The sequence below is a fragment of the Robertmurraya sp. DFI.2.37 genome (assembly GCF_029211245.1).
GTDB classification, from domain to species: domain Bacteria; phylum Bacillota; class Bacilli; order Bacillales; family Cytobacillaceae; genus Robertmurraya; species Robertmurraya methanolica_A.
In genome coordinates this window covers 1-106,715 of the sequence record NZ_JARGEJ010000012.1, presented here as the reverse complement: position 1 = coordinate 106,715, position 106,715 = coordinate 1, and the positions used below count along the sequence as shown (strand labels likewise).

105 protein-coding genes, 3 pseudogenes and 1 other annotated feature are annotated in these 106,715 nt (G+C 38.4%); of the genes and pseudogenes, 15 read left to right on the top strand and 93 right to left on the bottom strand.

The genetic code is table 11. The features are described from left to right. A pseudogene (locus tag PZE06_RS09190) lies at positions 1 to 165 on the top strand (IS256-like element ISBsu2 family transposase); the annotation flags it as partial. Positions 166 to 933: 768 nt separating this feature from the next. Here PZE06_RS09190 and PZE06_RS09185 read toward each other — a convergent pair. The 9 genes and pseudogenes from PZE06_RS09185 to sodA all read right to left on the bottom strand — a co-directional run. Continuing rightward, positions 934 to 1,095, bottom strand: a pseudogene (locus PZE06_RS09185) (IS5/IS1182 family transposase); the annotation flags it as partial. Between the two features lie 160 nt (positions 1,096 to 1,255). After that, complete coding sequence (gene phoU, locus PZE06_RS09180) at positions 1,256 to 1,915, bottom strand: phosphate signaling complex protein PhoU (protein WP_150915388.1); 660 nt, start codon at positions 1,913 to 1,915, stop codon at positions 1,256 to 1,258. Positions 1,916 to 1,942: 27 nt separating this feature from the next. Continuing rightward, complete coding sequence (pstB, locus tag PZE06_RS09175) at positions 1,943 to 2,767, bottom strand: phosphate ABC transporter ATP-binding protein PstB (protein WP_483314058.1); 825 nt, start codon at positions 2,765 to 2,767, stop codon at positions 1,943 to 1,945. A gap of 26 nt (positions 2,768 to 2,793) precedes the next feature. After that, positions 2,794 to 3,678 carry a phosphate ABC transporter permease PstA gene (gene pstA, locus PZE06_RS09170; protein WP_150915387.1) on the bottom strand — a complete coding sequence of 295 codons (885 nt, stop codon included), beginning with the start codon at positions 3,676 to 3,678 and terminating at the stop codon, positions 2,794 to 2,796. A 2-nt stretch (positions 3,679 to 3,680) separates the two neighbouring features. Next, the gene (gene pstC / locus PZE06_RS09165; protein ID WP_150915396.1) at positions 3,681 to 4,586 is read right to left on the bottom strand and encodes a phosphate ABC transporter permease subunit PstC; all 906 of its coding nucleotides are present in this window, start codon (positions 4,584 to 4,586) and stop codon (positions 3,681 to 3,683) included. A 136-nt stretch (positions 4,587 to 4,722) separates the two neighbouring features. After that, on the bottom strand, positions 4,723 to 5,739 hold the full coding sequence (locus PZE06_RS09160) for a PstS family phosphate ABC transporter substrate-binding protein (RefSeq protein WP_150915386.1): 1,017 nt from the start codon (positions 5,737 to 5,739) through the stop codon (positions 4,723 to 4,725). 341 nt (positions 5,740 to 6,080) lie between these two features. Continuing rightward, positions 6,081 to 8,243: a peptidoglycan D,D-transpeptidase FtsI family protein gene (locus tag PZE06_RS09155; RefSeq protein WP_150915385.1), complete on the bottom strand. Its 2,163-nt coding sequence runs from the start codon at positions 8,241 to 8,243 to the stop codon at positions 6,081 to 6,083. Positions 8,244 to 8,516: 273 nt separating this feature from the next. Next, positions 8,517 to 9,728, bottom strand: a complete 1,212-nt coding sequence (locus tag PZE06_RS09150) for an MFS transporter (RefSeq protein WP_150915384.1) — start codon at positions 9,726 to 9,728, stop codon at positions 8,517 to 8,519. Positions 9,729 to 9,845: 117 nt separating this feature from the next. Further along, on the bottom strand, positions 9,846 to 10,454 hold the full coding sequence (sodA, locus tag PZE06_RS09145; RefSeq protein ID WP_095306830.1) for a superoxide dismutase SodA: 609 nt from the start codon (positions 10,452 to 10,454) through the stop codon (positions 9,846 to 9,848). A gap of 518 nt (positions 10,455 to 10,972) precedes the next feature. Between sodA and PZE06_RS09140 the strand changes: the two genes are divergently transcribed. Next, on the top strand, positions 10,973 to 11,668 hold the full coding sequence (locus PZE06_RS09140; protein ID WP_150915383.1) for a Crp/Fnr family transcriptional regulator: 696 nt from the start codon (positions 10,973 to 10,975) through the stop codon (positions 11,666 to 11,668). Positions 11,669 to 11,793: 125 nt separating this feature from the next. Here PZE06_RS09140 and PZE06_RS09135 read toward each other — a convergent pair whose 3' ends face one another. Both PZE06_RS09135 and PZE06_RS09130 read right to left on the bottom strand, forming a co-directional pair. Then, positions 11,794 to 12,273 (bottom strand): DUF456 domain-containing protein, encoded by a 480-nt coding sequence (locus PZE06_RS09135; protein ID WP_150915382.1) that lies wholly within the window; start codon positions 12,271 to 12,273, stop codon positions 11,794 to 11,796. Between the two features lie 80 nt (positions 12,274 to 12,353). Then, positions 12,354 to 13,985 carry a Na/Pi cotransporter family protein gene (locus PZE06_RS09130; RefSeq protein ID WP_191963192.1) on the bottom strand — a complete coding sequence of 544 codons (1,632 nt, stop codon included), beginning with the start codon at positions 13,983 to 13,985 and terminating at the stop codon, positions 12,354 to 12,356. A 554-nt stretch (positions 13,986 to 14,539) separates the two neighbouring features. Between PZE06_RS09130 and PZE06_RS09125 the strand changes: the two genes are divergently transcribed. After that, positions 14,540 to 15,313 (top strand): DUF1189 domain-containing protein, encoded by a 774-nt coding sequence (locus PZE06_RS09125; protein WP_150915381.1) that lies wholly within the window; start codon positions 14,540 to 14,542, stop codon positions 15,311 to 15,313. Between the two features lie 24 nt (positions 15,314 to 15,337). Here PZE06_RS09125 and PZE06_RS09120 read toward each other — a convergent pair whose 3' ends face one another. After that, positions 15,338 to 15,613 carry a hypothetical protein gene (locus PZE06_RS09120; protein ID WP_150915380.1) on the bottom strand — a complete coding sequence of 92 codons (276 nt, stop codon included), beginning with the start codon at positions 15,611 to 15,613 and terminating at the stop codon, positions 15,338 to 15,340. Positions 15,614 to 15,712: 99 nt separating this feature from the next. Here PZE06_RS09120 and PZE06_RS09115 point away from each other — a divergent pair, with 99 nt between their 5' ends. Together PZE06_RS09115 and ispG are read left to right on the top strand one after the other, a co-directional pair. Further along, entirely contained in the window at positions 15,713 to 16,039 is a 327-nt protein-coding gene (locus tag PZE06_RS09115) for a hypothetical protein (protein ID WP_150915379.1), read from the top strand. A 167-nt stretch (positions 16,040 to 16,206) separates the two neighbouring features. After that, positions 16,207 to 17,313 (top strand): flavodoxin-dependent (E)-4-hydroxy-3-methylbut-2-enyl-diphosphate synthase, encoded by a 1,107-nt coding sequence (ispG, locus tag PZE06_RS09110; RefSeq protein ID WP_275791669.1) that lies wholly within the window; start codon positions 16,207 to 16,209, stop codon positions 17,311 to 17,313. Positions 17,314 to 17,385: 72 nt separating this feature from the next. On the opposite strand, the gene PZE06_RS09105 is transcribed toward ispG, so the two are convergent. Beyond that, positions 17,386 to 17,760: a DUF4190 domain-containing protein gene (locus PZE06_RS09105; RefSeq protein WP_150915377.1), complete on the bottom strand. Its 375-nt coding sequence runs from the start codon at positions 17,758 to 17,760 to the stop codon at positions 17,386 to 17,388. A 164-nt stretch (positions 17,761 to 17,924) separates the two neighbouring features. Between PZE06_RS09105 and PZE06_RS09100 the strand changes: the two genes are divergently transcribed. Beyond that, the gene (locus PZE06_RS09100; protein ID WP_150915376.1) at positions 17,925 to 18,506 is read left to right on the top strand and encodes a hypothetical protein; all 582 of its coding nucleotides are present in this window, start codon (positions 17,925 to 17,927) and stop codon (positions 18,504 to 18,506) included. A gap of 4 nt (positions 18,507 to 18,510) precedes the next feature. On the opposite strand, the gene zur is transcribed toward PZE06_RS09100, so the two are convergent. Genes zur through PZE06_RS09085 form a run of 3 tightly spaced genes read right to left on the bottom strand, consistent with a single transcriptional unit; the run spans position 18,511 to position 20,560 of the window. Then, a complete protein-coding gene (gene zur / locus PZE06_RS09095) occupies positions 18,511 to 18,924 on the bottom strand; it encodes a zinc uptake transcriptional repressor Zur (protein ID WP_095306838.1) in 414 nt (137 codons plus the stop codon). After that, positions 18,921 to 19,781 carry a metal ABC transporter permease gene (locus PZE06_RS09090; protein ID WP_150915375.1) on the bottom strand — a complete coding sequence of 287 codons (861 nt, stop codon included), beginning with the start codon at positions 19,779 to 19,781 and terminating at the stop codon, positions 18,921 to 18,923. The genes zur and PZE06_RS09090 overlap by 4 nt, the downstream gene beginning before the upstream one ends. A gap of 2 nt (positions 19,782 to 19,783) precedes the next feature. Beyond that, on the bottom strand, positions 19,784 to 20,560 hold the full coding sequence (locus PZE06_RS09085) for a metal ABC transporter ATP-binding protein (RefSeq protein ID WP_150915374.1): 777 nt from the start codon (positions 20,558 to 20,560) through the stop codon (positions 19,784 to 19,786). Positions 20,561 to 20,781: 221 nt separating this feature from the next. Between PZE06_RS09085 and PZE06_RS09080 the strand changes: the two genes are divergently transcribed. Next, positions 20,782 to 21,045, top strand: coding sequence for a DUF2624 domain-containing protein (locus PZE06_RS09080; RefSeq protein ID WP_309145447.1), 264 nt, complete (start codon positions 20,782 to 20,784; stop codon positions 21,043 to 21,045). 47 nt (positions 21,046 to 21,092) lie between these two features. Here PZE06_RS09080 and PZE06_RS09075 read toward each other — a convergent pair whose 3' ends face one another. Together PZE06_RS09075 and PZE06_RS09070 are read right to left on the bottom strand one after the other, a co-directional pair. Continuing rightward, a complete protein-coding gene (locus PZE06_RS09075) occupies positions 21,093 to 21,986 on the bottom strand; it encodes a deoxyribonuclease IV (RefSeq protein WP_150915372.1) in 894 nt (297 codons plus the stop codon). Between the two features lie 33 nt (positions 21,987 to 22,019). After that, positions 22,020 to 23,324, bottom strand: a complete 1,305-nt coding sequence (locus tag PZE06_RS09070) for a DEAD/DEAH box helicase (RefSeq protein ID WP_150915371.1) — start codon at positions 23,322 to 23,324, stop codon at positions 22,020 to 22,022. Between the two features lie 221 nt (positions 23,325 to 23,545). Here PZE06_RS09070 and vrrA point away from each other — a divergent pair, with 221 nt between their 5' ends. Both vrrA and PZE06_RS09060 read left to right on the top strand, forming a co-directional pair. Further along, a complete protein-coding gene (gene vrrA / locus PZE06_RS09065; protein WP_191963193.1) occupies positions 23,546 to 24,139 on the top strand; it encodes a VrrA/YqfQ family protein in 594 nt (197 codons plus the stop codon). Between the two features lie 478 nt (positions 24,140 to 24,617). Then, positions 24,618 to 25,559: a 4-hydroxy-3-methylbut-2-enyl diphosphate reductase gene (locus tag PZE06_RS09060; protein WP_150915369.1), complete on the top strand. Its 942-nt coding sequence runs from the start codon at positions 24,618 to 24,620 to the stop codon at positions 25,557 to 25,559. 171 nt (positions 25,560 to 25,730) lie between these two features. Here the strand turns inward: PZE06_RS09060 and PZE06_RS09055 are convergent, their stop codons facing one another. The 28 genes from PZE06_RS09055 to rpsU all read right to left on the bottom strand — a co-directional run bounded on the left by PZE06_RS09055 (position 25,731) and on the right by rpsU (position 52,673). Next, the gene (locus PZE06_RS09055) at positions 25,731 to 26,846 is read right to left on the bottom strand and encodes a Nif3-like dinuclear metal center hexameric protein (protein WP_150915368.1); all 1,116 of its coding nucleotides are present in this window, start codon (positions 26,844 to 26,846) and stop codon (positions 25,731 to 25,733) included. Beyond that, entirely contained in the window at positions 26,846 to 27,556 is a 711-nt protein-coding gene (locus tag PZE06_RS09050) for a tRNA (adenine(22)-N(1))-methyltransferase (RefSeq protein WP_150915367.1), read from the bottom strand. The genes PZE06_RS09055 and PZE06_RS09050 overlap by 1 nt, the downstream gene beginning before the upstream one ends. Before the next feature lie 96 nt (positions 27,557 to 27,652). Beyond that, on the bottom strand, positions 27,653 to 28,021 hold the full coding sequence (cccA, locus tag PZE06_RS09045) for a cytochrome c550 (RefSeq protein WP_150915366.1): 369 nt from the start codon (positions 28,019 to 28,021) through the stop codon (positions 27,653 to 27,655). 329 nt (positions 28,022 to 28,350) lie between these two features. Continuing rightward, complete coding sequence (locus PZE06_RS09040; RefSeq protein ID WP_150915365.1) at positions 28,351 to 29,490, bottom strand: acyl-CoA dehydrogenase family protein; 1,140 nt, start codon at positions 29,488 to 29,490, stop codon at positions 28,351 to 28,353. Positions 29,491 to 29,590: 100 nt separating this feature from the next. After that, on the bottom strand, positions 29,591 to 30,127 hold the full coding sequence (locus PZE06_RS09035) for a hypothetical protein (RefSeq protein WP_150915364.1): 537 nt from the start codon (positions 30,125 to 30,127) through the stop codon (positions 29,591 to 29,593). Between the two features lie 114 nt (positions 30,128 to 30,241). Then, positions 30,242 to 31,366 (bottom strand): RNA polymerase sigma factor RpoD, encoded by a 1,125-nt coding sequence (rpoD, locus tag PZE06_RS09030; protein ID WP_095306850.1) that lies wholly within the window; start codon positions 31,364 to 31,366, stop codon positions 30,242 to 30,244. Between the two features lie 108 nt (positions 31,367 to 31,474). Next, positions 31,475 to 33,292 (bottom strand): DNA primase, encoded by a 1,818-nt coding sequence (gene dnaG / locus PZE06_RS09025; RefSeq protein WP_150915363.1) that lies wholly within the window; start codon positions 33,290 to 33,292, stop codon positions 31,475 to 31,477. Between the two features lie 93 nt (positions 33,293 to 33,385). Beyond that, a complete protein-coding gene (locus PZE06_RS09020; protein WP_150915362.1) occupies positions 33,386 to 33,823 on the bottom strand; it encodes a YaiI/YqxD family protein in 438 nt (145 codons plus the stop codon). Between the two features lie 419 nt (positions 33,824 to 34,242). Continuing rightward, positions 34,243 to 35,061 (bottom strand): pyruvate, water dikinase regulatory protein, encoded by an 819-nt coding sequence (locus PZE06_RS09015; RefSeq protein ID WP_150915361.1) that lies wholly within the window; start codon positions 35,059 to 35,061, stop codon positions 34,243 to 34,245. A 135-nt stretch (positions 35,062 to 35,196) separates the two neighbouring features. Beyond that, positions 35,197 to 35,832, bottom strand: coding sequence for a transcriptional regulator CcpN (ccpN, locus tag PZE06_RS09010; protein WP_150915360.1), 636 nt, complete (start codon positions 35,830 to 35,832; stop codon positions 35,197 to 35,199). A 186-nt stretch (positions 35,833 to 36,018) separates the two neighbouring features. Beyond that, complete coding sequence (gene glyS, locus PZE06_RS09005) at positions 36,019 to 38,088, bottom strand: glycine--tRNA ligase subunit beta (protein WP_150915359.1); 2,070 nt, start codon at positions 38,086 to 38,088, stop codon at positions 36,019 to 36,021. After that, positions 38,081 to 38,971: a glycine--tRNA ligase subunit alpha gene (glyQ, locus tag PZE06_RS09000; RefSeq protein WP_095306856.1), complete on the bottom strand. Its 891-nt coding sequence runs from the start codon at positions 38,969 to 38,971 to the stop codon at positions 38,081 to 38,083. The genes glyS and glyQ overlap by 8 nt, the downstream gene beginning before the upstream one ends. Before the next feature lie 71 nt (positions 38,972 to 39,042). Beyond that, positions 39,043 to 39,228 (bottom strand) — a binding site (T-box leader). 273 nt (positions 39,229 to 39,501) lie between these two features. Next, complete coding sequence (gene recO / locus PZE06_RS08995; RefSeq protein ID WP_150915358.1) at positions 39,502 to 40,263, bottom strand: DNA repair protein RecO; 762 nt, start codon at positions 40,261 to 40,263, stop codon at positions 39,502 to 39,504. A gap of 34 nt (positions 40,264 to 40,297) precedes the next feature. Continuing rightward, positions 40,298 to 40,438: a YqzL family protein gene (locus PZE06_RS08990; RefSeq protein ID WP_019154550.1), complete on the bottom strand. Its 141-nt coding sequence runs from the start codon at positions 40,436 to 40,438 to the stop codon at positions 40,298 to 40,300. A gap of 219 nt (positions 40,439 to 40,657) precedes the next feature. Further along, positions 40,658 to 41,578 (bottom strand): GTPase Era, encoded by a 921-nt coding sequence (gene era, locus PZE06_RS08985; RefSeq protein WP_150915357.1) that lies wholly within the window; start codon positions 41,576 to 41,578, stop codon positions 40,658 to 40,660. Further along, positions 41,571 to 41,969: a cytidine deaminase gene (locus tag PZE06_RS08980; protein ID WP_150915394.1), complete on the bottom strand. Its 399-nt coding sequence runs from the start codon at positions 41,967 to 41,969 to the stop codon at positions 41,571 to 41,573. Before PZE06_RS08980 ends, era begins: the two co-directional genes overlap by 8 nt. Positions 41,970 to 42,282: 313 nt before the next feature. Beyond that, positions 42,283 to 42,597: a sodium/proton-translocating pyrophosphatase gene (locus PZE06_RS08975; protein ID WP_150915356.1), complete on the bottom strand. Its 315-nt coding sequence runs from the start codon at positions 42,595 to 42,597 to the stop codon at positions 42,283 to 42,285. Between the two features lie 339 nt (positions 42,598 to 42,936). Further along, the gene (locus PZE06_RS08970; RefSeq protein WP_150915355.1) at positions 42,937 to 43,323 is read right to left on the bottom strand and encodes a diacylglycerol kinase family protein; all 387 of its coding nucleotides are present in this window, start codon (positions 43,321 to 43,323) and stop codon (positions 42,937 to 42,939) included. Next, entirely contained in the window at positions 43,301 to 43,771 is a 471-nt protein-coding gene (gene ybeY, locus PZE06_RS08965; RefSeq protein ID WP_150915354.1) for an rRNA maturation RNase YbeY, read from the bottom strand. The genes PZE06_RS08970 and ybeY overlap by 23 nt, the downstream gene beginning before the upstream one ends. Further along, a complete protein-coding gene (locus PZE06_RS08960; RefSeq protein ID WP_150915353.1) occupies positions 43,768 to 45,954 on the bottom strand; it encodes an HD family phosphohydrolase in 2,187 nt (728 codons plus the stop codon). The genes ybeY and PZE06_RS08960 overlap by 4 nt, the downstream gene beginning before the upstream one ends. A gap of 269 nt (positions 45,955 to 46,223) precedes the next feature. Continuing rightward, positions 46,224 to 47,177 carry a PhoH family protein gene (locus tag PZE06_RS08955; protein WP_150948273.1) on the bottom strand — a complete coding sequence of 318 codons (954 nt, stop codon included), beginning with the start codon at positions 47,175 to 47,177 and terminating at the stop codon, positions 46,224 to 46,226. Beyond that, positions 47,174 to 48,367, bottom strand: coding sequence for a sporulation protein YqfD (gene yqfD, locus PZE06_RS08950; RefSeq protein WP_150915352.1), 1,194 nt, complete (start codon positions 48,365 to 48,367; stop codon positions 47,174 to 47,176). Before yqfD ends, PZE06_RS08955 begins: the two co-directional genes overlap by 4 nt. A gap of 65 nt (positions 48,368 to 48,432) precedes the next feature. Continuing rightward, on the bottom strand, positions 48,433 to 48,717 hold the full coding sequence (yqfC, locus tag PZE06_RS08945) for a sporulation protein YqfC (RefSeq protein ID WP_150915351.1): 285 nt from the start codon (positions 48,715 to 48,717) through the stop codon (positions 48,433 to 48,435). 61 nt (positions 48,718 to 48,778) lie between these two features. Continuing rightward, positions 48,779 to 49,255 carry a hypothetical protein gene (locus PZE06_RS08940; RefSeq protein ID WP_150915350.1) on the bottom strand — a complete coding sequence of 159 codons (477 nt, stop codon included), beginning with the start codon at positions 49,253 to 49,255 and terminating at the stop codon, positions 48,779 to 48,781. 54 nt (positions 49,256 to 49,309) lie between these two features. Continuing rightward, entirely contained in the window at positions 49,310 to 50,308 is a 999-nt protein-coding gene (gene floA / locus PZE06_RS08935) for a flotillin-like protein FloA (protein WP_191963195.1), read from the bottom strand. A gap of 18 nt (positions 50,309 to 50,326) precedes the next feature. Beyond that, positions 50,327 to 51,685 (bottom strand): NfeD family protein, encoded by a 1,359-nt coding sequence (locus PZE06_RS08930; RefSeq protein ID WP_191963196.1) that lies wholly within the window; start codon positions 51,683 to 51,685, stop codon positions 50,327 to 50,329. Positions 51,686 to 52,040: 355 nt separating this feature from the next. Continuing rightward, complete coding sequence (locus tag PZE06_RS08925) at positions 52,041 to 52,484, bottom strand: GatB/YqeY domain-containing protein (protein ID WP_150915348.1); 444 nt, start codon at positions 52,482 to 52,484, stop codon at positions 52,041 to 52,043. Positions 52,485 to 52,499: 15 nt separating this feature from the next. Further along, on the bottom strand, positions 52,500 to 52,673 hold the full coding sequence (gene rpsU / locus PZE06_RS08920; protein ID WP_019154564.1) for a 30S ribosomal protein S21: 174 nt from the start codon (positions 52,671 to 52,673) through the stop codon (positions 52,500 to 52,502). Positions 52,674 to 52,927: 254 nt separating this feature from the next. Here rpsU and PZE06_RS08915 point away from each other — a divergent pair, with 254 nt between their 5' ends. After that, complete coding sequence (locus tag PZE06_RS08915; protein ID WP_150915347.1) at positions 52,928 to 53,860, top strand: Na/Pi symporter; 933 nt, start codon at positions 52,928 to 52,930, stop codon at positions 53,858 to 53,860. A gap of 162 nt (positions 53,861 to 54,022) precedes the next feature. Here PZE06_RS08915 and deoC read toward each other — a convergent pair whose 3' ends face one another. The 13 genes from deoC to gpr form a co-directional block, all read right to left on the bottom strand. Continuing rightward, complete coding sequence (gene deoC / locus PZE06_RS08910) at positions 54,023 to 54,694, bottom strand: deoxyribose-phosphate aldolase (RefSeq protein WP_150915346.1); 672 nt, start codon at positions 54,692 to 54,694, stop codon at positions 54,023 to 54,025. Positions 54,695 to 55,048: 354 nt separating this feature from the next. After that, on the bottom strand, positions 55,049 to 56,398 hold the full coding sequence (mtaB, locus tag PZE06_RS08905) for a tRNA (N(6)-L-threonylcarbamoyladenosine(37)-C(2))-methylthiotransferase MtaB (RefSeq protein ID WP_150915345.1): 1,350 nt from the start codon (positions 56,396 to 56,398) through the stop codon (positions 55,049 to 55,051). A 6-nt stretch (positions 56,399 to 56,404) separates the two neighbouring features. Then, positions 56,405 to 57,148, bottom strand: coding sequence for a 16S rRNA (uracil(1498)-N(3))-methyltransferase (locus tag PZE06_RS08900; RefSeq protein WP_150915344.1), 744 nt, complete (start codon positions 57,146 to 57,148; stop codon positions 56,405 to 56,407). Positions 57,149 to 57,165: 17 nt separating this feature from the next. Further along, positions 57,166 to 58,104 (bottom strand): 50S ribosomal protein L11 methyltransferase, encoded by a 939-nt coding sequence (gene prmA, locus PZE06_RS08895; RefSeq protein ID WP_150915343.1) that lies wholly within the window; start codon positions 58,102 to 58,104, stop codon positions 57,166 to 57,168. 52 nt (positions 58,105 to 58,156) lie between these two features. Further along, positions 58,157 to 59,284 carry a molecular chaperone DnaJ gene (dnaJ, locus tag PZE06_RS08890; RefSeq protein WP_150915342.1) on the bottom strand — a complete coding sequence of 376 codons (1,128 nt, stop codon included), beginning with the start codon at positions 59,282 to 59,284 and terminating at the stop codon, positions 58,157 to 58,159. Positions 59,285 to 59,684: 400 nt separating this feature from the next. Beyond that, positions 59,685 to 61,520 (bottom strand): molecular chaperone DnaK, encoded by a 1,836-nt coding sequence (dnaK, locus tag PZE06_RS08885; RefSeq protein ID WP_150915340.1) that lies wholly within the window; start codon positions 61,518 to 61,520, stop codon positions 59,685 to 59,687. 47 nt (positions 61,521 to 61,567) lie between these two features. Continuing rightward, entirely contained in the window at positions 61,568 to 62,170 is a 603-nt protein-coding gene (gene grpE, locus PZE06_RS08880; RefSeq protein ID WP_150915339.1) for a nucleotide exchange factor GrpE, read from the bottom strand. A gap of 132 nt (positions 62,171 to 62,302) precedes the next feature. Next, positions 62,303 to 63,334 carry a heat-inducible transcriptional repressor HrcA gene (gene hrcA / locus PZE06_RS08875; protein ID WP_150915338.1) on the bottom strand — a complete coding sequence of 344 codons (1,032 nt, stop codon included), beginning with the start codon at positions 63,332 to 63,334 and terminating at the stop codon, positions 62,303 to 62,305. 149 nt (positions 63,335 to 63,483) lie between these two features. Next, on the bottom strand, positions 63,484 to 64,626 hold the full coding sequence (gene hemW, locus PZE06_RS08870) for a radical SAM family heme chaperone HemW (RefSeq protein ID WP_150915337.1): 1,143 nt from the start codon (positions 64,624 to 64,626) through the stop codon (positions 63,484 to 63,486). A 102-nt stretch (positions 64,627 to 64,728) separates the two neighbouring features. Further along, the gene (lepA, locus tag PZE06_RS08865) at positions 64,729 to 66,561 is read right to left on the bottom strand and encodes a translation elongation factor 4 (protein WP_150915336.1); all 1,833 of its coding nucleotides are present in this window, start codon (positions 66,559 to 66,561) and stop codon (positions 64,729 to 64,731) included. Positions 66,562 to 66,700: 139 nt separating this feature from the next. Further along, positions 66,701 to 67,033 (bottom strand): YqxA family protein, encoded by a 333-nt coding sequence (locus tag PZE06_RS08860; RefSeq protein ID WP_306421153.1) that lies wholly within the window; start codon positions 67,031 to 67,033, stop codon positions 66,701 to 66,703. Between the two features lie 364 nt (positions 67,034 to 67,397). Beyond that, positions 67,398 to 68,603, bottom strand: coding sequence for a stage II sporulation protein P (gene spoIIP, locus PZE06_RS08855; protein ID WP_150915335.1), 1,206 nt, complete (start codon positions 68,601 to 68,603; stop codon positions 67,398 to 67,400). A 95-nt stretch (positions 68,604 to 68,698) separates the two neighbouring features. Next, positions 68,699 to 69,814 (bottom strand): GPR endopeptidase, encoded by a 1,116-nt coding sequence (gene gpr / locus PZE06_RS08850; RefSeq protein ID WP_150915334.1) that lies wholly within the window; start codon positions 69,812 to 69,814, stop codon positions 68,699 to 68,701. Positions 69,815 to 70,063: 249 nt separating this feature from the next. Between gpr and rpsT the strand changes: the two genes are divergently transcribed. Continuing rightward, a complete protein-coding gene (gene rpsT, locus PZE06_RS08845) occupies positions 70,064 to 70,330 on the top strand; it encodes a 30S ribosomal protein S20 (RefSeq protein WP_150915333.1) in 267 nt (88 codons plus the stop codon). A 71-nt stretch (positions 70,331 to 70,401) separates the two neighbouring features. Here the strand turns inward: rpsT and holA are convergent, their stop codons facing one another. After that, positions 70,402 to 71,424, bottom strand: coding sequence for a DNA polymerase III subunit delta (gene holA / locus PZE06_RS08840; RefSeq protein ID WP_150915332.1), 1,023 nt, complete (start codon positions 71,422 to 71,424; stop codon positions 70,402 to 70,404). 391 nt (positions 71,425 to 71,815) lie between these two features. Here holA and PZE06_RS08835 point away from each other — a divergent pair, with 391 nt between their 5' ends. Continuing rightward, entirely contained in the window at positions 71,816 to 71,950 is a 135-nt protein-coding gene (locus PZE06_RS08835; protein WP_095306885.1) for a YqzM family protein, read from the top strand. Positions 71,951 to 71,994: 44 nt separating this feature from the next. On the opposite strand, the gene PZE06_RS08830 is transcribed toward PZE06_RS08835, so the two are convergent. The 3 genes from PZE06_RS08830 to PZE06_RS08820 form a co-directional block, all read right to left on the bottom strand. Continuing rightward, positions 71,995 to 74,349 (bottom strand): DNA internalization-related competence protein ComEC/Rec2, encoded by a 2,355-nt coding sequence (locus tag PZE06_RS08830; protein WP_150915331.1) that lies wholly within the window; start codon positions 74,347 to 74,349, stop codon positions 71,995 to 71,997. 101 nt (positions 74,350 to 74,450) lie between these two features. Next, a complete protein-coding gene (locus tag PZE06_RS08825) occupies positions 74,451 to 74,951 on the bottom strand; it encodes a deaminase (RefSeq protein WP_225310655.1) in 501 nt (166 codons plus the stop codon). 93 nt (positions 74,952 to 75,044) lie between these two features. Further along, on the bottom strand, positions 75,045 to 75,665 hold the full coding sequence (locus PZE06_RS08820) for a helix-hairpin-helix domain-containing protein (protein ID WP_150915330.1): 621 nt from the start codon (positions 75,663 to 75,665) through the stop codon (positions 75,045 to 75,047). A 102-nt stretch (positions 75,666 to 75,767) separates the two neighbouring features. On the opposite strand from PZE06_RS08820, the gene comER reads away from it, so the two are divergent. Further along, positions 75,768 to 76,616, top strand: coding sequence for a late competence protein ComER (gene comER, locus PZE06_RS08815; protein WP_150915329.1), 849 nt, complete (start codon positions 75,768 to 75,770; stop codon positions 76,614 to 76,616). 613 nt (positions 76,617 to 77,229) lie between these two features. Here comER and PZE06_RS08810 read toward each other — a convergent pair. The 8 genes from PZE06_RS08810 to PZE06_RS08775 all read right to left on the bottom strand — a co-directional run bounded on the left by PZE06_RS08810 (position 77,230) and on the right by PZE06_RS08775 (position 82,362). Continuing rightward, positions 77,230 to 77,970 (bottom strand): class I SAM-dependent DNA methyltransferase, encoded by a 741-nt coding sequence (locus PZE06_RS08810; RefSeq protein ID WP_150915328.1) that lies wholly within the window; start codon positions 77,968 to 77,970, stop codon positions 77,230 to 77,232. Then, a complete protein-coding gene (rsfS, locus tag PZE06_RS08805) occupies positions 77,967 to 78,320 on the bottom strand; it encodes a ribosome silencing factor (RefSeq protein WP_150915327.1) in 354 nt (117 codons plus the stop codon). The genes PZE06_RS08810 and rsfS overlap by 4 nt, the downstream gene beginning before the upstream one ends. Further along, positions 78,313 to 78,891, bottom strand: a complete 579-nt coding sequence (yqeK, locus tag PZE06_RS08800; protein WP_150915326.1) for a bis(5'-nucleosyl)-tetraphosphatase (symmetrical) YqeK — start codon at positions 78,889 to 78,891, stop codon at positions 78,313 to 78,315. The genes rsfS and yqeK overlap by 8 nt, the downstream gene beginning before the upstream one ends. Then, entirely contained in the window at positions 78,878 to 79,450 is a 573-nt protein-coding gene (locus PZE06_RS08795; RefSeq protein WP_150915325.1) for a nicotinate-nucleotide adenylyltransferase, read from the bottom strand. The genes yqeK and PZE06_RS08795 overlap by 14 nt, the downstream gene beginning before the upstream one ends. A gap of 142 nt (positions 79,451 to 79,592) precedes the next feature. Then, positions 79,593 to 79,883, bottom strand: a complete 291-nt coding sequence (gene yhbY, locus PZE06_RS08790; RefSeq protein ID WP_150915324.1) for a ribosome assembly RNA-binding protein YhbY — start codon at positions 79,881 to 79,883, stop codon at positions 79,593 to 79,595. After that, a complete protein-coding gene (gene aroE, locus PZE06_RS08785; RefSeq protein WP_150915323.1) occupies positions 79,877 to 80,716 on the bottom strand; it encodes a shikimate dehydrogenase in 840 nt (279 codons plus the stop codon). The genes yhbY and aroE overlap by 7 nt, the downstream gene beginning before the upstream one ends. Before the next feature lie 24 nt (positions 80,717 to 80,740). Beyond that, the gene (yqeH, locus tag PZE06_RS08780) at positions 80,741 to 81,859 is read right to left on the bottom strand and encodes a ribosome biogenesis GTPase YqeH (protein WP_191963197.1); all 1,119 of its coding nucleotides are present in this window, start codon (positions 81,857 to 81,859) and stop codon (positions 80,741 to 80,743) included. Further along, positions 81,841 to 82,362, bottom strand: coding sequence for a YqeG family HAD IIIA-type phosphatase (locus PZE06_RS08775; RefSeq protein WP_150915322.1), 522 nt, complete (start codon positions 82,360 to 82,362; stop codon positions 81,841 to 81,843). The genes yqeH and PZE06_RS08775 overlap by 19 nt, the downstream gene beginning before the upstream one ends. A 413-nt stretch (positions 82,363 to 82,775) precedes the next feature. On the opposite strand from PZE06_RS08775, the gene sda reads away from it, so the two are divergent. Next, positions 82,776 to 82,916 carry a sporulation histidine kinase inhibitor Sda gene (gene sda, locus PZE06_RS08770; RefSeq protein WP_095306896.1) on the top strand — a complete coding sequence of 47 codons (141 nt, stop codon included), beginning with the start codon at positions 82,776 to 82,778 and terminating at the stop codon, positions 82,914 to 82,916. Between the two features lie 32 nt (positions 82,917 to 82,948). Here the strand turns inward: sda and PZE06_RS08765 are convergent, their stop codons facing one another. The 3 genes from PZE06_RS08765 to PZE06_RS08755 form a co-directional block, all read right to left on the bottom strand. Continuing rightward, positions 82,949 to 83,740 carry a phosphatidylserine decarboxylase gene (locus PZE06_RS08765; protein ID WP_150915321.1) on the bottom strand — a complete coding sequence of 264 codons (792 nt, stop codon included), beginning with the start codon at positions 83,738 to 83,740 and terminating at the stop codon, positions 82,949 to 82,951. 511 nt (positions 83,741 to 84,251) lie between these two features. Next, a complete protein-coding gene (locus PZE06_RS08760; RefSeq protein ID WP_150915320.1) occupies positions 84,252 to 86,054 on the bottom strand; it encodes a M3 family oligoendopeptidase in 1,803 nt (600 codons plus the stop codon). Positions 86,055 to 86,222: 168 nt separating this feature from the next. Further along, on the bottom strand, positions 86,223 to 86,378 hold the full coding sequence (locus tag PZE06_RS08755; RefSeq protein ID WP_191963198.1) for a hypothetical protein: 156 nt from the start codon (positions 86,376 to 86,378) through the stop codon (positions 86,223 to 86,225). Between the two features lie 216 nt (positions 86,379 to 86,594). Here PZE06_RS08755 and sigK point away from each other — a divergent pair, with 216 nt between their 5' ends. Further along, a complete protein-coding gene (gene sigK, locus PZE06_RS08750; RefSeq protein WP_150915319.1) occupies positions 86,595 to 87,314 on the top strand; it encodes an RNA polymerase sporulation sigma factor SigK in 720 nt (239 codons plus the stop codon). A gap of 145 nt (positions 87,315 to 87,459) precedes the next feature. Here sigK and PZE06_RS08745 read toward each other — a convergent pair whose 3' ends face one another. The 19 genes and pseudogenes from PZE06_RS08745 to PZE06_RS08655 form a co-directional block, all read right to left on the bottom strand. Continuing rightward, a complete protein-coding gene (locus tag PZE06_RS08745) occupies positions 87,460 to 88,668 on the bottom strand; it encodes a CynX/NimT family MFS transporter (RefSeq protein ID WP_150915318.1) in 1,209 nt (402 codons plus the stop codon). After that, a pseudogene (locus tag PZE06_RS08740) lies at positions 88,652 to 89,360 on the bottom strand (FadR/GntR family transcriptional regulator). The gene PZE06_RS08745 and the pseudogene PZE06_RS08740 overlap by 17 nt, the downstream one beginning before the upstream one ends. Positions 89,361 to 90,136: 776 nt before the next feature. After that, entirely contained in the window at positions 90,137 to 90,277 is a 141-nt protein-coding gene (locus PZE06_RS08735; protein ID WP_150915317.1) for a YrzI family small protein, read from the bottom strand. 439 nt (positions 90,278 to 90,716) lie between these two features. Then, positions 90,717 to 91,856, bottom strand: a complete 1,140-nt coding sequence (locus tag PZE06_RS08730) for a bifunctional cystathionine gamma-lyase/homocysteine desulfhydrase (RefSeq protein ID WP_150915316.1) — start codon at positions 91,854 to 91,856, stop codon at positions 90,717 to 90,719. A gap of 1 nt (position 91,857) precedes the next feature. After that, positions 91,858 to 92,781: a PLP-dependent cysteine synthase family protein gene (locus tag PZE06_RS08725; RefSeq protein ID WP_150915315.1), complete on the bottom strand. Its 924-nt coding sequence runs from the start codon at positions 92,779 to 92,781 to the stop codon at positions 91,858 to 91,860. Between the two features lie 130 nt (positions 92,782 to 92,911). Further along, on the bottom strand, positions 92,912 to 93,613 hold the full coding sequence (gene mtnN / locus PZE06_RS08720; protein WP_150915314.1) for a 5'-methylthioadenosine/S-adenosylhomocysteine nucleosidase: 702 nt from the start codon (positions 93,611 to 93,613) through the stop codon (positions 92,912 to 92,914). Between the two features lie 15 nt (positions 93,614 to 93,628). After that, entirely contained in the window at positions 93,629 to 94,267 is a 639-nt protein-coding gene (locus PZE06_RS08715) for a class I SAM-dependent methyltransferase (protein WP_150915313.1), read from the bottom strand. 392 nt (positions 94,268 to 94,659) lie between these two features. Further along, positions 94,660 to 95,304: a YrrS family protein gene (locus PZE06_RS08710; RefSeq protein ID WP_150915312.1), complete on the bottom strand. Its 645-nt coding sequence runs from the start codon at positions 95,302 to 95,304 to the stop codon at positions 94,660 to 94,662. A gap of 181 nt (positions 95,305 to 95,485) precedes the next feature. Then, a complete protein-coding gene (locus tag PZE06_RS08705; RefSeq protein WP_150915311.1) occupies positions 95,486 to 97,261 on the bottom strand; it encodes a peptidoglycan D,D-transpeptidase FtsI family protein in 1,776 nt (591 codons plus the stop codon). 214 nt (positions 97,262 to 97,475) lie between these two features. Beyond that, positions 97,476 to 97,952, bottom strand: coding sequence for a transcription elongation factor GreA (greA, locus tag PZE06_RS08700; protein ID WP_150915310.1), 477 nt, complete (start codon positions 97,950 to 97,952; stop codon positions 97,476 to 97,478). 402 nt (positions 97,953 to 98,354) lie between these two features. Continuing rightward, positions 98,355 to 98,987 (bottom strand): uridine kinase, encoded by a 633-nt coding sequence (gene udk / locus PZE06_RS08695; RefSeq protein ID WP_150915309.1) that lies wholly within the window; start codon positions 98,985 to 98,987, stop codon positions 98,355 to 98,357. A gap of 4 nt (positions 98,988 to 98,991) precedes the next feature. Continuing rightward, a complete protein-coding gene (locus PZE06_RS08690) occupies positions 98,992 to 100,263 on the bottom strand; it encodes a peptidase U32 family protein (protein ID WP_150915308.1) in 1,272 nt (423 codons plus the stop codon). A 504-nt stretch (positions 100,264 to 100,767) separates the two neighbouring features. Continuing rightward, complete coding sequence (locus PZE06_RS08685) at positions 100,768 to 101,697, bottom strand: peptidase U32 family protein (protein WP_150915307.1); 930 nt, start codon at positions 101,695 to 101,697, stop codon at positions 100,768 to 100,770. 5 nt (positions 101,698 to 101,702) lie between these two features. Further along, positions 101,703 to 102,338 carry an O-methyltransferase gene (locus PZE06_RS08680; RefSeq protein WP_150915389.1) on the bottom strand — a complete coding sequence of 212 codons (636 nt, stop codon included), beginning with the start codon at positions 102,336 to 102,338 and terminating at the stop codon, positions 101,703 to 101,705. Positions 102,339 to 102,689: 351 nt separating this feature from the next. Next, positions 102,690 to 103,820: an endolytic transglycosylase MltG gene (gene mltG / locus PZE06_RS08675; RefSeq protein ID WP_137743863.1), complete on the bottom strand. Its 1,131-nt coding sequence runs from the start codon at positions 103,818 to 103,820 to the stop codon at positions 102,690 to 102,692. A 649-nt stretch (positions 103,821 to 104,469) separates the two neighbouring features. Continuing rightward, positions 104,470 to 104,751: a hypothetical protein gene (locus PZE06_RS08670; protein WP_275791666.1), complete on the bottom strand. Its 282-nt coding sequence runs from the start codon at positions 104,749 to 104,751 to the stop codon at positions 104,470 to 104,472. A 168-nt stretch (positions 104,752 to 104,919) separates the two neighbouring features. Beyond that, entirely contained in the window at positions 104,920 to 105,858 is a 939-nt protein-coding gene (locus PZE06_RS08665; protein ID WP_150915306.1) for a hypothetical protein, read from the bottom strand. A 244-nt stretch (positions 105,859 to 106,102) separates the two neighbouring features. Continuing rightward, positions 106,103 to 106,474 carry a hypothetical protein gene (locus PZE06_RS08660; protein ID WP_150915305.1) on the bottom strand — a complete coding sequence of 124 codons (372 nt, stop codon included), beginning with the start codon at positions 106,472 to 106,474 and terminating at the stop codon, positions 106,103 to 106,105. 132 nt (positions 106,475 to 106,606) lie between these two features. After that, on the bottom strand, positions 106,607 to 106,715 hold a 109-nt coding region (locus PZE06_RS08655; protein ID WP_275791668.1), incomplete at its 5' end, for an IS3 family transposase.

The following is a 106,715-nucleotide window of genomic DNA, read 5'->3' as shown; positions in this document are numbered from 1 at the left end:
GGAGCATTCCCCCACGAGAACGCTCTATTAAAACTGTTGTTTTTACGAACGAAAGAATTAGAAAAGAAATGGGAAGGCGGACATATCCAACAATGGGCTATGGTCATGAATCAACTGTTAATTCATGACCACCTGAAGAATCGTGTAAAGAAGTATCTAGAATAACTTACACACTTTTCTTGACAAACCCCTGGTTAGTCGAATTGGGAGCTTATTCGGACTTGACCTTAAAAGTTTCACGCGTTGTTCTGTCCGAATACATCTCTCATTCGGACAAATGTCTTTCTCACTTTCCCCATTCTGTCCGAATACACCTCTCATTCGGACAAATGTCTTTCTCGCTTTCCCCATTCTGTCCGAATACATCTCTCATTCGGACAAATGTCTTTCTCGCTTTCCCCATTCTGTCCGAATACACCTCTCATTCGGACAAATGTCTTTCTCGCTTTCCCCATTCTGTCCGAATACACCTCTCATTCGGACAAATGTCTTTCTTGCTTTCCTCATTCTGTCCGAATACACCTCTCATTCGGACAAATGTCTTTCTTGCTTTCCTCATTCTGTCCGAATACACCTCTCATTCGGACAAATGTCTTTCTCGCTTTCCTCATTCTGTCCGAATACATCTCTCATTCGGACAAATGTCTTTCTCACTTTCCCCATTCTGTCCGAATACACCTCTCATTCGGACAAATGTCTTTCTCGCTTTCCCCATTCTGTCCGAATACACCTCTCATTCGGACAAATGTCTTTCTCGTTTTCCCCATTCTGTCCGAATACACCTCTTTACTAAAAAAGTCAGTAGAATGGACAACTCCCCCATTTTTACTGAGTTTTTCAGTGGCCTCTCAGTCGCTCCTTCGGGTCTTACCTGACCGCAAATCCCCGAAGAATCAAGCACCTTCCACTCCAATCAACTAGTTTGAGTCCTACTCAAGCAAGTTGCCAAGTCCAATTAGCCAATTTATTTAAGTTCATGGCACTAAAAGTAAGCGTCACCTGTATGAACTTGTTTTTAATCCCATAAGGTAGTCCATCGCATTCTTTTGCATCAGCAAAGACTCGTTCAAGCGATTCTTTACGGCATGCGAATATTTCATTTGTATGACGAAGGTAGTTCAGCCTCTTCTCCATAGTTATACAAACTATGAAATCCATATTTCCTCAACGGCAAAAAAGACTGGAGGCAAACTTGATTTCATCGAGTTTGTCTCCAGTCTGAGAAGGAATATGTTTGCTTCCCTCTTTCTTCATTTTAGGCATTTAAATCATAATGTTTGCCTTTGACGAGATAGAAAATGCTCTCTGCTATGTTTGTCACATGGTCTGCTGCTCGCTCTAAGTAGCGACAAACAAACGACAATTGTGTAATTTGGCTGATGTTATCAGGATACGAACGATTTAATTCTAAAAGTTCACGGATAGTTGAACCATATAATTCATCCACTTCATCATCCATATCTGCAACTTTTTTCGCACTGGCAACATCCTCGTTACCGAAAGCTTGAAGTGACAGGTCGAGCATCTCTGTTGTGATACTATACATTTTCTTTACCTGCTGAAATGTCCTTACATGTTCTTCATGACCAATCCGAATCGTTGATTTCGCAATATTGACGGCAAAATCACCAATTCTTTCAATATCAGTAGCAATCTTAATGGCGACAATGATCCGTCGTAAATCGATTGCCACGGGAGCCTGCTTTGCTATTAAGAGAATCGCAAAGTCATTAATTTCCTCATACAAAGCATCCGCCTCTGAATCATCATCAATGACCTTAAGAGCCTTTTCAATGTTACACGTCTCCAGAGCCTCGATTGAATTCTCCAAAGCATTTTTTGCCAGTCTTCCAAGCTCAAGAAGTTTCGCTTGCAATTCATTCAAATCAAGCTGAAACTGTTCTCTTACGACCATGAAAATCTACATCCTCTCCAATGCAATTTATCCAAATCGACCAGTAATATAATCTTCTGTACGTTTATCTGAAGGAGTAGAAAAGATTTTATCTGTTGAATCAAATTCAATGACTTCTCCATTTAAGAAGAATGCTGTTTTATCAGAAATACGAGCTGCCTGCTGCATATTATGAGTAACAATTATAATGCTAAAGTCTTTCTTTAGTTCCTGAACAAGCTCTTCAATTTTCAAAGTAGAGATTGGATCCAATGCAGAAGTCGGCTCATCCATTAAAATAACGTCAGGCTCAATCGCTAGACAGCGGGCGATACAAATACGTTGCTGCTGACCACCGGATAATCCGTATGCATTTTCGTGCAGCCTATCTTTCACTTCATCCCAAATTGCTGCACCACGCAAGCTTTTTTCAACAATTTCATCTAAAATCTTTTTATTGCGAATGCCATGGATTTTAGGACCATAGGCAATGTTTTCATAAATCGACTTTGGAAAAGGATTAGGTTTTTGAAAAACCATTCCAACACGAGTACGTAACTCCTCAACCTTATAAGATTTATTTAAAATACTTTTTTCCCGATATAAGATGTCTCCTGAAATTTTTACAACAGGAATTAATTCAACCATCCGATTCAACGTCTTGATAAAGGTTGATTTTCCACATCCGGACGGTCCGATAATAGCGGTCACTTCATTTTCAACTATTTCAAGATTAATGCTCTTTAACGCGTGATCCTCACCATACCAAAGATTAAGATCCTTTGTTTGAAAGGCAACCTTCTTATTCGATTGAACTGGCTCCTGAGTTCCAACGTTCGCTGGACTCACAAAGTTCTTCTTTGCTTTTGTCATCACTGCCATTCTTCTCATTCCCTCCATCAGTATCTCTTCTGATATTTATTGCGGATAAAGATCGCTACCGAATTCATTAAAAATAGGATAAACAATAATACAACGATTGAGGCAGCAGCTAGATTTGCATATTCTGCCACTAGTGCAGCGTCAATTGTCCAGTAATAAATTTGCAGCGGCATTACGGTAAATTTATCAAAAATTCCTTCTGGAAGCGGAATTAAAAGAGCTGGGATTCCGAGCACAACTAATGGAGCCGTTTCTCCAATGGCGCGAGATAATGCTAAAATAATTCCTGTTAAAATCCCTGGAATTGCTGCTGGCAAAACGACATTTTTGATCGTTTGCCATTTCGTGGCTCCCATCCCATATGAAGCATCCCGTAAATATTGAGGAACCGCTCGAATCGCCTCTTGCGCACTGACGACAACAATCGGAAGAACGAGCAATGCCATTGTTAGTCCACCTGCCAAGACAACCGCACCTAACCCTAGTCCTCTTACAAAAACGGTTAAGCCTAACAAACCAAAAACAATTGACGGTACTCCAGCAAGATTGGAAATATTCGTTTGAATAAAAGACTGGAAGCGCCCTTTTTTAGCAAACTCCTCCAGATAAATGGCCGTTCCCACCCCAAGAAAAAAAGTAACAGGTGCTACAACAACCATGAGCCAGAAAGTTCCAGTAATCGCTCCAAGAATTCCTGCCTTCTGCGGATCTGTTGACAGTCTATTTGATAAAAAATCAAAATTAATCCAGCCCATACTATCGCTGAAAACACGATAAATAAGGATAACAAGTACTACTAACCCAACTAAAGTGGCTAGGAAAAATAATCTTTTGGCAACTTGATTCAAAAGTAAACGAGAACCTAATTTTTTCTGTATTTGTCCTGAGTCAAAGTATTTCATTTTTAGTATTCCTCCCTAAATTTACGAGAGATATATTGGGCAATTAGGTTCATCACAAGGGTGAAAACGAATAAAGTCATCGCAACCGCATATAAACTATAATAGAGTGTTGAACCTGCCGGAGCATCTCCACCGGTTACCTCTACAATATAAGCGGTCATCGTCTGCATAGACTGTGTAAGATCAAAGGTAAAGTTTTTAGAGCTACCACTTGCAATCGTCACAATCATCGTTTCACCAATTGCTCGGGAAATAGCTAAAACAAATGATGCTACAATCCCTGAAATTGCCGCGGGAACAATTACCTTCCATGTTACTTCTAATTTCGTTGCTCCAAGTGCAAGAGCACCTTCCCTCATCGAGTTCGGAACCGCACCAAGCGCATCCTCTGAAAGCGATGCTACCATCGGGATGATCATAATTCCCATGACAATACCAGGACTCAAAATATTCGTTGGTTCTAAACCTGGGATTAAAGATCTTAAGATAGGAGTAACAAATGTAAGCGCAAAAAAGCCGTATACAATCGTTGGAATTCCTGCTAGGATTTCCAAAATCGGCTTTACAACCTTCCGTACTTTCTCAGATGCATATTCACTTAAATAAACGGCTGTCATCAAGCCAATCGGTATTGCAACGACCATTGCAATAGCTGAGGAGATTAATGTACCTGTAAGTAAAGGGAGGACACCAAATTGTGCATTCTGCCCTAGAGGCTTTAACACTGTACCTGTAAAAAATTCAATGAACGAGATCTCTTTAAAAAACGCAACGGTTTCAGACAATAGCGTTACTAAAATACCTAATGTCGTTAAAATCGAAATTACAGCAATCACAAATAATGTTTTCGGGATAATTTTTTCTACCACATTCGTAAAAGATGCAGTTTTTTTATTTTCTTCGATCATCTTTCTTACTTGACCAATCGACTTTTCCAACGTAACGTTCCCCTTCCAGAATTTGACCCTTTTTATATACAAGAAGGCATATATAAACCTGAAAGACGAGAGGGGATATTCCCCATCTCATCTTTCAAAAAATGAATTATTTTAATGCATTTAGTGCATCAAGTGATGCTTGAACTTCATCATCTGTCAATGGTGCGAATCCTGTTTCTGCTGCAACAGTTTGAGCATTTTCAACTGCATAGATAGCAAAGTCTAATACTTGCGGTTTTTCTTTAGCCATATTTACATTCAAGTATGTGAATACTGGACGTGTGAATGGACTATAAGCAAAGTCTTCACTTTCACCAATTGTGTCTAAATTTGGTTCAACAGGACCATTTCCAAAGTCAACATGCACTGCTTGTAACTTGTCTTTGTTATTTTCATAATATCCATATCCGAAGAACGCAATCGCATTCTTATCCTTGGAAACAAGATCAACTAGAATTGAATATTCTTGTTGCAGATTTGTATCTGCATCTAAATCTTGCTCTTCAAGAATTTTTTCCCAGAAGAATTCGTATGTTCCATGGTTTTCGTTTGGACCCATTTTAGAAATTGGTTCATTTGGAAAATCAGGACGAACGTCAGACCAGTTTTTAATTCCTTCGCTATCCAAGAAAATTTTGATAAGCTCATCTTTTGTCAATTCTTTTGCCCAGTCATTTTCTGGATTAATAACAAATGTTAAACCGTCTAAAGCTACCTTAATTTCTTGAACTTCAATTCCTAGTTCATCAGCTGTTGCTTGTTCTTCGTCTTTGATTTGACGAGAGGCATCATTGAAATCTGTTCCGCCTTGGTCAACTAAGAATTTTTTAAATCCTGCAGAAGTTCCAGCACGGCCTACTTCTACTGAAACACCTTCTTGTTCGTTTGTCATATAGTTCTCAGCCATTTTTGCCATGAATGGATAAACAGTACCTGAACCATCGATAACAACGCTACCTTCAAGTCCTTCATCTGCGACTTCTTCAGTTTGAGTTTCATTTCCAGTACTGCTGTTTTCATTGCCTTCTGTTTCTTCAGCATCATCTGAGCCACCACATGCAGCCGCTACAACGATAAATGCTGCTAGGATTAAAAATAAACCTAGTTTTTTAAGACTTTTCATTTCTTTAATTCCCCCTAAGAGTATTGGTGGTTTTGTCCTACGAATATTAGCATAACGTTTGACTGTAAATTGGGTTTTAATGAATTGTAAAGCTTGTGTAAATATGCAGTAAATGTAAGTAAAAGTCGATTTTTGTGGACACACTAATTGGTTAAAGACAATATGTTTCTGGCGCAATTTTAATAAAAATAAATGCCCTTCGTTTTCTTATTAAAAGACTTTTCAATAGTCCCCCCATTTACCCGACATACAAATAAAATCTCTTCATTTTTGATATAAAAAAGAGAAGCTGTGTCAAAAAATCGTTTTAACGACCTTTTGACACAGCTTCTCATGCACAGTTATTCTTCTTCCGTTTGTTCCTGATCTTCATCTTCATTCTCTTGTTCAACGACGGATGTATTGTTAAGCTTCGCTTCTTCTCTCGTTTTCTTTAATTCAAAATAGGCATCCAAAGCTCTTCGTCCAATAATCGTATTGGCAGAATGTCCACCGCTTCTTCCCTGATACGCCCACGGAACGACAACCGAAATGGCCACTTCTGGATTATTATGAGGAGCATAGCCGACAAAGCTCAAATTCATCACTTCTGGTGGCTCATCATATTTGCTTCTTTCAGGACCATCATAAAAGGCTTGTGCCGTTCCTGTCTTCCCAGCAGGTGAATAGTAAGCATCATGAAATTTTCCATACGCAGTTCCTTCAGGATGCTGAGTTACTTGACGAAATCCTTCATGCACATTTTCCATCCAGCCGTTCTCAAGCTTAATCCGATTGAGAACAGTTGGTTTTATTTCTTCAATTACAGGCCCTAACTCGTTTGTCTCCATTAACGGGGCACGAATTTCCTTAACGATGCGCGGTTGAATTCGATTTCCTCCATTGGCAATCGTGGAAACATATTGTGCCAGCTGCATTGGAGTATACGTATCATATTGTCCAATTGATAAAAAGAGTAATAATCCAGGGTCTTTTAAAGGTCCTTTATAACCTGTTGCTTCATTTGGCAAGTCAATGCCTGTCCTTGTTCCAAGTCCAAATTGGGCAAATGATTCACGAATCGTATCAAAAGCTTCCGTATTGATTGGTAAAGGCTTTTCGTATTGATAGCGCCCATCACCAATTTCAATAGCTGTCTTAAACATGTAAACGTTGGATGAAACTCTTAAAGCACGGATATCATTTGTATTTCCAAAATTTTTCCACGAACTCATTTCAGGAGTTTGCGCAATCTTCAATGGTGCATCGTAAAATACCGTTCCAGGTCTGATCGCTCCCGTTTGATAACCAGTAAGGATCGTTGCCCCTTTCACCGTTGAGCCAACATTGTAGGAAGTGGTAATCGTTCCTAATGCAAAGTCTTGCATTTCGGTTTTACCTGTTTCCTTATCTCGAACAAGCTGTTTACCAGCCATCGTGATAATATCACCAGTATTTGGATCCATCAGAACTACAAATGCCCGATCTAATAATCCTGTTCTTGGTGATTTTTTTGCAGCCCGCAGTTCTTCCTCAATGATTTTTTCAACCTCTAGCTGAAGATCCATATCGATGGTTAAAACAAGATCCTTTCCTCTTTGACCTTCAGAAATGACTTCGGTTTCAATCACTTTCCCTGCTTTATCAGTAATATTCTTTACCCTCGCCTTTTGACCATGAAGTACGTCCTCATATTGCTTTTCAATATAACTCTTGCCAACTCGGTCGTTTCGGTTATAATCTCTGGCTAAGTAATAATCAAGTTCTTCTTTCGGAATTCCTTCATTTGAGTCGGTCACTTTCCCCAGCACTGTCCTCAAGGTATTTCCGAATGCATATGAACGCTCCCAATCTGTCGTCGTATCAACTCCTGGAAGGTATTGCAAATTTTCACTGACAAGAGCAAATTCCTTTTGCGTAACATCTTCATTTTTGACAATCTGCGGTGTCAAAGCATAACCACTAGAAAACGCTCGATAAATCGCCAAAATTTCTAAATCTTCTTCCGTTAACTCTTCAAGTTCCTCGTCTGTAATTCGTTCAAGCTGAAGGCTGTATACTTTACTATCGTATTCTTTAGTTTCGAGCTCTTCTTTTAACGCCTCTTGTTCTTCCTCAGATACTTTTTCAGCAGCGCGATCAGGGTTTTTAATAATCCAATAATCCTTCTTATCTCTTTCTTGCACCTTATCAGGCTTCAATTCGATCAGTTTAGCTAGCCTTTCTGCCACTTCAAGCATTTCACTTTGACTTGCTCCAAAATTCGTATAGGTAATCGCATTTTTCGGTGTATTATCTACGATTACATGACCATTTCGATCGTACATTTTCCCCCGTGGAACCGGGTTGTTTACCGTAATATCCTCCGTTCTTTCAATCTCACGTTTATAGTCATCGCCATACACTATTTGCACGACCCCAAGACGGAGAATCAAAATAGAAAATAGAAAAAAGACGACAAAAAACAACAAATTCAAACGGACTGGAATGATCTTCTTTTTCTTCTTTTTTTCATCTTGTACCATTTTGTCAAATCTACCTACTTCCTAGATGCTTAATACAATAATTTAATTGTAAATGAAAGAACTTGAAATTTCTATTCCTATGCAATAAAAGATTTTTCCTTTTCCATAACCGATGGATAATCAATAGATTAATTCCATTCCTCCGAGTTTATTTATACGAGATGAAGTGCTGGGTTTTTCATCTAAATAAGAAAATATATTTTCTATGCAAAACTTTACTGCCGTACATTTAAACAGGATAAAAGGGAAGGGTTAACTTCCCCCTTCCCTTTATTAAGCAAGTTTTACTTTTCGAATAAAAAAATAGATCAATGTGTGTCCTGCCCCAAGGAGCAATAAAAGGAATGGAATCACCTTGTCAGGATCATAAAATGCTATTCCTAGCAAGAACAATAAAATTGAAATCACTCTGCCAGCATTTAAAAAAATTTCTTTAACTACAATATATTCTATCCTCATCTCGGCTGCTTTCCAACCACGGCCAATGACATCGTATGTCATCGACATATATGGAACTAGTAGGAGCGGATAGGCGACAGCAATTACTCCAGCGTAAATCAGCAGCTTCACATAGGTTGGATCGAACACTATGATAAAGATAGATAAATACAGAATAATGCCTCCGATTAATATTGCTCTTTTCCTCATTTCTTTTTTGATCATTCTAGAAACGAAGTAGTAGGCGACAAAGGCAACTCCCGAATTAATCAATCCAAAGGTTCCTAATGATAACTCACTTCCTGTAGCGATAAAGACAAACACAGAAATAATGAATGCGAACGTACCTTCTCTAAAGCCTTGAAAGAAATGGGCATGATTAATCAATTGCCAATTTTTATTCAGTTTTCTTTCTTGCAGGATTCGAACAAAATAATATTTTCCTTTTGCCGGTCTCCTTTTCAGTGAAAAACTTAGCATCACCGCTAAAGAAAACAACCCTAATGAAATTCCAAATACGATTGAATAACCAAGAAACTTTTCCATCTTTGCGATAATAAATCCTGCTGCAATCGGACCGATCATTCCGCCAACAGAAGATAAAATTCCGAGGAAGCCATTGAAAAAATCCCTCGTTTCTGGCTCCGTAATTTCAAAGGTAAGTACATTATAGGCAAGCCAGTAGAAGCCGTATCCAACACCTAATAAACCCCCAAGCAATAACAAATATTTAGAAGCAGCGGTGCCAATGATTAAAACGGTCAAATAAAAGAGAGCTAAAAAAATGACGCCGATCCTTAGCACAATCACCCTGTCAATTTTCTTAGCCCACCTTCCTGCAAGAATAAACGTAATCGGTTGTAATACAACGACAGCTAGATTATACATTCCTAAATCGCGAAATTCACCAGATTGCTTCCATAAATATATATTCACGAATGTATTGGAGAGAGCAATGCTAAGGGAATATAATCCGCCAATCATTAGTAATAAAGACAAATCTCTTGTTAGTTCTACATCACCAAGCAGTTTATTTATTTTACTCATTTAATTCTCCCCTTTATATCTAAAGGGTAGTTTCTAACAAAAGGAGCATGATTATGCACAATTAACAAGATCAAAAAAAGCAGAAGGAGAACCCTTCTGCTTTTTTCCATTAGTTGATTATTTTGCAGCGCTGTAACGCTTAGCTACTTCATCCCAATTTACTACATTCCAAAAAGCACCGATGTAGTCAGGACGGCGGTTTTGATAATTTAAATAGTAAGCATGCTCCCAAACATCCAGTCCAAGTACAGGAGTCTTGCCTTCCATTAACGGAGAGTCTTGATTTGGCGTACTTGTTACTTCTAATTCTCCATTATTTACAACTAACCAAGCCCAACCGGAGCCGAAGCGTGTTGTGGCAGCCTTGGTGAATTCCGCCTTGAAGTTGTCAAAGCTTCCAAACTTTGCAGTGATGGCATCAGCTAATTCTCCAGTTGGTGCACCTCCACCATTTGGTGAAAGAATGGTCCAGAATAACGAATGGTTAGCATGTCCACCACCGTTATTACGTACTGCTGTACGTGCAGCTTCCGGTACCGCATCAAGGTTTGAAACAACTTCTTCAACTGACTTAGAAAGAAGCTCTTCATTACCTTCCAACGCATTATTTAAATTGGTAACATATGTGTTGTGATGCTTTGTGTGGTGAATGTTCATCGTTTCTTTGTCAATATGCGGTTCAAGTGCATCATAAGCATAAGGTAATTGTGGTAATTCAAAAGCCATTATTAATTCCTCCTTATGTAATAAAAATGTTTTTAGAAATATTCCCTTCACTATATTAAGAATATTCCCAAAGTGTTTAAGTTAAGATTACCAAAGTTAGAAATTCCTTTCAAACATAATGACTTAGGTAACATAACTATTATTTCCTATACAATTGATAGTATTCCACATAAAGGTTCTATTTTCCTTCTTTGATTCATCACTATTTATCATAAAGTTCGATAATTTGTCAAGAGTCTCTATTTCCTTATATATCAACGTTTTAAGTCATAATCACTGTATTAATAGAGATTTCAGCTCTTTCACGATATTGACAGTATCAATAAATTTTTCTAAAGTGAAGAATATCACAATGTTTTTTACATTCTGTTTGAACCAAATTGGTTTGCCCTATTCCAGTCCGGCAAGCAAAAGGTATGCGAAATCGAGGTGTCCTTAAAAAGAGCGAAAAGTCATTTTTCATTATAATGTTTACGATCACCTTTCTTACGAAAATTTGAACATAGGAGTGAGATCATATGAAAGAGTCCACCGTTTCTCTATATAGCCTCCTCATACAAGAATTTATTGATAAAGAAACTATTCAAAAATATAAAGCTGGAACCATTCTTTTCAATGAAAGAGATTCAGTTGATTATATTTTTATATTACTGCGTGGTAGCGTTGCCCTTGGCCGTGTTCATATGAAAGGAAAAGAATTCATCCTAAAAATATTATCAGGCGAAGAATTAATTATTGAATATCAACTATTCAAACCACAAGCGAAATATCATTTTTACGCCAAAACTTTTACAGACTGTGAAATGCTTATGATTAAACGTGCCGATTTCGAAGAATTTGTCCATAGTAATCAAAATCTATTAAATGCCTTATCTTCATGGTTAAGCACCCGTTATTTGAAAGCTCAAATGAAATGTCAGGACCTGATGATGAATGGAAAAAAAGGCGGACTCTATTCTATTCTCATTCGTTTATGCAATAGCTACGGTGTTATGACGGATGAGGGAATATTAATTGATTTACCGCTAACACACCAGGAGCTTGCCAATTTTACTTATGGAACGAGAGAAGTCATACAAAGGATGTTAAAGGAGCTTCGTGAAAAAGATATCATTTCCTACAATCAGCAGAGGCTCATTATTAAAAACATTAATTATTTAAAAGAAAGCGTGGATTGTCAAAACTGTCCTTTTGAGATCTGCGGGATAAATTAACAACACGACAACAGCCTCGCAATATTGTTTCGCACCAAAATTCCCATCTGTTGCTTGTTAAGTCTACATCCTCGAGATATAAAAACAATACTGGCCCATAGAAAAAGTTGAGCTAGTATTGTTTTTTACACGATAACAAAGAAATAAATGAGCATTAGCGCTTGGATTAATCCTTTTGTGACAACACTGCTAATAAAACCGATGACCGAACCAAATCCAATCGTTAGTCCCTCTTTAAATCCCTTTTTATTAATCAGCCACTCCGCAATAACCGCACCTAAAAAAGGGCCGATAATAATCCCAAGAAAAGGAATAACAAATGGACCAACTAAAATTCCAATTGTACTACCCCAGATTCCAGCCTTTGAACCTCCGTATTTTTTTATTCCTAACAAATTAGCTACAAAATCAGCTACAAATAATAATAGAATGAATAAACCTTGAACAACCCAAAAGAACCAATTAAATGGTTCAAAGCTGAAGAAAAGTCCATATAAAAGATATCCTCCAAGAATAAACAAAACACTTGGAACAATCGGATAAATCAAGCCAATAAACGAAATGATAAAAAGCGCTATGATAATAATCCAGTACAAAATATCCACTTCATCAACTCCTTCATCATTTACACAAATTATAAACGAGATCAGAAAAACTCGCCAAAAAAGAGCGAGTTTTTCCTAGCTTAATGTCTTTCACCTAACACAGCTTCAGCGATATTTACAGCATGATCGCCGATTCTTTCAAGATTGCTAATAATATCGACAAACACAATGCCTGCTTGGGCGCTGCATTCCCCACCGCTTAAGCGAAGAATATGTTGCTTGCGCAATTTTCTTTCCATCTTATCGATCTGTTCTTCCTTCTTAATGACGTTTCGTGCCTGTTCTTTATCATTATGATCTAAGGCATTGACTGCTTCCTTAACAGTCGATATCGTCAATTGGAACATTTCCTCAAGCTCATCCATTGCTGGTTTCGTTATTTTTACTTTATTTGCTAATTGATATTCAACTAATTCAAGTACATTTTCATAATGATCACCAATTCTTTCAATATCACGAATGGTATCAACTAAAATAGAATGCTCATTTGATTCTGTTTCTGATAAAGGGCTTGATGATAATGCTACTAAATAGTCAGTTATTTTTCTATCTAAATTGTTTATGGCATCCTCAAGCTGCGCTGCTGTATCCGAATGTTTTTGCGATTTCGTTTTCATATAATTATTCGTTTCTGTCAATCCTAATACAGCAAATTGCCCCATTCTAAGGACCTCTTCTTTCGCTTGTCCCAATGCAATAGAAGGGGACTGTTCTATAAAGACTGGGTCTAAATGCTTCGCTTTATACTCCAAGACTGAATCCTCACCCGGAATCAATTTTGTCACAATCACTGCAAGAACCGCAATAAACGGGAATTGAATCAATGTATTCGTTGAATTAAAAATACCATGTGCAAAAGCAATTGTCATTTCTGGATTAAGGTGCAGTTTATCTTGTAAATATTCAATTAAAAGTGTAAAAGGTCCGAGTAATATCATAAAAATTGTCGCACCGATTAAATTAAATAAAACATGGGTGGCAGCCGCTCGTTTCGCAGCGACCGAGGCACCAATTGCTGCTAATACTGCCGTAATGGTTGTCCCAATATTATCTCCAAATAGGACAGGAAGCGCAGCCTGCATATCCACTAAGCCTTCTGAAAATAACCCTTGTAGTATTCCAATTGTTGCACTGGAACTCTGCACGACAACAGTAAAGACAGTACCAATTATCACGCCAAGAATTGGATTAGAGCTCATGCTTACTGTTAATTCATGAAATGCCTCTAAACCACGCAGCGGTTTCATTCCACTACTCATCAGTTCAAGCCCGAAGAACAAACCACCAAAACCAAAGACGATTTGGCCAAAGTTATGTATCTTCTTGCTTTTAAAGAAAAATAACAGGATCGATCCTAATGCAATGATCGGTAAAGCATATGCACCAACATCAATTCCAATAATGAAGGCCGTTATTGTCGTACCAATATTGGCCCCCATAATGACGCCAATAGCCTGACGTAAAGTCATAAAACCAGCACTTACTAAACCAATCGTAATCGCTGTAGTTCCACTACTTGATTGTATAAGCGCGGTTACAATAATCCCAGCTAACACACCCATAAAAGGATTTGTTGTAAAACGATCTAGTATATCTCTAAGCTTGTCCCCTGCAGATTTTTGCAGACCATCGCCCATATACTTTATACCAAACAAGAAAATCCCCAGTCCACCAAGGAACTCAAATATCATCTGTTGAACATCAAACTCCAAACTCTTCAACCCCTATTACATGAAATAAAGAAAAAGTAATAAAAAAGTTCCCACATCAATTTCATAAAAAGTACAGTTTAGAGTAAATACGAACTCGATTCATCTGCCAAATTTTCTCTCTGTCATCAGTATTTGAACCGTTCAAGCGCTCGTGAATTTTGTACATTTACAAAACCGACTCTCCTATTATGCGTTATCGTTTGTTACAATGTAAATAATTTATGATGCAAATTTACAATACCTTAATAAAACGGCTTTATGTTACAATTAGATTACAAATAATAATTATTCTAAAATCATTCAAGAGGAAAATATTATGAATTTTGGTGATTTTTAGCTCTTTTAATAAGGAAAGAAAAAGCTTTTCTCGATATTAGCGGCTACGTATAAGAAGCTTGACGGAAAAAATATAAAGACTTGTCGTCCATCCCAGGCAAAAAGAGTTTTATTATCGCTTGTTCATATCGCCTATACCAAAAAGCTTATACGAATATCTTGTATTGCAGTTTAGCACAGGCTAAAATGAATGAAGAATACATAAAAGGTGGTTTCACATGAATATTTTTAAACAGCTCATCTTGAGCATCTATTCTCCAAAAAGCATCGCATCATGGCGACACCAAGGAATTGGCAAGACGATTTTATTTGTCTTTCTCCTTGTCCTTATTTCCATTATTCCTACTTCTATACAGATTAGTACGGACATTGTGAATGGATTTAATGTCGTGGAGCAATCAATTGATAAGGACATTCCCGATTTCACCATTGCAGATGGTGAGTTAATTTCTGATCATGACTCTCCTGTCAAAATTGAACATCCAGATTTAACCGTTATTTTCGACTCAACTGGAGAAACTGAATTAAATGATTTAGATCTTTCCATTAATACCATTGCTTTGTTAAAAAATGATTTTGCCATTATCATCCCAGGCAGTACAACAGATCATTTTTCATATTCTACAATGGACATTGCTTTAACAAAGGGGGATATAGCTAATTTTGTCAATTCCATAGACTCTCTTTTAGCTATTGCCATCCCCATTTTAATCATCTTTATTTTTCTCTTTGCAAGCGCAATGAAATTTATTGGAATTTCCGTATTGGCCCTAATTGGGATAATGATTTATAGAAAAGGTGAGGAACTCAAATATCGTCATATGTGGAGAATGGCTGCCTATAGTATTGTACTCCCGACCATATTTTTCATGATTATGGATATCTTCCGTACAGTAGTCCCCTATGGCTTTATGTTAAATTGGCTCGTCTCCATACTCGTATTATTCTTAGCTTTAAAAGAAATTCCTCCAGCAAAAGAAGCAGAATTATAATGGTTAACTAAAACACATTTTGATTCAACAAAAGACAACGAGAGCAATCTCGCTGTCTTTTGTCATTTTAGAGGGTTCATAAAAATCGAACCAGTCTCTGTTTACTCTTCCCCAAACTACATACAAGTACCTCTTACCACTACACCCTTCTTCAACAAGCGAAACTCGAATATCCATTCCTTTATTCTCACAAAAAACCTCCATTGAGAATGTAACAATCCGCTGCATATCTTCATAAATTAGCTCTTCCTCCAAACGAAAAGTTAGATGGGTGGGAGTGGAACATGAGTCCTGTTTCAATCATTCTTTCCACCTCAAAATCTGCTACTTCCATTTTTTGTACTTATTTAATTTAGACGAGCATATATATGGATAAACCCCATAAAAGGAGCTAGATCCATGAAACGCCTATTCATCCTATTATTAATCGTCGCAGCTATTTTTTCCATATACTATGATTTAAGCAGAGGGACACTTCCTATTGCAATTGAAACAAATACGAGTGCTCAAAGTGAAATGCCTACAAATGTCAGTTACTTTAATAAAGAAGTGCAAAGCGGGGAAACAGTCCTTTCCATCATTGAACAACAATTAAATGGTCCAATCCCTGTTCCGATAGATGAATTAACAAAAGATTTTAGCAACCTCAACGATGGAACTGAAGCGAATAAAATACAAATTGGTAAGGTTTATAAATTCCCAGATTATACCAAATTACATGAATAATCCATTTAAACCAGTAAGTTTCTTGTCAAGGTAAACCCTTCACTGATACAATTAACTCATATTAGCATTATAATGAAAGATGAATTAAATTCGTATTGTCCTACTGAACGAATTTGATTCAGGTGCTTATTTCTTTTAAAAAAAGGAGAGAATCACTTTTGAGTGAAATTATACATCGTACAAAAACCCGTCCCGTCAAAGTTGGTAATTTAACAATTGGGGGTAATAATGAACTTGCCATCCAAAGTATGACCACAACGAAAACGCATGACGTGGATGCTACTGTAGCACAAATCAATCGTTTAGAGGAAGCTGGTTGTCAAATTGTCAGGGTTGCTTGTCCAGATGAGCGAGCTGCTGATGCCATCGCTGAAATAAAGAAAAGAATTAATATCCCTTTAGTAGTTGATATTCATTTTGACTATAAGCTGGCTCTTAAAGCAATTGAAGGAGGAGCCGATAAAATTCGCATCAACCCAGGCAATATCGGTAAGAGAGAAAAAGTAGAGGCTGTTGTGAAAGCCGCAAAAGCAAAAGGAATTCCTATTCGCATTGGAGTTAATGCTGGCTCCCTCGAAAAACGTATTATTGAAAAATATGGTTACCCGACTGCTGATGGTATGGTGGAAAGCGCCCTACATCATATTAAAATTTTAGAAGATCTCGATTTCCATGATATTATCGTTTCCATGAAAGCGTCAGATGTAAATTTAGCGATCGAGGCTTATGAAAAAGCGGCAAAAGCTTTTGATTACCCATTACATTTAGGAATTACAGAATCTGGAACATTATTTGCTGGCACTGTAAAAAGTGCTGCTGGCTTAGGAGCAATCCTCAGCAAAGGCATCGGAAATACATTGCGCATTTCGTTAAGTGCCGATCCCGTTGAGGAAGTTAAAGTGGCAAGAGAGCTTCTCAAATCATTTGGACTGTCTTCAAATGCAGCTACTTTAATTTCCTGCCCGACATGCGGTCGAATCGAAATTGATCTAATTAGCATAGCAAATGAAGTTGAAGAATATATTTCAACGATCAAAGCCCCTATAAAAGTAGCGGTGCTCGGTTGTGCTGTCAACGGTCCAGGAGAAGCCCGGGAAGCAGATATCGGTATTGCTGGTGCCCGCGGCGAAGGACTCCTCTTCCGTAAAGGAAAAATTGTCCGTAAAGTTCCTGAGGAAACAATGGTTGAGGAACTGAAAAAAGAAATCGACCAAATTGCCGCAGAATATTTTGCTAAAAAAGAAGCAGAAGCAAAAGCGGAAACCGTTCAATAAAAATACGAGGCTTGGCATACGGCCGAGCCTCGTATTTTTTTATAGCTTTCAAGTGCTCCTAACTTGAAAAGCTTAAAAGAACGGAAGAATAAACATCCCTAAAATAATCGATACAGCTCCGATCCCGATCGCCCAGCTACCGAGACCTTGTGCTCCTCTACGACGTGCAATAAATCCAAGCACGATGCCTGCTGCCCCAAACAAAATCGGAGAAACAAATAAAGATAAAATCGAGAGGATGATCGCGGCAAAGCCCATACCTGTTCCCCCCGCACCTGCATCCACATCCCGCTCTTCCTTATTTTCTCTTTCAAAGGTTACAGGAGCAGCCATTTCAGCTGAGGTTTCCTCTAAATAATCCGCAGTCTTTATTTGTTCATACGATTCTAATCCCCAGTCATCCTTTCGCAAATTCGTGACGGGGACCTTGCGTTCTTGATCTGCCATATTTAAAATCCCTCGCTTTCTTTATAGGAGCATTTATATTGTTTTACAGAGCGAGTTATTTTAAAAGTGTTAAAGTCTGTCAAAGAAGGATATGAAATTGGTGCTACATAATTTCAACTAAAATTGTTAAAATGATGGTGTGAGTATTAAAAAGGAGAGCGAAAATGAAGAAAAGATTAGGCATCGATATAGATGGAACCGTTACTCGTCCGGAGACGATCCTTTCGTATATGAATAAAGAGTTCGGTTTATCATTAACGTTAAAAGACATAGTCGATTACGATCTATCTCTGTTAGTTGACATCCCAGCCTCAGAATTTGCGCAATGGTGGCTCAATATTGAAGCAAAAGTATATGAAGAGTCACCTTTAGCGGATCACGTAAAGGAAGTTTTGCTTGAATGGGAAAAGTTGTATGAACTATATTTTATTAGTGCCCGAAGCACCCATTTATTAGCAATTACCGAGAATTGGTTTAAAAAAGAGGGCTTGCCCTTTCATCATATTGAGCTAACCGGTTCGCATAATAAGGTCAAATTGATAAAAAATTACCAGCTTGATTTGTTTATTGAAGACAAACATGATAATGCAGTGATTATTCATCAAGAATGCAAAATCCCTGTTCTTCTCTTCGACACCCCGTACAATCAAGGGCCACTCCCGCAAGGTGTCATCAGAATTTATCATTGGTTTGAAGCAAAAGCATGGGTTGAAAAATGGATAAAAAAGCATAGAGCCTTTGAGTAAGACTCTATGCATTACATTCAGGACAACGTCCATAAATTTCAAATTTGTGGCCTGAAATATCAAATCCTTGTAAATTCTCACTTAAACTTTGCATTGGGCACGTTTCAATTTCTTTTGTTTTGCCACAGTCCAAGCAAATAAAATGATGGTGATGAGTCTGGTGAGAGCAAGTAAATCGAAAATGCTTTTCACCCGATAATTCCGTCATTTCAAAAATCCCTAATTCAACAAACATTGAAAGATTGCGGTATATCGTATCAAAACTTAGGCCAGGATAATCATCCTTCATTTGATCTAAAACATCCTTCGCCGTTAAGTATTTTTCACTATTTGAAAACAATTCGAGCATCTCTTCCCGTTTTCCGGTATGCTTGTACCCTTTTTCTTTCAATAATTGTAATGCTTCACTTACATTCATGATTTCACCCCATTATTAACAGGTCTGGATGAGCTTATTTTCTTTAAGCCGATCGTGACAACTAATATTACTACTGCGATCATAACAATAGTTCCACCCGGTGCCAAGTCTAAATAATAAGAAATAAATAATCCGCCCAAAACAGATGTTTCTCCAAATAATACGGAATAAAAAATCGTTTCCTTAAATCCCTTTGCAATTCGGATGCTTGCGGCAACCGGTAGCGTCATTAAAGAAGAAACTAAAAGAATTCCAACGATCCTCATTGATGCAGCAATTACGAGGGCAACCATAATAATAAAAATGAAATGAATGCTTTTAACAGCGATGCCAGATGCTTTCGCATGCTCTTCATCAAATGATAATAAAAACAGTTCCTTATACAACAGAATAATTGCAGTAATCACAAATATGCTAATGAATAAAATTGTATATAAGTCAGCCCTGCTTACAGCACTTACACTTCCAAACAAATAACCGAATAAATCCGTATTAAATCCATCTGCTAAAGAAATAAAGATTGCACCTAAGCCAATTCCTCCCGAAAGGATAATGGGGATCGCCAGCTCTTGATAATGCTTATACACGGTGCGCAGCTTTTCGATAAATAACGAACCGGTTACAGAAAACGCCATTCCCATATACAGTGGATTTAGACCACTCATCACTAAAAACTTTTTTTCAAGGAGAAGACTTGCCGCGATTCCAGCTAGTGTCACATGACTCAATGCATCCGCAATGAGCGATAAACGTCTAACTACGATAAAAACGCCTAGCAATGGAGCAATTACACCAATAATCATCCCCGTCAGAAAAGCATTTTGTAAAAATTCAAATTGAAAAATATCCCCGATCATTTTCAAACTCCTTCATGATGATGTTCATGGGAGAGCAAATGAACATCATGACCATAAATCTGCGACATGTCATTAATTTGTAGCTGTTCAAATTCCTCGGATTTCCCATGGAAATGTAAAAATTTATTTAAACAAGCTACATGCGATACTTTATCAGAAATGGTACCAATATCATGCGTAACCAACAGCAGTGTAATTCCTCGCTCTTTATTTAAATGGGCGAGCATCTCATAAAAGGATTGGACATTTTGTGCATCTACACCAACCGTAGGTTCATCAAGAATCAGCAATTTCGGTTCACTTACTAATGCTCTCGCAATAAAAACCCTTTGCTGCTGTCCACCTGAAAGCTGTCCAATATTCCGATTCCGATATTCAGTTAATCCAACCGAGTCTATCGCTGTCTTAATCTTTTGATGGTCCTCAGCCCGCAAAAATTTAAACAGGCCAATCTTTTTGGTTAAACCGCTACTTACGACCTCATAAACAGTCGCAGGAAATCCGGTATTAAACGAATTCGCTTTTTGCGAGACAAATCCTATTTGCTGCCAGTCCTTAAAGCGGTGTATTTCCTCCCCAAAAAGGCGAATACTTCCTTTTTGGAGCTTCAAAAGACCAAGAATTAATTTTAATAATGTAGATTTCCCAGACCCATTCGGTCCAACTACAGCTAAAAAGGCTCCCATAGGGATCGTTAGTTGTATATTCTCTAAAACATTTTCCTTTTCATAATGAAAAGACAAATCATCTATTTCGATAATTGGTTGCGCGGCATTCATCATATCACCTATTTTTTGAAATTAGCCATGTATGAACATGTTGTTGGTTTCCACTCAAGTTCAAGGTTTAAAGGAAGACCTTCAACAGCCTGATTCATAGCTTCGAATTTAAAAAAGAATCATTTCGATTTAGAAGTATACAGGATCAAATCTTTATTGTAAAGCTTTATGCAGTCCGTCACAACTAAATGACCATGCTCATAAAGTAAAGAAGAAGGGGTGTGGGACATTTGAAAATCTTCCAGAAAATTATTAATCATAAAATCAATTCCATTACAGGAAGAGAGTTGCTTAAATACGCTAAGCAATTTCAAATAAGCATTACAGATGAACAGGCAGAACAAATCGCCGCCCATTTAAGAGGAAAAAATGTTAATATTTTTAATGATGTAGAAAGGAAAAACCTCATAAATGAACTTACCAACATTGTCGGCAACGAAAAAGCAAACGAGATAAATCGTATTTTTGTTAGTTTTACAAAATAATGGAGAAAAGAAATCCACTTCAAAAGAAGCGGATTTCTTTCTCCATCTTACTCGGCTAAAATATTTTCTAACAAGTTTTCATTAAACTCTTTTTCGCGAAGCATGGCAATTTCATGCTTGTAAGGTGCTTTTTTATTATTTTTATCTTCACCTACATAAGGTGTTTCAAGAATTTTCGGGATTTCCATCAATTGAGGATGGTGAACAATAGCGTTTAATGCCTTAAATCCGATATGTCCAAATCCAATATTCTCATGCCTGTCCTTACTAGCGCCTCGTTCGTTCTTACTATCATTAATATGGAGCACTTTTAAACGATCAATGCCGACAATTTTATCAAATTCATTTAATACCCCGTCAAAATCTTCGACAATATTATAGCCTGCATCATGGGTATGACAAGTATCAAAACAAACAGAAAGACGCTCATTATGAGTGACCCCGTCAATAATCATTGCAATCTCATCAAATGTTCTCCCACATTCTGAACCTTTGCCTGCCATTGTCTCTAAGGCTATTTGCAACGATTCCTTTCCTGTCAATACTTCATTCAACCCTTCAATGATTTTCTGAATGCCCGCTTCCGCTCCTGCACCGACATGGGCACCAGGGTGGAGCACAATTTGCTTAGCGCCAATCGCTTCTGTCCGCTCAATTTCACTTCTTAAAAACCGGACACCTAGCTCAAAGGTATCAGGATTGGTTGTGTTTCCAATGTTGATAATATAAGGTGCGTGGACAACTATTTCATCAATGCCATGCTCTTTCATGTGTTGGCGTCCTGCTTCAATATTTAAATCCTCAATTTTTTTGCGTCTCGTATTCTGCGGTGCACCTGTATAAATCATAAAAGTATTAGCACCGTATGATACAGCTTCTTCACTTGCAGATAAAAGCATCTTTTTTCCACTCATTGATACATGCGATCCAATTTTTAACATCATCATCTCTCCCTTAAAATAAACATTACTCACTTATTTTCTTTTTAAGCGATTTTGACGCTTTCTAATTTTATCAACCTCTGATTGCATTTTTTTCTTATAGCCAGGCTTTACCTTCTTCGGTTTTTTTACAATTGCTTTCGCCATAACATCAATCTCATCCTGCTGTCTTTGCCGTTTCTTTCTTTTGTTACGATCGCTAATTTCAACGATCTCCCCCTCTTTTAAGTCAACATTTTTAAACTGAATCCCAAGATTTTCTAGACGATTAAGCGCATCCTCATCTGACGAACTGTAAATTGTTAAGGCAATACCCGAGTAACCCGCACGAGCAGTTCTCCCTACACGATGAACGTAAAAATCTAAATCTGAAGGTAGCTCATAATTAATAACATGACTTATTCCTTCAATATCAATTCCTCTTGCCGCCAGATCTGTTGCTACAATGTATTGAAATTCTAAATCCTTAATTTGTTTCATCATTTTTTTGCGTTCTCTAGGGTTTAAATCGCCATGAATTCGGCCAACTTTTAGACCCTTATTTGTTAGCGCAGATGCTACCTCTTCTGCCATTTTTTTAGTATTTGTAAACACAATCGCTAAATATGGATTATATGCCGTCAACACATCATAGACAACTTCCTTTTTATTACGATGACGGGCAGGCAATAGATAATGTACAATTTTTTCTGCTGTTAATTGTTTTGGTTCAATATGAATGTATTGAGGATTTTCCAAATATTTTTTCAAAAACGGCTTCAGCTTTTCAGGTATTGTCGCAGAGAAAACAAGAATTTGCAGCTTTTCTTGCATTTTTGAAGCAAATTGATCAATATCTTCAAGAAAGCCCATATCAAGCATTAAATCTGCTTCATCAACGACAAGTGTAGTCGATTTATGAATAAAGAGCGCCTGTTCCTTCGTTAAATCATTAATCCTCCCAGGAGTACCAACGACAATATGCGGCTGAACCTTAAGCTTTTCAATCGTTCTCTGCTTGTCCGTCCCACCGATGAATAAACGCGTTAATATCTCTTCATTACTGAACTCCGTTATTTTTATGATCTCTTGATAAATTTGGCTTGCAAGCTCCCGTGTTGGTGCAGTAATCACCGCTTGTACCTCTTTTTTTGTTGGATCAATTTTATCGATAATTGGTAAAATATAAGAATGGGTTTTTCCCGTTCCCGTTTGCGACTGTCCAATGGCACTTTCTCCTTTTTGGACGAGTGGGATCAATCTTTGTTGAATTTCCGTTGGTTCGTGAAATCCGATCTTCTGTAAAGCCTCCATTACAAATGGTTGAAATCCATATATATTAAATTTCGATTCTGTCATAGTTCTACTCCTTCATTATCTTCGTCCCGTTTTCGGACATCATCTACTCATTATAATCGAGAAATGTCATTCATGCCAATTAACGATGTTTTCTTATCCTTTATACCAAATTCATAACAATTCCGCAAAAGTACTTAACGATTCCAGCCTAGATGCATACGTTAATAGGAGAGAATCTATGCATATATCTAAAGTGCAAAAGATTGAAAGGAGGAAGCAACATGCCACCAAGAATGAGAGCTCCTTTCCCCCCACCTGGAAACCCAGCCATGCGTTCTATGATGCCTAGAGGTGGCCCTTCCATAAATAGGGCTGGATTTAGACCGCCACAACCGCAACGGGGAGGCGGCAGCGGTGGACTATTGGCAAAGATATTTGGAAATCGCGGAAGTCAAAGAGCAAATTCAAATCCTTTTTCTTTCCCTACTTCCACTGCAGCCGGGCAAGCCGCTAGCCGTGGCGGAAGCAGTGGCGGTTTACTCAAAACTTTAACCGACCCGAATGCGTTAAACGGATTTTTGGCGAATACTGAGAAAGTGCTCAATACTGCACAGCAGATCGGGCCAATGGTTCAGCAATATGGGCCAATGGTCAAAAACTTGCCTTCATTATGGAAGCTGTATAAAGGCTTCAGAGATCTCCCTTCCGACTCTGAAGATGATGCTTCTAAAAAAGAGACTCCAAAAAAAAGCACGAAGAAAAGCAATGGTCATACGAAAAAGAAAAAAAGTCTAAGTTCTGAAGAACATAAAGAATCAAATCAAAAAAGAAGTTCTTCTGAAAATAGGGCATCTGCTCCGAAATTGTATATTTAATTGCTGGATAGTTCCCGGAAAGAATGCTGTTACTAGCATTCTTTTTTATGTCATCTACTTTTGTGAAAGATTCTGTTCCATTTCTTGTAAAGCTTTTTAATTTGACACAAAATTTGCCTTGAACAATCTTAATATCCCTTCCCTTCAGCTTAAATTCTAATGCTCAACATCCCTTCCCTGACAAGCTTTAACATTTAATAACTTCCCATTTTTACGACAGGCCTTTGCAAAAAAAACTTCATGAAATCAGCCGTATGGGAACGCTTATCACTCTTCCCACTTCTTTTTCCAACCTCCTCAAATTGAGGTTTCAGACAAAATCCTTTATAATGAGTTCGTAGGAGAAGAATACATTATAATGATTAGAAATAAATTTTGTGTTTATTGCACGACATTCTATCAATTTCTGCTTTTTTGTATAAAAGTGAGAGGTTGACTAATAGATTAAGAGCAATCTTCGCTTTTAGGAGGTTTCGAAATGAAAGTTATTAAAATTTCTCCACGCGGCTACTGCTATGGTGTCGTTGATGCTATGGTCATTGCAAGAAATGCTGCTTTAGATAAAACATTGCCAAGGCCAATCTATATCCTTGGGATGATTGTTCATAACAAGCATGTCACAGATGCTTTTGAAGAGGAAGGCATTATCACATTAGATGGAAGCAATCGTAAAGAAATTCTTGAAAAAGTTGACCAAGGTACGGTTATATTTACCGCTCACGGAATCTCCCCTGAGGTTCGTGCTTTAGCAAAGGAAAAAGGACTTGTAACGATTGATGCCACATGTCCTGATGTGACTAGAACTCATGATCTTATTAGAGAAAAAAAAGCAGAAGGGTTTCAAGTGATCTATATTGGCAAGAAAGGCCATCCAGAGCCTGAAGGAGCGCTAGGTGTTGCTCCTGGCATTGTGCACCTCGTTGAAACTGAAGAGGACGTAAATAAACTTCAACTCAATCATGATAAACTGATCATCACAAACCAAACGACGATGAGCCAATGGGATGTTGGTCATATTATGGATCTCCTTAAGAAGAAATTCCCTCATGCTGAGTTTCATAACGAAATTTGCAATGCTACTCAAGTAAGACAAGAAGCTGTAGCGCAAACGGCAGGAGCCGCCGACGTAACAATTGTCGTTGGCGATCCAAAGAGCAATAATTCTAACCGATTAGCACAGGTTTCAGAGGAGATTGCTGGCACAAAAGCGTATCGAATTGGTGATGTTAGTGAGCTGAATATAGACTGGATTAAGGATGCTGAAACGGTTGCTGTCACTTCAGGTGCATCAACACCGACACCAATCACTAAGGAAGTTATTTCATTTATTGAGCAGTTCGATCCAAACGATCAATCCACCTGGAATGTAGAAAAAAAGGTTCCTTTAAGTAAAATTTTGCCAAAAGTAAAAAAAGTATAGCCGCGTTATCGGCTATACTTTTTTGTCGTTTAGGAAATGAACCCTTCATTGTCATAAATAAGCAGTTAACTTTTTACACAGCCGCTACAGGGACCGGATGTGATTACTTTAGCGAGAAGTTTTAAGGTGTGCACTTTAATGATTGCGAAGAGACCATTCACGCCTCGATGCTTACATAAATTGAAACGGGTCTGTATTCGGTTTCGAGGCAATAAACGAAACATTTAAGCCCTTGTCCTGACACATTTTAGTCAGAACATTGACAACCCCCTGCTTCATAATCATTTCAATATGATGACCTGGATCGATAATATTCAAGCCTTCCATCATGGCATCATGGGCAACGTGATAATACATGTCTCCCGTAACATAAACATCTGCCCCTTTAAACTTCGCAGAGCGGAAATACTTATTGCCGTCCCCACCAAGTACAGCGACTTTTTTGATCCGATCCTTTAGGTTTCCGACGACGCGCACGCCAGTTACACCCAATGCCTGTTTGACATGCATGGCAAATTCCTCTAATGACATCTCATCTATATAGCCGATTCTCCCAAGTCCTAATGTCTCTCCTCTATTATCTAATGGATAGATATCGTAAGCCACCTCTTCATATGGGTGGTTTTTAAACAGAGCAGAGAGTATCTTCTTTTCTAAATGGGCTGGAAAGATGGTTTCTACTCGAGTCTCATTCACACTCTCAAGCTTACCGTGCGTGCCAATATGGGGATTTGTATTCTCTCCAGGGAGAAATTGACCCGTTCCATTAGTGGAAAAAGTACAATGACTGTAATTACCGATTGCACCAGCTCCCGCATTTCCTAATGCTTGTTTTAGTGCTTCTGCGTTTTCTTCCGGTACATAGACAGCTAGCTTTTTCAGTTTCACTTCGTAGGTCGGAACAAGAACCTCCGTATTCGTTAATCCCAACGCATCAGCCAATAGATCATTAACCCCGCCTTTTGCCACATCTAAATTGGTATGGGCAGCATAAACAGCAATATCATGCTTAATAAGTTTTTCAATGATCCTGCCAGATGTCTGTTCAGTTGTAATTTTTTGCAATGGACGGAAAATAATTGGATGATGGGCAATAATAAGTTCAGCGTTTGCAGCAATTGCTTCATCGACAACTTCTTCCAGCACATCTAAAGCTACCAATACCTTGCTAATCGGTTTATTAAGACGGCCGATTTGCAAACCAACCTTATCCCCCTCCATCGCATATGCCTTAGGCGAAAATTGTTCAAATAATTCGATCACTTCATAACCATTTGCATTCTTCATTACTCCAATACCTCCTCTACTAGCAATATTTTTTTTCTTAGCTCCATTCTCTTCTTTTGATTGTCTTCATTTTCAGCCGCTTCTTCAAGCTTACCTAATATTCTTTTCCAATTGGCCACTTCACCCTGCCATTTTTTCACGAAAGGCACTTTTTTTTGCTCGATTAAAAACGGACCCATTAATAAAGCAGCAGCAATATTCGTATTATGATAAGGCTTATTGGGATCGCCTTTTTCAGCGACTAGTATTTCGTAAACTTTCCCGTCTTCTTCCAAAATTTCTTCCGCCACTAACTGCCAACCATGCTCCAATAGCCAGAGCCTGATTGACTTAGCACTTAAATTAGGCTGCAGTATGAGTCGTTTAACATTTGTAAGCTTTGCTACACCAGCATCAAGGATGCTTGCAATCAACGCACCACCCATACCCGCAATTGTTATACAATCAACTTCATCATTAGAAATGACCTCTAGTCCATCTCCTTTGCGTACTTCGATCCTATTTGATAGGCCTTCTGCTTCGACCTGCTTTTTAGCAGATTGGAAAGGGCCTTCTACCACTTCGCCAGCAATAGCATAGCTGACTTTCCCTTTCTTTACAACATGGCATGGCAAATAGGCGTGATCTGAGCCGATATCCGCAAGCCGACTCCCTTCTGGTATGTATTGCGCTACAGTTTGCAGACGCTGCGATAATTTATCAATATTCATTTCTTCACCACTTTTTCAATACTATAGAGTTGTCCATTTTATAAGTATAGAAAAAGTCCTTTACATATGCAAAGGACCTTATAGTACTATTTTGTTTTATTCTAATCCTGCGAGCCATTCTGCCATTGCCTCTTCTTGACCTGGAACTAGTCCTCCAGGCATACCGCCTTGAGTTCCATTCGTTAAGATATCAACAATTTCCTCATGACTAAATTTATCACCAACACCAATTAATGCTGGGGCAGTTGCACCCTCATAGTTACCACCATGACAAGAAACACAGCCTTTTTGTTGGTAAAGCTCTTCTGGAGTTGCAGACGCTAGGTCTTCTGTTTCTGCACCGCCATTTTCTTGCTCAGCTGCAATTTCTTTCATGTCTCCGACACCTTTAAAAGACATTAAGAACATAGCAGCCACCCCAATGACCATGATTAAAACAAATGGAATAATTGGATTCCGATTCATTGCGTTTAAACCTCCCTTATGTAAAAACCGCCAGTCAAATAGATGAGTCAATTCCATAATGAGCTTAAAGGTAAAAACGAACATTTATATCGCAGAGCAAAAAATCAGATCATTTCATCGCGTTCGTTCAATTCCTATTATAGGAGCCATTATGAAAAGGACAAATATAAATACAAACAACCTTTATTTTACTCGAAAAATGATAGAAGGAAAAGACCTAAAGTAAAGTTTGTCACAGTAAGTTCAAAAAAAAGTCAAAAACTTCACTTGTTATCGTGAAGTTTCATTGGTTATGATATGTTTTTTCATTATTTTTATTCTAATCATTCTTAACAGCCTATTTGGCGAGCAATGACCATTCGTTGAATCTCTGACGTTCCCTCCCCAATTTCTGTTAATTTTCCATCTCGTAAATAGCGTTCGACTTCGTACTCCTTCATATATCCATAGCCACCGTGAATCTGAATTGCTTGATCGGCTACCTCGCAACAAATTTCCGAGGCATAGAGCTTGCACATCGACGCTTCCTTTGTAAAAGAGCGCCCAACGTCCTTTAACCACGCCGCTTTATAAACCATATTGCGAGCGAGTTCAATCTTCATCGCCATATCAGCTAACTTAAATTGAATTGCCTGAAATTTTGAAAGAGTGGTTCCGAATTGTCTTCTTTCTTTTGCATATTGCAGCGCTTTCTCATAGGCGGCCTGAGCAATTCCTACGGCCATCGCCCCTATTCCAATCCTTCCCCCGTCTAACGTAATAAGAAATTGTTTAAATCCCTCGCCTTTTTTTCCAAGCAGATTTTCGGTCGGAACTTCAACATTATCCAGAATGAGCTCTGTCGTATTTGAAGCGTGTAAGCCCATTTTTTCATAATTGTTTTTAACTGAAAATCCTGAAGCATCAGTTGGAACAATAATCGCACTTATTTCTTTTTTTCCATTCACTTGACCTGTCACAGCCGTCAACGCAAGATGTTTTGCGTAGCTGGCATTGGTAATAAAACACTTGCTTCCATTAATTATAAAGGAGCCACTTTCTTCCTTCGCCACCGTTTCCGTACCCGCGGCATCAGATCCCGCATTAGGTTCCGTTAGCCCAAATGCTCCGAGTGAACGCCCTTGGCAAATAGGCACTAAATATTCTTGCTTTTGCTTTTCTGTTCCAAATAATGCGAGAGGAGCACCACCTAATGAAATATGAGCAGAATACGTGATGCCAGTTGATGCACAGGCCCTACTTAATTCCTCTGTAACAATCGCAAAGCTAATTGTATCAGCTCCCCCTCCCCCATACTCTTCCGGAAAAGGCAAGCCCATCATTCCCATTTCACCAAGTTTGTTGAAAATATCACATGGAAACTCCCTTTTCATATCACGCTCAATCGCCCCAGGTTCAACCTCTTCCTTCGCAAACTCCTTAATTGTACGGCGAATCATGTTTTGTTCAGGCGTAAATTCAAAATTCACGGAAACTCCCCCCTTGACCTGACGATGCAATCGCTTACAATGATAGTATGAAGAAGTTCCGTGAATTATCTCTATATTTCTAAAAAAGCTGGGCATTAATCTAAAAAATTTGGATCAAAATAGATATTACGACAAAAACTAAACCAAGATATCCAGAAATCAAAAAATATACGAGCCTTAACTTTTTCCCTGTTATAATCCATAACAAGCAATTCAAACATAGTACAACATAGAGAATAATAATATTGTCGCCCATGAAATTTGTTGCTATTTCCGCACTCGACAATAATAAAAGAAGACCCGTCATTATTAAAGCAATATGATACTGTACGCCTTTTTTGAAAAAATAATATGTGAGCATGATTCCCATTATCGTAAAAAGAACTGCAATCACTATTTGCAAATCGAAAGATAATTCTGTAAAATAAAAGAAAAAAACATATATTGGAATTAATAAGAGCGGAAGAATATATTGCTTCTGAAATGCTTTTTTGATTTTTTTTGATTTAGACTGCTGAGGATGGTTTCCCTCCGTGTATAAGGTTAATAAATAATCACAATACTGTTCTGGAAGCATCCTGTTTTCCTTCCAGGTCATTATTTCATTTACAATTATTGCTTTTCGCTTTTCATCCATGGTTTCGCATCCTTTATAATAAAAGGCTATTCTTTATAAAAAGAAAATAGCTTACCTCAATTGTAAGAAGTAAACTATTTTCTAGCAATAACTTTCTTATATTTTATTCAAGCTTTATTCTAAAAAGTCTTTTAATCTTTTGCTTCGGCTTGGGTGTCTAAGCTTGCGAAGTGCTTTAGCCTCAATTTGTCTTATCCGTTCACGTGTCACTCCGAAGACTTTGCCCACTTCTTCAAGTGTACGTGTGCGTCCATCATCTAATCCAAAGCGTAGACGTAGCACATTTTCTTCTCTATCGGTTAATGTATCTAGAACATCTTCAAGCTGTTCTTTTAATAATTCATATGCTGCGTGTTCAGAAGGAGATGTCGCATCTTGGTCTTCAATGAAGTCTCCTAAATGTGAATCATCTTCCTCACCGATCGGAGTTTCAAGAGACACAGGTTCTTGCGCAATTTTTAAAATTTCACGGACTTTATCTGGTGTTAAATCCATATCTTCCGCAATTTCTTCTGGCGTCGGTTCGCGTCCCAAATCTTGGAGAAGTTGACGTTGTACACGAATTAATTTATTGATCGTTTCGACCATATGAACCGGAATCCGAATCGTTCTTGCTTGGTCAGCAATTGCACGAGTGATCGCTTGGCGAATCCACCATGTTGCATACGTACTAAATTTAAAACCTTTGCGATAATCAAATTTTTCAACTGCTTTAATTAAACCCATATTTCCTTCTTGAATTAAATCAAGAAAAAGCATTCCACGTCCGACATAACGCTTTGCTATACTAACAACGAGACGTAGGTTTGCCTCAGCTAAACGGCGTTTTGCTTCTTCATCACCATCTTCAATTCTTTCAGCTAAGTTAATCTCTTCTTCAGCCGAGAGTAGATCAACGCGCCCAATTTCCTTTAAATACATGCGCACAGGATCATTAATTTTCACACCAGGAGGAACACTGAGGTCGTTTAGATCAAACTCTTCTTCTCCTTTAGAAAGCTCCTGTACATTCGGATCACTATCGTCATTCTCATCCACAAGTTCTACACCATGCTCTTCTAAGAAAGCATAAAATTCATCCATCGTATCCGAATCTAATTCAAAACTGGACAGTTTTTCTGCAATATGATCATAGGCGAGAACACCCGTTTTCTTTCCTACTTCTGTTAATTGTTCCTTTGCTTGTTCTAGGGTCAAATCTGAATCAACCTCTTTTGAACGGGCCGACTTTTCAGCCATATGTACCCCTCCTTCTAAAAATCACGAAAACGATTGGAATTTTTACTTTTATCGTTAAAATTTGGGTTATGTTTTATTACATAACCTTCATTTTGAAACCACTTTTAATTATAAGGATTTTCTGAGCTGAATGATTTCCATCGCAACTCGAGCTGCACCAGAAAAATCAGATTCTGCCTCCAGCTGTTGCCGTTCTCTTTCTTTTTCCTTTATCATTAACAACTTTTGATGTTTCAACACCTGATTAATATAATCGCTTAACTCTTGTTCACTCAGTTCTTCATTAACTGACATCATTTCAATGTTAGCAATAACCCGCCTAAGTTTATCATCTGTCAAATAGTTTATAAACTGACTTGGATTTGGCTCCATTCCTTTTTCATAGTATCCATATAAATAAGTAATAATCGCTTGATGCTCATCAATATTAAAAGAATGACTTGAGAGCCTCTCTTGCACTTTATAAGCTATATTAGGATCTCTCATCATGTGGTAAATTAATCTTCTTTCAGCATTGTGAAAGGCTGGTTTTAATGGTTCAATCTGCCTACTGGAAACATATTTTTGCTTTTGTTCAGCAAAGGACTGCCCTTGGTTTTTTCTTTTTTGTGCAAAATAGAGCTGCTTCTGTTGCTCTTTTAAAGCATCCAAGGAAAGAGAAAATTCATTCGAAATTTGCCTTAAATAATGATCTCGCTCCACCGCCTTATCGAGCTGGCTAATTTCCCTTAATACTTCTTCGATATACTGCAAGCGATCTCCTTCGTTTTGCAGATCTTTTCCTCTTCTGAAGTAAAGAAGCTTAAAAGCCATGAAAGTCATGCTTGAACCAACGATTTCTTTTGTAAATCTATCTTCTCCGTATTTCTTAATATAATCATCCGGGTCTAAACCATCTGGCATCATCGCGACTCTCACTTGAGAGCCAGCTTCACTCAATAAATTGGCTGCACGATAAGCCGCTTCAATCCCTGCATTGTCAGAATCATAACAAATCGTTACAGATTCACTATTTCTCCTAATTAAAGCAACGTGGTCACTTGTCAACGATGTTCCCATTGTAGCAACACCGTTTTCAACTCCAGCCCTGTTTGCAGCGATACAATCGGCAAAACCTTCGAATAATACAATCTGCTGCAATTTTCTCATGCTCGGTCTTGCTAAGTGAAAATTATATAAAATTTTGCTTTTATTAAAGATTGCTGTTTCGGGACTATTTAAATATTTAGGTTCTTCTGACCCCAATGATCTCCCTGAAAATGCAATCGTATTTCCTTTTTGGTCAAAAATAGGGAACATAATTCGATCGCGAAAACGGTCAAAATAAGTTCCGTCCTTTTCTCGTTTAATAATGAGACCTGATTTTTCCAATATAGCGGGTTCAAACTTTCTCTTTGTCAAAAATTTATAAACAAATTCCCATGAATTTAATGCATAACCAATTTGAAATTTCTCAATTGATTCTAATGTAAATCCACGATCAAGCAGATATTCCAAAGCGTGTTGACCGTCTTTTGTATTCACCAGCAAATGATGGTAAAATTTACGTATTAATTCATGAGCTTCAATCATTTGTTTTAATTCTTTTGAAAAAGATGTCTCAGTTGTAGATGCAACCTGTGATGATGAAATATCCAATGCGATATTTGCTTTTTCAGCCAGCTTAATCGCTGCTTCAGGAAACGTGAGACTGTCAAGCTCCATAATAAACGAGAAAACATTTCCACCCGCTCCACACCCAAAACAATGATAAATTTGTTTATCTGGTGAAACGGAAAAGGATGGTGTGTTTTCACCATGGAATGGGCATAATCCCATGTAGTTACGCCCTTGTTTTTTTAGTTGCACATAGTCGCTAATGAGATCAACTATATCAACGGCTTGGCGAATTTCATTTATTTTGTCTTCCGGAATTCGCACTTGCATTGAAAACAACTCCATATATTGTAATTTCGTAAGGTCATAACATGAAAAAAGAAATGTTTATAATAAGCTCAATGATGAGATATTCGGCAAAAATCAAAGAACCCCTTTAATTTTCGACAATAATTTAGTGAAATTTTTTTCAAAGGAGATTCGATCGTCCGTTGTGAATGGCTTCGGTCCCTTGCCATACTTCCCTTGTCTTCGTGCTTTTGCCGCTAAATATCGCATATGCAGTGCAGCTTCAATATCCTTCTCATCATACAAACTTCCTCGTGGGCTTAGGACATAAACGTTTTTTGCCAATAGGGTTGAGGCTAAACCAATGTCCTGTGTAACAGCTATGTCACCAGCATGGACATGATTCATGATAAACAAGTCTGCAGCCTCTTTATCTGAATCAACATAATGCCAATTCCCACCTAAAGGATTGTTTATCATATGATTGTAGGAAGCAACAAAGGAAACATCCACACCAAAATTCTGAGCAATTTCGACAATTTCCGCTTTCACCGGACAAGAATCGGCATCCACTATGACCTTTACATTTCCTAATGTACTATAAATTCTACATCACTCCACATATTCCTGCTTAAAATAGGAATAAGTTTTAAATCTTGAATTTGTCGAATTTTCTTTTGGTTCTGAACTTGACTTCTATTCATAATTAGTTTATTCGTTCGGAAGTAAGTCTAAACCTATAATAAACATTTTTATCACAATTTTTTATTATAGTATAAACAATAGTATTTTTCCATTATTTTTTCTTACATAATGAAAAAGCTTTTTAAGCAATATGTTGACTCAAATGATTTTTGCCTTATTTCGTCAGTTGCCTTGGTTTCACACACCCTTTAGTTACACTAAAGGATTGGAGAAAAACTGAGCAAAAGACCAACATCGACGTATAAAAAAGAAAACTAGCACAATGTTTATGCACTAGTCACCCTCACTTATTGAGATATTTTTCTCTTATAATACTGATTTAAAATGATATTCGCTGTTTCTTCCACAGCCTTGTTCGTCACATCAATCGTCTGGCAACCGATTTTGGAAACGATTTTCTCAAAGTACTCAAGTTCTTCGTTAATTCTCGTTAAGTTAGCATAGCTCGCTTGATCATTTAGTCCAAGGGAAATCAACCGCTCTCGTCTAATGCTATTTAATTTTTCCGAACCAATTTTTAATCCAAAGCATTTTTCAGGCGAAGTATGAAAAAGCTCTTCAGGCGGGTCAACTTCAGGAACTAACGGTACGTTGGCAACTTTAAGTCGTTTATGAGCTAAATATTGTGAGAGCGGCGTTTTCGATGTTCGCGAAACCCCAACAAGGACGATATCAGCCTTCAAAATCCCCCTCGGATCTCGTCCGTCATCATACTTGACGGCAAACTCGATTGCTTCCACCTTTTTGAAATAATCTTCATCAAGCTTTCTGACCAATCCTGGTTCAAAAAGAGGTTTTATTCCACTTGCTGCTTGAATCTCATCAATTAATGGTCCAATGATGTCACAAGCATAAATCTGTTCCTTCATACTCGCTTGCTTCATATAATCACGAATCTCTGGTTTTACTAACGTATAGGCAATCATGCCCTTGTCCATTTTCACAAGTGAGATAACCTCATCAATATCTTCAATATCCTCTACATATGGGAATCGTTTAATGGTGGCGTTGCTACCATTAAATTGGCTAACTGCAGCCTTTGTTACAAGCTCTGCTGTCTCCCCAACAGAGTCAGATACAACATAGATGATTGGAACCTTTCCCATTTAAAAAACCATCCCCTCTGTCACTTTTTCGACTATGTTTCCTTATAGAGACTTGACCCTACAAAACATAAAAGATGCTTGCATTTATTTTCAAGTTACTCCCGCATATCAAGTTTCGTATGTACAAAAAGTCATTTACTCATTATTGGCAAGGGCGACCAACGCTTTTGTTAAGTTCGTTTTTGTAACTCTGCCAATCACTTCAAATCCTTTATCTGTTTCTTTAACGACAGGTAAAGCATCAATTTGTTTATCGATCAATTTACTTGCTACATCAATTAACAAATCTTCTTTTACACACATCGTAATATTGGGCATCCTTGTCATTATAATATTAACCGGGAGAGTCGTTAATTCCTGCTTGCCAATACTTGCGCGAAGTAAGTCCTTTCTAGACAGCACTCCAACTAAAAGATTTTTCTGATCTACCACAAATAGTGTTCCCACATCTTCTAGAAACATCGTTACGATTGCATCATATACAGAGATATTTTCATTGACAACGACCGGGATAGATTGATAGTCCTTTACATACAGTTTTTTGAGACTCTCAGTTAAAAGTTGCACCCCTGATTTCCCTGTATAAAAATAGCCGACCCTCGGTCTAGCATCTAAATATCCTGCCATCGTTAAAATGGCCAAATCTGGTCGCAGCGTAGCACGAGTTAAGCTTAACCGTTCAGCAATCTGTTCTCCAGTTATAGGACCATTTCCCTTCACGATTTCTAAAATTTGCTCTTGTCGTTTGTTCAGCTCTATTGTACTCACCACCTAATCAACCTAGTGAATAATGCTATACTTTATGACTATTATTATATACTACTTAAAGTTGTACTGAAAGTTTTTACTTAAAGGACTATGCCAATATTCCGAACACTATCAGCAAGAGCCCGCTCATGTAGAGCAGGCTCTTACAAATAATAGCCAATTGGATAAATTTCCTAATTACACCATTTTCTATTTCACGATTATTTCAGTAACATCAGCAAAACCTTTAATCACATTTGCAACTCTCGCTAATAAACTCAGTCTATTTGTTCTTAACTTTTCATTCTCAACCATAACCATCGTATGCTCAAAATAGTTGTTGATCGGCACCTTTAATGATACAAGTAATTGAAAATACTCTTCTTCTGTTACTTCAGTTTCTAGAGCACTCTCTACTGCAGTCAACGCTGTATTCAGTTCGCTTTCCTGCTCATTTTCAAATAATGCTGAATCTACATCGACTAACGCTTCCGCCTTTGCTGCAATATTAATCACCCTGCTCAACGCTTCTATCGTATCTTTAAAATCAGCATCCTCTTTATGGTCATTCAGCGTTTCTGCTTTACGCACTAGCACTGCTACACTACCTATTTTTTGCGAAAGGACAGCATCAATAACATCATAGCGAATACCTCGTTCCTGCAGAACGTATTTAAGTCTGAGTTTAAAGAAAGCGATCAGTTCCTTCTCTAACTCCGCACTCGTTAACTTTGAAAATTGAGCTTTTTCAACCGAATCAATCGCAAGTAAAATAAGTTTCTCAAGTTCGACATGCCAGTTTTTATTGATCAGTGTTTGCACGATTCCAGTTGCTTGCCTTCTTAAAGCATACGGATCTTGTGAGCCGCTTGGGATCAATCCGATTGCAAATGTAGATGCAATCGTATCTAATTTTTCAACAATCGCCAATGCCGCTCCTGCATTCGATCGCGCTGTATCATCCTCAGCATTTCTAGGCATGTAATGCTCATTAATCGCTTTTGCGACTTCTTCTCGCTCACCCTTTTGAATAGCGTATTTCTCACCCATAAATCCTTGAAGTTCTGGGAATTCGTACACCATATTCGTTACGAGATCAAATTTGCTTATTTCTGCAGCACGATTCGTAATATTTTTATCCTCATTTGAAAAATTTAATTCAAATGTTAGCATATTAGCTAATTGTTTAACACGTTCTACCTTCTCAGCTAAAGTGCCAATTTCCTCATGATAAACAATCGTTTTAAACTTCTCTAAAGCCTTATCAATCTCAAGCTTCTGGTCTTCTTTATAGAAAAATGCCGCATCGGCTAACCGTGCTTTTAACACTTTCTCATTCCCTTTTGCAACGGTTTCGAGATGCTGATGGTCCCCGTTACGGACTGTTACAAAAAAGGGAAGGAGCTTTCCTGCTGAAGACTTAACTGGGAAGTAACGTTGGTGTTCTTTCATAGAAGTAATTAAAACCTCTTCCGGTAGTTCAAGAAATTCTTCTGCAAACTTTCCGAAAAGTGCAGTAGGGTATTCGACTAAATTATTTACCTCTTCCAGCAAATCCTCATCAATTGGAATAACCCAATCATTTTCTTCTTCTATTTTTTTTAATTGTGATACGATTGCAGCTTTTCTTTCCTCACTATCCGCAATTACATACTGTCCTAGAAGGGTAGGAACATACTCTTCTGGTGAAGAAATTTCTACCTTTTCTCCAAGGAAACGATGTCCCATTGTCCAATTGCTTGTTGCTACGTTTGTGATTGTAAACGGAATAATCTCGCTGCCGTATATAGCAACAAGCGATTTAATTGGGCGAATATACTTCATATCCTCATTTGCCCAACGCATATTTTTCGGAAAAGTTAAGCCGGTAATAATTTGCTTCAGTTCAGGTAAAAGTGAACGAGTTTCTCCTCCTTTAATAAACTTTTCTACATGGGCATATTCGACCCCGCCGATTTCCTTAAAGTAAATATCATCAACACTCATCCCTTGTCCGCGGGAAAAGCCAATTGCAGCTTTTGACCAATTACCGTTTTCATCTAGAGCAATTTTTTTAGCTGGTCCTTTCGCTTCTTCCTGAATATCTTGCTGCGACTCAGAAACTTCTTTCACGATGACTGCCAAGCGACGCGGTGTCGAATAGGAATGGATTTCTCCAATTTCAATTTTTTGATCGATAAACCATTTTTGAATTCTAGCGGTAAATTGCTCAATCGAACTTGTGACAAAACGTGCAGGCATTTCCTCTAAACCGATCTCAATTAATAAATCCTTACTCATGGCTCATATCCTCCTTTGCCTGTAAAATCGGAAAGCCGAGCTTTTCCCTTTCCTCATAAAATGTTTTCGCGATTTTCCTCGCTAAATTGCGACAGCGACCAATATATCCAGTTCGTTCTGTAACCGAAATAGCCCCTTTAGCATCTAACAGGTTGAACGTATGGGAGCATTTTAGCACATAATCATAGGCTGGATGAACAAGACCTTCGTCCATCTGACGATGTGCTTCCTTCTCATAAATATTGAATAAATGAAAGAGCATTTCAGTGTCCGATGTTTCAAATGTATACTTAGAATGCTCGAACTCAGGCTGAAGGAAAATATCTCTCACCGTAAATCCTTCTGTCCACTCTAGATCAAAAACATTTTCCTTTTCTTGAATGTAAGAAGCTAAACGCTCAATTCCATAAGTAATCTCAACAGAAACAGGCTTACATTCTAAACCACCAACTTGTTGAAAATACGTAAACTGAGTAATTTCCATACCATCAAGCCATACTTCCCAGCCTAGACCAGCACAGCCAAGGGATGGATTTTCCCAATTGTCCTCAACAAAACGAATATCATGCTCTAACGGATTAATTCCTAATGCCTTTAAAGAGTCTAAGTAAAGCTCTTGTATATTATCTGGCGAAGGTTTCATAATCACCTGAAATTGATGGTGCTGATAAAGACGATTTGGATTTTCTCCGTAACGTCCATCTGCTGGTCGACGAGATGGTTCAACATAAGCTACATTCCAAGGCTCTGGGCCGATTGCACGCAGGAAAGTATACGGACTCATCGTCCCGGCTCCTTTTTCAACATCGTAAGCTTGCATGAGAATGCAACCTTGATTAGACCAGTGCTTTTGTAACGTTAAAATCATGTTTTGAATATTCATTGTTTCTTCCCTTCCTTCTCATTTTCTCGCATATAGAAACAAAAAACTCCCGTTCCCTATGCTTTAGTAAGCATAGGGACGAGAGTTTACCCGCGGTTCCACCCTATTTGCTGCCATTGCTATTGCTATTGATGACAGCCACTTTCAAACGAACGCTCCGGAACGCCCTTCCTTAACGCCCTATCTCCTAGCTTACACCATCCTAGGATCGCTTTCATAGAGAAATGTTAAGTACTCTTTTCCTTCTTCGCGTATTGTAATTTTCAATTATAATATCGAAAAACAAAAAAAATGTCAATGATTCATCACCTATAACTGCTCATCAAGAAAGCGTCGTTCAGTGAATGAAAGTTGCCTTTTTCGTGCTGAGCACCCTTCTAAACTATAAGGTGATGAAGCTTATCAGAGATTGTAAAAACCCCATAAGCGGCACCTGCTTTGGTCTGTTTTATTTTTTGGGCTCTGCGCATGAGATAACAGACTTAAACTCAAGTTAAATAGCGTAAATAGCCATGCGAAATAACGCATATCTAGCTTTTCTCGTCTAATCCTTTGATTTGATCCATTTGTTTTAAAAATCGTTTTGTTTTTAAATTCAGACCAGAGTACTCATCATAATAGGCAGATATAATCGTTTTTAGTTCTTTTTTTGTTTCCTCTTTAACGGAAATATTCCCCAATCTTGCAATATCAATGAAATAAAATAACCGTAAAAGCTGTACAGTTGCTTTTGAAATCTTATAATGATACGGGTCTTTCTCGAGACATTGGTGACAAATAAAGCCTCCTTCTCGAATCGAAAAGGAGAACTCACCTTCGGTATTCCCACAAATGGAGCACTGATTAAGCACAGGATATAATCCAAGCATATTAAGAATTTTCATCTCATAAATATTCATTAATATCTCCGGATCGACACCCTCGTTCATATAGTTTAGAGTTTGATAAAGAAGTTCAAATAGAAAAGGATTTGGTTTTTTCTCATCTGTAGCTTTGTCAGTTAAATCAATGATATAACTTGCATAGGCGGTAAGAAAAATATCTTCCTTAATCCCTCTCATTGAGGAAATAATATCCCCTTGTTGAAGATTTCCTAAACCTGTACTTTTCTTAATTAAGAAATATCCATATGTAAAAGGTTGAGTGACGGCCGCTAAGCGGCTGTTTGGCTTTTTGGCCCCTCCAGCCATCACACCAACCTTTCCCCATTCTCGGGTATATAAAGTGACAACCTTATTCGCTTCTCCATAATGACTTGTTCGAATGACGATGCCCTCGCATTTTTGCAGCATCGACCATCACCATCCATCCTTTAGCAGGACAAAACTAGAGATATGGAAACTTCTCTGCTAGCTCGTTGCTCTGATTTTCGGGTATTTCTTGATTTTCTTTCTCCAATTCCTTGTAGAGAAGATACGTGTCAATATTACCTGTCTCTGAAAAGATTCTCCAGGTAAAATCCAACATCAAAAACCCCACCTTTCAATTTTTCGACTAGCAATTACTATCCCAAATCCTTAACCTTATCATAGCCCTGACATCTAAATTTCATGTTACATAAATATTGTTAAAACGACCAATACATAGGGAGCGCTCACGCTCACCTGCCAGTTTTTTAGACAAGTAAATATTTCGAAACATGCATATTCTAATGGCTTACATAATAATTTAGAAAAAAGAAGAATGTTAGTATTCATCCTCACGAAAACCGAAATCACGGAGTTGTGTCATTTTATTGCGCCAATCTTTTTGTACCTTTACCCACAATTCAAGAAAAACCTTTGTTCCTAAAAGGTTTTCTATGTCGATTCGCGCTCTTTTCCCAATTTCTTTAAGCATGCTACCTTGCTTACCAATAATAATTCCTTTTTGCGAATCTCTTTCAACAATGACTGTAGCCATCACATGAACCACATCTTTGTCTTCCCGACGCTCCATTTTTTCAATTACAACAGCTAAAGAATGAGGAATTTCTTCCCGCGTCAAATGGAGCGCTTTCTCTCTAATCAGTTCTGAGACAATAAATCTTTCAGGGTGATCAGTTACTTGATCTGCTGGGTAAAACTGTGGACCTTCAGGTAAATACTTTTTAATTTGCTCAAGTAATGTTTCGACATTATTGCCTTCTAGAGCAGAAATCGGAATCACTTCTGCAAATGGGTGCTTCTCTTTATAGGATTCAATTAACGTTAATAATTGATCAGGGTGTATTTTGTCAATTTTATTAATCACTAGGAAAATCGGTGTCTTTACACTCTTAAATTTCTCAAGGATAAACTCTTCTCCACGCCCATAGCCCTCTTCAGCATTGACCATAAACAAGACGATATCAACTTCTTTTAGCGTGTTTTGAGCGACCTTCATCATAAAGTCACCAAGCTTATGTTTTGGCTTATGAATTCCTGGCGTATCAATAAAAATAAGCTGCGCGTCATTCGTTGTAAGCACACCTTGAACTTTATTTCTCGTTGTTTGTGGCTTATCACTCATAATGGCAATTTTTTGCCCAATCACTCGATTTAAAAATGTTGATTTTCCTACATTGGGACGTCCAATAATGGAAATAAATCCTGATTTATGTTGTTTAGTTTCTTCTACGTTAGTCATGCAAATCCTCCGGTGTAAATGCTCCAGGCAATAATTCTTCTATCGTTAGTTCTTTAATATCCCCTTTTAAGTTCGTTAAAACTACTTTCATGTCTTTTGGGCACAATTCCGCAATCACTTGACGACATGCACCGCATGGAGGAACAGGTCGGTCCGTATCCGCTACGACAGCAAGAACAGTAAAATTTCTCACCCCTTCAGAAACGGCTTTAAACAATGCTGTTCTCTCAGCACAGTTGGTCATGCTATATGCTGCATTTTCAATATTACAGCCATGATAGACCTTTCCATCGGCTGTGAGGAGGGCAGCTCCCACTTTAAATTTAGAATATGGTACATAGGCTTTATCCATTGCGATCTTTGATTGTTCGATTAATTCTGCTTGATTCACCAATTACTACTTCCTTTCATAACGAAGACTGCTACTTCCTATATTTTACCGTATTCTTGCCAAGATTTCATTAATTGTTGCAAAATTGTAATAAAAAAATTAGAATTTTCTAAAAACTTGACCTTACGGGTAAAATATATGTGATGTTATTTTAGCGGTTTCTGGAACGAGATGCAAAAAAGAAAAGACTATTTGCGAAGTTCTCATAAAAAAAATGGATGAACGAGCGGCATAATTACTGATATTATTCTTATGGTTCTCTCTCGATAATCCTTCAAAGCTGCTCGCTAGCGGGCCTTCTTAAAAAAAATTGCTAATAGCTTTCTTCTTTTTTTCCATAAATTTCATAAGCAAAATATCCAATTAATAAACCTAGTCCAGCACCAATAGTGATGGTGAATAATAAAGAGAGCGGAGAAAACATGCTAATAATTATACCAAGAGCAGAACCAAACATCATACCAAGTGGAATTAAACTATCTAATAAATTTTGAGCACTTTTTGATTTCTTCTTACTCAAAGTATTTTTTTTATATTTATGCTTCATTCTTACCACTACAAATATGCCAATCCCACTCACAATGATTAGAGGGAATAAAATACTTCCGATTTCCAAAACGAATCCCATCCTAGCTCCCTCCTTTATTTTTCATTTTAGCATAGTTACTTAGTGAATATTTTAATTGCTTAGAACATTCTTATATAAATTTTTATTGGAACGAGAAGTTTTCATACTTTGACAACTATCGGAACCTTAAGAGTTTCCCTTACGCGTCTACCAGCCTTCTATGCCAACTACATTGCTTGGTTTTCATGAATTTTTTTGAAGCTAGCTAGCTCAGTAATCCAAAGGGCTCCCCCTATCATCATGACCAGGTAACTATTTAGGAGCAGTAGAGAAAGTACAGCGCTTCAACTAAATATGCGGCAAAAAAACCTGTAGGCATCTACAGGTTTTTCTAAGCTTTCATCCAATTAGTTTTGGTAAAAAGATAATTAATCCGATAATAATGGACAGTAACGCATAGACCATGACAGCTCCAGCAGCGACATCCTTCGCTTGTTTGGCGAGTGGGTGGTAATCACCCGTCGCCAGATCCACTAATCTCTCTAATGCTGTGTTGATTAGCTCTAACGAAATAACCCCACCGACAGCAATTAATACGAATAGCCATTCTAAAGCAGTGATTTTTAGAACAAATCCTGTACCGATAACAAGAATAGAAATCCACATATGAATTCTCATATTTCTTTCTGTCATTATCGTATGCTTTATTCCTTCAAAGGCATAGCTAAATGATTGGCGGACACCTTTTGCTTTGAACGGGCGCTTATCTCTGTAATCCGTATTCATCTAAAATGACCCTTTGTCGAGCAAACATTTTTTTCTCGTCCTCTTCATTCTCATGATCATACCCTAATAAATGAAGGAGGCCATGCACCGCAAGAAAGCCAATTTCCCGCTCAAAGCTATGACCATATTCCTCTGCCTGTTCGTGTGCTTTTTTAATCGAAATAATGATATCTCCCAGCACTCGAGGAAGTTCGTTTCCACTTACTTGAATTTCTCCTTCTCCCATCTCTTCTAAGGCAAAAGAAATCACATCTGTAGGATAATCTTTACCGCGATACTCACGATTTATTTCTTGAATTCTTTCATTCGTTACAAAGGTAACCGAAAGCTCGCTCCCCGCTTCCACCATTTCTTTGCTCGCCGCAAATTGCAATAAATCTTCAAGCTGATCGGTCAGCTTCTCTCCTACTTCATTCGTTTCATCTAAAAAATCAATATTCAAACTCATGCTTGCTTCACCTTCTGTTTAGTCATTTCTGGGTACTCAATGCGCGAATGGAAGATCCCTTTCAATGTTTCACATAACGTATTGGCTACTATTTCTAATTCCTTTAAAGTTAGATCACATTCATTTAATTGTCCATCCTGCAAGCGATCAGCAATAATATTACGAACTAGACCTTCAATTTGTTCAGGATTCGGACTTGCCATGGAACGGACGGCTGCTTCAACACTATCAGCAATACCTATGATAGCCGTTTCCTTCGTCTGGGCCTTTGGACCAGGATAACGATAATCCTTCTCTTCAACCTCCAATCCGTTCTCTTTTGCTTTATGGTAAAAGAATTTTAATAAAGTCGTACCATGGTGCTGTTCTGCGATATCAATAATTTCCTTCGGAAGCTTATATTTACGTAAAATCTCCGCGCCATCAGTCGCATGCGCAATAATAATATTCTTGCTTGTCTGCGGAGGCAAACGATCATGAGGATTTTCGATATTCATTTGATTTTCTATAAAAAACTGGGGTCTATTTGTCTTACCAATGTCATGATAATAACAGCCCACACGTGCTAAAAGTCCATTGGCTCCTATTGCTTCACAAGCAGATTCCGATAAATTCGCCACCATCACACTATGATGATAAGTACCAGGTGCCTCTGTTAATATTTTCCTTAACAATGGATGATTAGGGTTCGACAATTCAATTAATCGCATCGTTGATAAAATTCCGAAGCCTGCTTCAAAAAATGGTAAAAGCCCAATCGTTAATACTGCAGACGCAATCCCCGAAATAAATGCAGCTACAAAGTAAAATGTATACTCAAGAGCGTTATAATGAGCATTTTGCATAAACACTAATGCGAATATAACCATTAAATTAATAGCTGAAATAAACAGGCCCGCTTGTAAAATTTTCGATCTTTGATTTTGCTTGCTTAAAAATAGGATGCCTGCAATTCCACTGCAAAGCAAGTAAATCCCAACATGAAAATTTAGTGCTGACGTCACTCCTTCATTGAAAATGATCGTCGCACAAAGAGAAATTGATACTGTCCATAAAAGGGCTAGGCGCTCATCAATTAATATCTTTAATAGCATTGCACCCATCGCAACAGGAAATACATAACCTATTTCCGAGTATTCAAGCTGAATAAGACTAATTCCCTTTAATAATAAAATTGAGAAAATAAAAATAATGCTAAAAAGCAAAAGATAATTTTGCCTCGTTTCTCCCTTGAGCTTTAGCTCGTAAAAATAATAATATAAAGCAGTCAGCAAAATAATGATAAACAAACCAAGGCCGATAAATGGAAGAAGTGAGTTTTCATTATCCAATAAGCCAACGAGCTCTAGCTGACGATAAATTTCTGGGTTGATGAGCTGATTTTCTTCAACAATAATTTGCCCCTGCAAAATTTTCACAGGCTCTACACTTTCTCTTGCCTGTTGTCTTAGTTCCTGTGTTGCCTCGACATCAAAAAACTCATTTTGCATGATAGCGTAACGTCCAAGTTCAATTACAGCATTTTTTAAATTGCTTTCTAAGTTTGTATATCTTAATTCATCTTCCACCCTTTTTTTAGCATTCTCGACTTCATCGGCGGGAATTTTATTTTTCATAATATTATTAATTGCTGTTACTGTTAAATCTTTGGCAATGGAGAGGTCTGCCGTCGATGTCGAAACGAGGGCTGTAAAAGTTGCATCTGATACATCATTGGCAACATCTTCCGTTAAACGTTCCTTTAGCATGTCAATCTTTTCGCTAGTCGTTACCGATTGATTTGGAGTGGATCCATTGCCAGTACTATTATTAGCAGCACCCTCTTCCAAATCCGTATTTGGTGCCTCTAACTCTTTTTTTAAGGCGAGTGAAGAATCAAAAATCGAAGTAATGAGATCGACTCGATTTTCATTAATTTCTTTTTTTAACACATAGACATCCGCCACTTGTTCTTCTGCAGCTTCGCGCTTCCTTTCAGTACTTTCTCGATCCGAGACTGTCACCGGAGACCGAATTGCTTCAGTTGCAACAGAGAAAAGGTTTAGATTCAGCTTTTCAGGCTTAACATTACTATACATGACGAGGTATAAAACAAAGCCCAAAATTAGGAATAATGCTACTCTAAAGAATGTAATATCTAATAAATTGCGAATTTTGGCTAATTGTCGCTGAAATTTCTCCATTCTATTTCCTCCTACATCGTCAAAGTAATGTCAGCAACAAATACTCACTCGTTTTTGAAGCTTAACAAATATCGCCTTATTATATGTATATGGTTTTTATGAGCAAAAATAAACATCGATTCTTGTCATAAAATAGTTCCAAATGAATGGAATAGCCACTCACTTATGAAAATGATAACAGGTTTCCTTCCAAGTTTCACCTATATTTTCTAGTTTTCGCGATGAAAAAAGCCGTTTGGAAAGTCCAAACGGCTTAGTAGTTAGCGATTTTAAGTTTCATATGCTTGGATAATTTTAGCAACCAGCGGATGCCTCACAACATCGGATTGCTCAAGATGAACCATTCCAACTCCTTTTACATCCTGCAATCTTTTCTCTGCTTCTACAAGTCCTGATTGAACTCCTTTAGGGAGATCGATTTGTGTTTTATCACCTGTAATAACCATCTTCGAGCCAAATCCAAGGCGAGTTAGAAACATTTTCATTTGTGCATTTGTCGTATTTTGAGCTTCATCCAATATGACATACGCATCATCAAGCGTCCGCCCACGCATATAGGCCAAGGGTGCAATTTCAATCGTTCCTCTGTCAATCATTCTTCCCGTATGCTCAGTCCCTAAAATATCATGTAAGGCATCATATAACGGCCTTAAATAAGGATCGACCTTTTCTTTCAAATCGCCTGGTAAAAAACCAAGGCTTTCTCCCGCCTCGACAGCCGGACGGGTAAGAATAATTCGCTTTACACTTCCATTTTTTAAAGCATGAATCGCCATCACAACCGCTAAATAAGTTTTCCCTGTTCCCGCAGGCCCAATTCCAAAAACAAGATCATGCTTTTTCATCGCTGCAATATACTGCTGCTGGCCAAGGGTTTTTACACGAATTGATTTTCCCTTTGCATTTTTTGTAATTTCTTCTTCATAAATATCCTTAAAATAATTGAGCGTTCCCTTCTTGGCCATTTGAATAGCATACATGACATCGCGACCAGAAATATTGATTCCCTTGCGAATGACATAGAGCAGCTGTTCAATGATGTGCGAGACGAGCTCTACATTATTTTCATTCCCAGAGACATGAACTGTTTCGCCCCTAGTAATAATGGACACGTTTAACTCAGCTTCCAAAATTTTAATATTCGCATCTGAATTGCCAAGTAAAGAAACCGCTTCATTTGGGTTTTCTAATTGTACTTTAATAGTTGTTAATTCTTCTGTCATTCCGACTCTCCTTGAATGATGGGGTATGATTTTGCAATATTCTCGATCACTTGGAAATGCATTGATAAATATACTTTACCATTCTGGATTGTTTGGCGCAAAACTTTTTCTCCCTTAATAGTAGCATCTTCAGGTAAGCCATTTTTTATATCTGTTCTTGCCATTTCTTTTGCTGCTTCAATTGCTTCATCATCTTTATATAGTCTTGTTACATGTTCACTCTCTCGATACGTATCCTGAATATAAGTAATTGGCAATTCCCATTTTAAAAATTTAAATTTTTTCTCTTTCCTTTCTTTTTCAAATGTCTTATAACTATGATCTTTAAAACCCCAAACCGGAATGGAGAAATCCGTAATTTTAAGAAAGTGTTTCCTTAGCTCATTACCATTAAACACTTGAAAACTACTTTTTAAAGGTAAAATCACTTCAGACTTGTACCAAATTTCACCATATACTTCTCCCTTAGCTGAAACAGACTTTGTTTGTCCTTCCTTGCCAATTTGTCCTGATACTAAAAGCTGTCCAGGTTTCACATGATCATGGATATCGACTTTTGGCTGTCCTTCTTCAATAAACATATCTACAATTACCGCTTTTTTTGCAGCTACTAAATTTTGCGGCCCGAGCTTCTCTGGCTCCTCCGGAACATTTTTTTCGACCACTTGAAAATGATAGGTTGTCCCCTGCAACTCGACACCAACCCATGTTACCTCTTCAATCGCGTTCATTATTGCTCGCTGAATTCCTTCCGGTTCCTCAACGAAGAACTGCAATTGCCCCTTTTTTAATCCAATGGCATCCAATTCCTTCCTAATTTTGTGCTCTGTAGCCGGATCGGCCCCCTTTATTTCGATGCCCCAGATCATATTCGATAAAAGGAAAAGGATCGTTAAAAAAAGAATTGCTCCGGTAAAAAAACCGCTGTTCTTAAAGAGGCGTCGAATTAAAAACGGAAGGCCTGTCCTCTTTAAAAATTTCACCTTACATCCTGAATTTCTCACCGCTTGCTTCAGCTCTTTCATATCTTTCAATGACATTTTGAAGGTCATTGTCTCTAATCCATGCTTTTTAACGTCCCAAATTAAAATTCCATTCCTCGAAAGACGGTTAATGAACCTTTCTAACCCAGTTCCCGTTGCTTTAATCGTAACAATCCCCCAAAAAAAATAGATCCAATGATTTCTCATTTCTTAGCCTCCTGCACTTCTTTTTAACAGAAAGGAAATCACCTAGAGGATTTCCTTTCCCTTTTTTATTCCTTCAAAAAAAGAACTTGATCAATTTTTCCTTCTAGAAGGATCTCTTCTGGAAGAATCGTTTTTATAACAAATGCCTTTCCTTTTACTAATAATTGTCCTTGCTTTAAAAGGAGTCTAACTTCCTTGTCAGAAAATGCTATCAATCCCCGGTGGTTCTCAATGTATATGTGAATTTGACCGATCATCGTTATTCGGGGTAGGTCCATCATGACATCTTGAGGAAGCTCCATTTGTGTTGTCATCCAGCTTTTTATGCGATGTCCCCACTTTTTTGCCATAAAAAAAGAACCCCCTTTCATCTCATATTTATGAGATGAAAGGGGGTTCTAGCACTTCTTTTTATCGCGAGCGAAAGTTCATGGAACGATGAGGCTTCTTCGCTCTTGGCGGACCAAGTATTTCAGACCAAATAATCGCATCCGCCAGTTTTTCCCCTTCAACCTTGAAGGTTCGGCCGCTTTTAGCAACACTTTCCATCAATGGCTGTGATTGTTCATTTATACGACTTAGCGTATTCATTCTACTTACTTTATCAGCGTACTGTTCTTGCTGTTTTTTCAAAGCGGCAATTTTTGCTTCTGCCTCTTTTTTTGTATCCACGTATTCATTATAAATCGGCTTGGCTGGTGCCTCTTCTACAAGCTCTCTAAATACCTCAGCCATCGGGTTTGAAGGTGGAGGATTCTCAGTGCTTGTCGTTGAAGCTTGCCTTGTAGGTTTCTTATTCGCCGGTTTTTCTTTGTTTGTTTTAAACATCGACGAAAGGATTCCTAAAAGGATAATCAGTATAAAAGGGTTATCTAATAAGAATTGCAAGAGAGGCTACCTCCCTTCTTTAATTAGGAGCCGTTTTTCTTTCTGGCACTTCATCTAGTCGTTCTTTTTCCCATTTTCATCATCAGTTATTTTACCGATCGAATCTCTCATATCGGTATCCGCTGAAATATTTTGAATATTCATATAATCCATTACACCGATATTTCCAGATTTAAGCGCTTCTGCCATCGCAAGTGGTACAGTTGCTTCGGCTTCGACCACTTTTGCTCTCATTTCTTCGACACGCGCCTTCATTTCTTGCTCTTGGGCTACTGCCATTGCACGACGTTCTTCTGCCTTTGCTTGTGCAATTTTCTTATCCGCTTCAGCTTGCTCTGTTTGTAACTCAGCTCCGATATTTTTACCGATATCAACATCTGCAATATCGATCGAAAGAATTTCAAAGGCAGTTCCAGAATCTAAACCTTTTGACAAAACTGTTTGAGAAATCATATCAGGATTTTCTAATACTTTTTTATGGTTGTCAGACGAACCGATGGTCGAGACAATTCCCTCACCAACACGGGCAATGACTGTTTCTTCACCCGCACCACCGACGAGACGCTCAATATTTGCGCGAACGGTGATTCTTGCTTTTGCTTTCACTTCAATCCCATCCATCGCCACACCGGCAATAAATGGAGTTTCAATTACTTTTGGATTTACGCTCATTTGCACCGCTTCAAGAACATCACGGCCCGCTAAATCAATTGCGGCACAGCGTTCAAAAGAAAGCTCAATATTTGCTCTTTGCGCTGCAATTAGTGCATTTACCACTCTATCGACATTACCACCAGCAAGGTAATGACTTTCCAATTGGTTCGTTGTAACATTAAGTCCCGCTTTATGGGCTTTAATTAACGGATTAATAACTCGGCTTGGAATAACTCTTCGTAATCTCATTCCAATAAGTGTGAAGATGCTAACTTTCACTCCTGCTGCGAGCGCTGAAATCCACAGCATCACTGGTACAAATGTTAGTAACACGGCGATGAGAATAATACCGAGTACTATTGCCACTAATAAAAATATCGTTGGTGCATCAATAGGCATATTGTTTCCTCCTTAAAGCTATTCTTTATTTAAATTTGGTATTTCTCGAACAACAATTCTTGCTCCTTCTACTTTAACAATTTTAACCATTTTATTTTTTTCAATATAAGATCCTTCGCTAACAACGTCAAGGCGCTCATCTTCAACAAGCACAGTTCCTGATGGTCGCAATGCGGTTAACGTTTGCCCAACAAGACCAATAAGCTCTGTTCTCGTTTTATTCGATACATAGCCGCTTTCTGTATTCGTAGAGTCTCTCAACACAATCTTCCTGAATATTTTCATCTTTTTACCAAACACCTTTATCATTAAGATAGAAGCTAAAATGGACACTCCAATGGCGATTAGTAAAGATATTCCCATGTAGACCACATTATCCGTGGCAAGGAACAAACTCGCCAATATGGAAATAAACCCTATTATTCCTGCTACTCCTCCCGGCAGGAATAACTCCAGGATAATAAGTGCTACCCCGAGGACAAATAAGATTAGCGTCTCATAGCCGGCAAGGCCTGCCACTAAATGACCATAAAAGAACAATAAGAGCGCCGAGATTCCCATGAATCCAGGAATGCCAAAACCAGGTGAATATAGTTCGAGAACTAATCCTAAGCTCCCTACAGATAGCAAAATAGGAATGACAATTGGATTCGTTATAAATCTTGCCAATTTCTCAGCAAAACTTTCATCAAGAGTACGAATTTCAGCGTTTGGATAGCCGATTTGTACTAATACTTCATCAATTGAAGCGACGGTACCTTCAGAGTATCCAACCTCAAATGCTTGATCAGATGTCAAGGTTAAAAGCTTTCCTTTCGGAGCACCTAGATCAGGCAAATCGACATCCACATCTGCCATGGCTAATGCATAAATTGGATCGCGGCCGTTTTGCTCCGCAGCTCCTTTCATTGCGCTCAGCCAATACGATTGCGCTTTTTGATCCGCTGCATTGCCTTCTGAATCAATAATTGCAGCCGCCCCCATCGTTGCACCTGGTACCATGTATATCTCATCCGTGTTTAACGAGATGAAAGCACCTGCAGATAAGGCATCTTTATTAATAAATGAGACCGTTTTAACAGATGTAGATGTGAACAATTTCCCAATTTCACCTGCTGCATCAACAGCTCCACCAGGCGTATTTATTTCAAAAATAATCGCTTTCGCATTTTCCTTCTCCGCAGTTTCTACTCCCCGCTTTAAGAAAGATGATAAGCCTTTCTCAACAGAATTTTCGATTGGTACAACGTAAACTACATCATTATCAGCTTTCCCGTGAAATGGCAGTGATAGGATGATGAGGGCTGCTAGAAAAGAAAGGAGCGTAACTACCCTTCTGAGCCTCAAATGGCTTTGCACAATCTTCCCCCCTCTCATATATAACGATAGTAATCAATACGGATGAAAGCGTGAAAAGGTTTCAAAATTCGTTACTTTTCTCTTTATACTCTACCACAATTAGGTCAAATAGTTTAATCAATTGCGCCAATTTAACGAAATATCTCTTAGCTAAGTAACAATATATCTTAGGTATGGAACAAATGCAAAAGTCAAATAAGAGTAGTTGTCTATTGAGCAGACGAAAATTGACTTTTAGACGTAAAGACTTATAAGAAGTAGCACACTATATAGACCGATAAATCAATCATTTCAATCACTCGTACTGTGCGGTCATATGTTAAAGAAGAGCGTAAAAAGACCATAGAGACAAGCCCTATGGTCTTTAATACGTTTATGAAAGGTGTTGTTGTACAAGTTTATTAACGAGTGATCCATCTGCTTTGCCTTTTACTTTCGGCATAATCGCAGCCATCACTTTTCCCATTTCAGCTTTTGAAGTTGCACCTACCTCTGCAACTGTCTCTTTGACAATATTAGAAATTTCCTCTTCAGATAGCTGTTTAGGCATATATTCTTCCACATACTGCAACTCAGTACGAATTTTTTCAACTAGGTCTTCGCGACCTGCTTTATCAAATTCATGGAGGGAATCCTTGCGTTGTTTTACTTCACGAGAAAGGACTGTTAACTCTTCGTCCTCGGATAACTCGTGACCAAGTTTAATCGCTTCATTTTGCAAAGAAGCCTTGACCATCCGAATAACGGAGAGTTTGTCTTTTTCTTTGTTTTTCATCGCCTGCTTCATATCCTGATTCAAACGCTCGAGAAGACTCATTACTTACACCCTCTCTTACCACTTACGTTTTCTTGCAGCTTCAGACTTTTTCTTACGCTTTACGCTAGGTTTTTCGTAGAATTCACGCTTTCTAGCTTCTTGTATAGTACCCGATTTAGATACAGTACGTTTAAAACGACGAAGAGCATCTTCAAGTGATTCGTTTTTACGAACAACAGTTTTAGACATTCTCTTTCCCTCCCTCCGAACACAACACACTTACACTACATGAAACCATGTACTTTGCAATTATAATATAATGACGGGGCAAGGTCAACAGTATTCTCGCTCCTATTCCCTAACAAGGCCCCCAAATTATCCTATATTGAAAAGCTAATTGTTGTATTTTGTTGTAATTGGTATCATTATAAATTCCTCATGGGATGAAATATATGCATGCTTGTCTTCTTTACGCCATAAAGTTTATGGAAAGGGTGATAAGCTTGCTTAACATTTTAGCATTTATCTTTTTTATCATTTTGTTTCTCACTGGGATGACTGTTTTAAGAACAGGCTTGTTTAATGCATCTGCCTCCTCTTCAAAACAATGGTTAATTAAACTTACAGATACTCCATTTAAAGGAATGCTTGTCGGAACCGTTGTTACTGGAATCCTGCAATCAAGCTCAGCCGTTATGGTAATGACAATTGGTCTTATTGGAGCAAAAATGCTCACCTTTAGACAGTCCATTGGCATTATTTTAGGAACGAATATTGGCACGACCTTTACCACTGAATTCATTACTTTTAACATCAATTCCGCAATAGTTCCGATTGTGATAGCAGGAGCGATTCTCGCATTAATGAAAAAAGCACTCCTGAAAAGTATCGGCTTCGTTTTACTTGGATTAGCCCTCATTTTTACAGCTATGAATGGATTTGAACTTCTTGCTACACCAATTGCTGCCCTACCATGGATGAACGAGTACACTTCATTGCTTAATCAAAATCACCTTGCGAGCATCGTTGCAGGAATGATCATAACCATGATTATTCAATCAAGCACAGCAACAACTGGGATTGCAATGGGCTTTTTAAGCAGCTCTGTAATCGGAATTGATGCTGGAATTTCCATTATGCTTGGAGCCAATATTGGTACCTGCATTACTGCTTTTCTTGCCAGCATTGGCGGAGGTAATGAATCAAAGCTCTGTGCCTATGCCCATATATGGTTGAATCTTCTTGGAGTATTGTTGTTCTATCCATTTATTCCTTACTTATCGGAACTCGCGCATAAACTTGCAACGCAACCAGATGTCCAATTAGCTCATATTAGTTTGATCTTTAATTGCATTTCATCGCTCATCGTCCTACCTTTTGCAAACAAATTTGCCGATATAATGCTAAAAATTCATCAGATAAAAAAGATTGAGTGAACCCACTCAATCTTTTTTTAAGCTTTATTAATACTTCCGTGTTGATTATTGGCTATTTTCTTAATTCCATGAACCAAGAATTCACTTAACTATACGAAATTGATTTACTCAACATAGTGTTTCATAAGGCCCTCGTTATAATCTAACATCCTCCTGCCTCTGTTAATAATCAGAGTTTGAAGTTAATCCTTGTACAATTGCGATTCCAGAGCTTGCCCCAATTCTTGTCGCACCAGCGTCAATCATATTTTTGGCATCTTCAGCACTTCTCACTCCTCCAGATGCTTTTACCCCAATATCCGGTCCAACAACTTTTCTCATAAGGCGTATGTCTTCAATCGTTGCTCCTCCTGTTGAAAACCCGGTCGATGTTTTCACAAAATCGGCACCAGCTTTGACAGATAATTCACAAGCAGTCACTTTTTCTTCCTCAGTAAGTAGGGACGTTTCAATAATCACTTTCGTTAGTGCTTTACCTTTAGCCGCTTCAACAACCGCACGAATATCCGCTTCAACTAAATCGGTATCACCACTCTTTAAAGCACCTATATTAATTACCATATCTACTTCTGTTGCCCCGTTCTCGATTGTGTTTTTCGTTTCAAAAGCTTTTGTTTCCGAAGTAGTTGCTCCTAACGGAAAGCCGATTACCGTACAAACCTTGACATCGGTATCATCTAAAAGTGCACTTGCATAGCGAACCCATGCAGGATTCACACAAACAGAAGCAAACCCATATTCCTTTGCTTCTAAGCAAAGCTTTTCAATCTGCCCTTCTTTCGCATCCGCTTTCAATAATGTATGATCAATATAGCTGGCAATTGTTTGTTCCATATTTTTAAGCCCCTTCCCAATAACATTAAGTTGTACGTACCTCTCTCATCATATCATTGAAGCTTTCCTTTTTCGAGTTTATTTTTTGTCATTTTTACTAAAATAACCGATTACCTTTCAGAATGGAAAAAATATTTGGTCAGTAAAGTTTCGCTGCTTTTCTGTCCTTTTAGAGTGCATCATATAATTTAATTTCCAATCTCATAATTCACCTAAAATAAAGAGGATACTACAAAGAAAAACTGAAAACTTAAAACCTCAAATTTCTATGTTAGCCGTCAATACAAGAATTAAACAGAAAGTAAAAAGATGTCCAAAAGGTGTAGCTTTTAGGACATCTTCTTATGGGAACAACTATACTGCTGTTTCTTGAACCTCTACATCATTTATGACACGAACAAATTGGCCTTCATTATATGGGTAGCCTGCCCGTTCAATCTTAACTTTAACAATTTTTCCAATCATGTCTTCAGTGCCTTTAAAAACAACTTTTAAATAGTTATCTGTATATCCTTCATACATCTCACCATTTGGATCATCCTTGAATTTTTCTTCAGGAATCACCTCAAGAACTTCATTTTCAAATTGGGAAGCATATTCTTTCGCTAATTGATCCGAAAGCGCGATGAGGCGATGGACTCTTTCATTTTTCACATCCTCATCTACTTGATCCTCCATTCTCGCAGCTGGAGTACCTGTTCTTTTAGAGTACGGGAACACGTGAAGCTCAGAGAATTGATGCTTTTTAATAAAATTGTAAGTTTCCATGAACTCTTCCTCTGTTTCTCCCGGGAAACCAACGATCACATCTGAAGTGACCGCAAGGCCAGGAAGTACTTCCTTTAAACGCTCTAATCTTTCCGCAAAGAATTCCATTGTATACTTGCGACGCATTCTTTTTAATACCGTATTTGAGCCAGATTGGATCGGAATGTGTAGATGTCTTACGATGACATTTGATTGATCGATAACTTCAATTACTTCATCCGTAATCTGACTTGCTTCAATGGATGAGATACGAAGGCGCTTCAATCCTTTTACTTGAGCTTCTAAGTCTCTTAAAAGAGAAGCAAGATTATAATCCTTCATGTCTTCTCCATATCCACCTGTATGAATTCCTGTTAAAACAATTTCTTGATATCCAGCATTCACCAACTGCTGTGCTTGACGGATAACCTCTTGTGGATCACGTGATCTCATGAGTCCGCGTGCCCAAGGAATGATGCAAAATGTACAGAAATTATTGCAGCCTTCTTGAATTTTCAAAGAGGCTCTCGTGCGATCTGTAAAAGCAGGCACATCTAATTCTTCATAAACGCGATTTTTCATGATATTTCCGACACCATTAATCGGCTGACGTTCCACCTTATATTGCTCAATATACTCAAGCATTTTCACCCGATCCTGAGTACCGACAACAATATCCACTCCTGGAATCGCCATGATTTCTGCTGGTGAAGTTTGCGCATAACAGCCTGTTACACAAATAACCGCATCAGGATTCTTTCTAATGGCGCGTCTAATCACTTGCCGGCTTTTCTTGTCTCCAGTATTTGTAACAGTACATGTATTGATGACATAAACATCCGCTCGGGATTCAAAATCTGTTCGGTCATACCCTTGCTCTTTAAATAATTGCCAAATGGCCTCTGTCTCATAATGATTGACTTTACATCCTAATGTATGAAAGGCAACTGATGCCATTTATCTTCACCCCATTAATTCAGTTTGAAAAGAAACAGCAGCTAATGCATACAATGGTGCTGTTTCTGTTCTTAAAATTCTCGGACCTAAACTACAAGAAAGGAACCCAGCATCATTTAACAGATGTATTTCTTCCTCTGTTAATCCACCCTCCGGTCCAAATATGAAGAGAATGGATTGACCCGTCTTCATTTCTTTTAATACAGAAGAAAGAACAGATGCTTCCCCTTGCTTCGCACTTTCTTCATAAGCCACCAATTTATAATCATAACTTTCACTGAGATCGACAAGTTTTTTTAAGGAAATTGGCTGGTGTACTTCTGGCCACATATGACGATGGGATTGTTCAGCCGCTTCCTTTGCAATCCGATTCCAGCGCTCAACCTTTTTTGATGCCTTTTTCTCATCCCATTTCACAATCGAGCGAGATGCAGTAAAAGGGATAAACTTGGCTGCCCCTAATTCCGTCCCTTTTTGGATAATCCACTCCAGTTTATCCCCTTTGGGCAGACCGCTCGCAATGGTTACCTGTATCGGCATTTCAACAGAAGCTTCTTCCCATTTTACAACTTTTGCAACGACTTGTTGATCGGTAATTTCTTCTATCCGACAGAGAGCACTTCTGCCATTGTTTACACAATAGATTTCATCATCCACTTGCAAACGCATCACCTTGACAATATGATGGCGATCATCATCGGATATATAGAAACGATTATCTTGGAAATTCCTCACAAAATATCGCTGCATATTAAGCACCTCTTTAACTAAATTCGTTTTGCAATAAACGCAACCCAATCTTCCATTTGAATGGTTTCAACAATTTCAAATCCCGATGTAATCATTGCTTCTTTAACCTCTTGCTTTTTTTGCAGAATAATTCCAGATGTAATGAAATATCCACCTTGTTTTACAATCCTTGCCGCATCATCTGTAAAACGCAGAATGACTTCCGCAAGAATATTAGCTACCACTACATCAACAGGTCCTGTGATTCCATCAAGAAGGTTATTTTGAGATACTGTTGCTCGATCGTGGACTTTATTTAGCTTAATATTAATTCTTGCTGAATTGACAGCCACTTCATCCAAGTCCAGTGCTTGTATTTTTTCTGCTCCTAATAAACCGGCAGCAATACTTAACACACCAGAACCCGTTCCAACGTCAACAACATGATCACCTTGTCTGACCGTTCTCTCGAGTGCCTGTATACACATGACGGTTGTTGGGTGGGTTCCAGTCCCAAAGGCCATCCCAGGATCTAATTCAATAATAAGTTCATCACTATGAACAGGTGTATACTCTTCCCATGTAGGAACGATTGTAAATTTTTCTGAGATCTTTACAGGGTGGTAGTACTTTTTCCAAGCTGTCGCCCACTCTTCTTCATTGACCTCGCTAATCGTAACAGTATTTTTCCCAATATCAATATTGTGAAGAATTAATCCATTAATCGCTTCTTTTATCTCTTCAACTGTTTCACCTAAAAAGCTATTAACTGGTAAATAAGCTTTAATTATTACTCCCTCTTCAGGGTAGTCGTCAGGGTTCAATTGGTAGATTTCACCGAAGTGGTCTTCCCTCTCCTTCTCAAGCTCAAAAGGGTCCTCTATGACAACACCAGAGGCACCAGCTTCATGTAAAATATTTGAGATCGGTTCAACCGCCTCATTTGTTGTATGAATGGCAATTTCAGACCACTTCATTCTACCAACTCCGTTTCTTTAATTACTCCTAAAACACTGTAAAATTCTTGCTTTATTCACCTTTAAATGCTCTTTTTACTTTTGAAAAAAAACCTTCTTCTTGATCCCCTTGAGGGACTTTTCCACTTACTTCAGCAAATTCCTGTAACAATTGCTTTTGCTTTTCAGTTAACTTCGTTGGGGTGACAATGCGCATAATAACATGCTGATCACCAACTCCATATCCCCTTACATTAGGAACTCCTTTTCCACGAAGACGGAATTTTGTACCGGTTTGTGTACCTGCTGGAACCTTAAGCTTCACCTTGCCATGCAGCGTTGGTACTTCTATCTCATCACCAAGAGCCGCCTGAACAAACGTGATCGGCATTTCACAATAAATATCATCCTCATCCCGTTCAAAGAATTCATGAGAGCGAACGTGGAATACGACATATAGATCCCCAGCCGGACCACCGTTAATGCCAGGCTCTCCTTGTCCTGATACTCTTAGCTGTTGACCGTCATCAATTCCAGCGGGAATTTTGACATGAATTTTGCGACGTTTTTTCACTTTCCCTGTGCCACCACATGTCGAGCATTTATGCTTAATTTCTTTGCCTGTACCGTTACAATGATGACAAACTCTACGGTTTACTATTCTTCCAAAAGGAGTATTCTGTTCTACATTCAATTGACCGCTACCATTACAGTGCTTACAAGTTTCCGGCTTCGTTCCCGGTCTGGCTCCACTTCCAAGACAAGTATCACATGTTTCTTCGCGTGGAATTTCAATGTCTGTTTCTTTCCCAAATACCGCTTCTTCAAAAGAAAGCGTCATCGTATACTGAAGGTCTGCACCTTGCCTAGGCGCATTTGGATCACGACGTCTGGAACCACCGCCGCCAAAGAACGTTTCAAATATATCCTCAAAGCCACCGAAACCGCCTCCACCAAAGCCTCCACCACCGAAGCCTTGATTTGGATCAGTATGACCGAATTGGTCGTATTGTGAGCGCTTCGCATCATCGCTTAATACTTCATACGCTTCCTTCACTTCTTTAAATTTTTCGTCCGCATCTGCCTCTTTATTAATATCTGGGTGATATTTTTTTGATAACTTTCGATATGCTTTTTTTATTTCGTCTTTAGAAGCGGATTTGCTTACTCCTAAGACTTCATAATAGTCTCTTTTACTCAACCTTACCACTCCCCGAATCCATTCGCATAAAGGTTATTTTAACACTCAAACTTGCAGAAGTGCAAATAAATCTATCACTAGACCTTACATAGAAAAAGCCAAAGTCATAAAGACAGTGACTTTGACCTTTCGATATTCTATATTCTATATTTAATGACAAATTCATTGCCAGCCCCTGCGACTAAACCCTCGAGACACTTCAGTCCAGACACGGAAGTAAAAGTGCGACTTCCACTTCTGGCTTGTCGCCGATGGTCGAGCGCTCTCCGCTTTTCTATTTGTCCAACTCCGAGCGCTATCGGCTCGAGGTCACAAGCCAATCCGTCAAGGAGGTTAAAGGACAACATCCATGCCGGCTCGTCTTGTGCTTGTCGCCGATGGTCGAGCGCTCTCCGCTTTTCTATTTGTCATCTTTGATTTCTTCGAATTCAGCGTCAACGACGTTGTCATCTTTAGAAGCAGCACCTGCTTCTCCTTCAGCCCCCTGTGCAGCCTGAGCTTGCTTAGCAGCTTCTTCATAAAGCTTAACAGAAAGATTTTGAACGATTTCTTGTAGGGCATCCTTTTTCGCACGGATTTCATCAAGATCATTCTTTTCGATCGCAGCTTTGAGTGCATCTTTCGCTTCTGTTGCTTTCGCTACTTCCGCTTCATCGACTTTACCTTCTAAATCTTTTAATGTTTTATCTGTTTGGAATACTAATTGATCCGCTTCGTTGCGTAATTCCACTTCTTCCTTACGCTTTTGATCAGCTTCTGCATTTGCTTCAGCTTCTTTAATCATTTTGTCGATTTCATCATCAGATAGACCTGTTGAAGATTTAATCGTAATTGCTTGTTCCTTGTTTGTTCCAAGATCTTTCGCACGTACATTTACAATACCATTTTTATCGATATCAAATGACACTTCAATCTGTGGAATTCCACGTGGTGCTGGTGGAATATCTGTTAACTGGAAGCGCCCGAGTGTTTTGTTATCAGCAGCCATTGGACGCTCACCTTGAAGAACGTGAATATCAACAGCTGTTTGATTATCAGCAGCAGTAGAGAATACTTGAGATTTTGAAGTTGGAATCGTCGTATTACGTTCAATTAACTTCGTAAAGACACCACCCATTGTTTCAATCCCAAGTGATAAAGGTGTTACGTCTAGTAAGACAACATCTTTAACATCACCCGTGATCACTCCACCTTGAACAGCTGCACCCATTGCAACTACTTCATCGGGATTTACTCCTCTATGAGGCTCTTTACCAGTTGCTTTTTTAATCGCTTCTTGCACAGCTGGGATACGAGTAGAACCACCGACAAGAATGACTTTGTCGATATCAGCTGCAGTAAGACCCGCATCTTGTAGGGCTTGACGAGTTGGTCCCATAGTTCTTTCAACAAGATCTGAAGATAATTCGTCAAATTTAGCGCGTGATAATGTGACTTCTAAATGAAGTGGTCCTGCTTCACCAGCGGTGATGAACGGTAAAGAAATTTGTGTAGAAGTTACACCAGATAGATCTTTCTTAGCTTTTTCAGCTGCATCTTTTAAGCGCTGCATAGCCATCTTATCTTTTGAAAGATCAATGCCATTTTCTTTCTTAAATTCCTCAACTAAATAGTCAATGATAACTTGGTCAAAGTCATCTCCACCAAGGCGGTTATCACCAGCAGTAGACTTAACTTCAAATACGCCGTCCCCTAATTCAAGGATCGATACGTCAAATGTACCACCACCAAGGTCATACACTAGAATCGTTTGATCTTCTTCCATTTTATCTAAACCGTAAGCAAGTGCAGCAGCAGTAGGTTCGTTAATAATACGCTCTACTTCTAATCCAGCAATTTTTCCAGCATCCTTTGTTGCTTGACGTTCTGCATCGTTGAAATAAGCTGGTACTGTAATAACTGCTTTTGTAACAGGCTCACCTAAATAATCTTCTGCATAGGATTTTAAATGCTGTAAAATAATAGCTGAAATTTCTTGTGGTGTATAGTCTTTTCCTTCAATCGTTTCCTTATGAGAAGTTCCCATATGACGTTTAATAGATAGGATTGTATTAGGGTTTGTAATTGCTTGCCGCTTTGCTACTTCTCCCACTTGACGCTCACCGTTTTTGAATGCGACCACAGATGGAGTTGTGCGATTTCCTTCTGGATTTGGAATTACTTTTGGTTCGCCACCTTCAAGAACTGCTACACAGGAGTTTGTTGTTCCTAAGTCGATACCAATAATTTTGCTCATGCTATTAGCCTCCCAATTTTATTATGTAATCATTTTTTCTCTATTTTTTACTGATTAACTTTAACCATTGCTGGACGAATGACACGATCCTTTAACACATATCCTTTTTGAAACTCTTCCACGACAATGTTCGAATCATATCCCTCTTCCGCAACCTGCATAACCGCTTGATGGAAGTTCGGATCAAACTCCTTCCCTTCCGATTCAATCACTTCTACGCCTTCTTTCTTTAAAGCATCAAGGAGACTGCGATAAATCATTTCCATGCCTTGGAGTAAGGATTTCGTCTGTTCATGATCGGTCTCTACATTCAATGCACGTTCAAAGTTATCTAATACAGGCAGAATATCAGAAATTAAATTTTGTGCTCTATATTTTTGCGCCGCTTCATAATCCAGTCTAGCTCGGCGGCGAGAGTTTTCAAAATCAGCTTGTAATCGAAGGTAGCGGTTTTCTTTTTCTTCCAACTCTTTTTGCAGAGCTGTAATCTGCTCTTCTAGCTGTGCAAGCTTCTCATCTTCAGCAGATGAAGAGTCCTCAGCTCCTTCTTCTTTCTCTTCATCAAAAATAGGTTCAATTTCTTCTTGAACATTTTGCTCTTCGTTGGTAGACACCGCTTCTTCCTCCAGTGTGTGTTTTTCTTCAGCCAACGTTTTCACCTCCCTTTAAAGTAAACACTGACTAAATCTGTCAGCTAACATCTATGTAAATCGAAAAATGACAGCAATGCAAGGAAAAGGGATGGAATTGCTCAATTCCACCCTTTATCAATATTTCCAGCACTACTTACTTTGATACAGCTTTGTTAGCACTGTCGATAAATCGTTGCTAAAAAATTTTAATAAACTTATAACTCTTGAATATTCCATTCGAGTTGGCCCTAAAATCGCAATCGTACCTAATTGTTCAGTTCCAATCGAATAAGTGGCGGTAATTAAGCTGCAATCATCCATGGCAGAATTGCCATTTTCCTTCCCAATTTTAACATTAATACCAGAAGGATTTTTTCGAATGATATCATACATATCATCCTCATGTTCAATCATTGTCAACAGGTTTTTCACTTTACTAATGTCATGAAATTCCGGTTGACTGAGCATGTTTGTTTTACCACCAAAAAACAATTTTTCATTTGTAGGAATTTTCAACGTTTCTACCAGAGAAGAAAACATCGAATCATAGCTGCGAATATGCTGGCGCAACACAAGTGCTACTTCCTTGTAGATCTTTCCGTTTAACTCTTCAAGCGGGACACCTGTAAGCCGTTCATTCAAAATATTGACAAGCTTTTCAATATCACTTGAATCAATTCCATTCGGTAGATGAAACATCTTATTTTCTACATGCCCTGTATCTGTAACAATAATGGCAATCGCTGTTTCATCATTCAAAGGGACAATTTGAATTTTCTTTAGCTTGTTCTCCCTCACAGCAGGACCAAGAACTATAGCAGTATAATTCGTTAACTCTGATAAAATTTGTGCAGATCTTTGGACGATTTTCTCTAGCTCGTATATTCTTTCCGTAAAAATCGAACGAACAGAGTTCACATCTTTTGTATCAAGTTTTTGTGGCGATAGTAAATGATCTACGTAAAATCTATACCCTTTCTCGGATGGAATTCTCCCCGATGAGGTGTGTGTTTTTTCCAGAAAACCGAGTTCTTCTAAATCTGCCATCTCGTTTCGAATTGTAGCCGAACTAAACTGTATTTCTTCTTTCTTCGACAAGCTTCTCGAACCAACTGGTTGAGCAGACCGAATAAAATCATCAACAATCACTTGGAAAATTAACAATTGACGATCTGTTAACACTTTATATCACCTCTGTTAGCACTCCTTTATATCGAGTGCTAAATCTATTATTAAATTATCAAATATCAGGGGATCGTGTCAATCATTTAAGCTTTTTTATTCAGTCTGGATTCCATCTCCATTCCTTATTCAAAAAAGCTCTCATCGCGTTACTGGACTACGCCTAAAAACGATTGAAACACTTCGTTTCCAAGAAATCTACCCTTCTTGGTTAATCTTATATGATTATTTTCTTCGCAAATTAAATCCTTTTTCCTTAAATTCGATAATTCGTCCGCAAATAAATCAAGTGGAGAAACTCCATACCTTTCAATAAATCTGCCAATCGATACTCCTTCATTCTTCCTTAATCCAAGAAACATTTCTTCTTCCATTTGCTCTGCCTTTGTCGGCTTGTTTTCTTCAAAAACAGGAAGTTCCCCATGTTCAAGTGGGTCCATATACTTTTTTAAGGGACCAAAATTTGAGCGCCGCAACCCCTTAACATAAGAGTGGGCACCAGCTCCAAAACCATAATATTCATGATTGTTCCAATATGTTAAATTATGCCTACTTTCATAGCCAGGAATTGCAAAATTACTAATTTCATACTGCTGGTAGCCATGCTTGTCCATTTGTTCGATCAGTTCCTCATACATGGCAGCTTCAGCATCCTCTCCCGGCAAAGGAAGACGGCCCTTTCTCATTAAATTATAGAAAACCGTCTTCGGTTCAATGATTAACGAATAGCCAGAATAATGCTGAATGTCTAATGAAAACGAGGTAGCAAGCGTTTCTCTAAAATCAGCCAAAGTTTGGTCAGGTAGGCTATAAATAAGATCGACACTGATGTTTTCAAACCCTGCAGCTTTTGCAAGCGCAATCGATGTGAATACATCTGCTCCACGATGCACGCGCCCAATTCTTTTCAACAGTTCATCGTTAAACGTCTGGACGCCAAAGCTCAAGCGATTAACCCCTGCATCATAGAGGATTTGTAATTTTTCTTTAGAAAGATCTCCCGGGTTCGCTTCAAATGTAAATTCAGTGTTTTGGTTGAAAGGAAGGTAATCATGAATACCTTGACATAATGCTTCAAGCTGCCTTTCATTTAATGCCGTTGGTGTGCCTCCACCAACGAATATGGAACGTAAATGAGGGGTTGGAGCCTCTTGCAATGTCAACTCCATCTCTTTTTTCAATGAATTTATATACCCATCAACTGGTTGTCCTTGAAGGAACACTTTATTAAAATCACAATAATGGCAAATATGCTCACAAAAGGGGATATGAATATACGCCGCATTAATCAAACCATCACAACCTCGTTTTTAAAATATGAAAGAGAGGTTAGAGTTCTTGTTACAACAAGACCGACTAACCCCTCTTTCTTTTCGTTAAACTCTAAAAAAATCCTATTTTTTCTGACTATCATCCATTTTCAATACTGCCATAAAGGCTTCTTGAGGCACCTCAACTGAACCTACCTGCTTCATCCGCTTTTTCCCTTCTTTTTGCTTCTCAAGAAGCTTTCGTTTACGGGAAATATCTCCACCATAGCATTTCGCTAAGACGTTTTTGCGCATCGCCTTAATTGTAGAACGGGCAACAATTTTTTGTCCGATCGCGGCTTGGACAGGTACTTCGAATTGCTGTCTCGGAATTAATTCCTTTAATTTTTCTACGATAATCTTACCTCGTTCGTAGGCAAAATCTTTATGAACGATAAAGCTTAACGCATCGACTTTCTCTGCATTTAAAAGGATATCCATCTTCACAAGTTTTGATGGCTTGTAGCCAATCAGTTCATAGTCAAAGGAAGCATACCCTTTCGTGCTTGATTTTAACTGATCGAAGAAATCGTAGACAATCTCAGACAACGGCACTTCATAAATAATACTTACCCTTGTTTCATCGAGATATTGCATATCTATGAAGTTTCCTCTTTTTTCTTGGCAGAGTTCCATAATGGCACCGACATAATCATTTGGAGCCATCATCGTTGCTTTTACATATGGCTCTTCAATCCGTTCTATTTTCTGTGGGTCTGGCATGTCAGAAGGGTTGTCTATCTTTAGTTGCGAACCATCTGTCAAAATAACATCATAAATAACACTCGGTGCGGTCGTAATTAAATCGATCTTAAATTCTCTTTCAATACGTTCCTGAATAATTTCCATATGGAGCAATCCAAGAAACCCGCATCGGAAGCCAAAGCCTAATGCTTGCGAGGTCTCTGGTTCAAACTGAAGAGCAGAATCATTTAACTCAAGCTTTTCAAGGGCTTCTCTTAAGTCATTAAATTTCGCACTGTCAATTGGATACAAACCACAATATACCATTGGATTTAATTTACGATAACCTGGGAGCGCTTCTGTGGCACCATTTTTTGCATTTGTAATCGTATCCCCAACACGCGTGTCGCCAACATTTTTTATGGCAGCCGTTAAAAAGCCAACGTCTCCTACCGATAATTCTTCTGTTTGCACGGCTTTTGGCGTAAAGACACCTACTTCTGTTACTTCAAACTCTTTGCCAGTAGCCATCATCTTAATCTTATCGCCAGCTTTCACCGTACCCTCAACCACGCGAATATATGCAACTACTCCTCGGTATGCATCGTATAGCGAATCAAAAATTAGCGCCTTTAATGGAGCTTCAGGATCCCCTACAGGTGCAGGCACCTTTTCGACAATCTGCTCCAAAATTTCTTCAATTCCAATTCCGGCTTTCGCACTAGCTAAAACAGCTTCAGAAGCATCTAATCCGATTACTTCTTCAATCTCGTTACGCACGCGTTCCGGATCGGCACTTGGAAGATCAATTTTATTGATAACCGGTACGATTTCTAAATCATTGTCAAGTGCTAAATAAACATTCGCCAACGTTTGTGCTTCAATTCCCTGTGCCGCATCGACCACGAGAACCGCACCTTCACATGCTGCTAAACTACGGGATACTTCATAGGTGAAATCGACATGTCCAGGTGTGTCGATTAGATGAAATGTGTAGATCTCCCCATCTTTTGCTTTGTATTTTAATTGAACTGAGTTTAATTTAATCGTAATGCCCCGTTCTCTCTCAAGATCCATTGAATCGAGGAGCTGGTCCTTCATTTCACGAGCAGTTAAAGCATTCGTTTTCTCTAAAATTCTATCTGCCAACGTCGACTTTCCATGGTCGATATGAGCGATGATCGAGAAATTGCGAATCTTTGATTGTCTCATCAGTCTTTCTTCTTTGTTCATATCGTTCACTCCTACTATACTCGCACACATCGAATCAATCCCAATTTGACTACAGTGCATAGCCGTTGGAATTGATTAAATACGCTATTTTTTGATTATAGCAGTCGATTCGGCAAGATTCAACGGAAAATAGAAGGCTCTACTGAATCAGATTTGTAATTAATTCTATTATTTTATTAGCAAAAGAGGAAACACCCTCTGCTAGCTTCTTGCCAATAGAGGAGAAAAAATTATAAGCCTTCATTTCTTCGAGCTTTGCTTTCTTTTCCTGTATATCATGACTACTGATATCAGTACCCAAGACAGCAAGTTCTACTTGCCCTCCATCGTTTTCAGCAACATGAAGCGCCTCTTTGAAGTTATGATCCTCAAAGCCCTTCATCCGATCGATTCCTTCATTTGCCTGTTGCATCCCGAATAATACAGAGACAAACATCAAAGCCAAGACAAAAACAAACTTCAAAAAAAACATCTTCATCATGTCACCTACTCACGTTTTTATTTAGAAATGGTTAGTAAACCTTTCGGAGAATAATTTTTGTTCAAAATCTACTTAGGCATGTCCTCACGGGCTCTCTATCGGAACAACTTTTGCTCTTTTTCGGCGTTCGGTGTCCTCATGAACCTTTTATGCGGACAACTTTCGCTCAAATCCGGCTTTCGGTGTCCTCATGGACCCTTTATGCGGACAACTTTCGCTCAAATCCGGCATACGGTGTCCTCAGGAATTTTCTATGAAGACAGTTTTTGCTCATATTTTGTTTTCGTATGAGAGCAAATGACTGTTGTCGACACCTGAGGCAATTGGAATGACAATCCAATTGCCCCTATCGCGATTATTGCTCGTTTGCAGGCTCCTCAACTGGGAAATTCACACTTTCTGCTTGCCAAAAGACTTCACTAAAGGCATCCGCAAAAGCTTCAGCGGAGCGATTTAATTCTTCAAACGTATTGTCTACTCCACCAAATTCAACCAGCATGGCGTTTTCTGATAAATCCTGATTGAATTTCCCGTTCGTAGATGCTCCTTCTTTTTTTATAATCCCTCTGCTTAATCCTGGATATTTTTCTTCCAGCTTCGTGTGTATTTCTTTTGCTAACTTCAAGTTCTTCTCGTAATTCGGATTTTCTGCCCCCAGTACAAATGCTAGCTTTGCATAGGACTTTCCATTTATATCTTTTGTCGTTTTATCCTTCCTCTTGGAGTCACGGTGAATATCAATTAAATAAGTCAAATCACGATTAGACGTAATGGCCGCCTCAACAACCTTTCTTGACTCATCATAAGACCGACCGTAGGTGAGACCCTTTTCATTTAGCTTCGTCATAATATCCGTTTTATCTACAACCGTTCCAATTCCAAAACGTTCTAATTGTTCTTTTAAATGATCACCAATTCTTGTCACATTAATCTCTGAGTGCTGGGCTCCATCTGGATCAGTTACCCCTTTTAAATATGGGAGAAAGGATTCTCTCGTATGGGAAAAATAGATATATACGATTTTGCGGTCACCAGTCGTTCGTTCTGGCGGCGCCACTTCATCCTGTTCTTTTTCCTGATCGTCTAACCCTTCAATATTTTGCAACGATGCCTCATTCTCTTTTTTCAACACCTCTGGAGGTGGTGGTGATTCAATCGGTAAGTTCGTATAGTTCGTTCCTTCTCCTGCAAGGACGATTTTTCCATCAAATATGGAGAAGCCTGGAAGTTCTCTTCCAAGAAGGCTGCGAGGATCATCTAAACTCACATTCGTCGACATTTTAAACATTAAGCTTGATAAACTTGGGGTCGTTTCCTCTGGTAGCACTTGTCCAAAAGCATTATTTTCCGTACCTAGGAGGCGATATAACACTTCCCCTGTCAAATGTCCTGTTGCACTATTAATAGACGATGATTTAATTTGATACTCTGGCTTCAAAGATGTAATCAAGCCGCTCACTGAAAAGATAAGCAACAACAATAACATCACGACTAATACAAATTGAAAAACGCTGGTCCCTTGTACAGTTACGACAAATGAAGAAGACCTGTTATATTTCATCGTTCCACCTCTTTTAGTAAGTCTACTAATTCTTATGACTTTACTAGAAAAGATAGAACCTTTTTCAAACACTCTCCTAAAAAGGGGTGAACCTATTATCTCGTATAGAAGCCCGCATTTTCCTCGTTAATCGAATGATGTAATGCTGCATTTAATCCATTGGCAAGAAGGTTTGCCATATCCTCTATAAAAACATCCACTTCTTTTGGTGTTACCATAAGATTATGACCGAGAGGGGAAAGAACTTCTGAAATTAACTTTCTTTTTTCTTCTTCCTCCAAAGTTCCAATCATTCCTAAAAATGTTTTGCGATGATGCTCATCAGGTAAATCATCTTCTGTTAATTTTTTTCTTTTACCGAAAGTCAAGCCAGCTGGAGCTAATGCGCGCGAAGGTCGATCTCCTTCTTTTAGTTCTTTGCCAAAATGTTTCAGAATGTAATCGATCGTATCGCTTGTTATCGAAACCGCATCGACGACCGTCGGAACACCAATAGCGATAACTGGTATACCAAGCGTCTCCTTACTTAATTCTTTCCTCTTATTCCCCACCCCTGAACCGGGATGTATGCCAGTATCGGAAATTTGAATGGTCGAGTTTACCCTCTCAATCGATCTTGATGCCAAAGCGTCAATCGCAATGACAAAATCTGGTTTCGTCTTTTCTACGATCCCTAGAATAATATCGCTCGTTTCAATTCCAGTCAGCCCCATAACTCCTGGGGCAATCGCACTAACCGGTCGGAACCCATCTTCTACATTTTCAGGCTGTAATTCATACAGATGTCTCGTTATAATAAGATTCTCACATACGTGAGGTCCGAGTGCGTCTGGTGTAACATTCCAATTACCTAAACCGACTACTAAACAGGAGGAATCCTTATTAATTCCCAGCTCCTTTAAAAAATGAGAGAATTCTAATACAAATGTATCTTCTACCTTTCGTTGAAGCTCTGTATCCTGCTGTCGGATACCGATTACTTCGAGGGTTAAATACTTACCTTCTTTTTTCCCGATTGCTTCGGAACCCTCTTTCGTAATTTCTACTAAAGAAATTTTTATATCGTTTTCTTCCTTCTCCTTTATGATTACTCCCTCAACTTGAGAGATATCTTCCTGTCCGTGTACATGATCCCTTGCTCTATCAGCAATGACCATTTCCCTTGCTTCGACTGCTAAATCAGTTCGAATCGTAAATTTACTTAAATCCATTAACGCCTCTCCTTTCCTTTTCAGGGAAATTTTACTAGTAATTCCATGAAAATCTTACTAGTATCTAGCATTACCGTCACATCTACAAAACATTCATTTGAAAAAACATTTACTTTCCCGTAAAATAAACAGATAGTATTGCAAAAGATATATCCGTTTGATAAAATATCTCTTGTTCTGCAATTAATGTTAGGATTGTGAATATCGAGTTTTATATAATCTCGATTGCTTTTTCGGGAGGTGAATGGAATGGCAAATATTAAATCTGCTATCAAGCGTGCTAAGACTAGCGAAGAGCGTAACGCTCACAACTCAACAGTTAAATCTGCAATGCGTACTGCTGTTAAGAAAGTAGAAGCTGCAGTTGTAAATAACGACGAAGCTGCTGCAAAGGAAAGCTACGTAGAAGCTGCTAAAAAATTAGATAAGGCTGCTGCAAAAGGTCTTATCCACAAGAATGCTGCTGCTCGTAAAAAATCTCGTTTAGCAAAGAAGTTAAACACTCTAAACGCATAATTGTGTGTGGCTATCTCTCAAACAGATAGCCCTTATTTTTGCACAAAAAAGGAACCTTTCTGGTTCCTTTTTTAATTTCGTCCTTGTAAGCGAAATAAAAACATTTCTATTATTAATTCTTTATTCATTCCACCTGTTTTTGATTGGTAATCAGCCTCTGCTAACATCTGCATGATCTCCGTCAGTTCTTCATCCTTAAAGAGCTTTGCTTGTCCTGCTGCCAGCTTTACACGAAAGGGATGAACCTTAATGTACCCAGCAATTTGCTGCTGCCCATACCCTTTTCTCGCTAACTCCTTCACTTGATAAATTAAGCGGAACTGTCCTGAAAGGATCGATAAAATTTTAATCGGTTCTTCATTTTGTTTTAATAAATCATAATAAATGCGAAAAGCTGCATCTATTTTTCTTTGGACAATATTATCCACTAATACGAATATATTTTGTTCCAATGACCTGGACACAAGCGCGTGAACCATTGCCACTGTAATTGTATTTCCTTCTGTAGCATATAAAGCCAGTTTATCTATTTCAGTTGTTAACATGAATAAGTTCGTTCCTGCTAATGCCAACATCTGCTCAACAGCCTCTTCATCAATACCGACGCGATTAAGAGCTGCCCGTTCTTTAACCCAGAGCTTAAGCTCCTGTTCATTTAATCTCTTCGCCTCAACAACGCTCCCTTTTCGTTTCAGCTCCTTTGTAAGCTTTTTCCGTTCATCAAGCTTCTCGTAAGAACCAGCAAACACAACGATCGAATACGGAGCAGGCTCTTGTAGATAAGCTTCCAATTTCTTTAAATTATGTTCGATTTTTGCTTTGGATTTTTCCGCAGTTAAAAAATAGGGATTATTCATAAGGATGAGGCGACGTTCTCCCATAAAAGGAAAAGTCTCCGCATCCTCTAGCGCTACTTCAATCGGAGTCTCCTCCAAATCATATGTCGCAAAGTTAAATTCCATTTCTTCTTCATTGAGGGCATATTTCATTAATAATTGCTTCGTTTCATTGATAAGAAAGGACTCTGTTCCATATAATACATATACGGGGGAAAATTGCTTTTTCTTTATTTGCTTCCACACATCTAAAACCAATGTTTTTCTCTCCGTTCTTTAACATTCTTACGTTAATCGTATAGAAGCACGGAGTTTTTGACAAGGGTGAAAAATTATCAAGACAAACTAAAAGGGAATTGGTCTTGTTAAAAACCAACTCCCTATTTATAGTAAACGCTAGCAAATAAGGCCTAGGATACTTATCCACTAGCGGTACACCCTGTTAATACTAGTGTAGCCGGATGATTGCAAACTATTTGTGACAACTCTTGTCAGTAAAGGAAAAGTCGCTTATACTAGAAAACGTCTAAGCAATTTTTCATAAATCTGAAGAATTTTGAAAACGAACAAAGCTATTTTGTGCTTCGTTGGGCAATTGTTTATTGCTTTATGAGGTCCATCTATTATAATGGAATTAGGAGGGGTTATTGTGAATCCATTTGAAAAAGAAGTACAAAGCAAACGCAATGATGCTATTGATTCTGGAGTAGGTTTTATCGTCTCTTTCGGTTTCTTTGCAACGTTATTCATTATTGCAACCGTTATTCAATACATCGGCTCTTAAGTACATAGTATTCATTTCTTGACTGCGCATGTTGTGCAGTCTTTTTACTTATATGTCCCATTCAATGTTGCTTTTGTTTTAGCATATGGCTTTCCAGTTAAAAAGGTTCCATCATCTTCTGTAAAATAAAAACGAATCGCACCGTCTCTATCGGTTCGAAAAATTGCGATGTTCCGCTCTTCAAGTCGTTCAAGAACTTCGTGATGAGGATGTCCAAATCGATTGCTCTTTCCTGCAGAAATAAGAGCTATTCTTGGTTTTAACTGCTCTAACCAAGATTCCGATGTAGATGTTTTACTACCATGATGACCTACTTTTAAGACATCAATTTGTAAATTCGGATATGCCAAAAGCAACTGTCGCTCTCCTTCTTCCTCTAAATCCCCTGTAAACATCCAATGCAGGCCGCCTAATTTTGTGTAGACCACGATAGATTGATCATTGCGTTCTAAGCCTGTGTTCGAAGCAGGTGACAAAACATGAAAAATATAATCACCTCCCTTCCAGCGATCTCCCTTTTGCGCAAAATAAATAGGTATTTCTTTCTTCCTTGCAAGGGTAATCAATTTTTCTTCAAGCTCGGATCGGTTTGCTACCATTGGTATTACTAGTTCCTTAACCTTTACACTATTTAAAACAGCCGTCGCTCCACCGATATGGTCCATATCTCCATGTGTAAGGATAAGCTTATCAAGGACGGTAATACCCTTACTTTTCAAAAATGGAACTAGAACATCCTTCCCCACTTCAAAAGGATTTCTTCGTTTCTTCCAATCCTCAATTGGAAATGGCATCGTCCCACCCGTATCAATTAAGTAATTTCCTTTATTTTGAGGTAGTTGAATTAAAATACTATCGCCTTGCCCCACATCAATGAGTGTGATTTCACCAGATGAAAAATGCTTTTCCATAAAAAAAGGAGAGCATAGAAGCAAAAATAAAAAAAACAGTCTCATGTACAGCTGCTTATTTAGTTTAAAATTTTCCCATAAATAATAGCCATAGACTGTGGCTAAGCAAAGTATAACGAGGGCAATCCCACTTGGTCTCCCAAGCACGAATGTATTATAAGGAAACTTGGCAAGAAACAACGTAAATTCATGGAGCAATTGTAACTGGAAATCTAAAAAATCAGCAAGTGGAGAAAGAATATCTCCAAACAGAAGCGCTAACATATACCAAACAAGAGCCAAGGGAAGAATCACAACTGAATAAAGAGGGACGTAAATAATATTTGCGATAAAGGAAATGAGGGAAAATTCATAAAAATGATAAAGCATAATCGGAATGGAAGCGACCTGAGCAATGAAGGAAGTGACAAATAATAATATGAAAGGCCTATTTATATAACGAAGCAAAATAAGACGAGAGAAAACTAAAGTTGCACTTACAGCAAAGGATAGTTGAAAGCCCACATTATAAATGGCAAACGGCGTGATAAAACAATAAACAAGAAAGACAATGCTTATTACATCGGCAGGAATGAGTTTTTTTCTTGTTAACTTCAAGAGAAGTAGGGCAAGCAACATCATAAAACAGGCACGAATGACCGATGGTGCCCCTCCCGTCAAAACAATATAAACGGGTAAAACCAACATTAAAACGAGCGCCATTTTCTCCCTAGAAATATTGCATCTCAACCCGCAATAAAATAAAAAACCCATAAGCATCCCAACATGTAGACCAGAAATCGCCAATAAATGAATAATTCCTAACCGTTGGTACGCTTCGATTAATTCGTCATGGATGAAATTCCGTTCTCCGAATACGAGCGCCATCACTAAAGGAGCTGAATTTTCAGGTAATTGTTCAGCGATAAATTGAATGCCCGTTTGTCTTACTTTTTGAAGTAAAAGCAAAGGATTGTTTTGCTCCTGACAGCTTGCTGGGGTTAACTTTTCTACCTCTAAAATCCAAAATATTTGCCGGTGGCGCAAATGCTCCTGATAATTAAACATTTGTGGGTTTCCTGGTGGCTCCGGTTCTTTCAATTGCCCCTCTACCTGACAAACTGAGCCAACCGTCAGTTTCGAAAAATTAGCTTTTTCAGCTATGCTAGAAAGCCGATATTGCAAGACAAGCTTTTCCTCCGAAGCTTTATCTTTTCCATAAGCGGTAAAAAAATCTCCGTCTATTTTGATTGGCGTTTGGAGGGAAATTAGAAATTGCTTCTCCTCACCGTTTATCCGAGATTGATTGCTGTCATCATATATTTTCGCTTGTAAAAAAAAGAGGGAAAATACGCTTAGCAAGAGGAGTAATTGTGGTAAAGAACTTCTTTTGAGGATAAACAAAGAGAGGCCAAAGAGGAAAAATGCACCTAAAAAAACGAATCCTTCTAAAGCGAATAATATTCCAAAAAGCGCAGCCAACGCAACAAAAATATACTTCCCTTTCAACTACATCCTCCTTTCGAAAGGAGAGAGGCAGTCCCACTTATAAAGGATAATCCCCTGTGAGAACTGCACTTCCAAAAAAAGTAAAAATTACGTCTACCCCCTTATAAAGGTTGAAAATCCCACTTTAATCCGCCAGCGGAATTTCGTATATCATCACTGTAATTTTCAATTTGCACTTCCATTTTGATGGCCTCAACGTTGCTAATTTCTAGGAGATGATAGCAATAGTCATGATTTTTATAATCATAATTGTAATAAATTTTTGTAATGCCAGCTTGGAGAATTTTCTTCATGCAATGGACACAAGGAAAATGGGTCACATAAATCTGACTCCCCTTTGTCGAAACCCCTTGTAAAGCACATTGCAAAATAGCATTCTCTTCTGCATGAAGGCATCTTAAGCAATGATTATTTTCAACGAAGCAACCTGCATCTAAACAGTGGTCTTCTCCACTAATCCCCCCATTATAGCCTGTACTAATAATACGATTATTTTTTACGAGCACTGAACCAACATTTAATCGATTGCATGTGCTTCTCATACTTATGAGATGGGCATTCAGCATAAAATACTGATCCCAAGTTAACCTGTTATCACTCAAATGTCTCACCCTTTTTTCTGACTTACCTTCAGTTTAATGGGAAAGAAGAAGACTCGTCAATTTGAAATTATGGCAGTATCGTAAAAATTCTTCCTACTTTACGACAATGCTTTCCTTTAATTTTTCAAACGTCTTCTCACCAAATCCACTAATGGACATAATATCCTCTATCGCTTTAAATGCCCCGTTACTTTCACGATACTCAATAATCGCCTGTGCTTTCGCTGGTCCTATCCCTGGTAATGTTTCTAATTCATCAGCAGTCGCCTTGTTAATATTGATTTTTTGATTAGCAGAATCAATCCCTCCATCCATCATGCCCCCCTCTCCTAGAGCATCCTCTTCTCCAATCGTCGGAACATATACAACCATCTCATCCGTTACTCTCATAGCGAAATTAGTCGCATCAGGATTGGCATCTTTTGTTATCCCTCCTGCACTTTCAATCACATCTTTGATCCGATCACCAGCAGTAGCTCTATATACTCCTGGTCGCTGCACCGCCCCTTTCACATCAACCAATATATCCTGATCTTCATGTTCTTCTATCTCGTTTAACTCTTCTTGCAATGGCTCAGCCGAGGAATCCCAGCTTTCATCAACTCTCTCATTATCGTTAGCAGCTCCGGAAAAAAACAGATAATAGCTTAAAAGCCCTGCTAAAACAGCCACAATAGCAAGGGGTTTTTTTCGCTCTTTTATCCACTCTACCATTTACCATCTTCCTTTCCTTGACATATTTCAATTGCAAAATTCATATTGTTATACTAATGGGTTAATTTTGAGGTGTGTAAATAAAGAAGGAGGGCTGTAATCATGAAAATTGGGATCATTGGTACAGGCAACATGGGGAGAATTATGATCGAAGCCTTTATCGACGGAAAAGCCTTATCCCCTTCTTCGATCATTATGACCAATCGTACGATTTCGAAGGCTGTTGCGATCCAGAAGCTTTATCCAGAGATTAACATAGTCCATGATGTTACAGATGTCGCAAAGGAAGCAGACCTTCTTTTCCTTTGTGTGAAGCCGGGAAATATGCATGATGTAATCCAAGAAATACTTCCCTTTTTAAACAAGGCACAATGTGTAACTTCTATTACGAGTCCACTCAACACTTCATTACTAGCATCGCTTCTTCCTTGTTCAACAGCTCGGGCAATCCCAAGCATTACCAACCGAGCGTTAGCCGGAGTCTCACTTCTTACCTTTAGCGAACAATGCGAACCTCAGTGGCAACAGTACTTAATACAATTATTCGAGAAAATTTCCACCCCGATCATCATTGATGAAGATATAACGCGGGTTTCATCTGACATCGTAAGCTGCGGACCGGCATTCTTTACTTATTTAACAAGAAGATTCATTGATGCTGCCGTATCTGAGACCAATATAGACCGGGAGACAGCAACAAAAATGGCAGGTGAAATGCTGATAGGGCTAGGTGCTCTCCTCAGCAAACAGTTCTATACTTTTGAATCTTTACAAGAAAAGGTTAGTGTAAAAGGTGGAGTAACAGGAGAAGGGATTAAAGTATTAGAAGATGAGCTTGGAGCAGTATTTGAGCATCTGTTTCAGGCAACACATGTAAAGTTTGCTGAAGATTTACAAGAGGTCAATGCAGCATTCGCCACAGCAGAAGGACAAAAGAGTCCAAGATATTAACTTAATAATTCGATTTATTACGATGAAATCCTTTCACAAACGAAAAGAATTGTAACGATTTTGTGTCAAAAGCAACATACCTGTCCAAGTTGGTATGTTGTTTTTGGTTTTTAAGAGAGCATTGTCATTTACCACGCAACCATGTGCTAAGTGACATTGAGAAAAACAGCATGAATAAGATAGATAAAACTGAAACTAACCACTTGTAAAAAGCAGGTGGTTAGAATAACAGCGTGGGGCACCTTCGGAACAATCGGAAGGCAGATTGTTCTTATGATGATCAATTCAAAGTCCTTATCCTTCGTGCTCATCACCGTACAAACTGGAGAGAACTTCAGGTTCAAAAAATAAAGCAAGAGGCATAAATCCATCCTTGCTCTTTTCGAATGTCCTTCCTAGAAATTCGTAATAAAGCGCAAATGTAGGGAATTTCCACAGGAGAGCCTGAATGGAACCGGGTTGGTTCGATCGTGTGAAATTGCATCGGTTTGAACAGATTGCGAGTTTTGTGTAGATTTTCAGAAGAACCAAAAAACGCCGAGACTCTGAACTGCATTAAGTACAGTTCAAAATCCCAGCGCTTCTATGTAAAAACAAATACGGCCCAAAATTATCATTTATGAGCTACAACAAAAAAAACACGTTCAGAATTGGCTTGTGGTTCCCCTGCAAAATCCCCAATTGTTTCGAGCACAGTGAAACCAGCTTCAGTTAACCATTGCTCATATGTTTCAAGTGCAAATGAGCGTTGAGTATGATTCTCGTCAATCCGCTCATACTTTCCTGAAGAATCCTCAACAAAAAAGGTCAATTCATGCTCCACACTATGGGGATATTCTCCTGCAAAGCAGTTCCAAATGTAACAAATACGACCATCATCATACGTAAATGTTTCATTTAGGAAGATTTCATTTATTTTATAAAGGGAGTGAACATCAAAAATTAATAAACCATCTTTTTTGAGAAACTGCTTAATTTGATGGAAGGTTTGCTTCACTTCTTCCTCTGTCTGCAAATAGTTTAAAGAATCGCAAAATATGCCTATTACATCGTATTTTGTCAGCAAATCAAGCTCAACCATATTTTGCTGAAAAAAATCAATCGCTAGTCCTTCATCAACGGCCTTTGCCTGTGCAACAGTGAGCATGTCAGCAGATAGATCGACACCCGACACTGTATAACCGTTCTTTTGCAAACGAAGTGATAATTCTCCTGTGCCACATGCTAGGTCTAACAGCTTTTTCCCAGAAACATTGTATTTTTGGCAACTATCATTAACGATGCGAACCCATTGTTCATACGGAACATCTTTCATTAACTCATCGTATAAATAGGCAAATCGCTCATAAGTCATGAGAGTTCACTCTGAATATTAAGGGTAGGGGCATCCCCCCAAAGACGTTCCAAATTATAATAGCTTCTTTCATCGCGATGAAAGACATGTGCAACAACATCACCAAGGTCAATTAAAATCCATTTTGCTTCATCATAGCCTTCCATTCGCTTCACGTCATAATGATTTTCTACAGCTTTTTCTTTTATTTCCCGCGCGATTGCTTGCACTTGTTTGTCAGAGTTCCCGTGGCAAATTATAAAATAATCGGCAATTAAAGAAATCCCTTTCATATTAAGTGCAACAATATCCTCTGCACGCTTATCATCAGCAGCTTTTACCGCTATCGTTAATAATTGGTTATCATTCATCTACTATAGTCCTCCTATTTGCAATTAGATCATTGTAAGTGTGAAATGTATCTGGGAATACAGGCTGATTTTTTTTCATTAGAAATGAAATCGTGTTTTGCACTGCTCTTATTAATGCAAGCTGCAAATCCTTTTTGGCAAGCTCCCTAACTTCTTCAACTCCTGGAAACTGCCGCCCTGGCTCAATATAGTCGGCTAAATAAATAATTTTTTCCAGCATAGACATTCCTACTCGACCAGAGGTATGATATTTTATCGCATTTAAGATCTCCATATCCACAATACCAACTTCCTTTTCAACCAAGAAAGCACCGACTGGAGCATGCCATAATTCACTGTTATATTGGAGCAGCTCAGGCGCCATTTTTTCTGCCACAATGATTTGTTTCATTTCTTCTTTTGGCCGAAACTTCGCATAATCATGAAAAATGGCGGCGATTTCCGCTTTTTTCTCATCTACATCATATTGACGGGCTAAAAGTATTGCTGTTTCCATAACACCGATCGTATGTTGATATCTATGCTCTGTTAAATGCTCTTTAACGATTGCCAACGCTTCACTTTGATTCATATAAATGATTCTCCTTCAAATATTCAATCAGGGAGTCTGGAAGCAAATAGCGGATCGATTTCCCTTCTTGAATTCTCTCCCTAATTAAACTAGATGAAACTTGAAATTCCGGAATATCAATATGAATAATCGGATACGAAGTTTTGTCTTGATAAGTTGGTCTATTTACCCCGACAAAAGAAACCATATGCACCAATTCATCTATTTTATACCATTTAGGCAAATACTCAACCATATCCGCTCCAATAATAAAATAAAAGCTCTTATCAGGATGCAGTTTTTTTAATTGCTGAATGGTGTCGTACGTATATGACGGGCCAGGACGCTCCAGTTCAATCGTTTCAATTTTAAAATAGGCGACATCTTCAAGCGCTAATTTTAGCATATTCAATCGATCCTCAGTTGAAATCAGAGCGGATTTTTTCTTGTGAGGAGGCTCCTGATTAGGAAGAAACCATATCTCATCAAGCTCCAGTTCATGAAAAACCTCGTTTGCAATGAGAAGATGACCATGGTGTGGAGGGTCAAATGTTCCTCCTAATAATCCAATCTTCCTCATTCACACACCTCCAAACCACTCAGATAGGCTCTAGCACCCTACCTAAAAAATACGAACTCATAATCTTTGTGATCATTTCCGAAGAAAATACAGGCTATATTAGCTATCCTCCGTGGATCTAATCGCCTGTTTTTAAGAACCATTAAGGCAGCACTATCTCTTTATTATCTTTCGATTCTTTGTAAAGAACAATTGTGTTACCAATTACTTGAACAAGTTCTGCTCCGCAGCCTTCTGCGAGCTTTTCTGCGACCGTGCCGCGCTCTTCGTCACAATTTTGAAGCACGCTTACTTTCAAAAGTTCCCTTGCTTCAAGCGCTTCACTAATTTGCTTCATCATATTTTCATTCACTCCGCCTTTACCCACTTGAAATATCGGGTTAAGATGATGTGCCTTCGAGCGAAGAAATCTTTTTTGTTTTCCAGTTAACATATAGTTCCTCCTAGTTGTTGTAACACTCTATTCGTCATCCGTTTAATATCCGGCATTACATTTGTCCATTTTTCAAAAGCAAGCGCCCCCTGCTGAACAAACATTTGAATCCCATTTTGCGTTTTTGCACCTTTGTTTTTAGCCTGACGTAAAAGCTCTGTTTCTAACGGGTTGTAAATAATATCACTCACAAAAGCACTTTCCTTTAAATTATGTAAAGATAATACTTTGCATTCAGAATTCGGAGACATACCAAGAGATGTTGTTTGAATAATAATATCATATGCTGCCAATTGCTCTTCCGCCTCATTCAGACTAATAATATTCGATTTAGCATGATACGGACATTCTTCAACAAGACGCTCCGCTTTTATCGGAGTTCTATTTGTCAGATCAATATGGGCGACACCTTCAAATGCAAGGGTAAAATATATCGCCCGCGCTGCCCCTCCAGCACCAATCATTAACACCTTCTTCTCGTTAAGGCCTTGCAACTCTGATTTGAGAGCTTTAACATAACCACTTCCATCGGTATTGTACCCAATTAGTCGTCCATTTTCATTCACTACCGTATTAACAGCTCCAATCGAACGCGCCAGTGGGTCAACACCGTCGAGCAGTGAAATAATGGCAACTTTATGGGGTACAGTTACATTAAATCCACTTATGTTCATTGCGCGAAATCCTTTAACCGCATCAGCCAAATCCTCTTCTTTAATCGCAAATGCGTGATAATGGGCATCGATTCCATGGTGCTGAAATAAATCATTATGCATGAGAGGTGACATCGAATGGGCAATTGGATTTCCAATTACAGCGTATAATTTTTTCATTCCCCTCCCCAATCCTTTCTATTCTTATATAAGTGACTTGCGAAGCAGTGCGTGGACACCTTTTGGCACGTAGACCGCTACTTTGGCCCCAGGATCATTGACAGTAATCCAGCCAAGTCCTGAAAAAACAATATCCGTTTTCCCTTCTTTAATCGTGAATTCATGCTTAATGAGCGGTGGGAATGAATCAAGCTGCTCCTTACGCGGTGGAGTCAGCATTTCTCCTTTATGCCTTTCATAAAGATCCGAAGCCTTCTCAAGCTTTGTACGATGAATTTGGATATGATTCGAAACATGACAAACAAACGAACTTCGGCCGCCACTAATATAGTCAAAGCGGGCTAAGCCCCCAAAAAAGAGTGTCTGCCCTTCATTTAATTGATAAATTTTCGGTTTAATTTCCTTTTTCGGAGTGATTACTTTTAAATCTCTTTTATCAATATAATGGGCCATCTGATGATGGTTGATAATTCCCGGCGTATCTACCAAAAATTTCCCGTCCGCTAAAGGGATTTCAATCATATCAAGCGTTGTTCCTGGGAAGTGGGAGGTTGTAATAACATCGCCCTCTCCCGTTACTTCTTTTAAAATGCGATTTATAAAGGTTGATTTCCCAACATTCGTACAGCCAACGACATAGACATCCTTCCCTTCACGATACCTGTCGATCGCTTCCGTTACTTCTTTAATAAAATGCCCCTTCTCCGCACTAACGAGAAAAACATCCTTTGGCTTCAGCCCTAATTCCTTGGCTTCTTGCTTCATCCAGTTTATCAATTTATTCGGTTTAACAGAGTGAGGCAAAAGATCAACCTTATTGCCGATTAGAACAATTGGGTTATCTCCGACAAAACGATGCAAACCAGGAAGCCAACTACCGTTAAAATCAAATATATCAACAATTTTTACAATGAGCGCGTCTCTTTTTCCAAGTTCATTGAGTATTTTTAAAAAATCGTCATCCGTTAAATTTACATCCTGCACTTCGTTATAATGCTTCAAACGAAAACATCTTTGACAAACAACTTCCTCTTTATCAAGAGACGATTTTGGCGCATAGCCAATTTGCTCCTTATCCTCCGTTTGAATTTTAACTCCACAACCTATACAAATGTATTGCTCACTCAAGATTTTTCCTCCCATACAATCATGCCTTTTTTACGAAACCAATTTAATATTCTTCTTTCGATCATGCGATTAAATTTTGTCCAAAAGCCATCGGTTGATGCAACTGGTACGACTAATATTGTATGAAATCCACCGCGATTACCGCCTAGTACGTCCGTCAGTAATTGATCACCAATCACAACGGTCTCTTCCTTCCTCAACCCCATGTTTTGAACAGCCCTATGAAAAGCTCTTACAAGTGGTTTACGGGCTTGAAAAATAAACGGAATATTAAGAGGATCGGAAAAAGCTTGGACCCTTTCTCGATTATTATTCGAAACGATGGTGATGCGAATATTTTCCTTTCGCATCATTTCAAACCATTCCGTTAATTTTGGCGTTGCATTAGGACGATCCCATTCCACTAGAGTATTATCCAGATCCGTTATAATTCCCTTTATCCCTTGCTCCTTTAAACTTTCAGGAGTGATTTGGAATATACTTTTTACATGCTGATCCGGTAAAAATATCTTCAACAATGATAGACACCTCAATTTCTTTATCTCAGTTTTTATTCCCAATTTTAACTTTTGTGTAAGAAGGAGTGCAAGCAATTCTATTAGACGAACCGCTCCCTGCAGAAATGAAGGAGGTCGCGTCAGAATACGTCGAAATGAAGTACAAAATCACGAAAGCGGAAAAACTTTTCGACACAAAAAGCCTCTTTTCAACAGTTGTGGATAACTTTATTCACATATCCCACATTGATTTATATAGTTTTCTATAACTTATAAACAAATTAATCACAACTTATCCACCATACGTTGTGGATAAACGGAACGGTTGTTCTACCTTCATATTTTTGTTAGAGTAAGAATACAGCTAAGGGAACTTACATAATATGTATATTCACCCTTTATTAGAACGAGTAATCGAGGAGGTGAATTCTGACATGAGAAAGCTGTCAGATGAACTACTAGTTGAATCCTATTTCAAAGCGAAAGAATTAAATTTATCAAAAGACTTCATCCTTCTAATTGAAACAGAAATTCACCGTCGTTCTTTAACTCATAAAATAAAAGCCTCTTCATAATTTACCATTGCCCAAAAGGGCTTTTCTTTTTGTTAATTTTGCTTGGATCGCATATAGCCAAGCACATCACCAACTCTTACTTCCCTTGGTGTTACATGATTTTGCACCGGTTCAATTGAATCAGGGTTAAATAAGAGGATCACGGTCGAGCCAAAAGTGAAATAGGCAATTTCCTCGCCTTTTTCCAATTGCTCACCCATATGAATCGATTCAATCGAATTAACAAACATCGCGCCCACTTTCACAATCGCTGCTACACCGGAATCATGTTCAACTTCTGTAATTTTACGATAATTTTTTGCTAGCGTGTCTCTGCCATACTTAAGTCCATGGCGGTTTACAGGGTACGACTTCTTACCTAAAGTCCATTCACCCACCACTTTTCCTGAGAGTGGGCTATGGATGCGATGATAGTGACTAGGACTTAAATAGAGCAGGAAGTAAGTACCGTTCATATATTTTCGTGCTTTATCATCGCTACCAAGCATTTCCAGGACGGAGTATTGCTTCCCTTTAACGGTCAAGGTTAGTTCAGTTGAAATCGAGCCGATATCTTCTAATACGGCGTCTACCGGACTTACAATCGAGTTTACACGAGCATCAATCGTCCGAGCTCCGATTTTCAATTTTCGAATGAAAAAATCATGTAGAGTCGCGAACTCTTCTATCGGGGTTGCCATTTCATGTACATTGACCTTGTATATTTTTGCAAAAGAAGGAATGAACAATCGACTTGCTCTCGATTGAGCCAATTTTTTCAACAAAAATGATGTCCACCTTCCATTCGTTAATTCAATTAAATTTCGGTAAAACCATTGAATCAAATCGCATTCCTCCATTAATTAACCCATTATATAACGACGTTTAGACAAAACTGTATTGTACCATACTATTTTAATTTCAGCTATACTACCTTACCCGCTTTATCATACCATATTTATTACCTTGATGAGACTCAGGTAACCATGACCATTATTAAAACATTAGCTTTCTTAAACCGAATTGTTAATAAACTGAATGCGTGTAAAGCTTTGATTTCACACGACTTATCGTCATACTGAAAGGTCTCCTGAACCGATGAAACGATGGCAGAAAACACGTTATCTCCTCTCGTTTCATCGGTTCAGGGAGAAAATAAACAAAATCATCACTGACATATAACAGGGGCAGAACTTGTTAGAAACAATGTCCATATATCAGAGGTTAATTCCAAAGTGTCACCTTGTTATGCTTTCACAGCTTGAGCTCGAGGGAAGGTATCATGGAAACCGCAACCACAAATTCAAACCCTATAACAAAAAACAGCACCCATCTCTGAGTGCTATCTTTACTTCGTTATTTTCCTTCTGTCAATCGTAAAAATTCTTCAACATCATCGATGCAAAGTTGAACAGCTCTCTGCCAAAAATCAGGTTTTGTTAAATCGACATTTAGATGTTTAAGAGCCAAATCTTCCACAGTCATTGAGGCTGTATCTTTTAATAAAGCAATATATCTTTCTTCGTACCCTCTCCCTTCTTCTAAAGCTTTCGCATAAATGCCTAATGAGAAGAGATAACCGAAAGTGTACGGGAAATTGTAAAAAGGTACACCTGTAATGTAAAAGTGTAGCTTTGAAGCCCAGAATAAAGGATGGTATTCTTCAAGCGCTCCACCGTAAGCTTCTTTTTGCGCCTCTGTCATTAATTCATTTAAGCGCTCCACACTAACAGTACCCCCTTTTCTTTCTTCATAGAATCTTGTTTCAAAAAGAAAACGGGAATGGATATTCATCAAAAGAGCTACCGAACGTTGAATCTTATCTTCAAGAAGTGCAAGCTTCTCCTCTTCAGAGCTTGCATTTTTCACGGAAGCGTCTGCAACAATCATCTCTGCAAATGTGGACGCTGTCTCCGCAACATTCATCGCATAATGACGATTTAATGTATGTAAATCTCTCATTGCATATGTATGGAAGCCGTGTCCTAACTCATGAGCCAATGTGGAAACATTGGAGGGAGTGCCTGAATACGTCATAAAGATTCTTGACTGGCTGTCTTCAGGGAAATATGTATGGAAACCACCAGGACTTTTTCCATCTCGATCCTCCGCCTCAATCCATCTCTCTTCAAATGCTTTTTTCGCAAATGTTGTCATTTCATCCCCAAATTTAGAGAAATGCTCGAGGATGAACTTTGCCCCTTCTTGATATGAAATTTTGCTTTCAGCTTGGCCAAGTGGTGCATCCAAGTCATACCAACTTAATTTACCAAGACCAAGCAGCTTTGCTTTTCTCTCCAAGAATTTCACAAGAGGCATTTTATTATCTGCGATTACTTGCCACATCGCATCCAATGTTTCTTTTTTCATTCGATTAATATCAAGCGGTTCTTTCAGTACCTCTTCCCAATCTCGTTGCTTATACACATTTAAACGAAAACCAGCTAAATGATTTAATGTTTTTGCCAGATAAGTGGATTTATCAGCCCAAGCGGTTTCCCAAGCTGCAAAGACATTCTTACGCACACTTCTGTCTGGGTTAGAAAATTTGTTTGCAGCTTGCCCTACTGACAACGCCTTGTTTGTTCCATCCTCATTCACATTTACTTTCATTGTACCGACAATGACATCATACATTTGACCCCAGCCATGATATCCATCAACACTTAAAGCATTAATAAGTGTTTCCTCGCCCTTTGAAAGCCTTTCACTCGCTGAACGTCTTCCTTCAGATAAGACGAAAGAAAGCTCCTTTAAACGATCTTGGGCCACAATGCCAGTCCAGACATCATCATGAATCGTCGTTAACTTTTGGTTTAACTCTGTCAAAACAATTTGGAATTCAGCATTTAGACCCGTGACATTTCCTCTTAAAAGAGCAGCCTTTGAGTCCTCTGTATTTTGAGCTTGTAAACAACTTACAAATGCACCCGCTTGACGAACTTTTTTTGTGACGACTTCAAATCTATCAACGATTGCCTTTAAATCCATTGCATCTTCTCGCACCTCATTTTTCGGTTCCCAGTTCGAAACGAGCGCTTTAAATTCTGCAACGAGCTGCTTCGTTTCCTGCAAATGCTGCGCAAATTGGGGGGAGCCACTTCCTCCTTCAAAAAAAACATCTAAATCCCATACTTCTGAATATGTATTCGTCCCCATGTAATTTCCTCCCATTTATAAACACTAAATTAAAAAATTTATTTTTTTCAGAAATTTCTTTTTAGTATATCACAATATATTTCGTTAGTCTAAAGATTACTAGTGCCAAAATGGAAGCAGCAAGCATTTTGCCTACTGCTAAAAGATAGATAGTATTAACTTTCCGCCTTAACGATAGGACCCCCCGAAGTACCACCATCCAAAGAAAATTAATAAAAGGACGAACAAAACAATCCATAACGCCGCCCAAGCACCACTTCCAGGATAGTATGGAGGTGGATAAGGGGATGGATATGCATAAGGACCAGGATATCCGTAAGCCATCTCACAACCTCCTTTAATCAAGACTCCACTAAATCCTCTCTTCATAATCTATTCAACAGCCTGCCATCTGTATAGGCAACTGTCGATTTCTGTTCAAATGAGAAAATAGAAAGACTTTGAAATCATAAAAAATATCTTTATGGGACAGACAAAAACAAACACGCTTTTACATAGGTATTAGTTATAGGCGAATGTTACATTAGCGGAGGTGCCAATATGTCTGGAATTTTGACTGCACTTGGAGTCTTAATTAAAGAGATTTTTTTTCTTGTCTCTTATGTAAAGAACAACGCCTTTCCTCAACCATTATCACCTGAAGATGAAAAAAAGTTTTTGCGTTTAATGGCTGAAGGAGATAGTCATGCTCGTAATATGCTAATCGAGCATAACTTACGACTTGTAGCCCATATTGTTAAAAAATTTGAAAATACAGGTGAGGACTCAGAGGATTTGATTTCCATCGGTACGATCGGATTAATAAAAGCGATTGAGAGTTATTCTGAGGGAAAAGGAACAAAGCTTGCCACCTATGCTGCTCGTTGTATTGAGAATGAGATTTTAATGCACTTGCGGGCTTTGAAAAAGACAAAAAAGGATGTTTCCCTTCATGATCCGATTGGACAGGACAAAGAAGGGAATGAAATTTCTCTCATTGATGTATTAAAATCTGATTCAGAAGATGTCATCGACACCATTCAATTGAATATGGAATTGGAAAAGGTCAAGGAATATATTGATGTATTGGATGGTCGTGAACGGGAAGTGATTGTCGGCCGATTCGGTTTAGATTTAAAAAAGGAAAAAACACAGAGAGAAATCGCGAAAGAGCTTGGAATTTCCCGGAGTTATGTGTCCCGGATTGAAAAGCGTGCACTGATGAAGATGTTTCATGAATTTTATCGAGCGGAGAAAGAAAAACGGAAAGAAGGAAAATAAAACATGTAGAAGCCGGTCTATAAATCCGGCTTCTATTTCATTTTTCCAACCGATTCATTAGGATAAATTTTTAGAGATTTTTCTCTTTTATTTAGTTTCTACAGTTTGTAAGTTTTCTTATTATGAGCTTTTCTGGAAAAACCTCTTAAACTATACGATCATTTGAGGCACCTAGACCAAATATAAACAGGAGAACACTGACCATTAGCAACAATAAGAGTGGAAGGTTCCAGCTAGCCGTAATGTCATGGAACAAACCAAACAAGGTCGGTCCTGTCGCTGCCAGCAAATACCCAACCGATTGAGACATACCGGATAAAGAAGCGGCATCGGAGGCATTTTTCGTCCGTAAACTCAAAAAGATCATAGCTAAACTGAACGCACATCCCCCAGCAATTCCTAATAAAATTGTCCATAACGAAATAAGTCTATTATCGCCGAAATAAAAACCACCTAATGAAACCAAAAACAGGAAAGCCATGATTAAAACGAGCACACGTTGGTTCTTCATGCGTCCTGCAACGATCGGCACAAAGAATGATACGGGGAGCGATGCCATTTGAAATAAAAAGAGCATCCAACCAGCGCTGTCCTCACTTAAGCCTCGACTTGTCATGATTTCAGGTAACCAAGCAATCAATACATAAAAAAGCAGTGACTGTAATCCCATAAAAAGTGTAATCGTCCAAGCCAGCGGTGAACGCCACAGACTTCGCCGAACCGACACACTGCTACTTGCCAGCCCCACTGAGGCTTGACTCACTCGAACTTGAGGTAGCCAAAATAGCGTGGCGATCAGAACGGGCAATCCCCAAATTCCAAGCGCGCCATTCCAACCTAAACCGAGATTGTGGGCAAGCGGGATACTCACACCCGATGCAATCGCACCGCATAAATCCATGGACACTGAATACATCCCTGTCATTAAACCGACTTTACGAGGAAAATCCCGTTTAATCAAACTTGGAATTAGCACGTTGCATACAGCAATCGCGAGTCCAAGCAAAATGATGCCAGCAAACATAGGAATGATTGCTGGCAACGTACGGATTGCGATACCAAACATTAACAATATCAATGCATATAGCATGATTCGCTCCATCCCGAAACGACGCGCTAAAATAGGCGCGAACGGTGAAAGAAACGCGAAAGCAAGCAACGGCAATGTTGTAAGCAGGCCGGTCGCAGTATTTGACAACTCAAGCGATTCACGAATGGATCCGCTCAATGGGCCTACCGACGTTAACGGTGACCTCATCGTCAATGAAATAAGGACGACACCTATGATAATCGGCCATCCCAATGAGAACGACTGCTTTGAAGCAGTTAACTTTGCATCACTGTGTACAGTCATGGTTGCTCCTCTCCTGTTCTTCTGTGATAACATCTTTTGATTCCTGGATATAGCAATGAACAGCTTCTACAGCACGATCAGCGTCCTGGGTCGACAATCGCTTCGACCAATTGACGATGTATTTCCAAGAAATCCGCTCCTGCTTCATAACGAGTCAAGCTTGTAATTGAATCTTGCAATGCTTCAGCAATGTGGCTGTATATTTCAATCAATATTTCATTATGAGACGCCTTGACGATTAATTGATGTAAATGTATATCAGCCGTTACAAAACGGTCAATATCATCTGACTTTGCCGCTTCCTCACACCGTTCCAACTGAACAAGAAGTTCACGCGCCTCGCCGTTTGTTCTGCGCTGTGCAGCTAGATGAGCTCCCTCACGTTCGAGAGCATGTCTCACTTCTAACGTTTGCAACGTATCCGAACGCATAATGCGTTTTTTCATCACGACACCTAAAGCACTTGAAGAGCAGACATAGGTTCCGTCACCTTGTTTCGTCTTCAAAAGTCCCGAATGTATTAATGCCCGAATGGCTTCCCTTAACGTATTTCGGCTAATATTCAACTCTTTCATTAACTCTGGCTCTGCTGGAATGCGCATCCCTACTTCCCATTTACCAGATTCGATTAAACTTTCCATTTGTGATGCAACTTGCTCAACAAGCGTTTGCCGATTTGGTTTCTGAAGCATGAATCTTTCCTCCGATATTAGCATTATAAAACATAGGATGTTTGGTTAATAGGTATACTATCATTCCTGTTACATTAAAACAACAAAAGGAAATAAACGCAGCTAAGAAGCGAGGAGAATTAATTTGTGATTTCTCCATACGCCTGAACAAAATTAAGCAATTCTGTATGCTCCAATAAGGAGAACGTGTTAATGGGATAGAAAGTGAATGTTATTTTTGGAAGAATTGAAATCACCTCTAGTAAGTTGGATAGTGGCCTGCTAAGCCATCAAAGAAGGAAAACTTCAATTAATGAGGTTTTTCAGCTTCTTTTAGAGAAAAATCAAACCTCAAAAAAGTAGTGGTGAAAACTATTCGTCTTCACCACTACTTTTTTTGTCTTTTCAGAAGTTTCTTCTTTTTTATTCCTCTGCAGTTGTCACTTCCGATATAATAATAAAACCGATTGTTCCACAGACGACAAAACCCATCACAATTGAAAACATTTGCCACACCCCATATGATTCAAATATGTTGTTAATTTGAATTTACCATATTTATAACGTAATAACGTTGGGGGAATGTGAACATTCTGTTAAGGCAAACTATTTATTTTTCTTTTTATCCGCCTAAATTCAAGGGTCAACAACAACACCTTTAAATACATAAGCTCACTCCTAACATTTTAGCCGTTTCGTTAGGTAGTATCCTTCTCCACCCAAAATACTCCATTTCTCCTTTGCATTAAAAACATCATCATTATGCCCACCTTTCTATCATTTTTTTAGGATAAGTTTTAAAATAAGCGTTGAGCGTTCAATGCCCGTGTTTTTGCCTGTTCATATGCATCCATTGCCTGCTGGTCACGAATTGCTTCTTCAAGCGTCATGTTTCGTTTTTTGATTGTCACAGTAAAGAATAAAATATTAAGCGTCATACCTATCACCCCCTTTAAATCCATTCATTAGCGATGGACTGAAACCATCGAGCATGCATTGATACGATGAAAGCTTCCTGTTATTTTGATTCTTCATCATTATCAATACCCTCCTTCCACTTTACATAACCTTTTTTGGACACAAAAATGCCGCAGAGCTTTCGAGCTGCGGCTAAAAAAGTGCATAAAAAGCCGCAGGACACAATTCTCCCTGCGGCATGAATGCTTATTTATAAAAGGTCATAATTTAAGCGATCCATTCCTTATCGGTCGAATGTGAAAATAATGCATATGAAATTGCAGATTCAATTAATAAAATTCCTTTAGACTTCATCATTTTCTTCGACCTCCTTTTAGAATATTTCGCTTCTAGTGGTAATTATATCCACAATTTTAATAATTGTAAACCTTTTTTTTGCCTATTTTATGAAACAGGCTTTTATTCCTCTTCTAATCCTTGTTTTAAATCGTCAATCAAATCCTCCACATCTTCTAACCCTACTGAGATTCGCACTAATCCATCTGTAATCCCTAACGCAGTACGACGCTCTTTTGGAATAGAGGCATGGGTCATTCGAGCAGGCACGGATATAAGACTTTCCACAGCTCCTAAACTTTCTGCAAGTGTGAAATATTTAACCCTTTGCAAGAGCTTATCTGCATTGTCTTCACTTCCGACATCAAAGGAAACCATTCCTCCGAATCCTCTTGCTTGGTTTTTGGCAATTTCATGATTTGGATGTGTTGATAAACCAGGATAGTATACTTTATGAACACGCGGATGCTGCTCAAGAAATGCAACAATTTCTTTCGTGTTGACCTCTGTCTCTTCCATTCTAATGCCTAGCGTTTTCATTCCTCTCATCAATAACCAAGAATCTTGCGGTCCTAACACTCCACCTGTAGAATTTTGTACGAAATGCAACTCCTCAGCAAGCTTCTCGCTGTTAACAACCACCAATCCAGCAACGACATCAGAATGACCGCCAATGTATTTCGTAGCACTATGGAGAACGATGTCCGCTCCAAGTTCAATTGGATTTTGCCAATATGGAGTTGAAAATGTATTATCCACAATCGTTAATAACTGATGCCTTTTTGCTATCTTTGCGGCTTCGCGAATGTCCGTAATTTTCAGCAATGGATTCGTCGGTGTCTCGATATAAACGGCCTTTGTATTTTCTTTGATTGCTTTTTCGATCTCCTCTAAATTACTTGTATCGACAAAAGTAGCTTCAATGCCAAAGCGGTTCAAAACTTTAGCGATGACTCGATAGGTACCACCATATACATCATCGGTCAAAACAATGTGGTCGCCGCTATTAAATAACATGACAACCGCAGTAATCGCTGCCATTCCTGAACCGAATGCAAAGCCAGCATGGCCCCCTTCCACCTCTTTTATAAGCTCCTCTAGGGCATGACGGGTCGGGTTTCCTGTACGAGAATATTCGAAGCCTTTATGACCACCAACACCATCCTGCTTATATGTGCTTACCTGATAAATCGGTACTGAAACAGCACCAGTCGCAGGATCTCCTGAGATTCCACCATGAATTAACATTGTTTTGCGTTTCATCCTAAATCCCTCCTTCATAAATCTTCTTACTTAAATATCTTTCACTACCATCTGGAAATATCACGACAATATTAGTCCCTTTTGGAGCTTTTTTTGCTTCTTCTAAGGCAGCATAGAAGGCCGCTCCAGAAGAACTCCCCACTAGTAAACCTTCTCTCCTGGCAAGCTCTGTGACTAGCGTAAAGGCATCTTTATCAAAGACTGTATGAATAGCGTTAAAATAACTTGTCTCCATATAATCTGGGAGAAATTCCATACCGATCCCTTCCGTTTTATGTGGCCCAGGTTCGCCTCCGTTTAAAATCGATCCTTCAGGTTCTACAATCACTGTTTTAATATCTTCATTCTGCTCCTTTAAATACCGAGCAGTTCCCATAAAGGTACCACCCGTACCTGCTCCAGCAATAAATATATCAATCTGTCCATCTAATTGCTCCCAAATTTCCGGCCCTAACGTTTTATAATACGTACTAGGGTTTGCTGGGTTGGCAAATTGCTGTGGTGAAAATGAATTAGGAATTTGTTGCAGCAATTCATCTGCCTTCTTAATCGCCCCTCGCATCCCCTCTTCTGTCGGAGTATGAACGATTTCTGCTCCTAAAGCCTTCATTAACTCTTGCTTTTCCAAACTAAATTTTTCAGGAACACAAACCATCACTCGAATTCCAGAATGAATCGCAGCTAGCGCTAGTCCAATTCCCGTATTTCCAGCAGTGGGCTCAATAATTGTACTGCCTTCCTTTATTTTTCCTGCCGCTAACGCTTCATGAAGAAGTTCCACTCCTAAACGATCCTTTACGCTTCCTCCAGGATTAAAAAACTCAAGCTTAGCGAAGATTCGAACCCCTTCTGGAAGAGGAAATTGGCTAATCTCCAACATTGGAGTACGACCGATGAGCTCATGAATATTTTTATATACGTTCAACCTTCTCACCCTTTATGAAAGGCTTTTTTCGCGAGCATAACTCTCCTTAAATCCACCAATATTAGGATAGCCAAAAGTGCCGCGTTAAAATATTAATCCTTCCGGTTTTCGCAAATGTATAAATTTCTTTTTAGTTTTTCGCAATCGCCGCCACGATTTTAAGCACTAGTGTGGCAGAATTAACAGCAGCTTTTTCTAAAAATTGTTCAAATGACAGATCAGATTCCTTCCCTGCAATATCGGAAAGCGCCCGAATAATAACAAATGGTGTTCCAAACTGATAGGCCACTTGAGCAATCGCAGCTGCTTCCATCTCAACAGCTTGAAGATGAACAAATTTATCTTTAATTGCCTCAACGCGTTTCGGATCACTCATAAAAGAATCCCCTGTTGCAATCAAACCTGTTACAACTTGAACTTCATCGATTTCAGCCGCTGCCTTTTGCGCGATTTGAACTAATTCACCATTGGCTTCAAAAGCAGGCGGAAGCTGGGGAACTTGCCCGTATTCGTACCCAAAGGCAGTCACGTCGACATCATGATGACGAACCTCATCAGAAATGACAATATCACCAACATTTAGTTGAGGATGAAAACCTCCAGCAGATCCTGTATTGATAACGTAATCAGGCTTATATTTTACTAATAAAATCGATGTCGACATTGCCGCATTTACTTTGCCAATCCCTGAACGAAGCAAAATAACCTTTTCACCAGCTATTTTACCTAGAGTAAATTCACATCCGGCAATTGTTTCTACGGTCCTATTCTCCATTTTCTCTCTTAATAGTGTAACCTCTTCCTCCATGGCTCCAATTATGGCAATTGTCATGTTCATACCTCTTTCTTATTTTTTTAATGCTTCCATAATCCAGACAAAATCATTCATTTTTTCAAAGGATACTGTAAAATGATTCTCCTCTAGCATCTCCTTTAAAATGGGAATGGTTGTATAATATTCCCGTTCCAGATCCTCTGCTAAATTGTGAAAGCCTTTTTCGCTAGCGTCTTTAATTGCCTGCTTATATGCTTCAACTGATTGATACATCGTATCCGCAAACACTATTTTACCACCTAATTCGAGGATGTTTCCATAAGCAGCGATAGCTTCCGCTTTTTCTTTGTCTGTTAAATGGTGAAATGCATATGAACTGACAATGGATTGCACACTCTTTTTAAATTCAAAGCTTAGAAAATCGCCTTCTTTAATTTCTGCCCGATTTCCGATCTTTTCTTGTGCAAGCTTCCTCATGGCTGGAGAAGGTTCGAAAGCTGTAACCGTTCTCCCTCTTTTAAGCAATTCTTCTGTCAAATTTCCTGTACCAGGACCAAATTCAATAACATGCCCGAAAGTGCGTTTGGCTACCTCAGCTAAAATTGCTTCATAATGTCGAAAAACTTCTTTATATTCCAGATCATGGCCGGTTACTGTTTCATCATAGTGGTCAGCCCATTCTTCAAATAGCTCAATAAATTCTTTTCCCATATCTACACTCTCCAAATTTGACATTTTAAATTATAACAATTCCTATGAGTATACTATGTTTTTATGGAAAATCCGTTCTTAATGTACCACATGAAACACCCCTAGGCAATAAATTGATTCGTTTTCACAAAAAAATTTGTTGCTTCTTGATAGCATTTTCACGAACGAAAATCCTTGGAACGCTGGATGTTAGAAATATTTGACTTTTTTTAGTTCTCGGTACAACTAGAAAAGAAGCAGTTCTTTCAGTAAAAAAGGATTTTTTGATCGCCATTCTTACTTGACTTCATGGAGTTTGCCAGACGATAAAAGAAATAAAAAATAGAGCAGCTAATGATTGAGAAATTCAATCATCCACTGCTCCATTGTTCCTTTCATTCATTTCACTATATTTATCTAATTTCTGCCAATTCCTCTACCTTCGTCGGTTTCCAGCCCTTGCCATCAACCCATTCTATGTAAACGCGGTAGATTTCTGCTTTGTTTTTTGAATAAACCGTTCCGACAGATTTATTCGGTCCATTATTCCCTAAAAAATGAATCGTCATATTATTTTCTGCTAGCCCCGTCGCATAATGAATGGCTTTTACCATCTCATCCCAGTCAATTCCATCATATTGATTAACATGTACCCCTGTTTGTACAGTTCCAACAGGTTCCCAGCTTGGGTTTACAATCGTACGAATCACATTTGAATCACTTCCACCCTCTGTGACGATCTCTTCTTCGTCATTAGGAGGGGATTGTTCCACCTCTTCTTTTGTCTTCTCTTCTTCAGCATCTACATTCGGTTCAGTCTCATCAACTGTTGATTCCTTTTCGGCTTCTTCTGGTGATTCCTCAGTCTCCGCCTGCTCTTCTGTTTCAATTTCTTGTTGTTGTTGCGTATTTTCCTCATCCCTATTCCCGAAAAAAATGTAGTAAGAAACAAGGATGATTAATATTAATACGATACCTATTAAACTATTCAGTATGACATTCTTTTTTCTTTCTTTTGTACGTCGCTGATATCGCGAGCTATCATATTCATTATTCATTCGTTATTGCCCTCCCCAAGCCACAATCAATCTACTTTCACTTTTAAGGATGACAACATTCTATCATGTCTCCGTAAAAACTTGAAGGGATATACCACCTAGATAAGATGATACTATCGTTCAGATCAGCACCAATCCTTTATTCATTGAGAAACTAGCCTCAAAATGCATCCTTTTATTTCTACTCAACAGACTCCTCATTCACATGATGATCTAGTTCGTATAAACCCTTCACCATATCTGCGAAAAGTGGGGTAACAGAGCCTCCTGAATCATCTACACCTAAATTAACAGCAACCAGTGCGTATTTCGGTTGTTCAAATGGAAAATAGCCGGCAAACCACTTGTTTAACAATTGCCTATCTCCATCGATAATTCCCGTTTCCGCCGTACCTGACTTGCCAGCAACATCATAAGGAAGACCTTGCAACCCCCTTCCCGTTCCCTCCTCATTCACTACAACTTCACGAAGGAGCTTTTGTAGTTTCATTGCCGTATATGGTGAAATAGCTGCATCCTCTAGTGATTTTTCCTCAAATGGTAGCAGGGAAGTTCCATTCCGGTATTCAATCCCTGTAGCTACTCTTACCATTTCTCCCTTTCCTCCTCTAGCGATTGTGGCCATCATATTAGCTACTGCAAGCGGCGTAACCCTCACTTCATGTTGTCCAATTCCAGTCATCGCAACAAAATTATCATCTTTTTTTGCAGACTCATCTAAAAAAATTCGACCTTTATCCTCCTCGGCAATTTGTCTGAAATCCTCGAAATGATAAATATCTCCTTGCCAGCTAACAGGACCGATGAGAGATAGCTTTTTAGCATAATCTTCAATTAGTCCCTCGTCCAGCTCCTTCAATTCCTTTGCTAATGTTCCAAACGTGTTATTGCAGCTTAAAGCGAAGCTTTCTGTAAAATTAAGCATGCCATGCTGATAATTCGGATCCTCTTTTCCCATGATCGTTTTATCGCAATCAAACTCCCTAGTAGGATCATCAAGGTCACGCTCAATAGCTGCTGCCGCAACAACTGTTTTAAAAACGGAGCCTGGAATATGCTGACTGACCATCATATTATGAATACCCTCTTCTTCAAATGGAGCCTTTTTGTTAATATTCGGCCTCGAAACAAGAGCGAGAATCGAATTGGTTTCAATATCAAGAAGTACAAGTCCCCCTCTTTTAATCTGATGTTGATCGACAAGCTCCTCGGCAAGCTCTTGCATCTTCTTGTCCAACGTTGTCTTCACATTGACAGGATAAAACGGATTCGCCGGCTCAACATATTTCACATTAATTCCGAACAATGGTCCACCGATACCATCAACATGATAGACCAGTTTTGACTCGCCGTCCGGAAGAAGAAATTCGTCGAAGCTTTTTTCCAAACCCGTCAAGCCAACGAGCGTATTTAATGGCAGTTCCTTATCTGGATATCTCTTTTTAATTGTATCGGGATTTTGCCCTGTTATTCCAATTAATTGTTCAGCCGGATAATCTGTTAAAGAATATTTTTTTTCCACAGCAAAAACACCAGGTATTTCAAGGCGATTAATTTCGCTCATTTGCTTATCAGTTAACGTAACAATTTCAGGGTTGCCAAATGCTATCGGTTCCTTCGCTTCTTCAATTGCCTGTTGCAGTGCGGTTGCTGAAACTTCCATAATTTCTGCTACCCTTTCTACATCCCACGTCATATTCTTTAAAAACGGAAAGAGAATGAGAACGGGCATCTTTTTATGGACTAAATACTCCCCATTCCGGTCAAGAAAGCTTCCTCTTCCATTATCAATAATCATTTCTTGTGAACGTTGCTTCACGCTCGCCGCAATCAAATTTACTTGACGCTTGGAAAAATGTTCTGTTGAAGCGAGCTGCAACTGAACAAGTCTGCCCATTAACACAGTTAGTGAACAAATTATGATCACAATCATAACGATTATTCTTTTTCTCCACATAAAAAACACCTCATCAAGAGTTTTGACGAGGTGTTTTCGTTTCAAACCACCGAAAGAGGTAATTTGCGTAAATTAGGGACAATATCCCATAAATTTTCATTATTTGTCTTTGAAATTATATATCAGTATTGATTTTTGGCTCATTTTCTCTCTGATTGTTTCATGGAATGAGCAAAAAGCTGTTTTCTCAATTAGTATTGTTTAATATAACCTATTATTTAATTTTTGTAATACGTACGTTCATTTCTCCACCTGGGGTTTGCACCGTTACTTCATCATCGACTTTTTTACCTAATAAGCTTTTGGCAATCGGAGAATCATTAGAGATTTTCCCTTCAAATGGATCTGCTTCTGCACTTCCAACAATTGTATATGTTTCCTCTTCCCCATCCGGCAGTTCTACAAATGTTACTGAACGACCTAGCGTCACAACATCACCACTTAACTCATCTTCTTCAATAATTTTTGCATTGCGGATCATATTTTCAATGGTTGTAATTCTACCTTCAACAAATGCTTGCTCTTCTTTTGCGGAGTCATACTCAGAGTTCTCAGATAAATCACCGAAGCTACGGGCAATCTTTATTCTTTCAACCACTTCTTTTCTCTTTACTGATTTAAGATGTTCTAATTCCTGTTGTAATTTTTCCTTTCCCGCTAATGTCATCGGGAATACTTTCTCTGTAGCCAAAATCCTTCACTCCTTCTAGTTTCACAACCCCCATATAGATTGTGTATGTTTATATTTTTATCTCGAGCAATGGTATTGTTCCACTTATCAAAAAGGGACAAAAACCACTCCCATACAAATTGATGGGTGTAATGCCCTTGGTTCTATTCGTATTCTTTAACGAGTAGATATCTCCCTTCTCAGTTAAAAAATACTATATGTAACAAGCGTACACCCTATTCGTGAAATGCATAGGAGCGCGCCCTTATTTTTTCAGGGCGCGCAGTTAAGGTGTAAGAAACCATTCTCCTTGTTTAGAATAAGAAAAAATGACCTTTTCCATGATAGCCTGTAAGAGACAAAACGCTCCAGTCTCTCCGTGCTATTTTTTGAAACCGTTTTTCTTATTTACTGCCTATTGTGTCATAAAATTGATTTTTGTTCAAGAATTGTTTGAATCTTTGTGACCATCAAGTCAATCGCCACATGGTTATGTCCACCTTCAGGAATAATAATATCAGCATAGCGCTTCGTCGGCTCAATAAACTGATTATGCATTGGTCGAACAACATTTACATATTGATCAATGACAGAATCTAATGTCCGACCACGCTCTTTAATATCACGAGATAAACGACGTATGATGCGAATATCTGCATCAGTATCAACATAAAGCTTAATATCCATAATACTTCTTAATCGTTCATCCTCTAATACAAGTATTCCTTCTAAGATAATAACATCCCTAGGCTCAACTACTACCACCTCTTCAGAGCGGGTATGGAGTGCATAATCGTATACAGGCTTTTCAATCGATTGATAATTTTGCAGAGTTTGAATATGTTCAAATAGTAAATCATTATCAAAAGCCAGCGGATGATCATAATTCGTTTTTAAGCGCTCCTCAAAAGGAAGATGAGACTGGTCCTTATAATAAGAATCTTGCTCAATCATTAAAATGGAATGTCCTTTAAAACGATTATAAATCGAGCGGGTAACACTTGTTTTTCCTGAACCGGACCCTCCGGTTACACCAATGACAACAGGCTTGCGCATCCTCCTAAAGCTCCTTTCGCATCATGTTGTTCGGGTAAACGGGTTGGTTCACTTTAAATTTCACAATTTGTAGTGGATGACGAGCCGCATCTAACTCATTTCCATCCTCGTCCCAAATCTTATCGATGACGTGCGTAAAATTATTTATTTCTGGTCCGAAGAACTCTACTTCTTGACCCGGCTTGAAATGGTTACGCTGCTGCAATGTGACCATTTTCGTTTCCGGATCATAATCAAGCACGAGTCCAACAAAGTCAAATTTCGTCTTCTTGCTATGGTTTCCAAACATTTGCTCTTTATACCCTGGAATTCCTTCAAAAAATGCAGGCGCTGTATCACGATTAGCACATTTATCAAGTTCTTCGAGCCATTCACGCTTAATCTTAAAGTTGTCTGGATCAGCACAATAAGCATCTATCACTTTTCGATATACACTAACAACGGTCGCAACATAGTGAATCGATTTCATTCTTCCTTCAATTTTCAAGCTATCAATGCCTATTTCGATCATCCGTGGGATTGATTCAATTAACTTTAAATCCTTAGGACTCATTGCAAACGGTGCATCTCCTTCAGAAAATAAAGATACCTCGCTATCTCCTTGCAGATCATATAAATCGTAATCCCAACGGCAAGATTGACAGCAGCCGCCTCGATTCGAATCACGTGCCGTCATATGATTACTTAATGTACAACGGCCGGAATAAGCGATGCACATTGCCCCGTGAATAAACGTCTCAATTTCGATATCGACTTTCTCTTTCATTAGTTCAATTTCTTCTGCACTTGTTTCACGGGCAAGTACTACACGCTCCAAGCCTTCTTCCTTCCAAAACTGAACTGCTTTCCAGTTTGAAAGTGACTGTTGTGTACTTAAGTGCACTTCTATTTCTGGCGCTAGTCTACGACAAGTTTCAATTATGAGGGGGTCAGCAACGATAATCCCAGCAATCCCAGCATCTTTTAGACCAAGAATATACTCTTCTAAACCATCTATGTTTTCATTATGAGCAAATATATTGGTGGTTACGTAGATTTTTGCCCCATATTTTTTGGCAAACTCCACGCCTTCCTTCATTTCTGCAAATGTGAAATTCCCTGCATTTGAGCGCAATCCGTACTCTTGACCACCAATAAAAACTGCATCCGCACCATAGTGGACAGCAATTTTTAATTTTTCAAGATTCCCCGCTGGTGCGAGCAATTCCGGCTTTTTCACAATAACACGCTTTCCGTCCACAATTTCTGAAATACGTTCTCGCATTGTCGTGGTCATCCGTGAACCTCCTTTTTATTTTAAAACTAACTTATTATCCCTTTTATATAAAATTCAAGCTGCTTCCGCTTTTCTCTATTCAGCTCCAGTCCCCTAACGCCTATTGGACTTCCGGTTGCCTCCCTACGATAAGTCAAACTCGGTTCGCTTTCGCTCCTCGGTTTTCCTTTATCTCAGTCGCTGTCCTTCCAGTTTGTACGGAGATGAACGAGCCGCTTCCGCTTTTCTTTGTCTAGCTTCAGCGGCTATCTCCTTGCAAACTTCTGGCCACCTCCCTACGATAAGTCAAACTCGGTTCGCTTTCGCTCTCGGTTTTCCTTTATCTCAGTCGCTGTCCTTCCAGTTTGTACGGAGATGAACGAGCCGCTTCCGCTTTTCTTTGTCCAGCTCCGAGCGCTATCGGCTCGAGGTCATAAGCCATTCTGTCAAGGAGGTTAAATAACAACCTCCCTGCCAGCCTGTCTTATGCTTGTCGCCGATGGGCAAGCGCTCTCCGCTTTTCTTTTAATACACGGTTTCTTTAAAGTAGAAGCCGGTATCGAGTTTGCGGTTTGGTGGTTGGATTTTTTCTATCTCAGCTAATAATTCATCTTTTTCGTCTTCATATTGATCGGGATCGTTTGCACAAAGGTCAATTGCTTTTCGATAAAGGGCTGTTACTGCCTCAATATATTCAGAGCTTTTTAAAATCCCGTCTATTTTAAAAGAATCAATTTCTGCTTCTATTAGCTCTTGCAATTCATCAATCATACAAATATCATTTGGACTCATAATATGCGTCCCATTGGAATCCTCAAAAATTGGATATTTGCTTTCACGCTCTTTATCGTGCAAAAACATATTTTTATTTTCTTTACGGTTTTCAATTTCAAGTGCTTTTCCTTGGTACTCAAAATAATTTCCCAGCAAGGAGCGCTTTGATTGAAACATTGCAGTCATGCCATGAATCTGAACTTCAATTTCAACCTCTGCATGCTCTTTGATTTCAATAACCGAATCTAAATTAATTTCTTTCGCTAATACTGCACGCTTAGCCCCTTTTTTTCCCCAATAATTACAATGGTACCAATTCGTTCCAGTTGTTTCCGTGCTCCAATGCAGCTTGAGCTCAGGAGCAACTTCTCTGGCAATCATTAAAACAGCGGGATCGCCAAAAATCACTGCATCTACTTTAGCATCATTGAGAAATCTCAGATAATCATAAAGTTCATCGATCTTTTCATTATGAAAGATCGCATTAACAGCAACGTATACCTTTTTCCCTTCTGCATGGGCGGATTCCGTCGCTTTCATAATGTCATCTTTTGAGAATTCACCAGCAAGTCTTAAGCCATAACGCTCTTCTCCGATGACAAATGCATCTGCACCTGCATCAGACAATGAAGATATATCGTCAACACTCTTTGGTGTCACTAATAATTCAGGTTTTTTCAACTTTTTCACCTCTTTTTACTTATCGCAACGCCATCTCCAACAGGTATAATAACCGTATCATATTGAGAATGTCCCATCAGCCATTCATTAAACTCGTGAATTTTTCTCACTAAGCTTCGAATACGTCGATTTTCAATATGAGGATCACACACAAGCCCTTTAAATAAGACATTATCAGTAATCATGATTCCATCCTTCGATAAATAGGAAGAATACATTTCAAAGAATCGTCTATACTGCCCTTTTGCCGCATCAATAAAGATCGCATCAAACGGCGCAAAGCGCTTAACCTCAGCTTCAACTTCTAACGCATCTCCTTTAATTAAGTAAATTTGATCTTGTTTACCCGCCTGCTCAAAAAAACTCTCCGCTTGCGAATAACGCTCTTCGTCTCGTTCAATAGTAACGATTGTTGCATTGGGAAGAGCATCGGCCATCCTTAAAGCGGAATAACCAATAGCTGCTCCAACTTCCAAAATAGAGGCTGGCTTTTGAATTCGCAATATTTGTAGAAGCGCTTCAATTCCAGTCGGCTCCATAATGGGCACTTGCTGTTGCAGAGCTAATTTTTCCATTTGTTGAAAAAGCTCTGTTCTTTTTGGAATCATCTGTTCAATGTATTGCTCTATTTCTCCATGCATCGATTGTTTCACCTCGGTTCTCCCGTTTCCATGCAATAAAACGGAAGGTACATATCTATAGACATGAAAAAATAGCGTCCACAGAGTAGATTCGCAGGATACTGGCTAAGCCATCAAAGAGAATCGAGCTTTTCTGTGATACACGCTATCGGCTGTCCTATAAAACACTTTTTCTATTTTAGCATATATGTTTTAATATCACAATAATCGATAATAGTCTAGAAAAATGATTAATATTACGAAAAAAGACTGGAATGCACATGCACATTCCAGCCTTTATGAAGCCATGTATGGGTTCTTTGCCTCACTTGTAAGAGAACCTATTTTTCCTAAAATATAAACTGTACGATATTAATTCGTGATATGTTCCGCTTTTTTGCGATTATGTTCATCCAATGTCTTGGAGAACAGTACATCTCCAGCTCCTGTCGCTAAGAAGTACAGGAAGTCTGTTTCCGCTGGATATAATGCAGCTTCAATTGAAGAAACTCCAGCGTTAGCAATTGGTCCAGGAGTTAAACCTTTATTCTTATATGTGTTATAAGGATCATTTACTTCTAGATCCTCATACAAAACCCTGTCTTTATGCTCTCCAAGCGCATATAAGACCGTCGGATCTGTTTGTAAAGGCATGTCAATATCCATACGATTGTAAAAAACACTCGCAATTTGATCTCTTTCTACTTGCTCAGTTGCCTCTTCCTCAATCAATGATGCCATTGTTAATAATTGGTGCGGTGTATATTCCATTTCTGCCATTGGACCAGTATATTGTTCAATTACTTCTTCAGACTTCGCCAACATCACCGTGACAATCTCCTCTATTGAAGGATCTTCCTTATAATAAGGGTAGGTAGCTGGGAATAAATATCCTTCTAAAGGATATTTGATATTTTCATTAAAAATCTCATTCGTTAAGAGGTTAGGGTATAATTGCATCATCTTATTTATAAATGCCTCATCATTTAATTGAGCAAACACCTCATCCACATCGTGATCTGTCTTCTCACCAATAATTGTTGCAATCTCACTCAATTGTTTTCCTTCAGGAATGGTAATTTTAAAGACAACCTCTTCTTCTATTTTTCCTGTCTTTAAGCTTTCAATGATTTCGGGAAATGTCATGGCCGGTGTCATTGAATATTCTCCTGCCATAAATTCTGATTCATTCTTAAATTTCACATAATATTTAAATACTTTCGCATCTTTTATAATGCCATTTTCCTCTAATATTTGCGAAATTCCTGTAACAGAAGATCCAATAGGAATTTCGACTTTTTTCTCTGTTTTACTATCCGGATCAACAGGCTGCAATGCATTTTTTATGTAAAAATAACCACCTGTTAATGTTCCTCCGATAAGTAAAAATAATACGCTCGATATGATAAATACGATTTTTCGTACGACTTTCGCTTCTTGCTGACGCTCTATCATTTTTTCACGCATATATTCTTTCTTTGATTTTTTTTCATCTGATGCCATCGGTTTCCCCCCAAATAAAAGAAAATGGATATCATTTCCTCTACTAGCCAATCATCTCGCATTATTATACTATATTTTTTTTATTAAATTCGCAATAAAAGACATAAAAACAGCATATTTGCATCATGGAAGATCAAGAAAATCGAGCACTTTTGCAACAATCACTGTGAAGAATATGACTCAAGTAGCATTACAGCGGAGTATATTGTAGAGTTTTGAACTGATGGCGTCGTTATTCATCTTCCTATAAATTCCCTCTCACAAAAGAAAGCTGGCACTTGCCAGCTTTCAGACTCGCAAAAAACATCGAGAGCCTTGAATTTTTTCTTATTTTTTAAAAAGAAGTTGCGGTAAAAATCATTGATTTACGCTTCAGGCTCTTGCTTTCCTAGGGGCGTTCGCAAAGTATCCTCGTCGCTTTTGCTGAGGCTACTGAAAAAGTTTTCAGCGGTCTTTTTTTCCATGCTGTCCGCTGTTCTGTCGAGGGAAAAAGCAAATGGCGTTGGTTTCTGCCAATTTGTTTTATATTGGCGCTGTTACTCGAATTAAACTCTTGCAGACCTCATTTGTTCCGGTCGAATACACCTCTTATTCGGACTGAAGCCTTTCTCGCTTTTCTCGTTCTGTCCGAATATACTTCTTATTCGGACTAAAGCCTTTCTCGCTTTTCCCGTTCTGTCCGAATATACCTCTTATTCGGACTAAAGCCTTTCTCGCTTTTCCCGTTCTGTCCGAATATACCTCTTATTCGGACTAAAGCCTTTCTCGCTTTTCCCGTTCTGTCCGAATATAATTTCAACTCCAGATCATACATTTTTAAAACAGATAATGCGGAAACAAGCAATTGTAAACGCAAATATCTATCAATGAATTTGAATACAACCAAATACAAAAAAATAAAAAGCAATAGTGTAGAAAAAAATGTTGTCATTATATTCTCCTAAGTCTCAAGATGCACACAAGGTATTATTAACACAAAACGGAATCGATCTTTGTCCTTCCATATTTTCGAGGTTTATAAACAACAAGACCAATTAGAAATAAATTCATATGGGATTATGATACTTTTCATCTACAATAAGTGTAACGTATTTATATACTATAAATTAGTCTTAAAAAGATGGCCTTTTTCCCAAGTTCCAATGATGATGTGCTTATCTTTATTACAAAACTCAGCAAAACATGCATAAGGAAATGTCTCCTCATATATTAATTCTAATGTAGCAAAATCTAAGATCAGAACTTTGTTACTATATGTGACAATAATAAAATCACCATTTTCCGATAGGCTTATATAACTTAAGTAATCAAGCTCTTCTTTTGAAAAAAGTTTGGACACATCTACTTGTTTTATGACGTAACGAAAGCCTGAGTCAATCATTAATAAAGCATCATTGCACAACAACAAATACTTATCCATGTCATGATTATAGACGATGGCATCCCACTTAAAACGATTAAGGTTATTTTCTATTTCAATGAGGTAATTTTCGTTCCGTTCTTTTATCTTTATTAATTTATTTTCAAGAAACCCTGTGTTTACATCATAATAATCTAAAGTAAAAAAATGCACTCCAGCTTTTGTAACCAACTGGTTAAATTTTATAGCATGATCTTTGAACGTAAAGTCTGTCAGTGCTTTTTTCTTCCCGTTAATCATATTTATTGAGACTATTTGTTGGTTGCCGTTGATTTTTACAACATCGAGTATCGTGTGATGATCCTTTGTCAGACTAAATTCGGTTTCTAACTGTTGCATAGATTTGGTTGTTTTTAGCTTTTTTAATAATTGATAATCTTTTGTACTATACACTCCAATAGTACCGGTTGTCCCCTTTATTAAGAAGTAATTATCATCTTTTGTAAATTTGATTACCGCTGGATGAGAAAACTTTAATTCCACCATGGTTTCAAAAGTATTCATATCATGTATAAAAACTTTCGTAGAGGAACTTCGAGCAACTAAACGTTTGTTATGTGAGATGGTTAGACGATATGATTTTCTAAATTCATGAATGGGATATAATTGAAGCATCATTAAACCTCCAAAAAGGAGTGTAGCACCTGATAACCACATTTAATCGTTTCCAAAAGCGGATATGACTTTAAATTGCATCATGAGTTGTAATAGTGTAGCAAACTAATGAACTCCATACGCAGCAGGAATAGCAAAAGCCGGGATCGACATTCATCAGTGGATAATTATTTGCAGAATTATAGTATCTCTCCCTTAATTATCAAAAATATACTCGTAAAGTGTAGTAAAAACCTTTACACCCATTTCACATTAAATATTTATGGAACATTTTTTTGGGGTGTTCAGACAGCTCATTTATATCTTTTGTGTGATGTAGTTTTCCCGAAACTTTATTGTAAATATAAAATCCTTCTTCCCCTTTAAAGAAACAAGAAAAAACAAATTCCTTATATTGAGTAATTTCTGAATCAATTTCTCTTTCACCTTTAAACAACTTAACTTTTTTTACAAGTAAATTTTCACCATATTCATCTGTTTCGACTATCATTTTATATGACTTACCTATATTAATTAATTGATTGTTTTTAAAGTCCTTGTTTCTCTTATCAAGCCTAATAAACGCAAGAAATACTATAAAATAGATAGTTAACCCTAGAAATCCGATCACTTTTAACATCTCTTTACCATCCTAAAATTTTTATTTACATCTTTGCTTGCTAAAATTATCACTTGAAAATGTATTCAATAATCCAAAATTTTCAAACAACCGTCAATATTAAAATTAAGTCTTTGGATTGTCAACACTAAACTAGACAGTTTTCTTAAGGTGTGTAAGTTTGTATTCCACTGGACTTAAATAATCTAAAGTACCATGGATACGTAGGTGGTTAAACCAGTGTACATAGTCTGTAAACTCT

Excerpts from the sequence above, each read along its gene's own strand:
- phoU (WP_150915388.1), bottom strand. The coding sequence starts at position 1,915 with ATGGTCGTAAGAGAACAGTTTCAGCTTGATTTGAATGAATTGCAAGCG.
- pstB (WP_483314058.1), bottom strand. The coding sequence starts at position 2,767 with ATGACAAAAGCAAAGAAGAACTTTGTGAGTCCAGCGAACGTTGGAACT.
- pstA (WP_150915387.1), bottom strand. The coding sequence starts at position 3,678 with ATGAAATACTTTGACTCAGGACAAATACAGAAAAAATTAGGTTCTCGT.
- pstC (WP_150915396.1), bottom strand. The coding sequence starts at position 4,586 with ATGATCGAAGAAAATAAAAAAACTGCATCTTTTACGAATGTGGTAGAA.
- PZE06_RS09160 (WP_150915386.1), bottom strand. The coding sequence starts at position 5,739 with ATGAAAAGTCTTAAAAAACTAGGTTTATTTTTAATCCTAGCAGCATTT.
- PZE06_RS09155 (WP_150915385.1), bottom strand. The coding sequence starts at position 8,243 with ATGGTACAAGATGAAAAAAAGAAGAAAAAGAAGATCATTCCAGTCCGT.
- PZE06_RS09150 (WP_150915384.1), bottom strand. The coding sequence starts at position 9,728 with ATGAGTAAAATAAATAAACTGCTTGGTGATGTAGAACTAACAAGAGAT.
- sodA (WP_095306830.1), bottom strand. The coding sequence starts at position 10,454 with ATGGCTTTTGAATTACCACAATTACCTTATGCTTATGATGCACTTGAA.
- PZE06_RS09140 (WP_150915383.1), top strand. The coding sequence starts at position 10,973 with ATGAAAGAGTCCACCGTTTCTCTATATAGCCTCCTCATACAAGAATTT.
- PZE06_RS09125 (WP_150915381.1), top strand. The coding sequence starts at position 14,540 with ATGAATATTTTTAAACAGCTCATCTTGAGCATCTATTCTCCAAAAAGC.
- PZE06_RS09115 (WP_150915379.1), top strand. The coding sequence starts at position 15,713 with ATGAAACGCCTATTCATCCTATTATTAATCGTCGCAGCTATTTTTTCC.
- PZE06_RS09105 (WP_150915377.1), bottom strand. The coding sequence starts at position 17,760 with ATGGCAGATCAAGAACGCAAGGTCCCCGTCACGAATTTGCGAAAGGAT.
- PZE06_RS09100 (WP_150915376.1), top strand. The coding sequence starts at position 17,925 with ATGAAGAAAAGATTAGGCATCGATATAGATGGAACCGTTACTCGTCCG.
- zur (WP_095306838.1), bottom strand. The coding sequence starts at position 18,924 with ATGAATGTAAGTGAAGCATTACAATTATTGAAAGAAAAAGGGTACAAG.
- PZE06_RS09090 (WP_150915375.1), bottom strand. The coding sequence starts at position 19,781 with ATGATCGGGGATATTTTTCAATTTGAATTTTTACAAAATGCTTTTCTG.
- PZE06_RS09085 (WP_150915374.1), bottom strand. The coding sequence starts at position 20,560 with ATGAATGCCGCGCAACCAATTATCGAAATAGATGATTTGTCTTTTCAT.
- PZE06_RS09075 (WP_150915372.1), bottom strand. The coding sequence starts at position 21,986 with ATGTTAAAAATTGGATCGCATGTATCAATGAGTGGAAAAAAGATGCTT.
- PZE06_RS09070 (WP_150915371.1), bottom strand. The coding sequence starts at position 23,324 with ATGACAGAATCGAAATTTAATATATATGGATTTCAACCATTTGTAATG.
- vrrA (WP_191963193.1), top strand. The coding sequence starts at position 23,546 with ATGCCACCAAGAATGAGAGCTCCTTTCCCCCCACCTGGAAACCCAGCC.
- PZE06_RS09060 (WP_150915369.1), top strand. The coding sequence starts at position 24,618 with ATGAAAGTTATTAAAATTTCTCCACGCGGCTACTGCTATGGTGTCGTT.
- PZE06_RS09055 (WP_150915368.1), bottom strand. The coding sequence starts at position 26,846 with ATGAAGAATGCAAATGGTTATGAAGTGATCGAATTATTTGAACAATTT.
- PZE06_RS09050 (WP_150915367.1), bottom strand. The coding sequence starts at position 27,556 with ATGAATATTGATAAATTATCGCAGCGTCTGCAAACTGTAGCGCAATAC.
- cccA (WP_150915366.1), bottom strand. The coding sequence starts at position 28,021 with ATGAATCGGAATCCAATTATTCCATTTGTTTTAATCATGGTCATTGGG.
- PZE06_RS09035 (WP_150915364.1), bottom strand. The coding sequence starts at position 30,127 with ATGGATGAAAAGCGAAAAGCAATAATTGTAAATGAAATAATGACCTGG.
- rpoD (WP_095306850.1), bottom strand. The coding sequence starts at position 31,366 with ATGGCTGAAAAGTCGGCCCGTTCAAAAGAGGTTGATTCAGATTTGACC.
- dnaG (WP_150915363.1), bottom strand. The coding sequence starts at position 33,292 with ATGCAAGTGCGAATTCCGGAAGACAAAATAAATGAAATTCGCCAAGCC.
- PZE06_RS09015 (WP_150915361.1), bottom strand. The coding sequence starts at position 35,061 with ATGGGAAAGGTTCCAATCATCTATGTTGTATCTGACTCTGTTGGGGAG.
- glyS (WP_150915359.1), bottom strand. The coding sequence starts at position 38,088 with ATGAGTAAGGATTTATTAATTGAGATCGGTTTAGAGGAAATGCCTGCA.
- glyQ (WP_095306856.1), bottom strand. The coding sequence starts at position 38,971 with ATGAATATTCAAAACATGATTTTAACGTTACAAAAGCACTGGTCTAAT.
- recO (WP_150915358.1), bottom strand. The coding sequence starts at position 40,263 with ATGCTGCAAAAATGCGAGGGCATCGTCATTCGAACAAGTCATTATGGA.
- PZE06_RS08990 (WP_019154550.1), bottom strand. The coding sequence starts at position 40,438 with ATGTTGGATTTTACCTGGAGAATCTTTTCAGAGACAGGTAATATTGAC.
- era (WP_150915357.1), bottom strand. The coding sequence starts at position 41,578 with ATGACTAACGTAGAAGAAACTAAACAACATAAATCAGGATTTATTTCC.
- PZE06_RS08975 (WP_150915356.1), bottom strand. The coding sequence starts at position 42,597 with ATGGGATTCGTTTTGGAAATCGGAAGTATTTTATTCCCTCTAATCATT.
- PZE06_RS08970 (WP_150915355.1), bottom strand. The coding sequence starts at position 43,323 with ATGAATACGGATTACAGAGATAAGCGCCCGTTCAAAGCAAAAGGTGTC.
- ybeY (WP_150915354.1), bottom strand. The coding sequence starts at position 43,771 with ATGAGTTTGAATATTGATTTTTTAGATGAAACGAATGAAGTAGGAGAG.
- PZE06_RS08960 (WP_150915353.1), bottom strand. The coding sequence starts at position 45,954 with ATGGAGAAATTTCAGCGACAATTAGCCAAAATTCGCAATTTATTAGAT.
- PZE06_RS08955 (WP_150948273.1), bottom strand. The coding sequence starts at position 47,177 with ATGACAGAAGAATTAACAACTATTAAAGTACAATTAGAAAACCCAAAT.
- yqfD (WP_150915352.1), bottom strand. The coding sequence starts at position 48,367 with ATGAGAAATCATTGGATCTATTTTTTTTGGGGGATTGTTACGATTAAA.
- yqfC (WP_150915351.1), bottom strand. The coding sequence starts at position 48,717 with ATGGCAAAAAAGTGGGGACATCGCATAAAAAGCTGGATGACAACACAA.
- floA (WP_191963195.1), bottom strand. The coding sequence starts at position 50,308 with ATGCCTATTGATGCACCAACGATATTTTTATTAGTGGCAATAGTACTC.
- PZE06_RS08930 (WP_191963196.1), bottom strand. The coding sequence starts at position 51,685 with ATGAGAGGGGGGAAGATTGTGCAAAGCCATTTGAGGCTCAGAAGGGTA.
- PZE06_RS08925 (WP_150915348.1), bottom strand. The coding sequence starts at position 52,484 with ATGAGTCTTCTCGAGCGTTTGAATCAGGATATGAAGCAGGCGATGAAA.
- rpsU (WP_019154564.1), bottom strand. The coding sequence starts at position 52,673 with ATGTCTAAAACTGTTGTTCGTAAAAACGAATCACTTGAAGATGCTCTT.
- deoC (WP_150915346.1), bottom strand. The coding sequence starts at position 54,694 with ATGGAACAAACAATTGCCAGCTATATTGATCATACATTATTGAAAGCG.
- mtaB (WP_150915345.1), bottom strand. The coding sequence starts at position 56,398 with ATGGCATCAGTTGCCTTTCATACATTAGGATGTAAAGTCAATCATTAT.
- PZE06_RS08900 (WP_150915344.1), bottom strand. The coding sequence starts at position 57,148 with ATGCAGCGATATTTTGTGAGGAATTTCCAAGATAATCGTTTCTATATA.
- prmA (WP_150915343.1), bottom strand. The coding sequence starts at position 58,104 with ATGAAGTGGTCTGAAATTGCCATTCATACAACAAATGAGGCGGTTGAA.
- dnaK (WP_150915340.1), bottom strand. The coding sequence starts at position 61,520 with ATGAGCAAAATTATTGGTATCGACTTAGGAACAACAAACTCCTGTGTA.
- lepA (WP_150915336.1), bottom strand. The coding sequence starts at position 66,561 with ATGAACAAAGAAGAAAGACTGATGAGACAATCAAAGATTCGCAATTTC.
- PZE06_RS08860 (WP_306421153.1), bottom strand. The coding sequence starts at position 67,033 with ATGTTTTTTTTGAAGTTTGTTTTTGTCTTGGCTTTGATGTTTGTCTCT.
- spoIIP (WP_150915335.1), bottom strand. The coding sequence starts at position 68,603 with ATGAAATATAACAGGTCTTCTTCATTTGTCGTAACTGTACAAGGGACC.
- gpr (WP_150915334.1), bottom strand. The coding sequence starts at position 69,814 with ATGGATTTAAGTAAATTTACGATTCGAACTGATTTAGCAGTCGAAGCA.
- rpsT (WP_150915333.1), top strand. The coding sequence starts at position 70,064 with ATGGCAAATATTAAATCTGCTATCAAGCGTGCTAAGACTAGCGAAGAG.
- PZE06_RS08820 (WP_150915330.1), bottom strand. The coding sequence starts at position 75,665 with ATGGTAGAGTGGATAAAAGAGCGAAAAAAACCCCTTGCTATTGTGGCT.
- comER (WP_150915329.1), top strand. The coding sequence starts at position 75,768 with ATGAAAATTGGGATCATTGGTACAGGCAACATGGGGAGAATTATGATC.
- PZE06_RS08810 (WP_150915328.1), bottom strand. The coding sequence starts at position 77,970 with ATGACTTATGAGCGATTTGCCTATTTATACGATGAGTTAATGAAAGAT.
- rsfS (WP_150915327.1), bottom strand. The coding sequence starts at position 78,320 with ATGAATGATAACCAATTATTAACGATAGCGGTAAAAGCTGCTGATGAT.
- yqeK (WP_150915326.1), bottom strand. The coding sequence starts at position 78,891 with ATGAATCAAAGTGAAGCGTTGGCAATCGTTAAAGAGCATTTAACAGAG.
- PZE06_RS08795 (WP_150915325.1), bottom strand. The coding sequence starts at position 79,450 with ATGAGGAAGATTGGATTATTAGGAGGAACATTTGACCCTCCACACCAT.
- yhbY (WP_150915324.1), bottom strand. The coding sequence starts at position 79,883 with ATGTTAACTGGAAAACAAAAAAGATTTCTTCGCTCGAAGGCACATCAT.
- aroE (WP_150915323.1), bottom strand. The coding sequence starts at position 80,716 with ATGAAAAAATTATACGCTGTAATTGGAAATCCAATTGCCCATTCGATG.
- yqeH (WP_191963197.1), bottom strand. The coding sequence starts at position 81,859 with ATGGGAGGAAAAATCTTGAGTGAGCAATACATTTGTATAGGTTGTGGA.
- sda (WP_095306896.1), top strand. The coding sequence starts at position 82,776 with ATGAGAAAGCTGTCAGATGAACTACTAGTTGAATCCTATTTCAAAGCG.
- PZE06_RS08760 (WP_150915320.1), bottom strand. The coding sequence starts at position 86,054 with ATGGGGACGAATACATATTCAGAAGTATGGGATTTAGATGTTTTTTTT.
- PZE06_RS08755 (WP_191963198.1), bottom strand. The coding sequence starts at position 86,378 with ATGGCTTACGGATATCCTGGTCCTTATGCATATCCATCCCCTTATCCA.
- sigK (WP_150915319.1), top strand. The coding sequence starts at position 86,595 with ATGTCTGGAATTTTGACTGCACTTGGAGTCTTAATTAAAGAGATTTTT.
- PZE06_RS08745 (WP_150915318.1), bottom strand. The coding sequence starts at position 88,668 with ATGACTGTACACAGTGATGCAAAGTTAACTGCTTCAAAGCAGTCGTTC.
- PZE06_RS08735 (WP_150915317.1), bottom strand. The coding sequence starts at position 90,277 with ATGACGCTTAATATTTTATTCTTTACTGTGACAATCAAAAAACGAAAC.
- PZE06_RS08730 (WP_150915316.1), bottom strand. The coding sequence starts at position 91,856 with ATGAAACGCAAAACAATGTTAATTCATGGTGGAATCTCAGGAGATCCT.
- mtnN (WP_150915314.1), bottom strand. The coding sequence starts at position 93,613 with ATGACAATTGCCATAATTGGAGCCATGGAGGAAGAGGTTACACTATTA.
- PZE06_RS08715 (WP_150915313.1), bottom strand. The coding sequence starts at position 94,267 with ATGGGAAAAGAATTTATTGAGCTATTTGAAGAATGGGCTGACCACTAT.
- PZE06_RS08710 (WP_150915312.1), bottom strand. The coding sequence starts at position 95,304 with ATGAATAATGAATATGATAGCTCGCGATATCAGCGACGTACAAAAGAA.
- PZE06_RS08705 (WP_150915311.1), bottom strand. The coding sequence starts at position 97,261 with ATGTGGAGAAAAAGAATAATCGTTATGATTGTGATCATAATTTGTTCA.
- udk (WP_150915309.1), bottom strand. The coding sequence starts at position 98,987 with ATGCGCAAGCCTGTTGTCATTGGTGTAACCGGAGGGTCCGGTTCAGGA.
- PZE06_RS08690 (WP_150915308.1), bottom strand. The coding sequence starts at position 100,263 with ATGACCACGACAATGCGAGAACGTATTTCAGAAATTGTGGACGGAAAG.
- PZE06_RS08680 (WP_150915389.1), bottom strand. The coding sequence starts at position 102,338 with ATGCATGGAGAAATAGAGCAATACATTGAACAGATGATTCCAAAAAGA.
- mltG (WP_137743863.1), bottom strand. The coding sequence starts at position 103,820 with ATGGCATCAGATGAAAAAAAATCAAAGAAAGAATATATGCGTGAAAAA.
- PZE06_RS08670 (WP_275791666.1), bottom strand. The coding sequence starts at position 104,751 with ATGACAACATTTTTTTCTACACTATTGCTTTTTATTTTTTTGTATTTG.
- PZE06_RS08665 (WP_150915306.1), bottom strand. The coding sequence starts at position 105,858 with ATGATGCTTCAATTATATCCCATTCATGAATTTAGAAAATCATATCGT.
- PZE06_RS08660 (WP_150915305.1), bottom strand. The coding sequence starts at position 106,474 with ATGTTAAAAGTGATCGGATTTCTAGGGTTAACTATCTATTTTATAGTA.